The following is a 112,770-nucleotide window of genomic DNA, read 5'->3' on the forward strand; positions in this document are numbered from 1 at the left end:
AGCCCAGGATCGCCAGAAACTCGCCCTCTTCGACCGCAAGGGTAATGTTCCCGAGCACCTCGCGGCGCTGCAATCCGGTGCCGAAGCCCTTGCACAGGTTTTTGAATTCCAGAATGGCCATGGCGATTTACCTGTTGTCCGAAAAGGTGAAGAGCGATTGCGCCGCATACATCAGGCGATCCAGCAAAAAGCCGATGATGCCGATGGTGAAGACCGCAACCATGATCTTGGCGAGGCTGGTGGACGAGCCGTTCTGAAATTCGTCCCAGACGAATTTGCCAAGGCCGGGGTTTTGCGCCAGCATTTCCGCTGCGATCAGCACCATCCAGCCCACACCAAGCGAGAGCCGCAGCCCGGTGAAGATCAGAGGCAGCGCCGAGGGCAGCACGAGGCGGGTGATCTTGGTCCAGGTGGTTAGTTTCAGCACCCGGCTGACCGAGATCAGGTCACGGTCAATGCTGGCCACCCCCAGCGAGGTGTTGATCAGCGTGGGCCAGAGCGAGCAGAGCGTCACGGTGATGGCCGAGGTCAGGAACGACCGCGAAAACAGGCCGTCTTGCGTCACATAGACCGCCGAGACCACCATGGTGACAATGGGCAACCAAGCCAGAGGGCTGACGGGTTTGAAAATCTGGATCAACGGATTGAGCGCCGCGTTGGCGGTTGGCGACAGCCCCGCCGCAATGCCCAGCGGCACAGCCACGGCGGTGGCAATCAGAAAGCCGAAGAACACCGTCTGAACCGAGGTCCAGATCTGCGCATAATAGGTGGGCGAGCCGGTGTAGGGCCGTTCGCGCACCCGGTCGGCCTGACCGGCGGCAATCAGCTCTGCGTTGCGTTGATCCTGACGCGCGAAGAAGTCGGCCTTGCGCGCCTGTTCTGCAACATGCTCGTCATGCAGTACGATCGCCTGTTCCCAGACCTGCGCCGGGCCGGGGATAGCCCCAAGCGATGTTTCCACCCGTGGTGCCAAATTGCCCCAAAGCACGAGGAATCCGAGGATCGCCAGAACCGGCACGCCCAGAAGCTGCCAGATCTGTCTGGCCTGTGCTTTGGGGTTGTCGCCTGCCGCCGCCTTGAGCAGCGGGGTCAGAAAGGACAGGCCCAGCACCTTGAACCAGCCGTCCAGCCTGTTGATCCGAGTGAACAGCCGCGCGCGGCGTTCGGTTTGAAGTTGGGCGGGGTCGATTGCCGTCATGTCTTGCACTCCTTGCCAATGGCGGGGCCTCAGCCCTGCACCTCGTTGCCCACAACGGTTTGATCGCCCTTGAGGCCAATTGGCAGGCTGTCGATATAGGCATTGGGCGCGCGGCCATCGAAGGGGATGCCGTCTATCGCGTGATCCACCACATCGCGGAACCCGTCATTGCCAAAGGGGAAAGCATCGGCAGGCACCACGCCATCCTCGACCAGCGATTGCGCTGCGGCCTCGAACAGATCGGTGCGGAACACGCTGCGCGCCGTTTCGACATACCAGTCGTCGGTTTGCGCCTGCGTGATCTGGCCCCACCGGCGCATCTGGGTCAGATACCACACGGCATCAGAGGCGAAGGGATAGTTGGCATTGTAGCGGAAGAACACGTTGAAGTCGGGCACCGGCCGCACGTCTCCCTGTTCATATTCAAAGGTGCCGGTCATGGAGTTGCGCAGCACCGCCACATCCGCGCCGACATAGGTTGGGCGGCTGATGATCTGCACCGCCTCTTCGCGGTTGGCATTGTCATTTTCATCCAGCCAGAGCGCGGCGCGGATCAAGGCACGGGTCAGGGCACGCACGGTGTTGGGGTTGTCCTGAACAAAGTCGGCACGCAGGCCAAGCACCTTTTCGGCACGCATCGGGAACACATCAAGATCGGTGGCCACCGGCACGCCAATGCCCATGGCAACGGCCTGCTGGTTCCACGGCTCGCCCACGGTATAGCCCGAGATGGTGCCCGCCTCGAGGGTGGCGGGCATCTGGGGCGGTGGTGTCACGGACAAGAGCGCCTCGGCGTTGATCTGGCCCGAGATGTTGTCGGTGCTGTAGAAACCGGGATGGATACCGCCTGCGGCAAGCCAGTAGCGCAGTTCGAAATTATGGGTCGAGACCGGAAAGACCATGCCCATGTTGAACGGGCGGCCCTGATCGGCAAAAGCCTCAAGCGCCGGGCGCAGCGCGCTGGCGGAAATGGGGTGAAGGGGCTTGCCCTCGGCATCCGACGGAATGGCGGGGCGCATGAGATCCCAAACCTCGTTCGAGACCGTTGTCGCGTTGCCGTTCAGGTCCATCACGAAGGGGGTGACGATATGCGCCTGAGTGCCAAAACCGATGGTCGCCGCCAAGGGCTGACCCGCCAGCATATGCGCGCCATGCAGGTTGCCGTCGATCACCCCGTCAAGCAGCACCTTCCAATTGGCCTGTGCCTCGAGGGTGACAAACAGGCCTTCGTCCTCGAAATAGCCCTTTTCATAGGCGATGGCGAGCGGGGCCATATCGGTGAGCTTGATGAACCCGAGGGTCAGATCCTCGATTTCGGGCAGGGTATCGGCGCGCAGCGATGTGGCGGCAAGAGCGGCGATCAGGGTGGTCGTTGTAATGAGCTTGCGGATCATGAAGGTCTCCTCTGGCGATGGCCCGGAACACCGGGTTGAAAACGAAAAAGCCGCCGACCTCGTTTGCGCAGAATGCGCAAGCAGGTCAGGCGGCTATGCCCATGGGGGTCCTTCATTGGACCCTGATTTAACGAATCGGCATCCTTGCCAACCCGTCCCTATGATGTGGCAAGACGGGCGCTGCATTGCAGCAAAAAAGTGCGCGACGGCCCTGCGTTTTTCTGCGCGAGCGCTTTGATGCCTAAAAAATCATCCGAATTTCTGGCCGGAGTCGAAAATCTGCCCATCGAAAAATACATCGGGCGTGAGGATCATTTCCCCCTGTTCAGAGGCGACGGCAGTCGGATGAAGCAGGCTGCCTTCCAGCTTTTCCGAGGCACCGGGCAGGTCTGCCCCGGCGGATCGCAGGTTCATCCGATAGAGATCGGTCCGACAAATCGCCTTGGCGGCGGCAAGGCTGAGGCTGCGATCAAACCCGTGGCGCGCCGCCATCTGGTCGGCGAACCAAGCCGCTTGGGACCGCCAAGGAAAGCTGGCCGCGCCATCGAAAAAGCGGATCATATCCGGCACGCGGCGCAATTCGCCCTGTGGGGAAATCACCATCTCGCCCCTCAGGGCGCGATCCAGCAGTTCGGCGGGGGCGTTCACATATTCGGACCGTGCCAGAATTTCAGAGGCGATGGCGCGGTTTTCGGGCAGGCAGAGCCACCGCGCCGCGCGCCAGATCGCGCGCATCAGCCGCCCCGTCAGAGAGGGATTCTCGCATACCCAGTCATGGCGGGCGGCCAATACCTTTTCCGGGGCGACCGCCCATATCGCGCGGCTGGGCAACAAAAGCGTGCCAGCACCCTGCTCGACCGCGACAGAGCCCCACGGCTCTCCGACACAGAAGGCGTCGATTTCGCCAGCGGCGAGTGCTTCGGCCATGCGCGGCGGCGGAATGGTATTCAGCGCGAATTCCAGATCAGCATCCCGCAGCCAGTATCGGACAAGTTCGACATGAGTCGAAAAAGGAAACGGCACGCCGATCCGCAAGACGCCGTTCGCCGCCAAAGCGAGATCGCGCGCCGCGCACGCCGCGTCGGCAAAGCCGAAATCATGGCCCGTGGCGCGCAGCCGATCAGAAAGCGCCTGCGAAACGCCGATCACATCGCCGTTCAGCGAGAGAACCTGAAGGATATCCAGCCGTTCCACAGCGCCGCCCAACCCCAAGGCCATCGCCACCGGCAAGGGGGCCAGCATATGCGCCGCATCCACCTGGCCCCAGAGCAACAGATCACGCAGGCTGGACCATGATGGCGCGCGGCGCAGGTCAAAGGCCAGCCCCTCTGCTGCGGCAAATCCCATTTCATGCGCGATGACAATCGGGGCCATATCCAGAAGCGGAACAAAACCAATCCGCAGCACGGCAAGGGTCATGAGAGCAACCCCGCCGCTGTGACCAGCGCGCTGGCCACTTCGGCCACCTTGCGGCCTTGATCCATCGCGGTCTTGCGCAAGAGCGCATAGGCCTCTTCTTCGGTCAGGCCGCGTGCTTTCATCAAGATACCCTTGGCACGGTCGATCAGCTTGCGCTCTTCCAGCGCGCGGCGGGTGGTTTCCAGCTCCCTCCGCATGCGACGGAACATCTGGAAACGGGCAATGGCGGCGTCCATCACAGAGGCCACACGCTCGGGCTGCAACCCGTCCACGACATAGGCCGATACGCCAGCCTCGATTGCCTGTTTCGTCAAATCCCTATCCGTGCGGTCGACAAAAAAGGCGACAGGCCGCTCCATCGGACCAGAGGCAAGGGCCATTTCCTCGAGCGTGTCGCGCGATGGGTTGGACATGTCTATCAGCACGATATCGGGGGCAATATCAGATACACGCCGGGAGAGGCCTGCCGGTTCGGCAATGACCGTCACCTGATGGCCAAGCGGTTGCAGGCTGTCGATCACCAGTTTGGCGCGGGTTTCGTCTGGCTCTACAATAACGATGTGAAGTTTCATGCCCTGCGCTCGCTGCCGTGCCCCGTTGGAGGTCATGGGCGGTGGGCAAGTGCAATCGCTTTTGGCGGGATACCCATCGCACCGGGCCGGAGCATCGCCCGTTTTGCGTGCTTCGCAGGCAAACCGCCTATAAGGCAGGCAGAACTGCAAAGCCGGGCGATGAGCCCTTGTTCGGCGGAGTGTTGGGCAATCCAGTCACGGATTTTATAGCCCATCACAGGATCGCGTTACGCCCGGCGCGCTGTGGGATCTGCACGATTGTCTTAGATGTATCTGAAGCGCCTAGGCGGTTCAGACGTGCCGATCTGGCTTGAGTGGCAAGACGGCAAGCCGCATCTGCTTTTCTGTTTCAATCAGCGCAAAGAAAGCGATCCCGATCACAAGGATCAGCATCCCGTCGAAGAGGGGCACGGCCTGGGTGCCGAGGATCGCCTGAAACGGCGGCAGGTAGGTGATTGCGACCTGTGCCACAGTGACGGCGGCAACGCAGGCCCAGACAATCGGTGTGCCCTTTGCTGCGGCCCAAGTGAGGGAGGTGCCATAGATGTTGCGGATGAAGAACAGGTAGAAAATCTGAAGCACAACGAGGGTGTTCATCGCGATGGTCTGGGCGAGAGGAACCGGATACCCCCTGTCTGTTGCATAGAAATACATCCCGAAAACCGCCATCAAGATCAGAGTTGAGATAAGCGCGATCTGCCAGATCAGCGTACCGGTCAAAAGCGGTGCCCCGCGTGGACGGGGTGGGCGGCGCATGGTGCCGGGCTCTGACGGCTCAAACGCGAGCGCCAGACCAAGGGTGACGCCGGTGATGAGGTTGACCCAGAGGATTTGCACAGCGGTGATCGGCAGGGCCATCCCGGCGAACAAGGCCACGATGATCGTCATCGCCTCGCCCGCATTTGTGGGCAGCGTCCAGCTAATGACCTTTTTGATGTTGTCGTAAACGGTCCGGCCCTCGCGCACTGCGGCGGCGATGGAGGCGAAATTGTCATCCGCCAGAACCAGATCGGCGGCTTCCTTTGCGGCTTCGCTGCCTTTGAGGCCCATGGCGATCCCGGCATCTGCGCGCTTGAGGGCGGGGGCATCGTTTACCCCATCGCCGGTCATGGCCACGGCCAGGCCGCGCGCCTGCAACGCGGTGACAAGGCGCAGCTTGTCCGCAGGAGAGGTGCGGGCGAAAATATCGGTCGCAAGCGCCGCCTCGGCAAGCTCTGCGTCATCCATCGCCGCAAGATCAGCGCCGGTCAGCACGCGCGCGCTGTTTCTGAGCCCGATCATTCCGCCAATGGCGCGGGCCGTCGCGGCATGATCGCCGGTGATCATCTTGACGCGGATTCCGGCAGCATGACATTCGGCAACCGCTGCAATCGCCTCGGGGCGGGGGGGATCCACAAGCCCGACGAGACCAATCAGGGTGAGATGCCCGTCAAGGCCCAAGGGGGTGAGGCCAGTCTGCGTGACGGGGGCGGTGCCTGTGGCAACGGCAATCACGCGCTGCCCTTCTGAGGCGAGGTCTTCGATCCTGGCGTGCCAATAGGCACGGTCGAGCGGCTCTGTCTTGTGTTCGGCTGTGCGCTGGTCGGCGCAAAGGTTCAACACCGCCTCGGGGGCGCCTTTGACATGAATCCACAAGCGGCCCTCTGGATCACGATCAAGCGTCGCCATGTAGCGATGCGCCGCATCGAAGGGGATCGCATCACTGCGCTTCCAGTCATCATAGGCCTTATGCCCATCTCCCGTTATCTTTCCGGCCAATGCTGATAGTGCGCCCTCCATCGGGTCGCCCTCTACCCGCCAGTCGTCACCGTGAGATTGCAGCGTGGCATCGTTACAGAGCGCAGCGACCCGGGCAAACTCATTCAAAACGTTATGGTCATCGGGGTCCGCATCGGCATCGCACCAGCGCAACGGCCCATGAGGTGCATAGCCACTGCCACCGACCGAGAACACGTGCCCTGCCGGGGCAAGCGCCACCACCATCATTTCGTTGCGCGTGAGCGTGCCGGTCTTGTCCGAGCAGATCACAGACACTGACCCCAGCGTTTCAATCGCAGGCAAGCGGCGGATGATTGCATTGCGCCGCGCCATCGCCGTTACACCGACGGCAAGCGTGATCGTGAGGACGGCGGGCAGGCCTTCGGGAATGGCCGCGACAGAGAGGCCGACAATCGCCATGAAGAATTCGCGAAATGGCAGATGCCCCACGAAATATCCGTAAGCCAGCAGCGCGGCGGCCACCATGAGGATGAATACCGAAAGCCAACGCGCGAACAGATCCATCTGCGCCACGAGTGGGGTGGTCAGCGTCTCGATGCTGCCCAGCATACCACTGATCCGACCAATCTGGCTGTGCCCACCGGTGGCCGTGACCACACCGCGCCCCGTGCCCGCTGCGATGAACGTGCCGGAAAACAGCATCGACGATTGATCGCCAAGCGGCGCATCTTGGGGCACCGGCGCTATTGTCTTGTCGGTGGGCACGGATTCGCCCGTAAGGATCGCCTCTTCGGCCTTGAGGCCGCGCGCCTCGATCAGCCGAAGATCGGCAGGCACCCGGTCACCCGCCTCGATCAGCACGATGTCGCCCGGCACCAGATCAGCGGCGTCGATACTGACCCTTTGACCATCGCGCAGCACGGCGCAGTTCGGTGCAAGCATCTTGCGAAGTGCCGCCATCGCCTGTTCGGCCCGGCCTTCTTGAAGAAAGCCAATGAGGGCATTGACCAGAACCACGGCAAGGATCACCCCGGTATCGACCCAGTGCCCCAAGGCCGCCGTCACCATCGCAGAGGCAAGGAGAACGTAGATCAGCACGTTGTGGAAATGGCCGAGGAACCGCAGGATCGGATGGCGCTTGGGCGGCTCTGGCAGACGGTTTGGGCCATGGGCCGCCAGACGGCGGGCGGCGTCTTGTGATCTCAGCCCGTCGCGCGTGACATCGAGCGCGGCAAGGGCGCTTTCGGGGGATGTTGCGTGCATGGCGGCTGTTTGACGCGCGTCGGTCATCCTGCTCTCCTTGACGTGGTTAAAACTGCGGCGGGGACGCGCGTGCCGTCCAGGGTGACGTGAGAGTTTTGCCGAAGCGTTTGTGCCATTCTCATGAAAACTTGGTCATGCCCCCGACGCGCAAATCTCGAATGGTTAAACTCGGGGCAACATCTGCCAGCATAGTGCACCAGATCGGAGGCGTATTTGATTCATGTCAGGGGCATTCCCCGCAATTAGGAGGATACTTGGCCCATGAGTGGTCTTTCGCCCTGATGGCCCGGCAGCGTGTGCCTGCGTGCCTTGGCTACCTTGGGCGGTGCGCGCAGGACTGCGCGCGAGACTGTAGCCGGTGAGCATCAGACGAACACGCGCATTGAGTTGCCCCCTCAGATCACAGGAGAGCATTGCAGCATGGCCCACACCCCCAGCCGAAGCCAGAAACCGCGCTCCAAGACTGACGCGGCAGAGCGCCTGCCCTTGGTCGTGCCCTTGGTGCAAACACCTGCAGAAGAGCCATCCCACGCAAGCCGCGATCCACATCCCCACGCGGCCCTTGACCGAAGCGCCATGGCCAGTCTTGCGCAATTCACCGGTGGGCTGTCGCCACACGCGATGATTGATGCCTGGAGCGACTGGGCCATGCATCTGGGCCGGGCGCCGGGGCGGCAATTGGAACTGATGGAACGGTGGCGGGCCAATGCGTTGAAGCTGATGCAATTTGCCTCCGCGCAGGCGTTGGATCAGCCTGCGGAAAAGCCATTCAAGCCGGGGCCCTATGATACGCGCTGGTCGCATCAAGGCTGGGACAAGCCGCCCTTTTCCCTCTGGCAGCAGGGGTTTCTGGCCACGCAAGATTGGTGGCATGCGGCAACATCAGAGCTGCGCGGGTTGCGCCGACAGAATGCGGATCGCACCGGCTTTATGATGCGACAGCTTCTTGATACGGTGTCGCCTTCCAATTTCCCATTGGGCAATCCGGAAATTCTGGAAAAGACACGGGCGACAGGCGGGCGCAACTTGATTGACGGGGCTGCGCGCTGTGCTGACGACGCCCGGCATATTCTGGCGCAGGAGCATCGGCCTGTGCCGAAAGAGTTTGCGCTTGGCAAGGTTCTGGCCTGCACGCCGGGTGCCGTGGTCTATCGCAACGACCTGATGGAGTTGATCCAGTATTCGCCCACCACATCCGACGTGCAGGCCGAACCAGTGCTGATCGTGCCGGCATGGATCATGAAATACTATATTCTCGATCTCTCGCCCGAGAATTCCTTGGTCCGGTGGCTGGTTGGACAGGGATTCACTGTCTTTTGTATCTCGTGGCGTAATCCGGGAGCGGAAGACGCGGACCTGTCGCTAGAGGCGTATCGCAAGCAAGGCGTCATGCAGGCGCTGGACGTCATCAACGACATCGTGCCGGGGCAAAAGGTGCATGCCAACGGCTATTGCCTTGGTGGGACGCTGCTGGCTATCGCGGCGGCGGCAATGGCGCGCGACGGTGAGGACCGATTGGCATCGGTCACCCTGATGGCGGCACAGGTAGATTTCGCCGAAGCGGGCGAATTGCTGCTTTTTCTCGACGAAAGTCAGGTCGCCTTTCTGGAGGATCTGATGTGGTCGCAGGGCTATCTGGACCGGCCGCAGATGTCGGGGGCCTTTGCCGCGATCCGGTCTGAGGATTTGATCTGGTCGCGCGCGGTGCGGCGGTATTTCCTCGGAGAGCCGGACTTGCCCACCGATGTCACCGTTTGGGTCAATGACACCACCCGGATGCCAGCCCGGATGCATTCGGAATATCTGCGCGGGATTTTTCTGGAGAACCGCATCTCGGCGGGGCGATTTGCCGTGGATGGCAAGGTTATCGCGCTCAAGGATATCTCGGGGCCGGTCTTTGTCATTGGCACCGAGACCGATCACATCGCACCGTGGCGCTCCGTCTACAAAACAGCGCTCTTTACCGATTGCGACCTGCATTTTCTGTTGACCAAAGGGGGCCATAACAGCGGCATCTTGTCAGAGCCGGGGCATAGAGGGCGGCACTATCGGATCGGCCATCGCCCGGCGCTGGCGCTTTACCGCGATCCCGATACATGGCTGGCGGCGCATGATCCTGTGCCCGGATCATGGTGGCCCGAATGGTCGAAATGGCTGGCACGCCAAAGCAGTGGCACCGTTCCGGCACGCCAGCCCGGCACAGATCCGAACTATCCCAGTATCGCGACAGCACCGGGGTCGTATATCCACCAGACCTGAGGCCGTGCAGGGGCGTAGCCGGGTTTGAAAAGAACGGGACCGCCCCGACGCGGTGCCCCGCAATCTCTCTGGCGCTGTCGTGATGCCTGCGGCGGCGCTGGAAAATCAACGGCGACACAGCACACCTTGACTGTGGCTTCGCCATGAATTCATGGTCTCAATGGCGGGGCCTGCGCGTTGCATGCCGTCGGCGCAAATGCGCAGCCGCATCGGCCCTGCCCCGGCCAGTAATGTCAAAGGAAAGCCCTGAATGCGTCTTTCGGTCAATGTCTACCAACAGGCGGCGCGATCTGTCGAAATCCGACAAAGGATTCGCGCGGCAATCCACGAGACGCCTTGTATTTTCTCTCGAGGTGGGTCGAACGATCAGTCGCGTTTGGCCTATAAATGCGAAAATCTGCAAAGAACCGGGTCGTTCAAATTTCGCGGGGCCATGGCCAAACTGACCACACTGCCCACGGACACGCCGGTGATCACGGCCTCGTCGGGCAATCATGGGCTGGCCGTTGCCACGGCGGCGCAGATGACAGGCCATGCGCTGACGGTTGTGCTGCCAGAAACCGTGGCACAGGAAAAACTGTCGCGTATTCAGGCGCTTGGCGTGCGCACGATCCTGCATTCAAACGATTCCGGCCTTGCTGAACGACACGCGAGGGAGATGGCCGACGCAGAGGGGATCACCTATGTGTCGCCCTATAACGACGCCGATGTCATCGCCGGACAGGGCACCATCGGGCTTGAATTGATTGACCAATTGCCAGAGTTGGACACCGTTTATATCGCCATGGGCGGGGGTGGTCTTATTTCCGGCATCGGCTGCGTGCTGAAAGCCTACGCGCCGCGAACGCGTATCGTGGGGGTCAGCGCCGTGAATTCCTCGGCCTTTGCCACGAGCCTGCGTGCCGGTCATCCTGTCGAAGTGGACCACAAGCCAACGCTTGCCGATGGTGTCGCCGGTGGTTTCGACGCGGATACGATCACCCTGCCCCTTGCCGCTGAAGTGGTCGATGACATGATCGACTGCACCGAAGCGGAAATCGCCGCAGGCATCGAGCAGATCGCATGGACCGAGAAGATGCTGGTCGAGGGTTCGGCGGCATTGGCCTTGGCGGCTTGGACAAAAGACACGGGCCGACGCGGAACAGGACCAAGCGTGGTCTTGCTGTGTGGCGCGAATTTCGATCGGGCCGCACTCGCGCCGATCCTGAGAGGCGACGCGTGAGAGAAGGCTGATGGACCTTAGGGGCTAGAAATTGCGCCAGATCATGCAGTGAAACCGTTTCGGCGTTTCAACGAAAAACCGAAACGATGTCACCGTGCCGCCTTAGGCACATTTGCTGTGTCCGCAGCTTGCACAGGTCATGCAACCCTCGATCATGCGCATGTCGTATTGGCCGCAGGCGGGGCAGGCGGGGGATTTGCGGGGGCTGTCCTGACCTGCGACCTGCGCATGCGGGTCCTCTTTGAGGCCCATACCTTCGCCCGCCAGAAACCCGATCTGGACCATGTGCTGTTCCAGCACGCCACCGATGGCGGCCAGAATGCTGGGCACGTATTTGCCCTGCATCCAAGCGCCGCCCCGCGGGTCGAACACGGCTTTGAGCTCTTCCACCACAAAGGACACATCGCCCCCGCGCCGGAACACCGCCGAGATCATGCGGGTCAGGGCCACCGTCCAGGCATAATGCTCCATGTTCTTGGAGTTGATGAACACCTCGAAGGGCCGCCGATGCCCGCCCAGAACGATGTCATTGACGGTGACATAGATCGCATGGTTGCTGTCGGGCCATTTCAGCTTGTAGGTGGCACCCTCCAGCTCTTTGGGGCGGTCGAGCGGTTCGGACATATAGACCACCTCGCCGCCGGTTGCAGGGACATCGCCCCGCGTTTCACCGGGGGCCTTGTCTGTGGTCTCGGACACGCTCAGGACGCTGCCTGTCACCGCATTGGGCCGATAGGTGGTGCAGCCTTTGCACCCCAGATCCCAAGCCTGAAGATAGACATTCTTGAACGCCTCAAAGGAGATGTCCTCGGGGCAGTTGATGGTTTTCGAGATGCTGCTATCCACCCATTTCTGCGCCGCCGCCTGCATCTTGACGTGATCCTCGGGCGGCAGGGTCTGGGCGTTGACGAAATGCTCGGGCAGAGGCGCATCGCCCATCCGGTCACGCCACATCTGCACGGCGTAATCTATCACCTCTTCCTCGGTGCGGCTGCCATCCTTTTGCAGCACCTTGCGGGTGTAGCTATAGGCAAAGACAGGCTCGATTCCGCTGCTGACATTGCCCGCATAAAGGCTGATGGTGCCGGTGGGCGCGATGCTGGTCAGAAGCGCGTTGCGAATGCCATGTTCGGCCACGGCGGCGCGCACATCGGCATCCATCGTCTGCATCGTGCCAGAGGCCAGATAGGCGTCGCGGTCAAAGAGCGGGAACGCGCCCTTTTCGCGGGCCAAGTCAACGCTTGCAAGATAGGCCGCCCGCGCGATGGCATGCAACCACGCCTCGGTCTGTTGCACGGCGGCGTCCGAGCCATAGCGCAGCCCGACCATCAAGAGCGCATCGGCAAGCCCCGTCACGCCCAGCCCGATCCGCCGTTTGGCCTGCGCCTCGGCGGCCTGCGCAGGTAAGGGAAAACCGCTGACATCCACGACATTGTCCATCATGCGCACAGCCACGCGCACCAGATCGTCAAGTGCGGCCTCATCCACCCGCGCGCCCGCTGCAAACGGCTCTGCCACCAACCGCGCCAGATTGATCGAGCCCAAGAGGCAGGCACCATAGGGCGGCAGGGGCTGTTCGCCGCATGGGTTGGTCGCCGCAATCGTTTCGCAATAGGCCAGATTGTTGGCCGCGTTGATGCGGTCGATAAAGATCACGCCCGGTTCGGCATAATCATAGGTGGCCTGCATGATCCGGTTCCACAGATCCCGCGCTTGCACGGTATGATAGACCTTGCCGCCAAACTGAAGGTCCCACGGGCCGTCGGCCTTGACCGCCTCCATGAAGGCATCGGTGATCAAGACCGACAGGTTGAACATCCGCAGCCGCGCCGGATCAGATTTCGCGGCGATGAAGGCCTCGATATCTGGATGGTCACAGCGCATTGTGGCCATCATCGCACCGCGCCTGCTGCCTGCCGACATGATCGTGCGGCACATCGCGTCCCACACATCCATAAAGCTGAGTGGGCCGCTTGCATCCGCCGACACGCCCTTGACCTCGGCCCCTTTGGGCCGGATCGTGCTGAAATCATAGCCGATGCCGCCGCCCTGCTGCATGGTCAACGCCGCCTCGCGCAGCCCGTCAAAGATGCCGCCCATATCGTCAGGCACGGTGCCCATGACGAAACAGTTAAAGAGCGTCACCTTGCGTGCGGTGCCAGCCCCGGCGGTGATCCGACCTGCGGGCAGGAATTTGAAATCCTCAAGCGCGTGATAGAACCGCTCTTCCCAGAGCGCCGGCTCTGCCTCGGCCACTGCCAAAGCGCGCGCGATCCGCCGCCAGCTGTCCTCGACACTTGCATCGCCGGCGTCCCCATTCCGGAACCGGTATTTCATGTTCCATATCTGTTCGGAAATCGGGGCGGCAAATCGGGTCACGGCGGTCTCCATCCACGGGCAGAGAACCACAATAGCTTGAAGCTGCCGGTATTTCCACTACCCTATCTGCCCGGATGGGAGATTCTTTATCGTGGCCTTGCACCTGATCAAACTGAGCGTCGGCACCACCTCTGTCGAGGATCTGGAGGAGTGGCATAAAGACCCCCGCGCCAAAGGGCCGGACGGCCTGCCGCGCCACGTCACCCGCATGTGGCCCAAGCGCGAAGGCGAATTGCTGGACGGTGGCTCGATCTATTGGGTCATTCAGGGGCTGGTGCAATGCCGCCAACCGATCCTGCGGCTGGATGAGGTGACTGGTGGTGACGGCATCCGCCGCTGTGCCATCGTGCTTGAACCGGGGTTGATCCGCACCGCCACAGCGCAAAAACGCCCCTTTCAGGGCTGGCGGTATTTGCCCGGCTCTGATGCGCCGCCCGACCTTGGCTCAGCGCGCGCCAAGGATGATACGCTGCCGCCTGCCCTCTCGGCCGCTCTGGCGGATATTGGCGTTCTGTGAGCGGATGCGCCATGGCGCTGACGGGGTAAAAACACGCTAACCACTGGCGCGCCGCCCGCATGTGAACGTGCGGATCGGTGTGGGTGACGCTGAGCGGAAACCCAACACAAATACCGCTGTCCAACGCCACTGCGCGCGAAAAACCATGCGCCCTGCGCTTCAACTCTCCTGAGGCAGTTTTCGCCATAGGGTTGCGCATTTCACACGGCGACTTGCGAAAATCCGCCGAAAAAAGTATATTCTGGGCATTTCCCTGCCACTCACGGGTGTGTGATCGAAATGGCTGGATCAGGTGCTTGTCTTGATGGGACGGTCGCCCGATATATCCAGCAACGGTGCGAACCGTGTGTCGAAGGGGCGATCCTCCTCCCCGACCTGAGCGACATAAACTGACTGAAAGGAAACAAGATGCTGAAAACAACCACAGCGCTGATGACCGCAACCGCCCTGATGGCCGCCCCTGCCTTTGCTGGCAATGTGCAAGAGCCAACGCCGGAGCCGGTGATCGCAGCCCCGGTTGCACCGCCGGCACCTGTTGGCCCGAATTGGACTGGCTTTTACGCGGGTGGCCAGCTTGGCTATGGCGATGTTGACACCGGCGCTGCTGGCGTGGACGGAGACGGCCTGATCGGCGGTCTGATCGCCGGGTATGATTATGACTATGGTAACAACTGGGTTGTTGGTCTGGGTCTCGATTACGACTTTGCTGATATTGACCTTGGGGCCGCTGCTTCGCTGGAAGACGTGTTTCGGATCAAATCGCGTCTCGGTTACAAGGTCGGCAACGGCCTGCTTTACGGCACCGGCGGGTATGCCTGGGCCGACACCGACACGCTCGGTGATGACAACGGCTATTTCTTCGGCGCGGGCTATGAGCATATGATCAGCCAGAACCTGTCTCTGGGCGGTGAAGTGCTCTATCACAAGTTCGATAATTTCGGCACCGCTGGTGTTGATGTCGATGCCACCACGGTACAGGCGCGGGCTGCATTCCGCTTCTGATAAGGCGCAAGCAGTGGGGTGGTCCTAACGGACCGCCCCATTTTTTTATTCCAGATCAAGCCTTTGCTTGAGAGCCTTGAGCGTAAGCCTATCGGCAGGCTCCATCGGGGCCACCCGCGATTTGAAAAGCGTTGCCTGAGATTTCAGGATTAACCCATCCTCCAACACCTTGAGATGATTGGCCCGCAGCGTATCGCCGGTTGAGGTGATATCGGCAATCGCCTCGGCGGTTTCGTTCTTGACCGTGCCTTCGGTGGCACCCTGACTGTCCATCAGTTGATAATCCGCAACGCCATTCTCGCGCAGGAAATCCCGAACCAATCGGTGATATTTGGTGGCGATGCGCATGCGGAACCCATGCTTGAGCCGGAATGCCGCAGCGGCGGCATCAAGATCGTCAAGTTGGCTGACATCCACCCAGCAACGTGGCACCGCCAGCACCAGATCGGCCTGCCCAAAGCCCAGTTCCGCCAGCTCTGCCACCTGATTTTGCCACTGCCCCAGCTTTTCGCGGATCAGGTCGGTGCCTGTCACACCCAGATGGATGCGCCCGGCGGCCAATTCACGCGGGATTTCCCCGGCGGAGAGCAGGATCAGTTCGACGTTGTCGATGCCCTGCACATAGCCCGCATACTCCCGCTCGGACCCCGAGCGCCCCAGCGTGATCCCGTGCTTGGCGAACCAGTCAAAGGTTTTCTCCATCAGCCGCCCTTTGGACGGCACCCCCAGTTTCAGGGTCATGTCGCACCCCCAAGGCCAAGCACCAGACCGGGCCGGATGACGCCGCCCACCGCCGGAATTTCCCGCCCCCGCCCCAACTGTCGGGTTAGCGCATCATAGCGCCCGCCGGTGGCAATGGGCGGCAGGTCGGGACGGCTCTCGGCGTAAAAGCCAAAGACGAAGCCATCGTAATATTCCATCTGCGTGCGCCCATAGCTGGCCTCGAAATCCAGTTTGGTGATGTCGAGCCCGCGTTCGGACATCGCCGAAAGACGTCGTGCCAGACGGTCCACCGCGCCATGAATGGCGGGCATGTCCACCGCGATATCGCGCAACCGTTCCAGCGCGTTATCGCTGGTTTCGCGCACCGCGAGGATGGCATCCAGCAACTGCACCTCAGAGGTGGAAATCGGCCCCGCCGCCGCATCCTCGCGCAGCGCGGTGATCCGGCCTGCGATTTCATCCGGGCCGCGCAGCCCGATCAGGGGCTCGGCCCCCGCCATCGGGTCTGCCATTGCCAAAAGGGCGGCCCGCGCCTCGGGGACCACGGCGCGCCCTGAAAACCGGTCAATCAACGCGCGAAACCGCCGGGGCCGCCAGATATGCCGCCGCAGTGCGGCCTTGCGGCGCTCGGTCGTGCGCAATCCCTCAACGGCCGCCATCAGGATGCCGATATCCCCCGTCGCCGCACGCAGGCCAAGCGGGCGCAGGATGTCAAAGAACATCGCGAAAACCTCTGCATCCGCCGCCTCTGGTGCGGCGCGTTCAAAGATTTCAAACCCCACTTGGGTATATTCATTGGCCCGCTGCGCATCCTCTTCCTGACGGCGAAACACCTCGCCGGAATAGGTATAGCGGGCAGGTTCCGCGCCATGTTCCATATGCATCTGCACCACCGGCACGGTGAAATCGGGGCGCAGCATCTGTTCGCCGCGCAGGGCATCCGACGTCACATAGGCGCGTGCGCGGATATCCTCGCCATACAGGTCCAAGAGCACTTCGGCGGGTTGCAAGACAGAGGTTTCCACCGGCAGTGCGCCTGCCGCCTCAAAGAGCGCCCGCAAGCGCGCAGCCTCGGCCCGGATCGCGGCACGTTCCGGCATCAGCTTTGCTCCGCGAGGATGTCTCGGACTTTGTCCACAAGTGCGGCGCGCGGCACCTCATATTGGCTGGGCCGTTCTTTCCATTCTTCAACCGTGGCATTTTCGGCGATCTGCGCCCCAAGGATCAGGTCCTTGATCTGCACCACGCCCTTGGCAAACTCGTCGCCGCCACAGATCACCGCGATAGGGCTGCCGCGCCGGTCGGCGTATTTCATCTGATTGCCAAAGTTCTTGGGGTTACCAAGGTAGACTTCGGCGCGAATGCCCGCTTGGCGCAACTCGCCGACCATCGCCTGATAGTCGGCCATCCGGTCGCGGTCCATCACGGTGACAACCACCGGGCCCCGCTCTGCGCTGCCGATCTTGCCCTTGGCATGCAGCGCGGCAAGCAGGCGATCCACGCCGATGCTGACCCCGACGGCGGGCACCTGCTGCCCGGTGAAGCGCGCGACAAGATCATCATAGCGCCCACCACCTGCCACGCTGCCGAATTGGCGCGGGCGGCCTTTTTCATCAAGGATTTCAAAGGTCAATTCCGCCTCGAACACCGGGCCGGTGTAATAGCCAAGGCCACGAACGACCGAAGGGTCAATGACGATCCGGTCGGGGCCATAGCCTTGGGCGGCGAGAAGGGTGGCGATTTCTTCGAGTTCGTCGACGCCTTGCACACCCATCTCAGAGGCTCCAACCGCGCCACGCAGGTTGGTCAAGGTTTCAGCGGTATTGCCGCCTTTGGAGGTTAGAAACGCCAAAACGGGAGCCGCCTGATCTTGGTTCAGCCCGACCCCGTCGATATACGCCCCCGAGGCATCGAGGCGGCCTTTGCCCAGCAACTCGCGCACGCCGCTCTCGCCCACCTTGTCGAATTTGTCGATGGTGCGCAGGACGGCGGCCTGTTGGTCAGGGTCAGTGACGCCCGTCGCCTCCAACACCCCATTCAAAACCTTCCGGTTGTTCACCCGCACCACATAGTCGCCGCGCGGGATGCCCACCTCTTCCAGCGCATCGGCCAGCATGGCGCAAATCTCGGCATCCGCTGCCATTGACGCCGTGCCCACCGTATCCGCATCGCATTGATAGAACTGGCGAAACCGCCCCGGCCCCGGCTTTTCATTGCGCCAGACAGGCCCCATCGCATAGCGCCGATAGGGTGTCGGCAGATCGTTGCGGTGTTGGGCATAAACGCGGGCCAAGGGCGCGGTCAGGTCATAGCGCAGCGCCAGCCATTTCTCGTCTTCATCCTGCCAGGCAAAGACCCCCTCATTGGGCCGGTCGACATCGGGCAGAAACTTGCCCAGCGCCTCGACCGTCTCGACCGCGCTCGATTCCAGCGCGTCAAAGCCATAGCGATGATAGACCCCGGCAATCGCGTTCAGCATCGCGGCGCGCGTCGTCACCTCGGCGCCGAAATAATCGCGAAACCCTTTGGGCGTTTCGGCCTTGGGGCGGGGCTCTTTTTTGGGCTTGGCCATGGCATGCGTCCTTGCGGCAACTCTTGCGGCATCTGTCGTGGCGCGGTCTAGCCCAAGGGCCGCGCCGGGGCAAGGCGGCTGCGCGATTGACCGCAGGCGCATCCGCGCGTAATCCCATGCCATGACCGAGATCGAAGAAAAACTGGCCCACCTGATCCGCACGGTCGATGACCTGTCGGATGTTATCGCACGCCAAGACCGCGAGCTTGACCGCCTGCGCGTCCGAGTCGAGATGCTGCTCGCGCGCGAAGCGGCCCGGCACGGCGAGAGCGATGGTGGCGTGATCCTTGGCGACGAGCGCCCGCCGCATTACTGACACGGGGTTATCTTACAACCAGAGGTCCCGGGTCAGGCCCGGGACGACTGCGAAGACGTCGTCAGATTTCTTCCACCATCACCACGCCGGTCAGGCTCTTGATCGCGCCCTTGATCTGAGGCGTCACGGGATATTCCGCGCCGCTGTCAATCTCGACCTCGCCGGGCAGGCCCGCGCCCATCAGGCAGAAATGGATCGGGCCGGGGCGCGCACCGCGCGCCGCTTGGCTGGCCCCCTGCAACACCGCGGCAACCGATCCGATTGCCCCCGGCTGATCCACGAAAATCCGCAGGCCCACCGCGCCCGCCCCGGCCACCATCCCGTCAATCGGCTGAACGGCGCGGCAGAGCAGTTTCAACTGATCCGCCTCAAGCGTCGCCTCGGCGGTGATCACCACCTGCGCGCCAGTTTCCAGAAATTCGCGGCATTTCTCGAGCGTGTCCGAGAATATCGTCACCTCGTAACCGCCGGTCGTATCGCTGAGCTGCGCAAAGGCAAAGCGGTTGCCACGTGCCGATTTCCGCTCTTGCCGCCCGGCCACAACCCCGGCCATCTTGACCAGCGCCGGGCCGCGTTCGGCCTGTGCTGTCACCTCGTCCAGCGTTTTCACATCCTGACGCCGCAACACGGTCATGTAATCGTCGAGCGGATGCCCCGAGAGGTAGAACCCAACGGCCTTGAATTCCTCGGTCAGCCGCTCGGCGGGCAGCCAATCATCAACCGGGGCCAATCGCGGCTCGGGCAGGTCATCGCCCGCCTCGCCAAAGAGCGAGACCTGACTGGAATTCTTTTGCTCATGGATCGCCGCTGAATAGCTCATCAGCGCCTCGATGCTCTCGAACACGCGGCGGCGGTTGCGGTCCAGCGCGTCAAACGCCCCGGCGCGGGCCAGCATTTCCAGCGGGCGCTTGCCAACCCGCTTGAGATCGACCCGCTGCGCCACATCGTAGAGCGTGGCAAAGGGCCGGTTGCCCCGCCCCACGGTGATCAGCTTCATCGCCTCGACGCCCACGTTCTTGAGCGCGCCCAGCGCATAGTGCAGCACGCCGCCCTGCACATCGAACGTCGCCTCAGAGCGATTGACGCAAGGCGCGGCCCAAGGCAGGCTCAGCCCCTTTTTCACCTCTTGGAAATAGACCGCCAGCTTATCCGTGAGGTGAATATCGCAATTCATCACCCCAGCCATGAATTCGACCGGGTGATTGGCCTTGAGCCAGGCGGTTTGATAGCTGACCACCGCATAGGCCGCCGCGTGGGATTTGTTGAAGCCGTAGTTGGCAAATTTCTCGAGCAGGTCAAAGACCTCGCTGGCCTTTTTCTTGTCGACACCATTTTCCATGGCGCCTTTCTCGAATTTCGGGCGCTCCTTGGCCATTTCTTCGGCGATTTTCTTGCCCATGGCGCGGCGCAACAGGTCAGCACCGCCCAAGGAATAGCCCGCCATCACCTGCGCGATTTGCATCACCTGTTCCTGATAGACGATGATGCCTTGGGTTTCCTCTAGGATATGGTCAATCGAGGGGTGGATCGACTCGAGCTCACGCAGGCCGTTCTTCACCTCGCAATAGGTCGGGATATTCTCCATCGGGCCGGGACGGTAGAGCGCCACAAGCGCCACGATATCCTCGATGCAGGTGGGTTTCATGCGCTTGAGCGCATCCATCATGCCGCTCGATTCCACCTGGAACACGGCAACTGTCTTGGCACTCGCATAAAGCCTATAGGATTTCTCGTCATCGAGCGGGATCGCCCCGATGTCATACTCAAACCCCTCGGGGGGATCGTAGAGCACGGTGCCATCCGCCGCCACATTCAGCGGGCGGCCCGCCTTGCGGATCATGTCGACCGCGTTCTGAATGACCGTCAGCGTCTTGAGGCCGAGAAAGTCGAACTTGACCAGCCCCGCCTGTTCCACCCATTTCATGTTGAACTGGGTTGCGGGCATATCGGAGCGCGGGTCTTGGTAGACGGGCACGAGCGCATCAAGCGGCCGGTCGCCGATCACCACCCCGGCGGCATGGGTCGAGGCATTGCGCAACAGCCCCTCAACCTGTTGCGCATAGGTCAAAAGCCGATCCACGACCTCTTCGTTCTTGGCCTCTTCGCGCAGGCGCGGCTCGTCGGCCAGCGCCTTTTCGATGCTCACCGGCTTGACGCCTTCGACCGGGATCATCTTGGACAGGCGGTCCACCTGCCCATAGGGCATTTGCAACACGCGCCCGATGTCGCGCACAGCCGCCTTGGACAAGAGCGCGCCAAAGGTGATGATCTGGCCCACCCGGTCACGGCCATATTTCTCTTGCACATATTGGATCACCTCCTCGCGGCGATCCATGCAAAAGTCGATGTCAAAGTCGGGCATGCTGACCCGCTCTGGGTTCAGGAACCGTTCAAAAAGCAGGCTGTAGCGCAGCGGATCAAGATCGGTGATGGTCAGCGCATAGGCCACCAGACTGCCCGCCCCCGAGCCACGCCCAGGCCCCACCGGAATATCGTGATCCTTGGCCCATTTGATGAAATCGGCCACGATCAGAAAATAGCCGGGAAAGCCCATACCCTCGATGATGCCCAGCTCGAATTCGAGGCGCTTGTCATAGTCTTCAACCGGCGCGGCATGGGGGATAACCGCCAGGCGCGCAGCAAGCCCCGCCCGCGCCTGACGGCGCAGTTCCTCAACCTCGTCATCCGCGAATTTCGGCAAGATCGGATTGCGCTTATAGGCCCCAAAGGCGCAGCGGCGCGCGATTTCGACCGTGTTTTCCAGTGCCTCGGGCAAATCGGCAAAAAGCGCGGCCATCTCTTCTTGGCTTTTGAAATAATGCTGCGGGGTCAGGCGGCGGCGCGGCGCGCTTTGATCGACATAGGCCCCCTCGGCCACGCAGAGCATGGCATCATGCGCCTCGTACATGTCGGATTTGGGAAAGTAGACATCGTTGGTCGCCACCAGCGGCAGGCCCATGGCATAGGCCATCTCAATCAGACCACGCTCGGTCAGGCGCTCGGCCTCGGGCGCGCCCCCGTCACCGGGATGACGCTGCAATTCGACATAGAGCCGGTCACCAAACGCCTGCGCCAGACGCTGCATCAACGCCTCCGCCGCTGGGCGCTGCCCCCCCTGCAAGAGCCGACCCACCGGCCCATCCGGCCCACCCGTCAGGCAGATCACCCCCTCGGCATGATGCGCCAACTCGGTCAGCGTCACATGCGGCAGGCTGCCATCGCCCCGCAGATAAAGGCACGAGTTGAGCTTCATCAGGTTCTCATACCCGCACTCACTCTGCGCCAAGAGGACGAGGGGCGCGGGCGGCTTCGCGCGCTCTCCGGGTGCCAGGCTGAGATAGGCCAGATCGACCTGACAGCCCATGATCGGCTGCACGCCCGCGCCCTGCGCGCTCACGGAAAACTCTAGCGCGGCAAACATGTTGTTGGTGTCGGTCACGGCGACGGCGGGCATGCCTGCGGCCACGCAGAGGCCGGGCAGCTTCTTGAGCCGCATCGCCCCCTCCAGCAGGGAATATTCGGTATGCACCCGCAGGTGAATGAATCGGGGATCAGCGCTCATATCCGCACCCTAGCCCCGGTTGCGGCTGAACAAAAGACTTGCCAAACCGCCTGCCCCCGGCTTTCATCGGGTCACGATAGGCAAAGCCCGCCACCTTCTACGCCGCATCGAAGGTCAGGCACGCGAGGGCAGGCATGGTAACGCGGCGGGCAGCGGCTCATGACCCTCACGTTTCTTCTGAATGGAGAGAGCGTGGCGCTTGGGGATGTGACCCCGACCACAACTCTGCTTGACTGGCTGCGCGAGGCGCGCGGCCTGACCGGCACCAAGGAAGGCTGCAACGAGGGCGATTGTGGGGCCTGTACCGTGATCGTCAGTGACGAGACCGGCACGCGGCCCCTCAACGCCTGTATTCTCCTCATGCCACAGCTTCAGGGCAAGGCCCTGCGCACGGTCGAAGGGATCAGCGGCCCCGAGGGGCAATTGCACCCGGTTCAAGCGGCGATGATCGCGCATCACGGCTCGCAATGCGGGTTTTGCACGCCGGGCTTCATCGCCTCGATGGCCTGCGCGCATCTTAATGGCGAGCGGGATCACGACCGGGTTCTGGCGGGCAATCTTTGCCGATGCACCGGCTATGCCCCCATCCTGACCGCCGCCCGCGCCGCGGAAACTGCCGCCATTCCCGCGTGGATGACGCAAGATCGCAATATCATCTGGCCCGAAATACCTTCGGGGGGGCCCGAAGGGCGGGGGGCAGACAGCCCCCCTGCGTTGCTGCAACCCCAGAGCGCCGATGAGGCGGCGCGCCTCTATGCCGCCCATCCTGAGGCGACGCTGATCGCGGGCGCAACCGATGTGGGCCTGTGGATCACCAAACAGCTGCGCGACATCAACCTGCCAATCTTTCTGGGGGGCTGCACGGACCTGAGCACTGCAGAGGTGACAGACAGGGATATGCGCCTTGGCGCGGGCTTGACCATTGCCCGGCTGATGCAGACGATTGCCCCCTATCACCCCTCCTATGCCGCGATGCTGCGGCGCTATGGCTCGGAACAGGTGCGTGCGGCGGCGACGCTTGGGGGCAATATCGCCAATGGCTCGCCCATCGGCGACAACGCGCCCGCGCTCATCGCCCTTGGGGCCACCCTGCATCTGCGCCACGGTGACACGCGCCGCCAGATGCCGCTCGAGGCGTTCTTTCTGGGCTACGGCCAGCAGGACCGCGCGCCGGGCGAAATGATCGAGGCCATCACCCTGCCCCGCCAGCCAGACCGCCTGCGCTGTTACAAAGTCTCGAAGCGCTTTGATCAGGATATTTCGGCAGTGCTGGGCTGTTTCAACATCACCGTGGACGAAGGCCGGATCACCGACGCGCGGATCGCCTTTGGCGGCATGGCGGGCATTCCCAAGCGTGCCGCCCATGTCGAAGCGGCACTGATTGGCCAGCCTTGGACCGAGGCGACGATTACCGGCAGCGATGCAGCTTGGGCGCAGGATTTTGCGCCGCTGTCAGACATGCGCGCCTCTGCCGACTATCGCCTCTGCGTCGCGCGCAACCTTTTGATGCGCTATTTTCTAGAGGATCAGGGCATCGCCACATCGGTTCTCGAGGTGCAGCCATGAGCGTGGCGCGCCCTCTGCCCCATGACGCCGCACGCCTGCATGTGACGGGCACCGCGCGCTATGTCGACGATATTCCCAGCCCACGCGGCACGCTGCATCTGGCCTTTGGCCTCAGCACCATCGCGGCGGGGCGCGTGACCGAAATGGACCTTGCGCCGGTGCGCCAATGCGCCGGGGTCGTCGCCGTGCTGACCGCCGCTGACTTGCCGCAGGGGGCCGATTGCTCGCCTTCGGCCCATGACGAGCCGCTCTTGTGCACGGGCGCGGTGCACTATTACGGCCAGCCGCTTTTTCTGGTTATCGCCACCAGCCATCTGGCCGCACGCCGCGCCGCGCGCCGGGGACAGGTATGTTACGAAGAAACGACGCCCCTTCTGACCATCGACGCCGCATTGGCCGCCAATAGCCGCTTCGAAGACGGCCCGCGTATCTGGCAAAGGGGCGATACCACAGCGGCTATCGCCAAGGCGACCCACCGGGTGGGTGGCGTGATCGAGATGGGCGGGCAAGAGCATTTCTATCTTGAAGGCCAGGCGGCCCTTGCGCTGCCGCAAGAGGGGGGCGACATGGTGATCCACGCCTCGACCCAGCATCCGAGCGAAGTGCAGCACAAGGTGGCCGAGGCCCTGGGCCGACCCATGCATGCCGTCCGGGTCGAGACGCGGCGCATGGGCGGCGGCTTTGGCGGTAAGGAGAGCCAAGCCAACGCCCCCGCCATCGCCTGCGCCGTCGCAGCGCGGCACACGGGGACGCCCTGCAAGATGCGCTATGACCGCGACGATGACATGGTAATCACCGGCAAGCGCCACGATTTCCGCATCACCTATCAGGCCGGGTTCGACGCCACCGGTCGCCTGACAGGGGTGGATTTCGTGCATTACGCCCGCTGCGGCTGGTCGCAGGATCTGTCGCTGCCCGTGGCCGACCGCGCCATGCTGCATGCCGATAACGCCTATTTCCTGCCCGCCGTGCGGATCGAGAGCCATCGGCTGCGCACCAACACCGCCTCTGCCACCGCGTTCCGCGGCTTTGGCGGGCCGCAGGGCATGCTGGGCATCGAGCGGGTGATGGATCATGTGGCGCATCATTTGGGCCTTGATTCTGTCGTGGTGCGGCAGCGCAATTACTATGCCGCAGCCGTTGGAGGGGGGCTGTCTGCCCCCCGCGCTGCGCGCCCCCCCGAAGGTATTTCGGGCCAGATGAAACCGCAGGTCACGCCCTATGGGCAGAAGGTCGAGGATTTCATCCTGCACGAGATGACCGAGCGGCTGATGCAAACCTCGGACTATGCCGCGCGGCGGGCAGCGGTGGCGGCGTGGAACGCCCGCAATCCCGTGCTGAAAAAGGGCGTAGCGCTGACGCCGGTCAAGTTCGGGATTTCCTTTACGCTCAGCCATCTCAATCAGGCGGGCGCTTTGGTGCATGTCTATCAGGATGGGTCTGTGCATCTCAATCACGGGGGCACGGAAATGGGACAGGGCCTGTTTCAGAAGGTGGCACAAGTGGCCGCCGCGTGCTTTGGCCTGCCGCTAGAGGCCATCAAGATCACCGCGACCGATACCGCCAAGGTGCCCAATACCTCGGCCACAGCGGCCAGTTCCGGCAGCGATCTCAACGGTATGGCGGTTCAGGCAGCCTGCGATACGATCCGCGACCGGATGGCTGCCTGTCTGGCGGCGCATCACGCCGTGCCGCCCGAGGAGGTGCGATTTGACGGCGGTCGCGTGCGGGTGGGAACGGCCCACCTGAGCTTCGCAGAGGCCGCCCGGTTCTGCTATGAGCAGCGCGTGAGCCTGTCCGCCACCGGATTTTACAAGACGCCCGACCTTGCGTGGGACCGGATCAAGGGGGAGGGGCGGCCATTTTATTACTTTGCCTATGGGGCGGCCGTGACCGAGGTGATCGTCGACGGCCTGACCGGCGAGAACCGCATCCTGCGCGCCGATATCGTGCATGATTGCGGGGCCTCGCTTAATCCCGCGCTCGACATCGGCCAGATCGAGGGCGGTTATGTGCAGGGGGCGGGCTGGCTGACGCTCGAGGAACTGGTGTGGGACAAGGCCGGACGGCTCCGCACCCACGCGCCCTCGACCTATAAGATCCCTGCCTGTTCGGATCGGCCAGCGCTGTTCAACGTGGCGCTGTGGGAGGCGCAGAATCCGCGCCCAACGATCTATCGCTCCAAGGCTGTCGGCGAGCCGCCCTTTATGCTGGGGATTTCGGCGCTGATGGCGCTCAGCGCTGCGGTGGCGGCGTTTGGTTCGGGCTATCCGGCGCTTGACGCCCCGGCCACACCCGAGCGGCTGCTGAGCGCTATCGCGCGTCAGAAAGCGCGCCGCGATGCGTGACCTCGACGATCTGCGCACAGCCGTCGCGCGGGAGGGACAGATCGCACGGGTGGTGATCGCCGCCACCCGTGGTTCTGCGCCACGCGCCGCCGGGGCCGCGATGCAGGTCTGGCCCGGGGGGCAATCGGGCAGCATCGGCGGCGGGCGGCTGGAGCATGAGGCGGCAGGTGCGGCACGACGGTTTTTGGCAGAGGGCGGGAATGCCCACGTACTGCGCCAAGCGCTTGGTCCGGCCCTTGGACAATGCTGTGGCGGGTCGGTGGTATTGGTGATCGAGCGGTTCGACCAGCACAAACTTGGCGCAGCGGTTGAGGCGCTTGAGCGATCGGGCCGTTGGGCACGGCAGATTGAAGGGCACATCACCCCCCGCCTGCCGCCCGGCCCAGCGCCGGTACGGGTGTTACATGGGCAAACGGCTGGTTGATCGAGCCACTTTGCCCGCGCCTTGCGGTGGTGATCCACGGGGCGGGCCATGTGGGCCGCGCCTTGGCCACCCTGCTTGCCCCATTGCCCGATCTGGCAGTGACGCTGGCCGATGCGCGGGCCGAGATGCTGCGCGGGCTGCCCCAAGGGATCACCGCCGCCGTTGATCCCCTGCGCGCCCTCGGCCAAGCGCCTGATACCGCCGCACATATCATCGTAACCCATGATCATGCGCTGGATCTGGAGCTGTGCCACCGGCTGTTGCAACGGTCCTTTGGGTGCGCGGGTGTCATCGGCTCCGCGACCAAATGGGCGCGGTTTCGGCAGAGATTGACAGCACTTGGGCATACGGACGCGCAGATTTCGCGCATTTCCTGCCCCATTGGCGATCCAAACCTTGGCAAACACCCGCAAGCCATTGCGCTTGGCGTGGCGGCTGCGTTACTGAAAGAGCCGGGTATCAAGGCCGCAGACCGAAGGAGAACCGCGTGACAGGCGATTTGCTGACCGTCTCGGGTCTGACCAAGGCCTATCCGGGAGTTGTCGCCAATGACGCCGTATCCTTTGCCATCCGCGAGGGCGAGGTGCATGCCCTGCTGGGCGAGAATGGTGCCGGGAAATCAACCCTCGTCAAGATGATCTATGGGCTGGTCAAGCCCGACAGCGGCGCCATGACGCTGCGCGGCACCCCCTATGCCCCACCAGACCCCCATGCCGCGCGCCTGGCGGGGGTGGCGATGGTGTTTCAGCATTTCTCGCTTTTTGATGCGATGAGCGTGGCCGAGAACGTGGCCCTCGGGATGGAACGCCCGCCAGCGCTGCGCGATCTGGCCGCGCGCATCCGTGCCGTCTCGGAAACCTATGGCCTGCCGCTTGATCCCGACCGGACCGTTGGTGATCTTTCGGCAGGAGAGCGGCAGCGCGTCGAGATCATCCGCTGTCTCTTGCAGGAACCCCGCCTTTTGATCATGGACGAGCCGACATCGGTGCTCACGCCGCAAGAGGTGGATATCCTGTTTCAGACCCTGCGCAAGCTGACGGGCGAAGGCGTGGCGATCCTTTACATCTCGCACAAGCTCGAGGAAATCCGCGCCCTCTGCGATCATGCCACGATCCTGCGGCAGGGCCGCAACGTGGGCACCTGCACACCGCGCGACACTTCGGCCCGCGCGATGGCGGAAATGATGGTGGGCACAACCTTTGCCGCGCCGGAACGCGCCGGGCGTGCCAAGGCGGGCGTGGTGCTGGAGGTGTCTGACCTGTCGGTCGCGGCGCAGGGGCAGTTCGGCACCGCGCTTCACGCGATTTCCTTTGCCGTGCAGGCCGGAGAGGTGCTGGGCATCGGCGGGGTTGCGGGCAATGGGCAGGATGAGCTTTTGGCCGCGCTGTCGGGCGAAATGCCGGTGACGGCAGAGGCTGTGCGCCTGAAGGGCGTGGCCATTGGTCAGCATGGCCCTGGCACCCGCCGTGCGATGGGTCTACTTACCGCGCCTGAGGAACGGCTGGGCCATGCCGCCGCCCCCGACATGAGCCTGACAGAGAATGCGATCCTGACCGGGGCGGCGCGGGAAAGCCTGCTCAATCGCGGGTTTCTGAGATGGGAGGCGGCCGAGGCCTTTGCCCGCCGGATCATCACCGGCTTTGACGTGCGCACGCCCGGCCCGGGCACTGCCGCCCGGGCGCTGTCGGGGGGCAATCTGCAAAAATTCGTGATTGGCCGCGAAGTGCTGCAACGGCCCGAGGTTCTGGTGGTCAACCAGCCCACCTGGGGTGTCGATGCCGCCGCCGCTGCCGCGATCCGCCAAGCCCTGCTTGATCTGGCCACTGGGGGGCGGCGGTGATCTGCATCAGTCAGGACCTTGACGAGTTGATCGAGATTTCCGACCGGTTCGGCGCGTTGAGCGAAGGACGGCTTTCGGACATCAGGCCGACCCAAGGCCTGAGTGTCGAAGAGATCGGATTGATGATGGGCGGCGCACATGGCATGGAGGTGGCGCATGTGTGACCTGTCGTTTTTGAGTATTTTAGCCATAAAGAAACATGGGCGCGCGCCATGCTGAAGCTGGAAAAGCGCCCTCAACCCTCACGGCTCTGGACTTGGGCCACGCCGGTTCTGGCGGTGCTGATCACCATGCTGGCGGGTGGGGCGCTTTTTGCGGCACTTGGCGAAGACCCGGTAGCGGCCATCTCGACGATTTTCTGGCAACCGCTTTTTGGCGAGTTCGCGTTTTACTACCGGCCGCAATTGCTGATCAAGGGCGCGCCTCTGGTGCTGATCGCCATCGGGCTTAGCCTTGGGTTTCGTGCCGGTATCTGGAACATCGGGGCCGAGGGGCAATATATCGTCGGCGCACTGGCAGGGGCCGGGGTGGCGCTTGCGTTTTATCCAGCGGAGAGCGCGCTGATCTTTCCGCTGATGATCCTTGCTGGCGCGCTTGGGGGCTGGGCCTGGGGCATGATCCCGGCGGTGCTCAAGCTGCGGTTCGGCACCAATGAAATACTCGTGTCGCTCATGCTCGTCTATGTGGCAGAGCAATTGCTGGCGGCCATGGCCCTTGGGTTGATGAAGAACCCCGAGGGGCGCGGATTTCCCGGCTCGCGCAACCTGCGCCAATATGACAGCGCGCATAATGCAGAACTTATTACCGGCACGGGCATGCATTGGGGAGTGGTGGCCGCGCTGATCGCAGTGATTTTCGCCTATGTGCTGCTCAGCCGCCATATCCTTGGCTATCATATCCGGCTTGCGGGTCAGGCGCCACGCGCCGCCCGTTTTGCCGGCGTGCGCCCGGCGCGGTTGGTTCTATTCTGTCTGGGCACATCGGGCGCTTTGGCGGGATTGGCGGGGCTTTTTGAAGTGGCGGGGCCCGCCGGGCAGGTCAGCATTGATTTTAACGTGGGCTATGGGTTTACGGCGATCATCGTGGCCTTTTTGGGCCGGTTGCACCCGGTCGGCATCCTGCTTGCGGGGCTTTTGATGGCGCTCACCTATATTGGCGGCGAATTGGCGCAATCCAACATGGGGCTGCCTGCGGCCGCGATCCAACTCTTTCAGGGGATGCTGTTGTTTTTCCTTTTGGCCGTGGACCTGCTGACCAATTACCGCGTCCGGTTGGTGACACGGGAGGTGGCGTGATGCTTTTGTCCTCGATTGATCCGGCGCTGCTTCTGGCCTCGCTCATCGTCGCCTCTACGCCCATTCTGCTGGCGGCATTGGGCGAATTGGTTGTCGAGCGGGCGGGCGTGCTCAACCTCGGGGTCGAGGGGATGATGATCACCGGCGCAATCTGCGGATTTGCCATGGCTGTCAATTCCGGCTCGCCGGTCGTGGGGTTTGTGGCCGCCGCCGCCGGGGGCGCTGTTCTGGCGCTTCTCTTCGCGCTGCTGACCCAATTTGCCCTTGCCAATCAGGTGGCAAGCGGCCTCGCGCTGACGCTCTTTGGCCTTGGCCTCTCGTCGCTGATCGGACAGGGCTATGTCGGGATCAAGCCGCCGCCGACCACGCGGCTTGATCTGCCTGTGCTGAGCGATCTGCCTTTTGTCGGGCGTGTGTTGTTTTCCCATGATCTGATGGTTTACTTCGCCCTAGCGCTTGTGGCTTTGGTCTGGGCGCTGCTGAAATATTCGCGCGCCGGGCTGATCCTGCGGGCGGTGGGTGAAAACCATGAGGCCGCGCATGCGCTTGGCTACAAGGTGGTGCGCATCCGCGTTCTGGCGATCCTGTTTGGCGGGGCTTGCGCCGGGTTGGGCGGGGCCTATCTCAGCCTTGTGCGGGTGCCGCAATGGACCGAAGGCATGACCTCTGGGGGGGCTGGATCGCGCTTGCCCTAGTGGTTTTTGCCTCGTGGAAAGTGGGGCGCGTTCTGCTTGGCGCGTGGCTCTTTGGCGGGGTTTCGGTATTGCAGCTCAATCTTCAGGCGGCAGGCGTTGCGATCCCGGTCGAATATCTTTCCATGTCGCCCTACTTGATCACCATCCTCGTGCTGGTCATCATGTCGTCTGACAAATCCCGCGCGCCCGGCTCTTTGGGCCGCATTTTTCACGCCTCGCAATAAGATCACATCACAGATCACAACAGGGAGATCCCGAATGAAACTCACGCATCTACTGACCTCAGCCGCCTTGGCGCTTGGTCTGGCAAGCGCCGCCGTGGCGCAGGACAAGACCAAAGTCGGCTTTATCTACGTCGGCCCCATCGGCGATGGCGGCTGGACCTATGAGCATGACAAAGGCAGGCTCGCGGTTGAGGCGCATTTCGGCGATGCCGTCGAAACCGTCTATCAAGAAAGCGTGCCCGAGGGCGCCGATGCCGAACGCGCCATCACGCAAATGGCGCTGCAAGGGGCGGATCTGATCTTTACCACCTCGTTTGGCTTTATGGAGCCGACGCTTGCGGTGGCCGAAAAGTTCCCCAATGTGAAATTCGAACACGCCACCGGCTACAAGACCCTGCCCAATGTCTCGACCTATTCCGCCCGTTTCTACGAGGGGCGCGCGGTGCAGGGCCATATTGCGGGCAAGATGACCAAATCGAATATCGTGGGTTACATCGCCTCTTATCCGATCCCAGAGGTCATTCGCGGCATCAACTCGGCCTATATTCACGCGAAAAAGGTCAACCCCGATGTCGAGTTCAAGATCATCTGGGCTTACACTTGGTTTGACCCCGCAAAAGAGGCAGACGCCGCCACTGCCCTGATCGAGCAGGGCGCGGACGTGATCCTGCAACATACCGATTCCACCGCGCCGCAGGCCGCTGCCGAAAAGGCGGGCAATGTCGTGACCTTTGGGCAGGCGTCGGATATGGCCGAATACGCCCCCTTCCCGCGCGTGTCGTCGATCATCGACAACTGGGCCCCCTATTACATTGACCGCACGCAGGCGGTGATTGATGGCACATGGGAGAGCACGCAGACATGGGACGGCATCGGGCCGGGCATGGTCGGCATTGGCGAGATTTCCGATGCGGTGCCTGCGGATGTCAAGGCAGAGGCGCTGGCCCTCAAGGCCGCCATGGCGGACGGCAGCTATCACCCGTTCACCGGGCCGCTGAAAAAGCAGGACGGGTCGGATTGGCTGGCCGAGGGCGAGGTTGCCGATGACGGCACGCTCTTGGGCATGGATTTCTATGTCGAAGGGCTGACCGGAGAGATCCCCAACTAAGCCGCATTGACAGGGTTTGAAAAACGACAGCCGCCGGGGAACCGGCGGCTGTTTGTTTGCACACCGCAGGCCTAGAGCACGACATCACCGCCGGTCGGTTTCAGAACAGACGCGCGCGCCGCTGGCCATACTCTTGGGCAAACGCACCGTCAGGAGACCGCCCATGGGCCCCCCCGACACCTTGATTGATCTTGCCCGCTACCCGGTCCACCAAACGGGGCCCGCGCGCGACATCATCCTAGACCGCGTCCGCGCCGATCTTGGCCGCGATGGCTGTGCGGTGCTCAAAGGGTTCCTTACCTCGGCGGGGGTGGATATCCTGCGTGCGCAGGCTGAGAGCGTCGCCGACAGGGCCTTTCGCTCCTTTAATCGCACCAATCCCTATTTCACCAAGGACGACCCGACCCTGCCCGCGCACGATCCGCGTCGGCGGTTTTTCGAGCGCTCCAACAGCTTTATTCCGGCGGATAACTTTCCGCCCGCAAGCCCGCTGCGCGCGCTCTATGAATATCCAGCGCTCAGCGCCTTTATTCAGGACTGTCTGGAGGAAGAGAATTTCTATCCCTACGCCGATCCGCTGGCCGATGTGATCGTGAATGCCGCCGACGAAGGCAATGGATTTCCATGGCATTTCGACACCAATAATTTCACTGTCACCATCGCCATTCAGAATGCCGAAGAAGGGGGAGCGTTTGAATATGCGCCCAATATCCGCGCCGGGGGCGAGAATTTTGCCGAGGTGGAAAAGGTGCTGGATGGCACCTCTGACACGGTCAGAACGCTTGTGCTGGAACCGGGCGATCTTCAGATTTTCCGGGGTCGCTATTCGCTTCACCGGGTCGCCCCCTTGCGCGGCAAGACCCCGCGTTACGTCGCGATCCTGTCCTATGTGGACGAGCCGGGGATGGTCGGCACGCCTGAACGCTGTCGCCAGCTCTACGGGCGCACCTTGCCGATCCATCACGAGCGCGCAGGTCAGAGGGCCGACGCCTATCTCGATTAACCCTCGTTGGGATACCAGAAGAGCGCGGCCCAGATCACCATACCGACATAGGCCAGACACATCACGATCAACGCCGCCCAGGTAAAGATCACCAGCGCCGCCGCCACGCAGGCAAAGGCCAAGAGGAAGAACTTGACGTTCTCGCGCGAGATGCGGGTTTTCTTGAACGACCAGATCGGCACCGGCGAAATCATCAGAAGGCCGACACCGGCCATATAAAGCCCGGTGAGGAACGCAGGCGGCGGGGACATATCCGGCAGGGCAAAGGTCACGAACATCGGCAGCATCGCCAAAAGCGCGCCTGCGGGCGAAGGCAGACCTTGGAAATAGGCCCCCGATCCGCCCTTGCCGCCCTCTTCGCGCGCACTGACGTTGAACCGCGCCAGACGCATGACGCAGCACACGGCAAAGAAGAGAACCGCAATCCAGCCTGCTTGTCGTGCGTCCTGAAGGCCCCAATAGTAGATCACCAGCGGGGCCGCGACGCCGAAATTCACGAAATCCGCGAGCGAATCAAGCTCGGCGCCCATCGCGCTTGAACTGCGCAAAAGCCGCGCCAAACGCCCATCCAGCCCGTCCAGCACCCCGGCGATCAGCAGGAGTTGCACGGCGCGCACATAATCCCCCTGCACGCCCAGCCGGATCGCCGTGACCCCGGCACAGATCGCGGCAACGGTCAGCATATTTGGCAAAAGCTGTGCGAGCGTGACCTCGCGGCGCGCTGGCGGCTCTGGCTCTGGTGTCACTGGCCCAACTCCGCGATCACGGTTTCCCCTGCCACCATGGTTTGTCCCACGCGCACGCTTGGGACCACACCTTCGGGCAGATAAATATCAAGCCGAGACCCAAAGCGGATAAGGCCAAAGCGCTCACCACGCCCAAGGGCATCCCCCGGTTTTACGAAACACACGATCCGCCGCGCCACCAGCCCCGCGATCTGCACGACCGGCAAGAGCCGCCCATCGGCCATTTCGATCACCACGCCATTGCGCTCGTTATCCGCGCTGGCCTTGTCGAGCGACGCATTGAAGAACTTGCCGGGGCGATAGGCAACCGCGCTGACCCGCCCGGCGACTGGCGCACGGTTCACATGGCAGTTGAACACGCTCATGAACACGCTGACGCGCGTGAGCGGCGTGGCGGGCAGGCCCAGTTCGGCAGGCGGCACCGCCGGTTCGATCAGCGACACCATGCCGTCGGCGGGGCTGATCATCAGACCGGGGCGTTCGGGGGTCACACGCTCTGGGTCACGAAAGAAATAATAACACCAGACCGTGAGGCCCACACCGATCCAGCCCAAAACATCCCAGAGCATGAAAAGCCCAAAGGTGATCAGCGCAAAGATCGCCACGAACTTGCGCCCCTCCGGATGCATCGGCTTGATGAAGGTTTCATGCATTTTCATGCGCGGGCACTCCTTGCGGCAGGTTCAGGTCTCTTTCTATCCGCCTAAGCTCATGCCTCTCAACATGCAAGGTGACAGCTTTTCTTTGCTGCTTGCGCGTGGCACTCTGTGCACCATGAGAACAGTGATCACCTCCCCCGATGGAACCCCGGCCAGCCGCTTTGCCTTTGGCACCATGCAATTCGGCGATGCCGCTGATGAAGCCGCCTCGCGCGCGATGTTCGATGCGTGCCTTGCGGCGGGCATCACGCATTTCGACACGGCGCATCTGTACACCGATGGGGCGGCGGAAACGCTTTTGGGCCAATTCGCCGCACCGCACCGCGACCGGCTGACGATTGCCACCAAGGCCGGATATTCCGGCGGGGCGGGGCGGGCAAATATCCTCGCGCAGTTCGACATTTCCCGCCAACGTCTTGGTATGGACAAGGTGGAGATCCTCTATCTTCACCGCTTTGATCCCGACACGCCCCTTGAAGAGACCTTGGAAACCTTTGCCGATTTGCGCGCGCGCGGGCAGATCGACCATGTCGGCCTGTCGAATTTCGCCGCTTGGCAGGTGATGAAGGCCGCGTGCATCGCGGCGCGGTTTGATCTGACGATTTCGATCCTGCAACCGATGTATAGCCTTATCAAGCGGCAGGCCGAGGTTGAAATCCTGCCGATGGCCGCCTCCGAAGGGATGGTGGTTGCGGGGTATTCGCCGTTGGCCGGTGGCTTGCTCACCGGCAAATATGCACGGGGCGAAACCGGGCGGCTCACGGGCAATGAACGCTACGCCGTGCGCTATGGTCAGGGCTGGATGCAAGAGGCCGCCGTTCACCTGAGCCAGATCGCGCAAGAGCTGGGCACCGATCCCGCGACCCTTGCGGTGGCATGGGCAGCACAGCACCCGGCGCGGCCTGTGCCAATCATTTCCGGGCGCTCTGCCGCGCAGATTGCGCCGTCGCTGGCCGCTCTGGAATTCGATATGGACGCGGCGCTCTATGCGCGGATGGCCGCCCTGAGCCCCGCCCCGCCCCCGCCACTGACCGCACCGAAGAGGCCTGAGCCGATGGAGCAACGCCCCCCGCCGCCCACGGCGTCGATCGCACATGCGGGCGACGGGGCCAAACTGCACGCGCCCTCTGCCGAACGCAACGCAGCAGCCATCACCGAGGCGCTTGCCTCGATTGCCCCCGCGACAGGCCGTGCGCTTGAGATTGCAAGCGGCACGGGGCAGCATATCGTGAGCTTTGCCCGCGCGATGCCCGGCCTTGACTGGCAACCAACCGAGATTGACCCCGCGCGGCGCGCCAGTATCAACGCTTGGGCGGCAGAGGCCGGGTTGCCCAATCTGCACGCGGCCATGCCCCTGAACGCCACCCAAGCCGGTTGGGGCGCAGAGCACGGCAACCGCGCCCTGATCGTGCTGATCAACCTTTTGCACCTCATCTCAACACCCGAGGCGCAAACGCTGGTGCAAGAGGGGGCCGATGCCCTCGCCCCCGGCGGGCGCTTTGCCCTTTACGGGCCGTTCCTGCGGTCAGGCGAGGCCACCTCCGAGGGTGACGCCCGGTTTCATGCGAGCCTCATCGCGCAGGACCCCGCCATCGGCTACAAGGATCTGGAAGAGGTCCAGCATTGGCTGCGCGACGCGGGGCTCATCCTGATCGAAAGCCGTGCGATGCCTGCCAACAATGTCCTGCTGATTGCTGAGCGTTCCGCCTGATCTGGATCAAGGCCACGGGCGGCGCGGCATGGTTTCTGCCGAGGCAGAGACAGGTATGGAGATCCCGCAAATGCGTTGGCCAGACAAGATCGACACCACCCGACAGGAATTGCGCGCGCTGAATGCGCTTATCCCCGACACCGCCCGCGCCTTTGGCGGCTTGGGCAAGGCCGTCAAGGAAGGCGGCACGCTTGAGTTCAAGGTCAAGGAATTCGTGGCCCTCGGCATTGCGGTCGCCACCAAATGCGAACCCTGTATCGCCCTGCATATGGAGGCGCTTATTCGCACTGGGGCCACCCGCGAAGAGGTGGGCGATGTGCTGGCCATGTCAATCCAGATGGGCGGCGGCCCGGCGATGATGTATGCCGCCAAGGCGCTCGCCTGTTACGATGAATTGGCGGAAAAAGGGTAGGCCGTACAAAAACGGCTGACCGGGCGGCAGTCTTTGCGTTAGGCTCGCAACAGGTATCACTGTAACGGGTTTTCAGATGCTGCGTCCTTTTTTACTCTGCCTCGCCCTCATATGCGGGCCCGCTCTGGCAACCGAGCGGTATGGCGATTATGCCCCGGTCGATTTCGGCCCGCGCGGGCCGTCAAGCTATCCGGTGCATGGCCTTGATGTGGCGCGGTTCCAGAACGAAATCGACTGGCGGCGCGTGGCGCTTTCGGGTGTGGCCTTTGCCTTTATCAAGGCGACCGAGGGCGGCGATCTCAAGGACGCGCAATTCGACCGCAACTGGCAATTGGCGGCGCGCGAGGGCATCCCGCGCGGGGCCTATCATTTCTACTATTTCTGCACCCCACCCGAGGTGCAGGCGCAATGGTTCATCCAGAATGTGCCACGTCGGGGCCGCGCGTTGCCGCCCGTGCTTGACATGGAGTGGAACCCGTTTTCCCCCACCTGCGTGGTGCGCCCACCGGGGGCAGAGGTGCGCAGGCAAGCGCAGATTTTCCTTGATATCGTCGAGCGGTATTACGGCCAACGCCCGATCATCTACACCACGCCGGAATTCTACGAACAAACCGGCATCGGACAGATCGAGGGGGTGGAATTCTGGCTGCGCGCGGTGGCGAAGACCCCCGATCAGGTCTACCCCGGCAAACGCTGGACCTTTTGGCAATATACCGGCACCGGCATTGTGCCGGGGGTCGAGGGCGGCGTCGATATCAACGTCTTTGCCGGGTCTGAGGGGGATTGGAGCAGGTGGTTGCGCCAGCACCACAAGTAGCGCGACCGGGAAGGGGTGCGCTAGGTTCGCACCTACCGCGCGGGTAATTCGTTTAGAGTGAGTGCGAACCCAACATTCATTCACGAGGCTTCGTCGCGAGCTTGATATTATAATCGAACATTGTTCAAATGAATGACGGCAGATTATTGAGCGGTGTTTGGAAATAGGTGATGAGAACTAGTGTCTATTTTCTGCCCGCCACAGCACTCGCGCTCCTGACCGCGACGGTCGCAATTGCGGAAGCTCCAGAAGAAGACATCTGGGCAGAATGCCGATCCACTGAAAGTTGCACGATCGAGTACGACCATCTCGCCAATCAGGAAACCAATCCATTCTTGTTCAACGGGAAAGTCGTGGATGAAAAACACCCAAAATGGGGAAAGTACCGCAAAACCCTACGTCGCTACCCCGATGTGCGAGACTGTCTGCATGAAGCAGAGCGGTCAGCGAAAGCACCAAATTTGCTGATGATTGATTGGGAGGGCGTCGGGACGAGCGAAAACGCCTCAGTATGCGTGTTTCGGATAGCCGCCAGCCTTGGTGATATTGAGCGCACACAGACTTGGCTTGCATACCAAGGATTTAGGTTTAGCGGAATCAACCGACGAGTATCGAAAACCTTTGTTCCCGACCATGAAAACTATCCGGTTTATACTGTTACTGCGTGTTGGACGGTTGATAGGTATCGCGAGCTAAATCCTTCGTTGTTTGCCGCGATCACCGGATATGACTTGGTCCAGAGCTACCAGTTGGTTCTTACTTTTGACCAAAACCAGAAAATTGCAGGCGTATCGGTCGTTACGCCTACAAAATTCAATTGAGGACAAGACGAGCGCAAGCGAAGGGTGGGTTGCAAACAATCCTAACAAGCCCACCTCGCCGCCTCACCCATCCTTGCGGATGGTCTCGTTCTTGGGGTCATAGGGGCTGTCGCAGGTCACGACCGCATCCCAAAGCTGATCGAGCATCTTGACCTTGAGCTTGGTGCCCTCAACCGCCTGCTCGGGCTTGACATAGCCCATACCGATGGATTTCCCGAAGGCCACCGAATAGCCACCCGAGGTCAGGCGACCAACCCGCTCGCCTTCGGGCGTATAGAGCACCTCACGACCCCAGGGATCGGCATCCGCAGGCCCGTCGATCAGAAGCGTGCAGCATTTCACGCGCACACCAGTCTCGACCATCCGGGCCTTGCCGCGGAATTCCTTGTCCAGATCGACAAAGCGCGGCAGATCGGCCTCGAGCGGGGTCGCGTCACGGCCTAGCTCATTGCCAAAGGCACGATAGCTTTTCTCTTGCCGCAGCCAATTCTGCGCGCGGGCGCCGACCAGCTTCATCCCATGCTTTTCGCCAGCCTTTTCCAGCAAATCGAACAGGTAATTCTGCATCTCGATCGGGTGATGCAATTCCCAGCCCAATTCGCCGGTATAGGCCACGCGGATGGCGTTGACCGGGCACATGCCCAGTTCGATGCGCTGCGCCGAAAGCCACGGGAACCGCTTGTTGCTGAGCGCAGTTGCCGGATCGGCATCCTTGATGACGGCGTTCAGCACGTCGCGCGATTTCGGCCCGGCGATGGCAAAGACACCCCATTGCGTGGTCACGTCCTGAATCTCGATATAGCCGAATTCGCCCGCCATATCCTCGGCCGATTTACGCAGATAATCGGCGTCATACTCGGTCCAGGCCCCGGCAGAGACGAGGTAATATTCATGCTCTTTGAGGCGCACGATGGTGTATTCCGTACGCGTTGTGCCATGATCGGTCAGCGCATAGGTCAGGTTGATGCGGCCCACTTTTGGCAGCTTGTTGCAGGTGAACCAATCGAGGAACGCGGTCGCCCCCGGCCCTTTGACCATATGCTTGGAAAACGCCGTGGCGTCGATCAGGCCTACGCCTTCACGGATCGCGCGCGCCTCTTCCACTGCATACTGCCACCAGCCGCCCCGGCGGAAGCTGCGCGCGTCATGGTCAAAATTTTCCGGCGCGTCGAGTGGCCCGTAATAGTTGGGGCGTTCCCAGCCATTGACGAACCCGAACTGCGCGCCGCGCTTCTTTTGCCGGTCATAGGCGGGCGAGGTGCGCAGCGGGCGGCACGCGGGGCGCTCTTCATCCGGGTGGTGCAGGATATAGACGTGATCGTAGCATTCTTCGTTCTTGCGCGCGGCAAACTCGGTCGTCATCCAGTTCGAGGAATAGCGCTTGGGATCAAGGCTTGCCATGTCGATCTCGGCCTCGCCATTCACCATCAACTGCGCAAGGTAATAGCCCGTGCCGCCCGCCGCCGTGATGCCAAAGCTGAACCCCTCGGCCAGCCACATGTTGCGCAGCCCCGGTGCGGGACCAACCAGCGGGTTGCCATCGGGCGTATAGCAGATCGGACCGTTGAAATCATCCTTGAGACCCGATTCCTCGCAGGACGGGATGCGGTGGATCATCGCCATATACTGTTCTTCGATCCGCTCCAGCGCCAGCGGGAAGAGATCAGCACGGAAACTGTCCGGCACGCCATATTCAAAGCAGGCAGGCGCGTTTTTCTCATAGACACCCAGAATCCAGCCGCCGCGCTCTTCGCGCACATAGCTTTGCGCATCGGCGTCGCGCACGACGGGGTGTTCTTTGCCGCCCTGTCTGCGGAATTCGACCAGCGCCGGGTCCTGATCCATCACGACGAACTGATGCTCGACGGGGATTGCCGGGATCTTGATGCCCAGCTTCTTGGCGGTGGTTTGCGCATGGTTGCCGCTCGCCGTCACGACATGCTCGGCGGTGATCACGATCTGCTCGTCCGAGGGCACCAGATTGCCGCCCTTTTCCACCATCTTGGTGCAGGTCACCTCCCACGCGGTGCCGGTCCAGTGGAACGCATCCGCCTGCCACTTGCGCTCGATCATCACGCCGCGCTGACGCGCCCCCTTGGCCATGGCCTGCGTCACATCGGCGGGGTTAATATAGCCGTCGGTGTTGTGATAAAGCGCACCCTTGAGGTCGGACGTATTGATCAACGGCCAGCGTTCTTTGATCTCGTCGGGGGTCAGCCACTGATAGGGCACGCCGCAGGTTTCGGCGGTCGAGGCATAGAGCATATACTCGTCCATCCGCTCGTCGGTCTGCGCCATGCGCAGGTTCCCCACGACGGCAAAGCCCGCATTCAGCCCGGTCTCGGCCTCCAGCGTCTTGTAGAACTCCACCGAATACTTGTGGATATGCGTGGTGGCAAAGGACATGTTGAAGAGCGGCAGCAGCCCCGCCGCATGCCAGGTCGAGCCAGAGGTCAGCTCGTCCCGCTCCAGCAGCATGACATCCTCCCAACCGGCCTTGGCCAGATGATAGGCGATCGAGGTGCCAACGGCACCACCGCCAACGACGAGGGCTTTGACCTGGGTTTTCATGACGAGCGACTCCCTTAGGGTGACTTGAGTTGGGGCGATGTTTATCAATCCTGCCAATTCGCGCGCAGCCCATCCGACGCAACGCCGCACGAAAGCGACGTCGCGCCGGATCGTATGCGAAAACAGAGGTGTGGATTTCTCTGGCGAGGATTGATAGCGTGCGCCGCAATGCAGAAATGACCGGAATTCAGCCTATGAGCGCCACTGCCAACAAGACCGCCCCCCTGCCGGAGGATATCCGCGCGATGAAAGGCGGCACGCCCATCGTCAGCCTCACGGCCTATACAACACCGATGGCGCGAATGATGGACGCCGCCTGTGATTTTGTGCTGGTGGGCGACAGCGTGGGCATGGTGGTGCATGGCCTGCCCTCGACCCTCGGTGTCACGATGGAGATGATGATCCTGCACGGTCAGGCGGTGGCGCGCGGCCTGAGCCATGCCATGCTGGTGATCGACATGCCCTTTGGCTCGTACGAGGAAAGCCCGGAGCAGGCGTTCCGTAATGCCGCGCGCATCATGCGCGAAACGGGCGCTGCGGCGGTCAAGCTCGAAGGTGGGCGGCACATGGCCGACACCATCGCCTTTCTCGTGGCGCGTGGCGTGCCGGTGATGGCGCATATCGGCCTTACCCCGCAGTCCATCAACACGCTTGGCGGCTATAAGGTGCAGGGGCGCGGTGATGCCGCCGAGACGCTCTTGGCCGATGCGCGCGCCGTCAGCGCGGCAGGGGCCTTTTCGGTGGTGCTGGAAAAGGTCACAGCCACGCTGGCCGACCGGATCACCGCCGAAATCCCCATTCCAACCATCGGCATCGGTGCCTCGGTGGGCTGCGACGGGCAAATCCTCGTGGTCGATGACATGCTGGGGCTTTTCACCGCCTTCAAACCGAAATTCGTCAAGCGCTACGCCAGCTTGGGCGCAGAAGGAGAGGCGGCTATTGCCGCCTATGCCGCCGAGGTGCGCGCCCGGACATTCCCCGCGCCCGAACATACCTTTGCCGACAAGGCCCCGCGCGGATGAGCGCGCCCATTCTGCGCGACCTTGACGCGCTGCGTGCCGCCACCCGGCCTTGGATTCTTGCGGGCGAGACGATTGGCGTCGTGCCCACCATGGGCGCACTGCATGACGGGCATCTGTCACTCGCAGCGGCAGCCAAGGCCATCTGCGACCGGGTGATCGTGACTATCTTTGTCAATCCCAAGCAGTTCAACAATCCCGAAGACCTCAAGAACTATCCCCGCACCGAAACCGAGGATGCGCGCAAGCTGGAACGCTTTGCGGTAGACGCCCTCTGGGTGCCGGAGGGCGATCAGATGTATCCGCCACATTTCGCCACCACCGTTTCTGTCGCGGGCCTCACCGATGTGATGGAGGGTGTCTATCGACCGGGCCATTTCGACGGGATGGCCACTGTCGTGACCAAGCTTTTTACCCAGACGGCGGCCACCGACGCCTTTTTCGGCGAAAAAGACTATCAGCAACTGATGGTCGTGCGCCGGATGGCGGCGGATCTCGATATTCCGATCACTGTGCATGGCTGCCCGACGATCCGGGAAATCGACGGTCTGGCCATGTCCTCGCGCAACCTTTTGCTGTCGGACCGCGCCCGCACCACGGCCCCCGTGCTGCATGAGGTGATGGAGCAGATCGCCGACGGGCTGCGCGACGGCACCGATTTCCAAGCGCTGCATACGAAGGCTGTGGCGCGGCTGGAACGCGCGGGCTTTACCGGGGTCGATTACCTTGATCTGCGCGCGCAGGACGATCTATCGGCCTTGGCGGCCCCCACGCGCCCGGCCCGTCTCTTTGCGGCCGCATGGCTTGCGGGCGTGCGCCTGATCGACAATATCGCGATCGGAAGCTGAGCGGTTTCACCGGTGTCTAAACCCTCAAAGTCCGGCGCCCGCAACACGCGCCGCTCTTTGAGTATTTGCTGAACAGCGAACTCAAACCCCCAGCAACTCCGCAAGGGCAAGCGCCATCACGCGTGCCGAGTGTTCCATATCGTCGATCCCCACATATTCATCCGGCTTATGCGCCAGATCGAGGATGCCCGGACCATAGGCGATGCAGTTCTTCAGCCGCCCGATCCGGTCGATATGTTTCTGGTCATAGGTGCCGGGGCTGACCACGTAATCGGCGGCATGGCCGAACACCTGATCCACCGCCCGCGCCACCGCCCCTACCACCGGCGCATCGCGGTCGGTCATTGTGGGCAGGACGCGGTGCAATTCCCGGATCGTATAGTCAAACCCCGGCCTGCCTTGGCGCAACGCCTCTAACAGGTCGCGAATTTCTGTTTCGACCGCGCCGATATCCTCTTCTATAAGGAATCGCCGGTCGATCACCATCCGGCAACGGTCGGGCACGCAAGGGCTGGGCAGGCCGGTGTAATCGGCGTCTTGCTCTGGCTCTCCGCCATGGATGGAATTGATGTTGAGCGTCGATTGCCGCGCGCCCTCGGGAACCACGGGCATCTCGGTGCGCCGGGCCGCCAGTGCCGGGAAAAGCTGTTCCTCCATCCGCGCGATGACCGCGCCCATGTGGCGCACGGCGCAATCCCCCAGAAACGGCATAGAGCCATGGGCAATCTCGCCGTGGGTCTCGATCTCGGCCCACCAGACACCGCGATGCCCAAGGCAAATCCGATCCTTGCCCAAAGGTTCCGGAATGATGACGTGATCCACCCGGCCGGGGCTGAAATAGCCGCGCTCGGCCAGATAGGCCACGCCGCCAAAGCCGCCCGATTCTTCATCCGCCGTGCCGCTGATCTCGATGGCCCCGGCGTAATCGGGGCAGGTGGCGATGAACGCCTCTGCGGCGATGATGCTTGCCGCAAGTCCGCCCTTCATGTCACAGGCGCCGCGACCATAGATTTTCCCGTCGATCACCGCCCCGCCAAAGGGGTCCACGCTCCAGCCATGGCCGACCTCGACCACGTCGATATGGCTGTTGAAATGCACGCAAGCGCCGGGGCGCGCGCCCTCACGCCGCGCCACGATGTTCCAACGCGGGTGCCGGTCACTGTCGCCGGGGGCCCCTGTGGCGCGGATCAATTCGGTCGCGAACCCCGATGCACGCAAACGACGGTCGAGATAATCACAAATCTCGCGATAGTTCTCGCCCGGCGGATTGCGCGTCGGAATACGGATCAGGTCTTGGGTCAGCGCGATCAGGTCGGCGCGCCGCGCAGCGATTTCTTGGCGCAGGCGATCTGGCAGGGTCATTGTGCCCAGCCCGGCGCGCGCCGGAACAGCGCTTCGGCATCCTCGACCATGCGCACGATGATCTCGGCCACCGGCGGGCGGTCATGGATCAACCCCGTCGCCTCGCCAACAAAGGTATTGGCGCGGTCAGGATCACCCGCTGCCCAGCCCGTAGCCCAGTCAGCGCGCGCGCTCATATCGGTGCGCAGTGCATCGGGATCATCATGCCACCGCTCTGTCACTGCATTGCGCAGCACCCGCGCCGTATAACGCGCGGGCCACCGCAGATCGCGCGCGGCATCCATCACCGTGGAGCGGATCGTCTGATCGCCGGTGGCGGCAATCGCAGCATCGGTCATCGCCTCAGACACCTGCGCCTCGGCAGAGGCCCAGAGGCGTGAGCCGATCAGAACGCCCTCTGCCCCCAGCATAAGGGCGGCGGCCAATCCCCGCCCATCGGCAATGCCCCCCGCCGCCACGAGCAGCACCTCGGGGGCGTGAACCGCCAGCCAATCGGCCACCTCGGGCACAAGTGTGATCGAGCCGCGCCGCTCGCCATGGCCCCCGGCCTCGGCCCCCTGCGCCACGATCACCTGCGCGCCGCAGTCCGCAGCGCGTTGCGCATCACGCAGGGTCTGAACCTGACAGACAAGCGGCACGCCAGCATCGGCAATCCGTGGCGCAAAGGGGGCTGGATCGCCAAACGACAGGCAGAGCGCCGCCGGTTTGCGCGCCAGAACCTGATCCAGAACAGCCGGATTCTCGGCCATTTTCCACGTGATGAACCCGCATCCAACCCGCGCATTCCCCACCTCGGCAAAGGCACTATCCAGCCAGTCGGCATTGCCATAGCCCCCGCCAATCAGGCCCAACCCGCCCGCATGGGTCACAGCCGCCGCAAGCCGCCCCCCGGCCGCAAAGGCCATTGGCGCGCAAAGAATGGGATGGGTCAGGCCAAAGGCCTCGGTCAAACGGGTTCGCATGGGGCGAGTATGCCCGCGCAATCCCCCTCAGGACAAGAGGTCTGTGATCAGCCCTGGCAGGTCGGTGAAATCCGAAAACGCCCGGTCATGGGTGATCCGCTCGACCGGCCCTTTGCGATAGCCCTCGGTATACAGAACAAAAGGCACGCCCGCCCGCGCTGCGGTTTCCGCATCAACCTCGCTATCGCCGACAAAGATGACGTCCCGCGCACCAAGCGCTGCGGCGGTGGCCTGAAGCGGGGCCGGGTCCGGCTTGCGCACGGTCAGGCTGTCACCCCCGATGATCACTGGGAAATAGCCATCCAGCCCCAGATGCGCCAAGACCGCATGAGCAGGACCTTTGGGCTTGTTGGTGCAGAGACCAAGGGCAAGATCGGCCCCCGCCAGCCCATCGAGCGCGCCCATGACACCCGGATAAACCTGTGTCAGGGTCACGGCGGTTTCGTAATCGGCGATGAACTCTTCGATCATTCGGGCGCGCAGCGCGCCATCCCCTGCCCGCCCGCGCGCCGTCAGGCAACAGGTGATGAAATGCGGCACGCCGCTGCCGATAAAGCTGCGGGTTTCGTCGGGCGTGAACGCCGCAAACCCATGCTGTGCCATCAGGCGGTTGGCGGCTGCATGGATATCCGGCGCGCTGTCGATCAGCGTGCCGTCGAGATCAAAAATGACCGCACGGCTCATGCCATGGCACCGGTCGCCGCCTCTGCCGCGCGACGGATCGCGCGGATATTCTCGCCATAGACGCCCGGATTGTCGACGCTGCCGCCCTTGAACACCGCAGAGCCCGCCACCAGCACATCGGCCCCTGCCGCCGCCATCAGGGGGGCGGTTTCCGTGGTGATGCCACCGTCAATCTCGATATGGATGGGTCGGTCGCCAATCATCGCGCGCAGCCGTTTGACTTTGTCGATCTGGCTATGGATGAACTTTTGCCCGCCAAAGCCGGGGTTGACCGTCATCACACAAATGAGATCCACCATATCAAGCAGATGCTCAACCGCGTCGATGCCCGTGCCGGGATTAAGCGCCAGCCCCGCCTTGCACCCAGCCTCACGAATGGCCTGCAAGGTGCGGTGGATATGCGGCCCCGCCTCAAGATGCGCGGTCAGCACATCAGCCCCCGCCTGTGCAAAGGCGTCGATATAGGGATCGACCGGCGAGATCATCAGATGCACGTCCATCACCGTCTTGATATGCGGGCGAATGGCGGCACAGAGCGGCGGACCAAAGGTCAGATTGGGCACGAAATGCCCGTCCATCACATCGACATGCACCCAATCACAGCCCTCGGCCTCGATGGCGCGGATTTCAGCGCCAAAGTTGGCGAAATCCGCCGATAGGATGGACGGGGCGATCTTGATCGAACGAGTAAAGCTCATGGCAGGTCTCCACTAGGGCGCATGCACGGGACATGCGCCGCCCATAGCCAGAGGTCAAGACCCCTAGAACCAGCCTCCGACCAACTGATCAAGCCAAACCCGCGCCATATTGACCGCGCTGACGTATTGCGTCAGCGGTGCCTCGGCGGCGGGAATAGATGCGGCCAGACGCGGCGCCAGAGCATAGACAAGCGCCGCCAAGCCAAAGGTAATGATCGCCAGCCGAAAGCCGCTGCGAAAACCGCCACGCCCAACCGGCAATTCGATATCCTCGGGCATCGGGCTTTGCGCAGGGTCTGCGCGGTCGCCGGTCGAGGTAAGCGACGAGTTGATCTCTTCGATATCAGGCAAGAGATTGCGCCGGGATGAGGGATCTATGCTGGCATGGGCATCGGGCATCTCGGGCGCGGTCGGTGCCGAAGGGCCAGAGGTGCCGCGCAGACGCTCCATCCGGGCACGGGCCTGGCGGGTGCGTTCATCCTCGGTCAACTCCGGCTCTGTCAGGCCAAGGTCGGGCTGCATTTCAATGCCCCCCGGCGCGCTGCGCACCTGGCGCTCGCGCTCTGCCTCTTGCCTCAGGATATCGGCAACGCCCGGATCAATGCCACGCCGCGCAGGACGGGCGGGCGCGGGCTCTGGCTCTGCAAAATCTTCGTCCAACAGATCGTCGTCGTACTCGTCGTCCTCATAGGGCGCGTCGGATAGGTCCTCAGTGACCGGCGGCGCGGGCGGCGGCACGTCTTCCTCACGCGGCGGAGGCCCCAGATCATCGTCGCCCGAGGCGTCGGGCGCATGCGACGCATGATGCTGAAACCACGTGTCCCCGCAGTTGGAGCATTGCACATCGCGCCCGCTCAACGGGATCACTTCGTCGGGCACCTCGTATTGTGCGCCGCAATTCGGGCAAATCAGCCTCATTCTGCCACCTGCTTCTTGCCGCCGTTGTCCGGCCCCTCTCGTTTGCCGTCAGCATAGGCGGTTCGCGGCTTTCGGAAAAGGCCAAAGCGAATCACGCGCAGGATCATTGCACATGTGTGGCCTCTGGGGCATTTAGGGGCTGTGAGTGACAAGGGGACAGCCGTGATCGAGCTGGAAAATGTGGCCTATAGTTATGGTGGCGGGGAATTGCTGGCAGATGTATCGCTGGCGCTCAGCCCCGGTTCGTTTCATTTCCTGACCGGACCGTCGGGATCGGGCAAAACGACGCTGCTCAAGCTGTGTTATGGGGCGCTTGTCCCCACGGCGGGACAGGTGCGCCTGTTCGGACAGGAACGGCGCACGATGGAGCGCGACGATATCGCGATGATCCGGCGACGGATCGGCGTGGTGCATCAGGATTGCCAGTTTCTCGATCATCTGAGCGTGTCCGAAAACATCGCCTTGCCGCTGGCCGTATCGGGGCGTGATCTTTTGGCTGAGGATGCCAATCTGCGCGAATTGACCGGCTGGGTCGGTCTTAAGGAACGCGCCAATGCCCTGCCGCCGGAATTGTCGGGGGGCGAACGCCAGCGCGCCGCCCTTGCGCGCGCGGTCATCATGTCGCCCGATGTGGTGCTGGCGGATGAACCGACCGGCAATGTCGATTGGGAAATGTCGCAGCGCCTCTTGCGCCTGTTGATTGAGTTGAACCGGATGGGCAAGACGATCCTGATCGCCACCCACGACCTCGCCCTGATCCGCGCCGCCAAAAGCCATGTTCAGGCGCGCGTCCTGCGGATTGCATCGCGCAAGCTGCAATTGGCGGGGGCGGATCTATGAAGCTCGATCTTACGCAGGTCAAGACCCTGCTGCGCAGCGATGGACAGGCCGACCGCGTGGTGCCGCCGACCGGCTTTACCGCTTGGCTCACGCTGTTCAGCGCGGGCGTCATGGCCTTTCTCGCGGTTTTCGCCCTTGCCTTGTCACTGGCAACCGGGCGGCTGGCGGATCGCTGGGGCGACGAGTTGGCGCGCACAGCAACCGTGCGGATTTCGGCCCCCGAAGGCCAGATGGCAGCGCAGACCGCAGCAGCGCTGCGCGTGCTTGAAACCACCGCCGGGGTGGACCGTGCCCGCGCCCTCACAGATGAAGAGCAGGCGGCGCTTTTGGCACCGTGGTTTGGCCCCGGCCTGCCCATTTCCGATCTTCCGATCCCACGCCTGATCGAAGTGATCGAAACCTCCGATGGGTTTGACGCCGAGGGCCTGCGCCTGCGCCTGAGCGCCGAGGTGCCGGGGGCCATGCTCGACGATCACACCCGCTGGCGGCAACCTCTGGTGCGCGCGGCCAGCCGGTTGCGCCTCTTGGGGTGGGTGTCGCTGATCCTGATCGGGGCGGCGGTCGGGGCGATGATCACGCTGGCGGCCAACGCGGCCCTTGCAGCCAATGCGCAGGTGATCAGCGTGCTGCGCCTTGTGGGCGCGCAGGATACCTATATCGCCCATGCCTTCGTGCGTCGTTTCACGCTTCGGGCACTCAGCGGCGCCTGCGTCGGCGTGGTTCTGGGCTGCGGCGCGATCCTGCTTTTACCCAGTGCGCAGATTGAGGGCGGTTTTTTGACTGGTCTCGGATTTCAGGGCTGGCACTGGGTCTGGCCCTTGATCATTCCGCTGCTGGCGGCCTCTGTGGCCTTTCTTGCCACCCGGCTTGCCGCGCAGCGTACCTTGAAGGATATGCCATGAGGTTTGCCGTTCAATGGGTGCGCTCGCTGCTCTTTGTGGCGCAGATGTATGTGATGCTGCCCGTGGTCGGGCTGGTTTACATGCCCGCCGCGATTGTCAGCCGCAAGGGGGCTCTGGCTGGATGCAAGGCCTATTGCCGCTGGGTCCGTTGGACCGCGGCCTGGATGGTGGGCCTGCGCACCGAAGTGCGCGGCACCCCGCCTGATGGCCAAGTTTTGATCGCCTCAAAACATCAATCCTTTCTCGATATTCTGTTGATTTTCAGCGAATTGCCCACTGGCCGCTTTATCATGAAGCGCGAAATTCTCTGGACGCCGGTGATCGGCCTTTACGGAATGCGGATCGGCTGTGTGGCTGTGGATCGCGGCAAGCGGGGCGCTGCGATCAAGAAGATGGTCGAGGATGTGGCGCGCGGGGCGCAGACCCCCGGCCAGTTGATCATCTACGCCCAAGGCACCCGCGTGGCACCGGGGGTCAAAATGCCCTACAAGATCGGCACTGCCGTGCTTTATGAGCAGATGGGAGTGTCCTGTGTGCCCGCCGCGACCAATGTCGGCGTGTTCTGGCCCAAGCGCGGCATTTATCGCAAGCCGGGGCTGGCGGTGGTGGAATTCCTGCCTCCTATCCCGCAGGGTCTGGACCGCAACAGCTTTATGGCGCGGCTGGAGCACGATATCGAAGGTGCGTCAAACGCGCTGATGCGCGAGGCGGGATTTGATCCAGAACAGCCCGCGCGCAAGTAAGGCGCTCCGGGTCGGCGCGCCCAACCCCTAGACCGCCAACCGGGACTTCATGAATTGGTAAAAGAACTCGGCCTTGCCGGCCTGCGCATAGGCCCGGTTGAGGCGCGACTTGGCCTCAAAGGCGTGGTGCGCGGCGCGGCCATGCTGCGGCGCAATCCGGGTGCGCCCCGTCTCGATCGCGCGCATATGGTCGCGGTACGCCTGTTCAACCCGGCGGGCAAAGGCGGCCTGCGCCGTGGCACTCTGCGCGCTGAGATGCAGATTATAGCTGGTTTGGCCCAAGGGCGCGCGCCCGCCGACCAGCGAGAGGATTTCCATGGCGTGCAGTACATCCTGCGCGGGCCGATTGCGAAACGGTCCCACCAACCCGCGCCGCGCCACCGGATGAAAACTGGCCCCCGTGCGCCCCAGATCGGCAAAGCCAAGGGCGGTCTGCCCCCCGCCGGGCAAATGCAACAGCGCCTCAGTCCCAAGCAGAATACGGGTCCGCCCAAAGGCGGCCCCATGCGACCGGGCCAAGGGCATCAGGGCCGCCAGATAGCCCGGCTCCCATGTGTCATCCGCATCTAGAAAGGCAATCATCGGCGCGGTTGCGCAAGCGATAGCACGATTGCGCGCAGGGCCTGCGCCAGTGGCCATGTGATGCGTGGCACAGCGGATCAGGCGCAGTCCAAGATCGGGCAGATCGTCATAGCCCTGCCCATCATCCGGGGCGATCACTACCTCTATACGCTCTGGCGGCAGCCCAGAGGCCGCGATGGAGGCAAGGGCGGCGGGCAAACTGCCGCCCGCCTGAAAAGCGGGGATGACGACCGAAACGAGGGGCGTCATCGCGCCGCCCCGCTCACGCGTGGATCGCCCCATCGCCGCAGGCAAGTGCCGCTTCGCGCACTGCCTCGGAATAGGTGGGATGCGCGTGGCAGGTGAGTGCCAGATCCTGCGCAGAGGCCCCGAATTCCATCGCCACACAAATCTCGTGGATGAGATCCCCCGCCGCTGGCCCGATGATATGCGCGCCAAGGATGCGGTCCGTTTCCTTGTCGGCGAGGATTTTCACGAAACCATCGCCCGCAAAAACCGCCTTGGCGCGGCCATTGCCCATGAACGAGAATTTGCCAACCTTATAGGCACGCCCTTGGTCTTTCAGGCTTTCTTCGGTTGCGCCGACATTGGCAACCTCGGGATGCGTGTAGATCACGCCGGGAATGACGCCGTAATTCACATGCCCATGCTTGCCCGCCAGCACCTCGGCCACGGCCATGCCCTCATCCTCGGCCTTGTGGGCCAGCATCGGGCCTTCGATGGCGTCGCCAATGGCGTAGATGCCCTTGACCGAGGTCTGCCAATGGTCATCCGTGGCGATCTGGCCGCGCTTGGTTATCTCGACGCCGAGATCCGCCAGCCCCAGCCCGTCCGTATAGGGTTTGCGGCCCGTCGCGAGCAGAACGGTATCGGCATCCAACTGATGCGCGCTGTCGTCCTTGCGCAGCTTGTAATGCACCTTGGCCTTGGTCTTGAGCGTCTCGACCGATTGCACGGCGGCCCCCATGACAAAGTTAATCCCTTGTTTCTTCAGTATTCTCTGGAAGGTCTTTTGCACTTCAGCATCCATGCCGGGGGTGATCGCGTCGAGATATTCAACCACCGTCACCTCGGCCCCGAGACGGGCATAGACCGACCCCATTTCAAGCCCGATCACACCTGCCCCGATCACCACCAGCGATTTCGGGATCTTGCCAAGTTCCAGCGCGCCGGTGGAGGTGACAACGATCTTTTCATCAACCTCGACACCCGGCAGCGAGGCAGGCACAGAGCCAGAGGCGATGACGATATGCTTGGCCTCGTGGACATCATCACCCACCTTCACCTTGCCCGCCTCGGGGATCGAGCCCCAGCCCTTGAGCCAGTCTACCTTGTTCTTTTTGAACAGAAATTCGATGCCCTTGGTATTCTGGCCGATGACGTCATCCTTATAGGCCAGCATCTGTTTCCAATCGACCGAGGGGGACTTGCCCTTGAGGCCCATGGCGGCGAAATTATGCTCGGCCTCGTGCAGCATGTGGCTGGCGTGCAAAAGCGCCTTGGAGGGGATGCAGCCCACGTTGAGACAGGTGCCGCCCAAAGTGGCGCGCCCTTCGACCACGGCGGTTTTCAGCCCCAGTTGCGCGCAGCGGATGGCACAGACATAGCCGCCGGGGCCAGCGCCGATGATGATTACGTCGTAAGAGGCCATGGGTCAGATCCTTTCGTTTTGCGCGGCGGGGCCGCGTCGGTATTCTATCGGTCTTGCGTCGGTGCGGGCGGGGCAGAGAGGGGGCGCTGCCCCCGTCGCGCTGCGCGCGCCTCCCCCGAGGTATTTTGAGCCAGATGAAACATCATAAGACCGCCGCCAGCAGCATGAGCAGCGTGGCCCCAAAGCCCACCGCCCAAATGAGCGAGCGCCACGGGCGCAGGCCGAAATAATAGGCGGGAATATAGGCCACACGGGCGGCAAGGTAGGTATAGGCGCAGGCGGCGGTGACGGGGCTCGATGTTGCACCGAGCGTGACGACCACAACCGCGATGGTAAAGAGGATCAGCCCCTCGAAATGGTTGGAAAGCGCGCGGCCAAGGCGGGCGGTTTTCGGCGAGAGTTGTTTCGTAGGCTCGCGGTCGCGCGCGGACATGGTGTAGCCCGGCCCAAGCTCGAGATTGGCCGGGATGGCGTAAAGCACGAATTGCACAGCTTGCAGCAGGGCGGCGAGGGCGAGGGCGGTGAGTTCGGGGGTCATGTTACTCGTTCTTGCTTGAGTAGACGCCACGAGTGGGATCGTAGGTTCTCGTAGTCTCGTAAGCGCAGGTTTCGCAGTTACAACGAAAAGTATGAAACTCTGCACCAGACCAATCATGAGGAGTAACCTTCATGGCCTTAAGTCTGCCTTTTCTGCAAATTGGACAAAGCGTTCCATCGCTCATATCCCGAACTTGCGCCTCCAATTCATTTACACGGAGTCTTGCGTCGCTCAGTGCTACTTGAGCTTCGGCAAGCGCGGACGAAAGGTCAGCGAGTTTGAGCTTGTAGGTGGCCTCATCAACCGAGCGATCTATGGAACGAAGGTCTTTAGCGATATCAATCGCTAACTTCGCAGCGGAGAGGCCACCTATCAGGTCCATGCTACTAACCGCCTCACAAATCCATCAGCAACCGGCGGGGATCTTCGAGCGCCTCTTTGACGCGCACGAGGAAGGTGACAGCGCCTTTGCCGTCGACGATGCGGTGATCATAGCTGAGCGCCAGATACATCATCGGGCGGATCACCACCTGACCGTTGATCGCCATGGGGCGGTCCTGAATCTTGTGCATACCCAGAATGCCAGATTGCGGCGGGTTGAGGATGGGCGAGGACATCAGCGAGCCATAGACGCCACCATTCGAGATGGTGAACGTGCCGCCCTGCATTTCCGCCATGCTGAGCTTGCCATCACGGGCGCGTGCGCCTTTTTCGGCGATGGCCTTTTCAATCGCGGCAAAGCCCATCTGATCCACATCTCGGATCACCGGCACGACAAGGCCGGTGGGCGTGCCTGCGGCGACGCCCATATGCACGAAGTTCTTGTAAACGATGTCGGTGCCGTCGATCTCGGCATTGACCTCGGGCACTTCTTTGAGGGCATGCACGCAGGCCTTGGTAAAGAACGACATGAAGCCAAGGCGCACGCCGTGCTTCTTGTAGAACTCGTCTTTGTATTGGTTGCGCAGCGCCATCACCTCGGTCATGTCCACCTCATTATAGGTGGTGAGCATGGCGGCGGTGTTCTGGCTGTCCTTGAGGCGGCGGGCAATGGTCTGGCGCAGGCGGGTCATCTTGACGCGCTCTTCGCGGGCCACATCCTCGGCCGGGGCGGGGGCGCGCGGCGCTTGGGCGGGGGCGGCAGCAGCGGCGGGGGCCTGTGTGGCGGCGGCTGCGGCGCGGGCCACATCCTCTTTCATCACGCGGCCATCACGGCCCGAACCCTGCACCTGATCGCGGCTAAGACCGGCCTCGGCCATGGCCTTTTTCGCGGCGGGGGCGTCCTCGACATCCTTGCCACTTGCGGCGGCGGGCGCTGCGGCCTCTTCAGCCTTGGGGGCGGCGGCGGGGGCGGCGGCACCGGCCCCGGACGACAGGATCGCAAGTTTGCCACCGGCCTGCACGGTCGTGCCCTCAGCGGCGAGGATTTCGGTCAGCGTGCCCGCGGCGGGGGCGGGCACCTCGACCGACACCTTGTCGGTTTCCAGCTCGCAGAGCATCTCGTCGGCGGCCACCTGATCGCCGACCTTCTTGAACCATGTCGACACGGTCGCCTCGGTCACGCTCTCGCCCAAGGTGGGCACCATCACGTCAACGCTGCTGCCGGTGTCGGCGCTGTCACTCTTGGCGGGTTTCTCGGCCTTGTCGGCCTTGGCGGGGGCGGCTTTGGCCTCGCCTGCGGAAATGGTGGCAAGCAGCGCATCGACGCCGACGGTCGTGCCCTCTTGGGCCACGATCTCGCCCATGGTGCCAGCGGCGGGGCTTGGCACCTCGACCGTTACCTTGTCGGTTTCCAATTCGCACAGCATCTCGTCGGCGGCGACGGGATCGCCGGGTTTCTTGAACCATGTGGCGACGGTCGCCTCGGTCACGGATTCGCCAAGGGTGGGGACGCGGACTTCGGTGGTCATGGGTTAGTTCCCTTCGATGGTCAGCGCGGCATCAACCAGCGCTTCTTGTTGTGCTTTGTGCTGTTTGGCGAGGCCCGTGGCGGGCGAGGCCGAGGCGGGACGCCCGGCATAAGTGGGCCGCAGATGCTTGGCCTTGATGCGGGTCAAAACCCATTCGATATTGGGCTCGATAAAGGACCAGGCCCCCTGGTTCTTGGGCTCTTCCTGACACCAGACCATTTCCGCACCTTTGAAGCGCTCCAACTCCTTGACCATGGACATGGCCGGGAACGGGTAGAACTGTTCGAGCCGCAGAAGATAGACATCGTTGATCCCGCGCGCATCGCGTTCCTCGAGCAGGTCGTAATACACCTTGCCCGAGCACATGACGACGCGACGGATCTTGTCATCCGCCACCAGTTTGGTTTCGGAATTGCCGTATTGCGCATCATCCCAGAGCACCCGGTGAAAGGACGACCCGGTGGTGAACTCTTCGGCCTTGCTGACCGCCATCTTGTGCCGCAAAAGCGATTTCGGCGTCATCAGGATGAGCGGCTTGCGGAAGGTGCGATACATCTGGCGGCGCAGAATGTGGAAGTAATTCGCAGGCGTGGTGCAATTGGCCACGATCCAGTTATCCCCGCCACACATGGTCAGGAACCGTTCGAGCCGGGCTGAGGAATGTTCCGGCCCCTGCCCCTCATAGCCATGCGGCAAGAGGCAGACGAGACCGGACATCCGCAACCATTTCGATTCCCCCGACGAGATGAACTGATCAAACATGATCTGCGCGCCATTGGCGAAATCGCCAAACTGCGCCTCCCACAGGGTCAGCGCGTTGGGTTCTGCCAGAGAGTAGCCATATTCAAAACCAAGCACCGCATATTCCGACAGCATCGAGTCGATGACCTCGTATTGCGCCTGCCCTTCACGGATATGGTTCAGCGGGTAATAGCGGTCTTCGTTGTCCTGATTGATCAGGCCGGAATGCCGCTGGCTGAACGTGCCGCGCGTACAGTCCTGCCCCGAGAGCCGGACGCGGTAGCCTTCGGTCAGGAGCGAGCCAAAGGCCAGCGCCTCGGCGGTGGCCCAGTCAAAGCCGCTGCCCGTCTCGAACATGTTTGCCTTGGATTCAAGCAGCCGCTCAACCGTTTTATGAAGCGGTACGCCTTCGGGTGCCGTGCTGAGCGCGCGGCCCACTTCGGCCATGGTCTCGGGCTTGATCGCGGTCTCGCCGCGCTCATACTTGCCGCGATGGGCATTGAGATCGGCCCATTTGCCATCCAGCCAGTCGGCCTTGTTCGGGCGGTAATCCTTGCCCGCCTCAAACTCATCCGCGAGATAGGCCTGAAAGGCGGTCTTCATATCCTCGATCTCGCCCTCGGGGATGAGGCCATCCTTTACCAGCCGCTCGGTATAGAGGCTGAGCGTGGTTTTTTGCTGTTTGATCTTCTTATACATCACCGGGTTGGTGAACATGGGCTCGTCGCCCTCGTTATGCCCGAACCGACGATAGCAGATCATGTCGATCACCACGTCCTTGTGGAATTTCTGGCGGTATTCCGTGGCGACGCGGGCGGCATGCACACAAGCCTCGGGATCGTCCCCGTTGACATGGAAAATCGGCGCCTCGACCATCAGCGCGATATCCGTGGGATAGGGCGACGAGCGGCTGAAATGCGGCGCGGTGGTGAAACCGATCTGATTGTTCACCACGATATGAATGGTGCCGCCGGTGCGATGCCCCTTGAGGCCCGACAGGCCGAAACACTCAGCCACAACGCCCTGACCGGCAAAGGCCGCATCGCCATGCAGGAGGATCGGCAACACCTTGATGCGGTCGATGTCGTTCAACTGATCCTGCTTGGCGCGGACCTTGCCCAGAACCACCGGATTGACCGCCTCCAGGTGACTGGGGTTGGCGGTCAGCGACAGGTGCACCTTGTTGCCGTCGAATTCACGGTCCGATGACGCGCCAAGATGGTATTTCACATCGCCCGAGCCATCGACCTCTTCGGGCTTGAAACTGCCGCCCTGAAATTCGTTGAAAATCGCGCGATAGGGCTTGCCCATCACATTGGCCAACACCGAAAGGCGGCCACGATGCGGCATGCCGATTACGATATCCTGCACGCCCAATTGCCCGCCGCGCTTGATGATCTGCTCCATCGCGGGAATTAGGCTCTCGCCGCCATCCAGACCAAAGCGCTTGGTGCCCATGTATTTGACATGCAGGTATTTCTCGAAACCTTCGGCCTCGACCAGCTTGTTCAGAATCGCCTTGCGCCCGTTGCGGGTAAAGCTGATTTCCTTGTCATAGCCTTCGATCCGCTCTTTCAGCCAAGCAGACTGCTCAGGATCGGAAATATGCATGTATTGCAGCGCGAAAGTGCCGCAATAGGTGCGTTTCACAATGGCGAGAATTTCGCGCAGGCTGGCAATCTGAAGCCCCAGAACATTGTCGATAAAGATCGGGCGATCCATGTCGATCTCGGTAAACCCGTAGGATTTCGGGTCAAGCTCGGGGCGGTTCGGCGTTTCGCGCAGGCCCAGCGGATCAAGATCGGCGGCCAGATGCCCCCTGATGCGGTAGGCGCGGATCAGCATCAGCGCGCGCACGGAATCGAGCACCGCGCGTTTCACGTCTTCGTCGCTGACGCTCACACCCTTCTCGGCGGCCTTGGCGGCAATCTTCTTGCCTGCGTCCTTCAACTCGGGCTCGGCGGGCCATTCCCCGGTGAGGGCAGCGGTCAGGTCATCCGACGGCATCGGCGGCCAATCGGCGCGCGCCCAAGAGGGGCCAGCGGCCTCGGCCTTTACATCGTCATCGCCGTCACCCAGCGCGTCGAAAAACGTCTTCCACGCCGCATCGACCGCGTTCGGGTCATTGGCATAGCGCGCATAAAGCTGTTCGAGATACTCGGCATTATGCCCCTGCATGAAGCTGGAAGCATGAAAGAGGTCGTTGGGGGATTGGTCGGTCATTTCAGATGTCCTTTTCGCAACATGCTCCGGGCCTGACCCGGAGCCACCCAGCCGCGCGGCGGCCCCGGGTCAGGCCCGGGGCGCGCGCGAACGGGCCTTTACCCAATCGCCTTGAGCACGGCCTCGCCCAGCCCAGCGGGGCTTTCGGCGACGGTGATGCCGGCGGATTTCATGGCTTCGATCTTGCTCTCGGCGTCGCCTTTGCCGCCCGCGACGATGGCGCCGGCGTGGCCCATGCGGCGGCCCGGCGGGGCGGTGCGCCCGGCGATAAAGCCTGCGACGGGTTTCTTGCGCCCGCGTTTGGCCTCGTCTTTCAGGAACTGCGCCGCTTCTTCTTCCGCGCTGCCACCGATTTCGCCGATCATGATGATCGATTGAGTTTCGTCATCGGCGAGGAACCATTCCAGCACGTCGATATGTTCGGCGCCCTTGATCGGGTCGCCGCCGATGCCGACGCAAGTCGACTGGCCAAGGCCCACATCCGAGGTCTGCTTGACCGCCTCATAGGTCAGCGTGCCCGAGCGGCTGACCACGCCCACGCTGCCGCGCCGGTGGATATGGCCGGGCATGATGCCGATCTTGCAGGCGTCGGGCGTGATGATGCCGGGGCAGTTCGGGCCGATGAGGCGGGATTTCGACCCTTCGAGCGCGCGCTTGACGCGCATCATGTCCAAAACCGGGATGCCTTCGGTAATGCAGACGATCAATTCCATCTCGGCATCAATCGCCTCGAGGATACTGTCGGCGGCGAAGGGCGGCGGCACGTAGATGACGCTCGCGTTGGCCTCTGTCACATGTTTGGCCTCATGCACCGAGTTGAACACGGGCAGGTCGAGATGCGTCGTGCCGCCCTTGCCGGGGGTCACGCCGCCGACCATCTTGGTGCCGTAAGCGATGGCCTGTTCAGAATGAAATGTGCCCTGCGAGCCGGTAAGGCCCTGACAGATCACGCGGGTATGTTTGTCGACGAGGACTGCCATTTTGTTTGGCTCCTGAGTTCTGCGGCGGGGCCGCGTTATGGTATGGTCGGATGATCCGGGGCTCCGCCCGTTCGCGCCTCAAACGCTCCACCGGAGCGTTTGCCGGGGCCAAGGCCCCGGACCGGCGCTCACCCCTTGACGGCCTTGACGATCTTCTGCGCGCCGTCTTTCAGATCATCGGCGGCGATGACGTCGAGGCCGGAGGTGTTGATGATCTCCTTGCCCTTTTCGACATTGGTGCCTTCGAGACGGACCACGAGCGGCACTTTCAGCCCCACCTCTTTGACCGCAGCCACCACGCCCTCGGCGATCACATCGCAGCGCATGATGCCGCCGAAGATATTGACGAGGATGCCTTTGACCTGGGGATCAGAGGTGATGATCTTGAAGGCTTCGGTGACCTTTTCCTTGGTCGCCCCGCCGCCCACGTCGAGGAAATTGGCGGGCTCGGCGCCATAGAGCTTGATGATGTCCATCGTCGCCATCGCCAACCCCGCACCATTGACCATGCAGCCAATCTCGCCATCGAGCGCGATGTAGTTGAGGTCGTATTTCGACGCTTCAAGCTCTTTGGGATCTTCCTCGGTCGTGTCGCGCAACTCGGCAATGTCCGCGTGCCGGTAAATGGCGTTGGAATCAAACCCCATCTTGGCGTCGAGGCATTTCAGATCGCCCTTGTCCGACACGATCAGCGGGTTGATCTCGAGCATCTCCATGTCTTTGTCGAGAAAGAGCTTGTAGAGGATACCCATGAGGTTGACGCATTGCTTGACCTGACCGCCGGTGAGGCCAAGGTTGAACGCGATGCGGCGACCATGGAACGGCTGATAGCCGGTCGCGGGATCAACGCTGAAGGACAGGATTTTCTCAGGCGTCTTTTCGGCGACTTCCTCGATATCCATGCCGCCCTCGGTCGAGCAGACAAAAGACACGCGGCTGGTCTGGCGATCCACCAAGAGGGCCAGATACATCTCTGTCTGAATACCGGAACCATCCTCGATATAGATGCGGTTCACTTGCTTGCCCGCCGGGCCGGTCTGTTTGGTTACAAGAGTGCGGCCCAGCATGCGCTTGGCCTCTTCGGCGGCGTCTTCCACGGAACGGGCCAGACGCACACCACCGGCTTCACCGGCACCTGCCTCTTTGAACTTGCCCTTGCCACGGCCACCAGCGTGAATCTGCGCCTTGACCACCCAGATCGGGCCATCGAGCGCACCAGCGGCGGTCTTGGCCTCTTCGGCGCGCAGAACCACGCGGCCATCCGACACCGGGGCGCCGTAAGAGCGAAGCAGGGCTTTCGCCTGATACTCATGGATATTCATCAAACTGTCCCGTTTTGCTGCGATTGGGACAGGGTGTGGCATATATTCCGCGCATTTATAAATCGTTTTTTGCGGAATGACAGGTTTTGGCGCGAAAATCGTCATTTTGTGATCACACGGCTAAATCGTGTGATCACAAATCAGAAATTGGCCATAGTGCCGTGCCAGAAAGAATCAGGGCCGACCGTATGTCGGCCCTGATCCAGAAGCGTTAAAAGCAGGCGATCACACCAGCGAGGGGTCGATTTCCTTGCAGGCCTTGACCAGACCTTTGACCGCATCGACGGATTTGTCGAACATATCCTGCTCGTCCTTGGTGAGCTTGATGTTGACGATCCGCTCGATCCCGCCCGCACCGATCACGGTCGGCACGCCGACATACATGTCCTTGAGGCCGAATTCGCCATCGCAATAGGCCGCACAGGGCAGCACGCGCTTTTGGTCCTTGAGATAGGCCTCGGCCATCTCAATCGCAGAGGTCGCGGGGGCGTAAAAGGCAGACCCGGTCTTCAAGAGACCCACGATTTCCGCGCCGCCGTCACGGGTGCGCTGCACGATGGCATCCAGCTTCTCTTGGGTGGTCCAGCCCATCTCGATCAGGTCCGGCAGGGGAATGCCAGCAACGGTAGAATAGCGCACCGAGGGCACCATCGTGTCGCCATGACCGCCCAGAACAAAGGCCGTGACATCCTTCATCGAGACGTTGAATTCCACGCTGAGGAAATGGCGGAAGCGGGCGCTATCCAGCACACCGGCCATGCCACAGACCTTGTTTGCGGGCAGGCCAGAGAATTTCTGAAGTGCCCAGACCATCGCATCAAGCGGGTTGGTGATGCAGATCACAAAGGCGTCAGGCGCGTTGGCGGCAATGCCCTCGCCCACGGATTTCATGACCTTGAGGTTGATCCCCAACAGGTCATCGCGGCTCATGCCCGGCTTGCGCGGCACACCGGCGGTCACGATGCAGACATCGGCACCCGCGATATCAGCATAGGATTGCGTGCCTTTGAGCGTCGCGTCGAACCCTTCAGAGGGGCCAGATTCCGCGATGTCGAGCGCTTTGCCCTCGGGGGTGCCTTCGGCGATGTCGAACAGGACGATATCGCCCAGTTCCTTGAGCGCGGCGAGATGGGCGAGGGTGCCGCCGATCTGTCCGGCGCCGATCAGCGCAATCTTGGGTCTGGCCATTGGATAGTCTCCATCGGTTGAAAAGTTGCGCTTGGGCGTAGTCCGAAATCTGCGCGCTTGCAAGGGTGCTGCACTGCGGCGGATTTTCGGCGTGACAGCGGGATGCGGTCGTATACCGTGAAAGTACAGGCAGAGACATAGGTTAGGAGCCGAAGCGATGAACGTCGAGGTGGTGGCAATCGGGGTGTTCGCGGCGCTTTTGGCGGGGGTGTCCAAGGGCGGTTTCGGCTCTGGTGCGTCCTTTGCGGGGGCGGCGATTCTGGCGCTCTTTGTGCCGCCAGCGATGGCTTTGGGCATCATGCTGCCAGTCCTGATGCTGATCGATGTGGCCACTCTGCGCCCCTATTGGCGGCAATGGGGACGGCTTGAGGTGACCATGCTGATCCTTGGCGGGGTGCCGGGGATCGGGCTTGGGATGCTGTTCTATCGCAGCGCCGATGCCGATCTCTTGCGCCTTTTGATCGGGGGGATCGCGCTGATCTTTGTGCTTTGGCAGACGGTTCTAAAGTCGCGGGTGATGCGCCGGGGGCAGGCCCCTTTGCCGGGGTGGAGCGGGGTTTTGGCGGGGCTGGTGGCCGGGTTCACCAGCTTTGTCAGCCATGCAGGCGGCCCGCCTGCGGCGGTGTATCTGCTGTCGCGCGGGCTGGACAAGACGCGCTATCAGGCGACCACGGTCTTGATGTTCTTTGTCTTCAACATCGTCAAAGCGGTGCCCTATGGCATGCTGGGGCTTTTCACTCGGGAAACGCTGATGATCGACCTGATCTTGGCCCCCTTTGCCCTTTTGGGGGCGTGGATCGGCGTGCGCGCGCACCGGATCATGCCGGAACGCGCGTTTTTCGCGGTGACCTATGTGTTGCTCACGATCACCGGGGCCAAGCTGATCTGGGATGGCGTATTCTAGGCCCCTTTGCCCGGTTTGGCTGCGGTGTCGGCCGTGGCCTCGAACGCCTGACCGCTGGCCACAAGGCAGGTGATGCCATCGCTGCCCGTTACCGTGATCGTCCAACTGCCAGAGGTCTCCGAGGCAAAAACCTCGACCACCATGTTATTGGCCCCAAGCCCCATGGAATGCCGCGTTTCGCCATAGGCATCGGCCAGACGCTCGACCACCCTGTCGCGCGGCGCGCATTGGCCCGATTGCGCCTGTGCCGGGGCATGTGCCAGCGCTACAGCGCTCAGACCGGCCATCACTGTCTTGATCATCCGTCACCCTTTCTCTTGGGTTGGTCCCCCGACCGTTGCAGGGCCGATCATGCCGAAACAAAGATGAACAGGGGGTTAACGGCCCCATCCGCCCCCTGTTGCGGCGGCATCGCTGCATCGCGGCGAAAAAGCGCTTGAACATTTCCGCCAAAAAATGCCATTCCTGCGCAAGATTATTACCGCAGTCAGAATCCATCAAAGGGCAGACCCATGGACAGCAGCATGCATCCCTACCGTTCGGTGCTATACATCCCCGGCTCGAAAGAGCGCGGGCTGGAAAAGGCGCGGGATCTGCCCACGGACGCGATCATCTTTGACCTTGAAGACGCGGTCGCCCCCGATGCCAAGGCAGCCGCACGCGCCACATTGGTCGAGGCCCTTCGCCAAGGCGGCTATGGCTATCGCTACAAGATCGTGCGGATCAACGCGCTGACGACCGAATGGGGGCTAGAGGATGCCCGCGCCCTGCGCGATGCCGGGGCCGATGCGATCCTCTTGCCCAAGGTCAATACTCCCTCGGACATTGACAACCTGTCGGATGTGATCGGCACCGACCTGCCCGTCTGGACCATGATGGAAACCCCCGTGAGCGTGTTCAACGCCCGCGAAATTGCGGCCCACCGGCAGGTAACAGGGCTGGTGGCGGGCACCAATGACCTGATCAAGGATCTGGGCTGCCGGGTGCGCGCCGACCGCATGCCGCTCTGGGCCTCGCTTCAAATGATCGTGATGGCGGCGCGCGCGGCACGGATCGTGGCGGTGGACGGGGTCTATAACCGCTTTCGCGATGGTGACGGGCTCAAGTTCGAATGTGAACAGGGGCGCGACCTCGGCTTTGACGGCAAGACGCTGATCCATCCCGCGCAGCTTGAAATCGCCAATACTGCCTTTGCCCCCACCAATTCCGAAATTGAACTGGCGGGACGTCAGATCGCAGCCTATGAAGAAAGCCGCGCCTCGGGTCAGGGGATTGCCGTGGTAGACGGGCAGATCGTCGAGAATTTGCACGTTGTGTCCGCGCAGCGCATCCTGGCCAAAGCACAGGCGATACGGGAAATGGCAGCGGAGTAACCCCCATGTTTTACCTCATCCTCGGGCTGATCCTTTGGATCGCAGCGCATCTCTTCAAACGGGTGGCCCCCGATCTGCGCGCAAGGATGGGGAACGCGGGCAAGGGCGTTGCCGCCCTCGGCATCCTTGCCGGTCTGGTGCTGATGGTGATCGGCTATCGGCAAGCAGATTTTATCAACGTCTGGTATCCACCCAGCTGGACCGTGCATATCAACAACCTGATGATGCTGGGCGCGGTGTTTCTCTATGGCATGAGCGCCACCAAAGGGCGGCTGCGCGGGGCCATGCGGCATCCGCAACTGACAGCGGTCAAGGTTTGGGCGGTGGCGCATCTCTTGGTCAATGGCGATCTGGCCTCGCTCATCCTCTTTGGCGGCCTGCTGCTCTGGGCGGTGCTTGAGGTGGTGGTGATCAACAAATCCGAGACGTGGAACCGTCCCAAACCGGGCGAGGCCAAGCGCGACATCATTCTCGTGGTCATTACGATCGTGCTGTTCCTCGTCATGACCGCTATTCACAACTGGCTGGGCGTCTGGCCGTTTCCGGGGTAATCCATGAAACTCTATCGTTTTCTCAGCGCCGATGACACGTCGGAGTTCTGTCACAAGGTGACGGCTGCGCTCAACAAGGGATGGGCGCTTTACGGCGATCCCACCTATGCCTTTGACGCGGCCAATGGCGTGATGCGCTGCGGGCAGGCCGTGGTCAAGGACAAGGACGGCACCTATACGCCCGACATGAAGTTGGGGGAACAGTGAGCATGGCCAAGACCAATCCGGGCCGGTTTTTCGAGGATTACACCATCGGGCAGGTGATCCGCCATGCGGTGCCGCGCACCGTATCGGGGGGCGAGCGCGCGCTCTATCACGCGCTCTATCCGGCGCGCCATGCGATCTATTCCTCGGATGAATTCGCCCAGGTCTGCGGCCTGCCTGCCAGCCCCATTGATGATCTGGCGGCGTTTCATATCGTGTTCGGCAAATCGGTGCCCGACATCTCGCTGAATGCCGTGGCCAATCTCGGCTATGCCGAGGCACGCTGGCTGCGCCCCGTCTATTCTGGCGACACGCTGCGCGCGCAATCCGAGGTGATCGGGCTCAAGCAGAATTCCTCGGGCAAGACCGGGGTCGTCTATGTGCGCACCACCGGCTTTAACCAACACGACCTGCCGGTGATGGAATTTGTCCGCTGGGTCATGGTGCGCAAGCGCGATGAGACGGCCCCGGCCCCCGCCGATCATGTGCCGCACACCGCGGCCTCAGTGGCCGCCAGTGATCTTGTCATCCCCGCGGGCCTTGATTTCACACAGTATGATTTCACCCTCGCCGGAGAGCCGCATCGCTGGGGCGATTACGAGATTGGCGAGCAGATCGACCATGTCGATGGCGTGACCATCGAGGAGGCCGAGCATATGATGGCGACGCGCCTCTGGCAGAACACCTCCAAAACGCATTTCGACGCCACACCGCGCGCCGATGGCAAGCGGCTGATCTATGGCGGGCATGTGATCTCGATGGCGCGGGCGCTGTCGTTCAATGGCCTTGCCAATGCGCAGATGATCGCGGCGATCAACGCAGGAAGCCACGCCAACCCGTGCTTTGCGGGCGATACCGTGCGGGCATGGTCCGAGGTTCTGGACCGGGCCGACACATCCGCACCGGGGGTGGGCGCATTGCGGCTGCGGCTGGTGGCAACCAAGGGCGGCGCGCCCTTTGACCTGCGCGGCGCGGATGGCAAACATCTGCCGCATGTTCTGTTGGATCTGGATTACTGGGTCTTGATGCCGAAATAAACCGGCTCAGAACCGGCGCAAGATATCCTGCAACTCGGGCTCATCGACAAGTTTCGCCGCCTTGCGCGGCGTGACCCAAAGCCGCCGACGCTCGCGCGCTTCGGGGAAACGGTCGCGCATCTCATCGTCGCGCAGGCGCACCTTGTATAGCTCGGCCTCGACCGGCAGGGTGCGGCCATCGCGCAAACCCTTGTGATAGGCAAAGCGCCCGATGAACCGCGCCTTATCGGCATCGGCGCGCACGCCCGCCTCTTCCCACGCTTCTTGCAACGCGGATTGCGCGGCGGTCAGCCCCTCGATGGGCCAGCCCTTGGGAACAACCCATCGGCCCGTGTCGCGGCTGGTGATCAGCAGAACCTCCTTGCGCCCCTTGTGCTTGCGCCAGCACAGCGCCGCCACCTGCCTGCGGGGCAGAACAGCGTCAGCATCGACCGCGCCGGGCGCGGTCTGAGGAAAGAGTTGGTTCATTGTGGTTTTGCTCTGCTCGGGCAAATTTATCTGCCTCAAGGATATAAGACATTTCACCACAGAATACAAATCACGGGATATTTCGGGGTTTGGCACGCAAGGTGGGGTCAGCCTCGGTCGGGTCCTCGGGCCAGGGGTGGCGCGGATAGCGCCCGCGCATATCCTTGCGCACATCCGCATAAGAGCTGGACCAAAACCCCGGCAGATCAAGCGTGGTCTGCACCGGGCGATGTCCCGGCGACAAAAGCGTCACACGCAACGGTGTGCGCCCGACGGTGGGATGCGTGGTCTGGCCGAACATTTCCTGCAATCGCAGGGTAATTTCGGGATACTCGCCGCTATAATCAATCGGAATCTTGCGGCCCAGCGGCGTGGTGAACTGCGCCGGTGCCGCGCGGTCCAGCATCTGCATCTGGTCCCAATCCAGCCGCGCGCGCAGCGCATCAAGCATCTCGAACCGCTTCCACTCCGGCGCGCTGCGCACGCCCCGAAGATAGGGCAAGAGCCACTCGTCCAGCCCCGCCATCAGCGCCGCCTCTGACATATCCGGCAGATCCGCCCCCCCGTCGCGCACAAGCTGAACGCGCGCCACAAAACGCCGGGCGGGATCGCTCCACGCCAGCCCCAGATCGCGCACCCCGTCCAGCATGGCGCGCGCGATACGCTCCTCTGGCGCATCCAGCCAATGGCGGTCATCCAGCACCAGCGCGCCAAACCGTTCCTGTTTGCGCGCGATCACCCGCCGCTCGCGCCGATCCCAGAGGCAGACATCCTGCCACGCGATCCGGTCCGCAAAAAGCCCGCGAATCTCTGCCTCGGAAATCGCGATGGCCTGACGGATGCGCGCCTCGCGCGGGTCGCCATCCAGATCGGTGGCGACGATCAGCCGGGTCTGCGCCATCGGGTCGCCCTCGGGCAGAACAGCGCCCTTGCCCCCCGACAGCACATAGCGCGGAGCGTCCCCTTTGCGGCGCAGCCCGATCCGGTCAGGATAGGCAAGGGCGGCACATTCGGCATCGCTGCGCCCACCCTGCCCCCGGCCCTTGGCCTGCGCCGCCAGACGCCGCGCCTCGGTCTTGATCCGCTCGAGCGGACCGCGATTGACCACATGGACATAGCGCGCCTCAAAGGCGCGCAGGTCGCGCACCGCAGTCAGCCGCAGCGCCAGATCAACCGGCGCACCGCGCCCCAACGGATCACGCTCGGCCAAAAGCGCCGCCAGCGCCGCCGCCTCTGGCCCGGCAGAGGCCAGCATATGCGCCAAGCGCGGATGCAGCGGCAGCGCCGCCAGCGCCTTGCCATGCGGGGTGATCCGGCCCGTGGCATCGAGCGCACCCAACATCTCCAAGAGCGCGCGCGCCTCGGCATAGGCGCCGGGATTGGGCGGCGTCAGCAGCGGCAAATCCTCAGGGGCAGCGCCCCAAAGCGCCAGCTCCAGCGCCAGCCCCGCCAAATCCGCCGCCTCAATCTCTGCCGGGGCAAAGGCCTGCAACGCCCCCTCTTCCCCGCGCGTCCAGAGCCGGTAGCAGCGCCCTTCGGCCACACGGCCTGCGCGCCCTGCGCGCTGCGTTGCCTCGGCGCGCGTCACCGCCTCTGTCACCAAGCGCGACATACCGGAACCGGGATCAAACCGCGCGCGCCGCGCCAACCCGCCGTCGATCACCACGCGAATATCCTCGATGGTCAGCGAGGTTTCGGCAATCGACGTCGCCAGCACGATCTTGCGCCCCTCTGAAATCGGCGCAATCGCGGCCCGTTGCGCCGCAAAATCCATCGCCCCAAAAAGTGGCCGCACCTGGCAATCGCCGGGCAGGCGTGCGCGCAGCAGCGTTTCAAGGCGGCGGATTTCCCCCTCGCCGGGCAAGAACACAAGAACGCCGCCGGTTGTCTCGGTCACCGCCTCGCTCACCAGATCGGCCAGCGCGTCCTCGAACCGGCGCGTCTTGGGCCGGGGACGGTCGCGCCAGCGGATCTCAACCGGATAGCTGCGCCCCTCCGAGGTAATGACAGGCACATCCCCCATAAGCTGCGCCACCGGCGCGGCATCAAGCGTGGCCGACATCACCAACAGGATCAGATCGTCGCGCAGCGCCCCCGCCACCTCAAGACACAGCGCCAACCCCAGATCAGCATTGAGCGAGCGTTCGTGAAACTCGTCGAAAATCACCGCGCCCACGCCGCGCAACTCGGGGTCCGATTGGACCATGCGGGTCAATATCCCCTCTGTCACCACCTCGATCCGGGTCTGCGGCCCCACTCGGGCCTCGCCGCGCACCCGGTAGCCCACGGTTTCACCGGGCTTTTCCCCAAGGCTCTGCGCCATCCGCTCGGCGGCGGCGCGGGCAGCAAGACGGCGCGGCTCTAGCATCAGGATGCGCCCCTCAGTCAGGCCAGCTTGCAACATTTCAAGCGGCACCACCGTGGTCTTGCCCGCACCGGGCGGGGCCTGAAGCACGGCACGCCCCCGCGCGCGCAGCGCGTCGATAAGGGCTGGAATGGCCTCTTGAATGGGAAGATCGGGCGTCATGCCTGCGTTATCGGGCATCGGCGCGCCCTTGGCCAGAGGGTTGCCCGCCCTCACCTCTGGACAAGGGCCGGTGGCCCAAGGCATGAAGGCAGGCGACAGCAAGAAGGGCAGCGCATGGATACCGCCGACATCGCACAAAAGATCATCTCCGGCGACCGGCGGGCGCTCGCCCGCGCGATCACCCTGATCGAAAGCGCGCGGGCCGATCACAGAACGCAGGCCGCAGCCCTGATGGAGGCGTTGAAATCCGCCGGCAAGCAGGCGGTGCGCATCGGCCTCTCGGGCACGCCCGGCGTGGGCAAATCCACCTTTATCGAGAGTTTTGGCCTGATGCTGACGGCGCAGGGCCTGCGCGTGGCCGTGCTTGCGGTTGATCCGTCCTCGGCGCGCTCGGGCGGGTCGATCCTTGGCGACAAGACGCGGATGGAACGGCTCAGCCGCGATCCGGCGGCCTTTATCCGCCCCTCCCCCAGCCAGAGCCATCTGGGCGGCGTCGCGCGCCGCACCCGCGAGGCGGTGGCCCTCTGCGAGGCCGCGGGGTTCGACGTGGTCCTGATCGAGACGGTGGGCGTTGGCCAATCCGAAACGGTGGTTGCGGAAATGTCCGATCTTTTTGTCCTCTTGCTCGCCCCGGCCGGTGGCGACGAGTTGCAGGGCGTCAAGCGCGGCATCATGGAAATGGCCGATCTCATCCTTGTGAACAAGGCGGATGGCGATCTCAAACCGGCGGCGATGCGAACCTGTTCGGATTACGCAGGCGCATTGCGGCTTTTGCGCAAACGACCGCAGGACCCAGAGGGCTATCCCAAGGCGATGACCGTTTCAGCGCTTCAGGACGAGGGCCTGCACAGGGCATGGGATGAGATGACCGCATTGGTGAACTGGCGGCGCGACACCGGGCATTTTGACGGTCGGCGGGCAGAACAGGCCCGCTACTGGTTCGGCCAAGAGGTGCGTCAGGGCCTTTTGGCGCGGCTCGAAACCCCGGCAGCCCGCGCCACGATGCAGGACTATGCGGCCCGTGTAGCAGCGGGCGATATGACACCCACCATTGCCGCCGCCGAGGTGCTCCGCCAGATCGGCGGCTGAGGCTCTATTTGGCGTCCGGCGCTTGGATATAGACCCCCTCGGGCAGGTCCAGCGCCGCGCGCAAATCGCGCAACTGCCCCATCGACAGGGTGATTTTGTGCAGGCTATCAGTGCGCGGATCATATTGCTCGATCGTCACGCATTCCTCAAAGGCGTTGATGATCACATCCTCACCCAAGGGGGCTGCCCCCTCGTCAACAAGGGTGATCACAGTGGCGTCGAATTCGTGCTCGATGGAAAACATACCCCCAGCCTACCGCGTTGGCGGGTCTTTGCAAGCCCGGACTGGTGTGCTTGAAAAGACCTGTCAGAGCTGCGAAACCCTGCTAGAACAAGTAAATAGACGAGGGCTAGCAGAGGGTTTGGAATGCGTTGGATAACAGTGCTCGGGCTGGTCGCCCTGGTGGGCTGCGTCGAGGTGGTCGACCAAGGGCCGGTCAACAGGCCCGCACCTCAAGCAACACAACGCCCCGTGGCGGCGACCCCATCGCGCGCGCAGGTCCAGCAATTCATCACGGTTGTTCAAAGGGTTGAACCGGTGGCCGAACGCGAATGCCGCGCGCGCTCGCCGCAGTCCAATTGCGATTTCCGCATCGTCGTGGATGATCGGCCCGGGCAGCCGCCCAATGCCTATCAGACCCTTGATCGCAACGGTCAGCCCATTCTGGCCTTTACCCTGCCTTTGATCGCGCAGGTGCGCAATCCGGATGAACTGGCCTTTGTCATGGGTCATGAGGCGGCGCATCACATCTCGGGGCATATCCCGCGCCAACAGCAAAACGCCGCAGCAGGCGCGATTCTTTTGGGTGGCTTGGCGGCGATCACCGGCGCAAGCCAGACAGTGGTGGATCAGGCCCTCGACATCGGTGCCGGGGTGGGCGCGCGCAGCTATTCCAAGAATTTCGAGCTTGAGGCAGATGCCCTTGGCACGGTCATCACCCATCGCGCCGGGTATAATCCGGTGCGCGGCGCAGAGTTCTTTAGCCAGCTTCCCGATCCAGGCAATCGCTTTTTGGGCACCCATCCGCCCAACTCACAGCGTATCGAAACCGTGCGCCGGGTGGCCGCCGGTCTGTGACATGCGGCAGTTAAAGGGCGTCGTCAGCGACCGGGGGTCGACCTATGCGGTCTCTGGCGGCATGGCACAGGACCGCGCGGAAGTAGACGATTTCCTCAAGACCTTGAAGAAAGACAAGAAATTCGCCCGCGCCACGCATAACACCTGGGCTGTGCTGCTCAGGGATGGCACCCCGCTCAAGGGCGACGACGGCGAGGCCGGGGCGGGGCAGGTGATCCTGCGCATGTTGGAACGCGCCGATTTGCGCGATCATGTGATTGTCGTAACCCGTTGGTATGGTGGCAAGAAACTGGGCGGCGACCGGTTTCGCCACGTGCAGGACTGCGTGCGACTTTACCTTGAGGACGGGGCGATTTGATTCAGGTCAAAGCAGCCCCCCCAAACTCAGGGCACAGTGAGGGCGCAGCAAAGGGGCAATCACATGCAAAGCACTTCAACCTTGAAACGCCACGCGCAATTGGTGGATCGGATGGCCAATAGCTTGGGCGTCGATCTGGAACAGAAAATCATGGAAGGTCAGATGACCTTTGACACCTTGGGCGATGTGGTCTTGGCCTGCACCGGCTGCGTCAATCCCGAGACCTGCGAAAAATGGCTCCAGCAGAACAAGACCGCGACGGCAACGCCGGATTTTTGCCGGAACACTGATGTCTTTTCCCTGCTGATGGCGGGCAAGCACGCCTGAGCGCGCGCGCTCTGGCCCTGATCCAAAACGCCCTTGCGCCCCGTCAGAGGCGGGTCGCGAGGGCCGATGCGATGCCAAGGAAAAAGCACCCGCTGGCAAAGGCCACGAAGAGGTGCCAGATGGCATTGGCGAACCGCAGGCTCTCCCACCTGTAAAACACCACGCCAAACGTATAAAGCAGCCCCCCCGCCAGCAACAGCGCAAGGCTGTGTGCCGGAAGAATCGGCGTAAGCGGGATAAACAGCGCCACCCCGATCCATCCCAGCGCCACATAGGGCAACCATCCCGTTGGCATCTGCCCGCGCTTGGCCCGGATCTTGGTCGCGGCCCCAAAGATGGCCAGCACCCAGACCAACGCAAGCACCACATAGCCAAAGGCAGTGCCCAAAAGCACGCTGAGCGGCGTGAAGGTGCCCGCGATTTTCACATAGATGGCAGCATGATCCAGACGGCGCAAAATGGGCCGCGCGGCGGTATGGGCATACAGGTGATAGGCCGCCGAGGCCCCCAGCATCATCAAAAGCGCACCGGAATAGACGATGGTCGAGGCCAGCGTCACCCCGTCCATGCGCAGCGCCCACATGGCGAATAGCACGGCAACCCCGGTAAGCGCCGCCAGCAGACCAGCAATATGCACCGCCCCGTCAGCAAGACGTTCGGCACGGGAATAGGCAGGATAGGACATATCGATCATCCGGTCTGTTTGGCAGAAGAGTATTAATTTTTCTATGCGTTGTCTCACGATATGGCCGGAGTTTTCCAAAATTCTTGATGTTTTGAGCGTGACGTTGCGGCAATCCCAAGACAGCGTGCCCTAGAATCGAGTCGCACCCCGCCGCAGGATTTGCGATACTAGCCCCCGAAATAAAGGAGTGTGATCATGCAACGCCGTCATGTTCTGGGTCTTGTGAGCGCCGGAATGCTCGCCCTTGGCTGGCCTGTCGCAGCACAGCCCACGCAGATGAACGCGGCCGAAATCACCGCGCTCTTGTCTGGCAACACCATTGTCGGAAGCTGGTCAGGCACTGACTATCAGCAGTATTTTGCTGCCGATGGCAGCACGGTCTATATGCTGGGCGATGGCCGCCGCGACGATGGGCAATGGCGCGTAAACGCCGAAACCAACGACTATGAAAGCTGGTGGCGCAGCACCGGCTGGACCCCCTACGCCATGGTGCGCACCGAGGCAGGCGGCTATGCCTGGATCAATGGCGACCGGCTCGAACCCTTCGAGATTCTGAACGGGCGACAGATCGAGTAAGCGCCCGCGCCCTAAAAGCGCGAGCGACCTTTCCCAAACTCAGTTCACCAGATTGGGCGGCGTTTCCCCGGCAAAAAAGGCGCGCAGGTTTTCAACTGCCATCAGCCCCATCGCCTCGCGCACCTCAAGCGCTGCGGTGCCCAAATGCGGCAGAAGCGCGACATTCTCCATCGCCTTAAGCGCGTCCGGGACAATCGGTTCACGCTCGTAAACATCGAGACCCGCCCCGGCGATGCGCCCCTCTTGCAAGGCCGCAATCAGCGCCGCCTCATCCACCACATCGCCCCGCGCGATATTGATGAAATGCGCGGTCGGGCGCATCGCGGCAAACACCTCGGCATTGATAAGATGCCGGGTTTCCGCCCCACCGGGCACCGCCACAACAAGAATATCCGCCGTGGCCGCAACCTCTTCGATCGAGCCAAGCTGGCGCGCGTCGAAATCAAGCGGCTTGGCCGAGCGGTTGTGATAGACAACCGACATGCCAAACCCGAAATGGCAGCGCTTGGCAATCGCCTGCCCGATGCGGCCCATACCGATGATCCCCACCGTCTTGCCACTCACATGCAGGCCCAGCATCTGCGTCGGGTTCCAACCCGGCCATTTGCCAGCGCGCACCAGCCGCTCGCCCTCGCCCGCGCGGCGCGCGGTCATCAGCATCAGCGTCATGGCGATATCGGCGGTGGCATCGGTCACAGCACCGGGCGTATTGCTGACCGCGATGCCCATGGCACGGGCGGCGGCGACGTCGATATGGTTATAGCCCACGCCAAAGTTGGCGAGGATCCGACAGCGAGAATTCTCAGCCTCGGCAAAGACATCGGCCTGAAACATATCGCCCAGCGTCGGCAAGATGCCATCATAAAGCGCCAGCGCGCCCCGCATCTGGCCCGGCTTGAGAGGAGTATTGTCGTCGCGTATTTCTACGTCGAAATGGCGGCGGGCCTCTTCAAGCACGCGGTCGGGCATGGGGCGGGTGACAAGTATCCGTTTCAATGCAGTCTCTCTCCGATGGGAACATCTTGGTCAGGGCGTATCAGAACGATATCGCCATTGCTATCGCTCAGCCCCAGCACAAGGATTTCCGACCGGAACTTGCCGATCTGACGGGGCGGGAAATTGACCACCGCCAGCACCTGACGGCCAATCAGCGCCTCTGGCGTGTAATGCGCGGTGATCTGGGCGCTTGATTTCTTCTCACCGATCTCGGGGCCGAAATCGACCCAGAGCTTGATCGCAGGCTTGCGCGCCTCGGGATAGGGTTCGGCGCGGGTGACGCGGCCCACACGAATATCGACGGCAAGAAAATCGTCAAAACTGATCTCAGCCATTGCGCAGCGCCTTGGACCGGTCGGTCGCGGCGGCAACGGTTTTAAGCATCAGGGGCGGCAGGCCCGTGTCAGGATGCATCAGCACCTCTAGCCCCGCCTGCGTCGTGCCATTGGGGCTGGTGACGTTCTGGCGCAACTGCGCCGGGGTTTCCTCGGCGGCCTCGGCCAAGGCACCGGCACCGGCCACGGTGGCCTGCGCCAATTGCATCGCCAACTCGGGCGCAAGCCCCTGCGCCTCGCCGGCCTTGGCCATACATTCGATCATATGGAACACATAGGCCGGACCAGAGCCAGAAAGGCCGGTCACGGCGTCCATCTGATCCTCATGGTCAAGCCGCACCACCTGCCCCACCGCGCGCAACAACGCTTCGGCAAGGTCGAGATGCGCGGCGCTGGTTTGGGTATTGCCGATGATGGCGGTGATCCCGCGCGCCACGGCGGCGGGGGTGTTGGGCATGGCACGGATGATCGGGGTCTTGTCCCCCAGCACGGTTTCAAACCCCGCAATCGGCGTGCCTGCGGCCACCGAGATGAACAGCGTCGTGCCATTGCCCATCGCGGCAAGGCTGGGCAGGGCCGCGCCCATCATCTGCGGCTTGACCGCGACAAGAACGATAGCGGGTTGGCCGGGCAGGTCGGTGTTAAGATGCACGCCGTTGCCGCGCAGCCAGTCAGAGGGGTTGGGGTCACTCACCCAAACCGACGCGGGCGGCAGCCCGCCCGCCAGCCAGCCTTGCAACATGGCGCTGCCCATCTTGCCACAGCCCAGTAAAACAAGGCCTTTTTCGGCCAGATCGTCCATCGTCATGGTGGTGCCCCCGCTCATTCCCGTGGTTTGCGGGGGACAGTGTTACGCGCGACCGAAGGCCTCTGCAATGGCGACCTGCATCGCATCGCGGGGCGATTGATCGCCCCAGATCGCAAGTTGCAGCGCCGGGTAATAGCGCTCGGCGCTCGACACGGCGGCATGCAGCATCGTGTCGATCTGCTCGGGGCTGGCCACCTGCCCACCGGCAAGCACGAGGCCATAGCGATAGACCATAAGTTTCTGTTCGGCCCACCAGGTAAAGGCACCGGCCCAGCACTCATCATTGATTTCATTGAGGATTTCAAAGAGCACGGGCAGTTTCTCGGCGGGCGGCTCCATATCGAAGGTGCAGACAAGACGCAGGGTCTCGTCATAACCGGACCACGCGAGGGTCAAGGAATAGGTGCGCCACTGGCCTTCAACAGCCATGGCAATCTGATCGTCGCCGATGCGGTCGAACTCCCAGTCATGGTGCTCTGCAATATGTTCAACAATATCAATGGGGTGGATGTCGTCATGCAAGAACTGCTCGGAAAGTGCCATGGCGCCGCCTCATTTGCTGTAGCGCGGGGGTGGCGTTGCACCCCTAGCGCTAGGTGCCTGCTCTACGGACGGGGGCCATTCCCCTCGCCCATACAATATATGGTGCGAGGTTTAGCGCCGCCTGTAAAGCTATTTGTTGAGGGGGGAAGCAATATATTGTGGATGGAATGGGAAGGTGCCGCAAGGGAGGGCAGTGCGTGTCACCCCCCAACGAAATCCTCGACCAGCGCGTGAAAGAGGCTCGGCTTTTCCAGATGCACCGCATGGGCGGTGCCCGGCACCACGGCCAGCACGGCATCGGGCAGCCCCTGCCAGAGGGTTTCGACCTGCGGCCAGCGATAGGACCGATCGCCGTCACCCCAAAGCACGAGGGTCGGCATGGTCAGGCGGCCAAGCGCGCCGCGCCCATCCCAATCGCTCATCGCGTCAAGCCCCGCCAGCGCTGCGGCCTCGGTGGCCTGCGCGCCCAGTTCGGCCACGATCTCGAAACCCTGCGCCGCGGCCCCTTTGCGAAACCACGTGGCCCCGATCCGCCGGATCGTCTGGGCCACACCATCGCAGCGGATCCGTGCCCGCGAGGTGTCAAGCGGCTCGAACCGATCCGGCATGGCCCCCAAGGGCCCTGTGCCATAGAGGATCAGCCGCGCGATCCGGTCAGGATGGGTGGCGGCTATTTCCTGCACGATCATACCGCCCATGGAATGCCCCAAAAGGGTGATCTGCCCCAGCCCCAACTCGTCCAAAAGCTCGACCACCGCCGCGCCGAATGTGGCGATACGTTTCGCAGGCGGCAGGCCCGCTGACCCGGCATAGCCCGGCAGATCAGGGGCAATCACATCAAAGCGGTCGGAAAAGCGGGCAATCTCGGCCTGCCATTGCGCCGACCCGCCCAGATACCCATGCACCAACACCAGCGGCGTGCCCGCCCCCGCCCGCCGATAGCTAAGGCCGTTGCGCGCAATCAGCGCATCTGTTCGGGCAACCACAACGCAATCTCCGGCATGAGGATGAGAAGGACAATCAACAACACAAGCGCCCCGATGAACGGCAGGCAGCCAATGATCACATCGCCAATGCTGACCTGCCCGCGCCCAATCCCTTGGATGACATAGAGATTGAGCCCCACAGGTGGCGTGAGCACCGCAATCTCCATGGTGATCGTATAGACCACCCCAAACCAGATAAGGTCGAACCCGGCGGCGGCCATCAGCGGAAAGATCGTGGGCAGGGTGATGAAGGTCATCGAGACAGGTTCAAGAAACATCCCCAGCACAATGTAAAAGATCAACACAATGGTCAGCACCACATAGGGCGAAAGATCAAAGCTCAGAAAAAGCTCGGTGAATTGCTGCGGCACGCGGTAGTAGGTCAGCACAAAGCCAAAAAGCACCCCCGCCGATAGAAGCAAGCCCAGATACCCCATGGTCCGCATGGTGGCAAAGAGCGAGTCCTTGAACCCTTGCCATGTCAGCCCCCCACGCCGAAGGCGAGGATCACGGTCAAGAGCGCCGCCACCGCCGCCGCCTCTGTCGGCGTGGCGATACCAGCGTAGATCGCCACGGTGATCACCAGACCGATCAGGCCAATGGGCGCGATAGTGGCGGCAATCTGAAGAATTCCCATTTTCACCGCATCCTCGCGGTCGGGAATATCGCCCGGCTTCAAAATACCCCAGACCAACACCACAATCGAAAAACAGGTCACAAGGATCAATCCGGGAATGACCCCCGCGATGAACAGATCCCCAATGCTCTGATCGGTGACGATGCCGTAAAACAACAGGATCAGCGATGGCGGCAACAGCACGCTCAGCGTGCCCCCCGCCGCCAGCACGCCAGACGACAGCCGCTTGCCATAGCCCAGCCGGAGCATTTCCGGCAAAGCCACGCCGCCAATGGTCAGCGCGCCGACCATGGACGAGCCACAGACCGCGCCAAACCCCGCGCAGGCCCCGATAGAGCCATAGGCAGCAGAGCCGCGCACGCGCACACCTTGATGCAGGAATTGATAGAGATTGGGGCCGATATTGGATTTGCCGATCAACTCGCCCAAGAACACAAACAGCGGCACCGCAAGCAGGATATAGTCGATCCAAACACCCCAGAGCTTCAACTCTGCCGATGCGATCGAGGTCTCAAAGGTCTGGATTTGCCACAGAAACGGCAGCGAGGCCGCCGCCAGCGCAAAGGGGATCGGCACCCCCGTTGCGATCAGAAACATTAAAAGACCCAAAAGGCCGAGGCCGACTTCATACCATTCCATCGTTCAGACCTCCGCCGCCGGGGTGCGCAACAGCCGCACCAGCCGCAGCACCGCGTAAATTGAGAAAAGCACCAGCGCCAAGGCCCCCGGTGCCCAGAACGCATAACGCGGCCAAAGCAGGATTTCCGAAGAGGCCCCTGAATTGAATGACCGGATCGTGGCGCTCACGCCCGCCAAAGAGAAAAACAGCCCAACCCCCAACATCACGCACAGATTGAACACCGCCACCGCCTTGCGCAGACCGGCGGGCAGGGTATCGGTCAGCATCGTGACCTTGGGATAAGCATCCTCGCGCATCGCATAGGCAAGGCCCGCAAAGGCCACCGGGAAAAGCAAAAGCGCCGTGGCCTCTGTCACCATCCGGTCCGGCGCATTCAGCACATAGCGGGTAAAGACGCCGTAGCTGATCCACACCATCTGCACGAGCACCACCACGGCCCCCGCCCCCGCGAGCCAGATAACCGCGCGCTCCACATGGCCAATCCATCGGTCAAGACCGCTTTGCATGGCGTGCCTCCCTGTGCAAAAAAGGTGGCCCCCCGCATGGATGACGCGGGGGGCCTGTCAGATCACGGCGCGTGCTGCGCAAAGAGGTCGCGGATTTTGCCAGCCAATTCCGGCCCGCAGGCCGCATCAACGGTCTCGTCCCACTTGCCCTGCACGCTCTCGATCAGCGCCATCCGCTTGTCTTCGGGGATCGCCACCGCCGCACCGCCGCCTTTCATCACCGCATTGCCAACGCGCTGATCCACCCAATCCTCATAACGGGGCTTGAGCCATTCCTCGGTTTCCTTGGCGGCAGCCATCACAGCGGCTTGTTCCTCGGCGGTCATGCCGTCGAACTTTTCCTTATTCATCATGTATTGGATATTGCCGTAAAACAGGCTCGCCTTGACCATATAGGGCATCACATCCCACAGCTTCCAACTGGAATAGGTGGCAACCCCCATGTTGATCCCATCAACCACACCACGCTCGGCGGATTGAAAAACTTCCTTGGGGGCCACAAACACCGGCGCGCCGCCCCATGTCTCGATCATCAGGCTGACCAGCGGGCCGATGGACCGCACCTGCTTGCCCGCAAGATTGCCCAGATCGTCAATCGCCTCTTCAAACCACCATTCCTGATCGTAGGAATAATTCGAGTTGAACACCGGCACGAGGTTGATCGCCGCCGCCTCATCGCGCACCAGATCGGCATAGGCAGCGTCCATCTCGATCTGCCCCTCCAAATCCACCGCCACCGGATAGAGCGAGGTCACACGGTAACAGGGCAACCGCTCATCGGCAGGCATCCAGCTCATGTCCGACACACCGCCCTGCACCGCATCCACACCCTCAGACCAGCCATGCAGCGTGGCAGATGGGAAAATCTGCACCTCAACGCTGCCGCCGGTCTTTTCCGCGACCAATTCGGCAAAATGCACAAAGCCGTCATAGCGGATATCGGACTCGTTCACATAGGTGGACAGCCGGATCGTGGTCTCGGCCATGGCAGGCATCGCCACCGTCAGCCCAAGCGCTGTAGTGGCAATCAGTCCTTTCAACGAAGTTCTCATGTCTTTCTCCTTGTTGGATGCATCTTTTTTGGTGCAGCGCGAGACCGTTCTTGCGGTCTTCGTCCTTTGGTCTTGGCTGAAATGCTAGGACAGACCCCCACGAGTCGGCCAATTCAAACATCTCATAAAACTATTCCGATCTTGCATGGTTACCTCGACTGGCGCAGTCTGGCGACAAAAAGGGGGGCGGAAATGGATATCAACTGGCTGCGCGATTTTGTCTGTCTGGGGCGCACGCTGAATTTCACCCGCGCCGCAGAGGAACGCAACATCACGCAATCCGCCTTTAGCCGCCGCATCAAATCGCTCGAGGCGTGGATCGGCGTGCCGCTGATCGACCGCGCCAGCTATCCGGTGCAATTGTCCGAGGCGGGGCGGCAATTCCTGCCAGTCGCGCAACAGACGGTGGCGGATCTCACCGATACCCGTCAGGCAATCCGCGAACGCGCACGCGGCCATGCCAGCTTTCAACGCTTTGCCGCATTACACGCCATTTCCGTCAATTTCCTGCAACCTCGCATGGCGGCATTGGAACGCGAGTATCCCGAAATGCGCACGCGCGTCATTTCCGACAGCCTGACCGCCTGTTGCCAGTTGCTCAGCGAAGGCGGCTGCGAATTCCTGCTCTATTACCGGCATCAGGACGTGGCCCCGATCCTTGACGAGACCCGCTTCAAGCGCAAGGACATCTGCGAAGAGCGCCTTATCCCGGTGGCCCAGCACGAGGCCGCCGCGCGCAACGGCTGGTCCCTGCCACCGCGCGCGGGGCAAGAGCTTCCGTATCTCAGCTATGATCCCAACACCTTCCTTGGCACCGTGGTCGATCAGACCATCGGCAACCGCCGCCCGGCACTTGACCTGCGCTACATGGATGCCTTGGCCGAGGCATTGAAGCGGCGCACGCTTGCGGGCGCTGGGCTGGCGTGGCTGCCAGAGTTTTCGATCCGTCAGGAACTGGCCGACGGCACGCTGGTCCGCCTTGGCGGGCGCGACTGGACGGCGACCATGACAATCTCGCTCTTTTGCTCGCCCGAGCGGCTGGATAATCTGGGCCGCACGATCTGGGATCAGTTCTAGGGCCTGTCGCGCCCCATCGAAACCCCGCCCGTCCCGGGCTTGACCCGGGACCTCACCGAGGCGATATGCACCCGATCAGACGCAAGGCGCTGTAACCTAAACAGGCGTAATCAGGATGGCGCGGAAATCGTTGACATTGGTCAGCGTCGGCCCCGTCACCACCTGCCCGCCAACGGCCCCGAAAAACCCATGCGCATCGTTGATCGCCAGGGCCTGCGCAGGGTCAACCCCGGCGGATTGGGCCTCAGCCAGCGTGTCCGGCCCGATCACCGCCCCCGCCACCTCGGCGGCCCCATCAACGCCATCGGTGTCACAGGCCAGCGCGTGAATGCCCGCCGCCCCCTCCAAGGCCAGCGCCAAGGCCAGCGCATATTCCGCATTGGGCCCACCCACACCATCGCCCCGCCGCGTCACCGTCAACTCACCGCCCGACAGCAGCAGCATAGGTGCCGCCCCCGGTGCCAAACCCGCCTGCACCTCGCGCGCCAGCGCGGCATGATCGCGCGCCACATCGCGCGCCTCACCCTCCAGCGCATCGCCAAGGATTTGCACGCTGATCCCTTGGGCGCGCCCCACCTCTGCCGCAGCCTCCAGCGATTGCACAGGGGCGGCATAGATCACATTCTCAACCCGGCTGAGGCGCACATCCCCCGGCGGCACCGCGCCGCTCTGCCCGGCCAACACCGCCCGCGCCGACGCGGGCAGATCAATGCCATAGCGCGCCACGATCTTCAGCGCGTCATCGCCTGTACTGCCCTCGCCCACCGTCGGCCCCGATCCGATCATCGCCGGATCATCCCCCGGCACATCGGAAATCAGCAGCGCATGCAGCCGCGCCGGATAGGCCGCCGCCGCCAATTGCCCGCCCTTGACCCGGCTCAGATGTTTGCGCAGCACGTTCATCTGCCCAATAGGCGCCCCCGAGGCCAAAAGCGCGGCATTGACCGCCTGCTTGTCCTCCAGCGTCATCTCGCCCGCAGGCTGCACCAATAGCGACGACGCCCCGCCAGAGATCAGCGCCAGCACCATATCGCCCTCGCCCAATCCCTCCAGCAGATCAAGCATCCGCGCCGTGGCGCGCATCCCCGCCGCATCCGGCACCGGATGCGCCGCCTCGACAATCTCGATGCCCTGACAGGGGCGCGCATAGCCATAGCGCGTGATCACCAGCCCCTCGCACGGCCCCCATTCCGCCTCGACCGCCTCGGCCATGCGCGCACTCGCCTTGCCCGCGCCGATCACCACGACACGGCCCTCGGGGCGCGCAGGCAGATAGGGGGCAAGGCTTTGCATCGGGTCGGCTACGGCCACCGCCCGGTCAAACAGGCGGCGCAACAGGGTCTGGGGATCGGTCATGTTTCTGGGGTCTCCGCGTCTCTCGCGCGCACCCTATCGCGGGGCGCGACCCTGCGAAAGCCCTCAGGACGCGGCGCGCTTGGCTTCTCGTGCCAGATGCTTGGCATAAAGACGCGGTGCGAGAACCCGCTCGTAAATGAGCGAGGCCACCTGCCGCAATCCCGGCAAGGCCACGATCCGCGCCGCCCAACGATAGCGCGGCAAAGCAGCCCAAAGCGCCGCAAACGCCTCAACACCAGAGAGCACGCGCCCATCCTGCCGCACATGCAACCGCCGCGCCGCCTGATCCGGGTCAATCCCCCACTGCTCCAACCCGCCCGCGTTAAGATCCTGAAAAGTCACAGGCAATCCCTTCGCCTCCACATACCCCGCATAATGCGCAATCTCCGCCCGGCAAACAGGGCAGCGGGCATTATAAAGCACTTGGGTGTGTTGGGTCATGGCGGGCCTCCTGTGGAGGGGAGGTAGGGTAATTTTTGAATTGGGGTAGAGGATAAATGCGGCGTCTTAAGTCCATTCAGAACTCAACAAATCGTGTGTTTGCACCCAAACCCCACACTGAAAGCGTGTTTTTATTTGACCCCACTCGCCATGAAGATATCGTATCAGAAAGTACTTGAGGTCAAAATGTTAGAGAATGAATTCAATTCCAGTGCTGTTTGGGTACTTATTGGCCAAGTAGAAGACCAGTTAAAGGCATTTTCAGAAGTTAACAAAGACGATCCAAAGTTCACTGACGTAGACAGAAAGTTGGAATATCTTCGCTGGGTGCTGGTCACTTCGGACACGGCACTAATTTCCGAAAATGAGATATCTGCGTCGCAGAAAGATCTTCAAAACATTGTCAACCATTTACCTAACAACGCGAACAACTGGGCGCATTATGCTATCATTTCAAATTCATTCGCGTCCATATTTGGGCGTTTCCCTTATCCAAGGCTAAAAAGAATTTTTCGCTCAGATGCCAATGAAAAAATTGAAGAATTCATCCAACAAATCGATGCATTAAAGAAAGATTTTACCGAAACTACTAGTGAAGCAAAGGTTCAAATCGAGGCCATAAAGTCTGAGCTAGACTCCTATGGGCCAAGGTCTCAGGAACTGCTCAGAAAACTTGGTGAATACGAACATAAAATAGAACTCACAGAACAGACTCTCGAGGCGAACGTTGGTGCCGCCACTACCGCAAAACTCAGCGAGGTGGAGGCGGAATTTTCGCAAACACAAGCGGAGCGATCACAAGAGTTTCAGAACCTAAAAAATCAAATCAGCGGTTCGCTGGCAGAAGTAAATACGCAACTTAAGCAATTTCAAGAGGAGCACTCAAAGGTAATTCGCACTGTTCAACTAGAGTTGACAGAGCAGAAAAAGCATCAAGAAGAAAGTGCTCGCGAAACTTTAAAAAAATTAGAAGGTTTTTATGAACTAGCAGGTCAAACTGCACTTTCAGGCGGTTTTGTCGAAGCAGCATTACAAGAATACAAAGCTTATACTCGTTATTCTATTTCCGCTACCATCCTAATGTTGGCAGCTGCATTGTTCATAGGATATAGCTGGGTTTCTCTATCTGATACTGAAAGCTTTGAAATATCTAGTTTGCTAATGCGTATCCCAGTATCGGTAGTGTTGCTAATACCTGGGTTTTATCTTGCTGCTTTGGCATCTCGCGCACGGCGTGCTTCGCTTTCGCTAAGATCTCTTGGGCTTAGAATAAAAGCTTTCGACGCATATGCGGTCGGGTGGTCATCGTCGGAAGAAATCGACCATCAGGAGATAAAAATGAAAATGGCCGAGGTGTTCTTTCAGGAAAAATCCGATAAGGTTCGTGGAGGTGGGATCTACATTGGTTCCGGCGGTAAGCTGGTCGATGTTCTTGAAAAAATAGTCGATAAAATACCGGGCGTAGGAAACTAACCTTGGCCGACGTGTTCTGCTATTCGCGCCCCTACTCCCCCAACCTTCCCCACAAATCATACTCCCCCGCCTCATCTACGACGACGGAAACGATATCCCCGACCGACACCCCCTCTGTCCCCTCGTCGATAAACAGGTTCCCATCGATCTCCGGCGCATCCGCCTTGGTGCGGCAGGTGGCGATGCCGTCGGCGTCGATCTCGTCCACGATCACCTCCATGCGCTGCCCCACTTTGGCCGTCAGCTTGGCCTCGGAAATCGCCTGCGCCTTTTCCATGAACCGATCCCAGCGCTCTTGCTTGACCTCGGCCGCCACATGATCGGGCAAGGCATTTGACCGGGCCCCGGCGACGTTCTCATATTGAAAACAGCCCACCCGGTCCAACTGCGCCTCATCCAACCAGTCCAGAAGCGTCTGAAACTCCGCCTCAGTCTCGCCCGGATAGCCCACGATAAAGGTCGAGCGCAGCGCAATTTCGGGGCAGTCCCGCCGCCATGCCGCGATCTCGTCCAATGTCTTGGCCGCCGCCGCAGGCCGCGCCATGCGCCGCAGCACCTCGGGATGCGCATGCTGGAACGGAATATCCAAGTATGGCAGCACCAGCCCTTCGGCCATCAGCGGAATGAGATCGCGCACATGCGGGTAGGGATAGACATAATGCAGCCGCACCCAAGCGCCCAATCCCCCCAGATCCCGCGCCAGATCGGTGATATGCGCCCGGTGCCCCCGCTCTTCGGCGTGGCGGATATCAACGCCATAGGCCGAGGTATCCTGCGAAATCACCAAGAGTTCCTTGACGCCGCTCTCCACCAGCTTGGCCGCCTCGCGGATCACCGCATGGGCCGGGCGGCTCTGCAATTTGCCGCGCATATCGGGGATGATGCAGAATTTGCACTTGTGGTTACAGCCCTCGGAAATCTTGAGATAGCTGTAATGCCGCGGCGTCAGGCTGACACCAGAGGCGGGCAAAAGATCAATGAAAGGATCAGGGCTGGGCGGCACCGCCAGATGCACGGCGTCCAACACCTGCTCATATTGATGCGGGCCGGTCACGGCCAGAACGCGCGGATGCACCCCGGTGATATACTCGGGCTCTGCCCCCAAGCAGCCCGTCACAATCACCCGGCCATTTTCGGCCAGCGCCTCGCCAATCGCCTCAAGGCTTTCGGCCTTGGCGCTATCAAGAAACCCGCAGGTGTTGACGATCACCGCATCCGCCCCGGTGTAATCGGGCGAAATGCCATAGCCCTCGGCGCGCAACCGCGTCAAAATCCGCTCACTGTCCACCAGCGCCTTGGGACAGCCAAGGCTGACCATGCCGATGGTCGGCTGGCCTGCGCGGGGCGTGTCAGTCAAACGCGCACGCGGCGCAAGATCGGGGCGGAGGGTGGGAGGGTTCTGAGCCATGGGCGCGATATAGCTTGCCCCCGCCCGCCCGCAAAGCCCAAAAGCGGTTGCCCCGCCCCATGCCACACGCCTAGACTATGCCCGAGACAAGCAGGCAAAGGGGGCGATGCCATGCGCTGGATATTCCGGGCCTTGGGGCTGGTCATGGTCATGCTGGCCATCGTCCTTGGTGCGCTCTTTTTCCTGCCGGGCGAGCGGATCGCGCGCATCGCCGCCGATCAGATCACCAAGGCGACGGGCCGTCAGGTCACAATGTCCGGCGACACCAAGATCAGCTTTTATCCCATCCTCGGCGTGTCCACCGGCGCGGTTGAAATCGCCAATGCCGATTGGTCCGACGCAGGCCCGATGCTGCGCGCCGACAGCCTCAAGATCGGGGTGGAACCACAGGCGCTCTTTGGCGGCGATATCCGCATCACAGGGCTAGAGGCGGTCAATCCCGCGATCCGTCTGGAACGCGCCCGCGACGGGCAGGTGAATTGGGAATTGGGGGTCGAGGGCGTGGCCCCCTCGGGGCAATCCGATGGCCCCCTTGCCACCTCGAACCGCCTCGCGCTGACGCTTGACCGCGCGCTCATCACCGGCGCAAGCCTCAGCTATACCGATCACGCCACGGGCACGGTGCAGGCCTTCTCGAACTTGGATTTCGACCTGCGCTGGCCCGATTACGATGGCACCGCCACCTTTGAGGCGGTGCTGCGTCAGGGCAGCGCCCCCGTCACCCTCGCGGGCCATCTCGATCAGGTGGGGCAATTCATCGACGGGGCTGTCACGGGCCTGTCGGCACGGCTATCGGGGCCGGGGGCAGCGTGGCCTTTGCCGGGCGCGGCGGGGCGCAACCGCAACTCCAGGGGCGGCTCGACATTGACCTTGGCGATACCGATGCCTTTCTGGCGGCCCTTGGCCTTGACCGGCTGGAATTGCCCCCCAGCCTTGGGGCCAGCATCAAGGGCGGCACGGATCTCACCCTCACTGATGCGCTCGATCTCTCGCTGCGCAATCTAACGCTGAACCTCGGCGGCAATGCCATTGCCGGGGCCGCCGATATTGCGCTTGGCGGTGACGTGCCACGAATCAACGCCCAGATCAACGCAGGCGCGCTTGACCTCTCACGCTTTGCCGGGGCCGACAGCACTGGATCGGCCAGCCCCGACAGCGGCTGGTCCACCAGCCCGATCGACGCCAGCGCCCTTGCCCTCGCCAATGGCGAAATCGCCCTCGTCGCCGATAGCGTCAATCTGGGCGATCTGAAACTGGGCAAGACCCGCAGCCTGATGACACTGGATCGCGCCCGCGCCGTGTTCGAATTGCGCGAATTGCGCGCCTATGACGGGCTCATCACCGGGCAATTCGTGGCCAACAACCGCTCTGGCCTTTCGGTCGGGGGCACGCTCAAGGTGAGCGACCTCAACCTCGAACGGTTCTTGACCGATGCCGCAGGCATCACCCGCTTTGCCGCTGCCGGCAACGGCGAGGTAGAGTTTCTGGGCGTTGGCAATTCGGTGGATGCGATCATGCGCTCGCTTTCGGGCAAGGGCAGCTTGCGCACCGGGCGCGGCGTGATCTCGGGCATCGACCTTGACCGGCTCATGCGCGCGGGCGATGTGACAGGCGGCACCACGATCTTTGACACCATGACCGCCAGCTTTACGATGGCGGACGGCAACCTGATCAACCAAGACCTTGCCATGAAATTGCCGCTCGCCCGCGCCTCGGGCCAAGGGCGTATCGGGCTTGGCGCGCGCGATATCGACTATCTCTTTACCCCCGTGCTGCTCGAGGGCGAGAACACGCGCGGCCTTGCCATCCCGGTGCGGATCGAGGGGCCATGGGCCAATCCGCGCATCAAACCGGATCTGGAAAAGGCGGTGCGTATGAACCTCAAGGCCGAGCGCGACAAGCTGGAGCAAGAGGCCAAGGACCGGCTGGAACGCGAACTGCAAGAACGCCTCGACCTCGCCCCGCAAGAGGGCCAGAACCTTGAAGATGCCTTGCGTCAAAAGATCGAGGACAAGGCCGCGCGGCAACTGCGCAAGCTCTTCGAATGAGGCGCGCGCAGAATTGAGTATTTTTGCCAAGAAGAACGGGGGCCGCGCCCATGAGTGAGGTCAAGGCGCAATACGAAGCCTTCCCCTATCCCGCCCGCGATCCGGCAGACGAGGCCAAGCGCCTGATCACCGGCTCGCCGTCGCATGTGCTGGAAATTGACCATTTCCTGTTTCAGGGGCGGCGCGACTGGCGCAAACCGTTGCGCGCCTTGGTGGCAGGCGGCGGCACCGGCGACGGGCTGATCCAACTGGCGCAGCAACTGAAAAACGCAGGTCGCGCCGCCGAAATCACCTATCTCGATCTCTCAACCGCCTCGCGCGCCATTGCCGAAGAGCGCGCCCGCGTACGCGGCTTGAGTGGCCTGCGCTTTGTCACCGGCAGCCTGCTAGAGGCCGCAACCCTCGGAGAATTCGACTATATCGACTGCTGCGGCGTGCTGCATCACCTGCCGGACCCGGCGGCAGGGTTTGCAGCACTTCTGGCGGCGCTGGCGCCCGGCGGCGGCATGGGGTTCATGGTCTATGCCCCCTATGGGCGCGCGGGCGTCTATCCGCTGCAAGAGGCGTTTGGCGCGCTCTATGCGGGCCTGCCGCCCGAGGCACGGCTGAAGGCCGCCAAAGAGGTGGTGGCCACCCTGCCCGAGGGGCATCCCTTCCGATCAAACCCCAACCTTGGCGATCACAAGGATAGCGACGCAGGCTTTTACGATCTGCTTCTGCATTCGCAGGACCGCGCCTTTGATGTGACAACACTGGTGGAGACACTCGAACAAACCGGCTGGGCGCTCTCGGGCTTTGCTCTGCCAGTGCTCTATGACCTCAGCCGCATCACTGCCGTGCCCTCGCATCTGACCGCAACCCAAGCCATGGCCCTAGCCGAAAAACTGCGCGGCACGATCAAAACCCATGTGGGCTATGCCACCCGCGCGAGCGAGGCGCGCAGCCCTGCAAGGAGCCAAGACCGCGCGCTGATCCCGCATCTCAAGGGCCTGCGCGCCCCGGATCTCGCGCGTGCCATCGCCCAAGGCCAGACGCCCAAACTCAGCTTCAACGGCATCGAGGCGCGGCTCGCCTTGCCAAAACACGCCGCCCCCCTTCTTGCCGCCATCGACGGGCGGCGCAGCCTCTCTGAAATTGCTCAGGCAACCGGCACCGATCCCATTGCCTTTGGCAGCCTCTGGGCGCGGATCGAGCGCGACTTGGCCGATCACGGCCTCCTGCTCTATTCCGGCATCCTGCGCACATGAAAAAACCGCCGCCCGGGCCAACCGGACGGCGGTTTCAATCACGATGTGAACCGGCTCAGGCGGCCAGCGCACCCTTGGCTTGCTCGACGATGGCCCCGAACGCGGCGGGCTCATGCACGGCCAGATCGGCCAGAACCTTACGGTCCACTTCGACCCCGGCCAATGCCAGACCGTTGATGAAGCGCGAGTAGGTCAGCGATTCATCATGCGCGCGCACAGCCGCGTTGATCCGCTGAATCCACAGCGCGCGGAAATTGCGCTTGCGGTTCTTGCGGTCGCGGGTCGCGTATTGGTTGGCCTTGTCGACGGCCTGCGCGGCCACCTTGAAGGTGTTCTTGCGGCGGCCATAGTAACCTTTGGCGGCCTTGATGACTTTCTTGTGACGGGCGTGGGTAACTACCCCACCTTTGACGCGTGACATATCCTAAATCCTCCTTAGCGCGCGTAGGGCATCATTGGCTTGATGATACCTTCATCAGCCTTTGACAACGTGGTCGTACCGCGAGCGTTACGAAGGAATTTATTGCTGCGTTTGATCATGCCATGGCGCTTGCCGGCCTGTGCGGCCACCACGCGGCCCGAGGCCGTCACTTTGAACCGCTTTTTGCAGCTCGACTTGGTCTTCATCTTGGGCATTTCCGGCTCCTCTATTAGGTCGGTAGAACCGCACAACTCGGCATGCCACATCTGGCCGGTCCTGCGGGATGAGCGCGCCGTATACGCGGCACCGCTCGATTGTTCAAGAGGGTTTGGCGGGTAGAGTTTGCGCGCCTCAACTCACGTAGCGCGCAATCACCCGCACCAACACTTCGGGCAGATCACCAAAGCTGTAGCCACCCGGCTTGGTGCTGATCGCCCAGACCATCAGCCCCCCCGATGCCATAAGCGTAAACGTCGCCACACGCGGCGGATGTCCCTCGGAAAAGGCGGAAATGATCGAAGGTATGGAAAACACCCCCAACACCATGCCAATGGCCATCGCCAGATCAGGGTCCATCACATACCTCCGGGAAATACCTTGAACTCAACAGCCCAAGTTTAACCCGGATCGGTCGCGTAAATCAAACTTTCCTGACAGGGGGCGACGCGCAGGATATTGGTCGTGCCCGGTATGTTAAAGGGCACGCCCGCCGTGACCACGATCTGATCGCTCTCGGTCGCATAGCCATGCGCCCGCGCCGCCCGCGCGGCATTGATCACCGCCATCTTGAATCGCGTCAATTCGCCGGTCATGACGCAGGTCACACCCCAGGTCAGCGCCAGCCGCCGCGCCGTGCCCAAAAGGCTGGTCAGCGCCAGAATCGGCACACGCGGACGCTCGCGCGCAGTCAAGAGCGCGGTGGTCCCGGATTCGGTATAGCAACAAATCACCTTGATATCGGCGGTCTCGGCAATCTCGCGCGCGGCGGCAACGATCCCGTCCGCCACACTCTGCCGGTTCACACGCCGACTGGCCTCGATCACCTCGCGATAGGTCGGATCGCTCTCAACCTCGATCGCCACATTGTCCATCGTGCGCACCGCCTCGACAGGGTAATGCCCCGCCGCCGATTCCGCCGAAAGCATGATCGCATCCGATCCTTCGTAAATCGCCGTGGCCACGTCCGACACTTCGGCGCGCGTCGGCATCGGGCTGTCGATCATCGACTCGAGCATCTGCGTCGCCACGATCACCGGCTTGGCCGCAGCCCGGCAGCGCCGGATCAACCGTTTCTGGATCGGCGGCACGTTCTGCACCGGCAATTCCACGCCCAGATCGCCCCGCGCCACCATGATCCCGTCGCTGACCGCGAGGATTTCGTCAAACCGCTTCACCCCTGCCGGCTTTTCGATTTTTGACATGATCGCGGCCCGGCCGCGGACCAATTCACGCGCCTCGGTCACATCTTCGGGGCGCTGCACGAAACTCAGCGCCAGCCAGTCCACGCCCAACTCGCAGATGAATTCCAGATCCGACAGATCCTTTTCCGACAGTGCCGCCAAGGGCAGCACCACATCCGGCACATTCACGCCCTTACGATTCGAAATCGTGCCCCCGGCAATCACCTCGCAATCGGCAAACTCGGGTCCGCACGCGGTCACGCGCAGGCGGATCTTGCCATCATTCACCAGCAGGTTCGCCCCCGGTTCCAGCGCCGCGAAAATCTCGGGGTGCGGCAGGCAGACACGGGTCGCATCCCCCTCTGCTTCGTCCAGGTCAAGCCGGAACGCCGCCCCGGCAACCAGATCCTCTTCGCCCTTGGCAAACACCCCAACCCGCAGTTTCGGCCCCTGCAAATCGCCCAGGATCGCAATCGGGCTGTCCAGATCCTCTTCGACCTGCCGGATGATCCGGTGCCGCTCGGCAATATCGGCCTGCGTGCCATGGCTCATATTGAGGCGAAACACATCCGCCCCCGCCTCGTGCAACGCCCGGATCGTATCATAATCGGACGAAGCCGGGCCCAGCGTGGCCACGATCTTCACATTGCGGTTGCGTCTCATCTCATGCGTCCTTCATCTTTGACATCACGGGTTATGTTAACGCTAACATCCCCCTTTTGCGCCTTATCGCGCAATTCACATTATCCCGCAACTGTTCTAAAGGACGATGACAGGAAAAACCAAGCCAATGATGTATCACCCCTTTCAGATTGTCGGCCAGGACCGCCCCGAACGCTGGCTCGTGACCTGCGATCACGCCAGCAATTGCGTACCGGAATTCGTCAACGGCGGCTGTCTTGGCGTAGCCCCTCAGGATATGGCCCGCCATATCGCCTATGATGTGGGGGCCGCCGGTGTGACGCGCGCGCTTGCCGAGGCCTTGGGTGGCCCCGCCATCCTCAGCAATTTCTCGCGCCTCGTGATCGACCCCAACCGGGGCGAGGATGACCCGACCCTCGTGATGCGCCTGTATGACGGCACGATCATTCCCGGCAATCGCCACGCGAAACCCGAGGATATCGACCGCCGCCTCAACCGGCTCTATCGCCCCTATCACACCGCCTTGGCCGAACTCGCGGCACGCCGCGCCGATACCGTCCTTGTCTCGGTCCACAGCTTTACGCCGCAACTGCGCGGACGCCCACCGCGCCCTTGGCATATCGGCCTGCTCTACGCCGCCGACCAACGCTTGGCCAAGCCGCTCATCGCCCGCCTCGCCCAAGAGCCCGACCTGTGCGTCGGCGATAACGAGCCCTACACCGGCCACCTGCCCGGCGATGCCATCGCCCGCCACGCCATCGCCTATGAGCGGCCCAATGTCCTCATTGAACTGCGCAACGACCTGATCGAAACCCCCGCGCAACAGACCGCTTGGGCGCTTCGCCTCGCCCCCATCCTGCAAGAGGTCGCCGCCCAAACCGGCCTTTGACCCCACCAACAAGGAGAATGATCATGGACGACCAGACCCGCATTGAACTCGAGGCCGCCGCCTTTCGCACCCTGCGTGCGCATCTGATGGAAAAACGCGCGGATGTGCAGAACATCGACATGATGAATCTTGCCGGGTTTTGCCGCAACTGCCTCAGCCGCTGGATGCAAGAGGCCGCCAATGATCGCGGCATCGAGATGTCCAAAGACGCCGCCCGCGAACTCTTCTACGGCATGCCCTATGACGACTGGAAAGCGCAGAACCAGACCGAGGCCAGCGCCGAGCAAAAAACCGCCTTCACCAAATCCTTCGCCGAAAACGTCGACCCCAAGGACTGAGCCCGCCTTTCATCGTTCTCTAAATACTCAAATTCCCCGCCCAAGAGGACAGGATGACCACGCCCTATCGCCTGCATTACGCCCCCGACAACGCCTCGGTGATCATCCGCCTCACGCTCGAGGAATTGGGCATACCCTATGACACAGTCTTGCTCGAACGCTCCAAACAGGCCCATGCCGCCCCCGCGTATCTGGCGCTCAACCCCGGCGGGCTGATCCCCACGCTGGAAACACCCGAAGGGCCTATTTTCGAAACCGGCGCGATCCTGCTCTGGCTTGCAGACCGGCACGCCCGGCTTGCGCCTGCGCCGCAATCGCCCGACCGTGGCGATTTTCTCAAATGGCTGTTCTTCCTTGCGAATACCGCCCATACCGCCCTGCGCATAAGCTTTTATCCCGAGAAATACGTGGGGTCAGATCCCGCCGCACAGGGCCTTTTGCGCGCCACGATGCAGGCGCGCTTTGCCGATCATCTGGATATTCTGGAAACCCGCGCTGCCCCTTGGTTCTCCCCCGAAACCCCCTCGGTGCTGGATTACTATCTCGCCTGCCTGATGCGTTGGCGCGCGCTCTATCCCGAGGGCACGCGCGGCAGCTATGACGCAGGCGCTTGGCCACGTCTGCACGCGCTCTTGACGCATCTTGAAACCCGCCCCGCCACAAGCCGCGTGGCCACCGCCGAAGGGCTGGGCCCCCACCCCTTCACAGCCCCCCAGTATTGCAATCCGCCCGAGGGCAGCGCCACCTGATCCGATCACATGGCAAGGAGCCACCCTTGAAGCGTCGCTTTCGGACAAGTAGATCAAGGGTTAAGCAGCGATAAGACCCGCGATCAGGGAGCGCGCCACATGTTTCTATCCGTCTTCGATATGTTCAAGGTGGGCATCGGCCCTTCCTCCTCGCATACCATGGGGCCGATGGTCGCCGCCGCGCGCTTTTTGGACAAAATGCGCGCCTCCCCCTTCCATTATGCCGGATTGCGCGGCTCGCTGCATGGCAGCCTTGCCTTTACCGGCGTGGGCCACGCCACCGACCGCGCCACCATCCTTGGCCTCGCAGGCTTTCTTCCCGACACCTATGACAATGACAAGGCCGAGGCGACGCTAGAGCATATCCGCGACAGCCATAGCGTCACCCCGCCCGGCCTGCCCACGCTCAAATTCCATCCCAAAGAAGATCTGGTCTTCGATTTCGGCCCCAACCTGCCCGGCCATGCCAATGGCATGATCCTGATGGCAACAGACGCCCAAGGCGACGTGATCCTGCAGGAAACCTATTATTCCATCGGCGGCGGCTTTGTGCTGACCGACGCGGAATTGGCCGCAGGCAAGGCCACCGACGACGGCACGCCCATCCCCTACCCGTTCAAATCCGCCGCCGAGATGCTGGAAATGGCCGAGCGCTCGGGCAAAAGCATCGCCCAGATGAAGCGCGCCAACGAAATCGCCCGTGGCGGCCCGGAAAACCTGCGCTCTGGCGTGGCCCGCATCTGGCAGGTGATGAACGACTGCATCGAACGCGGCCTCAACGCTGAAGGCATCCTGCCCGGCGGCCTCAAGGTCAAGCGCCGCGCCAAGGGCATCCGCGACGCGCTGGTGGCCGAGCGTGGCACCAACCTCACCGCCCCGCACAAGATCAACGACTGGATGAGCGCCTATGCCATGGCGGTGAACGAGGAAAACGCCGCTGGCGGGCAGGTTGTAACCGCGCCCACCAATGGTGCCGCTGGCGTGGTGCCTGCGGTGATCAAATACTGGCTCGAGCATGTGCCGGGCGCGCATGAGACCCAGATCGAAGAATTTCTGCTCACAGCCGCCGCCATCGGTGGTCTGGTGAAATACAACGCCTCCATCTCGGGCGCCGAGGCAGGCTGTCAGGCCGAGGTAGGCAGCGCCGCCGCCATGGGCGCGGCTGGCCTTGCCGCCGTCTTGGGCGGCACCCCCGCCCAGATCGAGAACGCCGCCGAAATCGCGCTGGAACACCACCTTGGCATGACCTGCGACCCGGTGCGCGGCCTCGTGCAGGTGCCCTGCATCGAGCGCAATGGCTTGGGCGCGATCAAGGCGGTCTCTGCCGCCTCCCTCGCCCTGCGCGGCGATGGCACCCACCTCGTGCCGCTCGACGCCTGTATCGAGACCATGCGCCAGACCGGCCTCGACATGAGCGAGAAATACAAGGAAACCTCGCTCGGTGGTCTCGCGGTCAATATCCCGAATTGTTGAAGGGGTAGCTTGTTTCCGCGCGGATCGCTGGGCCGGGGACTAGCGATGACACGGCGGAAACTGCCGCTTTATGCCAGCCAAATCCGCATGATCCCTCAGTGTTGCGCGCCATGTCAAAATCGCTAGGCCGCGGGACGGCCCAGCGATCCGCGCGGCGGCGCGTACCGCGCCTTGTTCCGCGCGGGCGGCAAGCAATGCCCCCCTCACAAAACCTCCAGCACCGCCTCCGGTGGCCGCCCGATCACCGCGCGCGCGGCCCCGATCGCAATCGGACGCTCAATGAGGATCGGATGCGCCGCCATCGCCGCCAGCAGATCCTCCGCCGCACTCTCGCGCCCCAATCCCAGCGCCTTGAACTGCGGCTCACAGGGGCGCATCATCTCGATAGGCGCACAGCCCAACAGCACCAAAACAGCCCGCAACTCTGCCACAGCCGGCGCATCCTCCAGATAGCGCCGCACAACCACCTCTGCCCCATGCTCCTCCAACAGCGCCAAACCAGCGCGCGATTTGGAACAGCGCGGATTGTGCCAATAGGTGATCACAGCCATTCGTCCCGCCCGGTGCCCACGGCCTCTGCCACGCTGCCAAACCCATCCCGCTGCAACAACCGCTCCAGACCCCGGGCAATCTCTGCGACCAAAGACATCCCCTGATAGACCAGCGCCGAATAAAGCTGCACGGCACTCGCCCCGGCGCGGATCTTGGCATAGGCCTGCTCTGCGCTGGCAATCCCCCCCACACCAATCAGCGGCATTTCCCCGCCCGTCAGTTGCGACAGCCGCGCCAATACCCGCGTTGATTTCTCGAACAAAGGCTGCCCCGACAGCCCCCCCACCTCACTCTTCGCGGCACTCATCAGCCCCTCACGGCCCAGCGTCGTATTGGTGGCAATGATGCCATTCAGGCCCGAGGCCCGCGCCACATCGGCAATCTCGCTCAATTCCGCATCGCTCAGATCCGGCGCAATCTTGAGGAAAATGGGGATCGGCTGCGGCAACCAATCGCGCGCCTCCATGACCCCTTTCAAGAGACCCATCAGCGCCTCCGCCCCCTGCAACTCGCGCAGCTTCTCGGTGTTGGGGCTGCTGACATTGACCGTTGCGAAATCCAGATGCGCCCCGCAATGCGCCAGCACGCGGGCGAAATCCTCGGCCCGGTCGGCGCTGTCCTTGTTGGCCCCAAGGTTAAGACCGATCACCGCGTCGCGTGGCCGCGCCGCCAACCGCGCTGCCGCCGCCTCCATGCCTGCATTGTTGAACCCGAATCGGTTGATCACCGCCCGGTCTTCACTCAGCCTGAAGAGGCGCGGGCGCGGGTTGCCCGGCTGTGCGCGCGGCGTCACCGCCCCCACCTCGATAAATCCAAATCCGGCACGGGCAAGCGGCCCCAGCGCCTCGGCGTTCTTGTCAAACCCCGCCGCCAATCCCACCGGATTGGGCAGGCGCAGCCCCGCCAGATTGGTCCGCAGCCGCGCGCTCGTATAGGCCCCCGGTGCGGGCACCAATCCAAGTTGCAACGCCCGGAGCGCCAGACCATGCGCCCGCTCCGGATCAACCCGGTGCAAAAGGCTGAGGCCAAGACGCTCCATCCCGCTCATTCCAGACCTGCCGGAAACTGATGCACGCCATCCACCAGCGGCAAAGGCTGTGCCCATGCCACATCCGACAGGCGCATCTCGCGGTAGAGATGCGGGAATAGCGCGCCACCGCGCGACACCTCCCATTTCAGCGCCTCGCCCAGCCGGTCCACGGCAACCGCCACCAGCATCAGGCCCTCGGCCCCGGCAAAATGCTTGGCCGCCGTTTCCGCCGCCTGTTCAGCGGTGGAAAAATGCACATAGCCATCGGCCAGATCAATCGGCGCGCCAGCACTCTCGCCCGCCGCCCGCAGTTGGGCCCATTCCGGCCCACGCAATATCTTGTATATCATCATAGAGGCGTGATGCCTTGGCCCTGCGCGTACGTCAAGCGATGCTTGAGGCCCGCGCCCCAATCGGCTAGTCAGAGGGTCCGATCACGAAAGGGCAGCCCATGGCATTCACCATCGCAATCGACGGCCCCGCAGCGGCGGGCAAAGGCACCATTGGCCGCGCTTTGGCCGCGCATTTCGGCTTTGCTCATCTGGACACCGGGCTGCTCTACCGCGCCACCGGGCGGCGGATGCTCACCGGGCTCGATCCGGTCGAGGCCGCCCAATCCCTGCGCGCCGAGGATCTCGACGCCGATGATCTGCGCACCCCGGATGTCAGCCAGGCCGCGAGCCGCGTGGCCGCCATCCCCGAGGTGCGCCAAGCGCTGCTCGACTTCCAACGCGCCTTTGCCCGGCGCGCAGGCGGGGCCGTGCTTGACGGGCGCGACATCGGCACCGTCATCTGCCCCGAGGCCGAGGTCAAACTCTACGTCACCGCCGCCGATGCCGAGCGCGCCCGCCGCCGCCACGTTGAACTGACCGGCAAGGGCCATGACGTGACCCTCGAAGAGGTGGCCCAAGACCTGCGCGACCGCGACGCCCGCGACAGCGCCCGCGCCACCGCCCCCCTCAAACCCGCCGAAGACGCGGTGCTGCTCGACACCTCTGAAATGACCATCGAAGAGGCCACAGCCCGCGCCATCGCCATCGTGACCGCCGCCCAAGGGTGATGCCCCTTCCGGCGAGATCCCGCCCATCCGGTTGCATGCCCGGCCATGGTCCTTAGGTTTGTCTGCAACAGGCCCATCCTGTTGCACTTGAACCAGACCAGAAAGGAGGCAGCATGTCCTTCCACAAGACACTGACCGCATCCACCGCCGCCCTCGCCTTGGCGCTTGCTGCGGCCCCGATGACCGTGTTCACCGCCCAGAGTGCGGTGGCGCAAGAGGCCGCAGAGTATTCCGGGGACCAGCTTGACGCCTTCACCAGCGCCCTGATCGAAGTGGCCAGCGTGCGCGAGAAATACACCCCCCTCCTCCAGAGCGCCGAAACCGAGGATCAGCAAACCGCCATCATTAAAGAGGCCAATGCCGAGATCACCGACGTGATCGAGACAACGGACGGCATTACCATGGACAGCTATCTCGAAATCGCGCAGGCCGCGAGCCAGGATCAGGCGCTGAACCAACGCATCATCAAGCGCGTTCAAGCCCAGAACGAAACTCTCCAGTAACCTATGAGCACCGGGGGCACCCCGCCCCCGGTTCTTTCACCCTGTGACTGGAACACCCCGGAGACCTATGCGATGCCCCGCCCCCTCGCCTTGGCCGCCTGCCTCATGGCATTGGCAACCCCCACCTTCAGCGATTCGACCGAACTCAGCGATACCGGCTCTTGCCCCGGTTGCGATCTGACAAAGGCGGCTTTTGCCGGTCAGGCCTTCGTCGGGGCCAACCTCATCGGGGCCACGCTCGAGGATAGCGATTTTTCCACCACCGACCTCTTTCTTGCCCAGTTGGACGAGGCCCGCGCCGACCGCATCAACCTGCGCAATGCCTCGCTCAAGGCCGCAACCTTTGTTGGGGCCTCCCTGCGCGACGCCGACTTTCGCGGCGCAGACCTGTCCGGGGCCAGGCTCAAGGACGCCGACATCACCAACGCCCGCTTTGACGGGGCGATCCTGTGCAACACCGTGATGCCTGACGGCGAACTCAGCCGTGAAACCTGCCGATAAAGACCGGCTCCGGCCTCCGCCCCCGACAGGCTTGATTATCCCGCCAAGCCCCTGTATACGCGCGCCTGTCACCAAAGGCGAATAAGGCCACAGGACACAAGAGATCGAGCAGGGTCGGAACCACCGGCCCTCTTTGTTTTGTGACCCGCCCGACCAACGAAACCCTGAAAGACCGGCGGAGACAACCGCTCGGCCAGAAAACCGTTAAAAGGAAACCAGAGACCACATGGCTCAACATACATCTATGGAGGAATTCGAAGCCCTCTTGAACGAAAGCTTCGAAATGGACACACCCGAGGAAGGGTCTGTTGTCAAAGGCAAGGTCATCGCAATCGAAGCGGGCCAAGCCATCATCGACGTCGGCTACAAAATGGAAGGCCGCGTTGATCTGAAAGAATTCGCAAATCCCGGCGAGACCCCCAACATCTCCGTTGGCGATGAGGTCGAAGTGTTCCTGCGGTCCGCCGAGAACGCCAAGGGCGAAGCCGTGATCAGCCGCGAGATGGCCCGCCGCGAAGAGGCATGGGACCGTCTTGAAAAGGCCTATGCCGACGAAGAGCGCGTTGATGGGGCCATCTTTGGCCGCGTCAAAGGTGGCTTCACCGTCGATCTGGGCGGTGCCGTGGCCTTCCTGCCCGGCTCTCAGGTCGATGTCCGCCCCGTGCGTGACGCTGGCCCGCTGATGGGTCTCAAGCAGCCGTTCCAGATCCTCAAGATGGACCGTCGCCGCGGCAATATCGTCGTGTCGCGCCGTGCCATCCTCGAAGAATCGCGCGCCGAACAGCGCGCCGAGGTGATCGGCAACCTGACCGAAGGCCAGACCGTTGACGGTGTGGTCAAGAACATCACCGAATACGGCGCCTTCGTCGATCTGGGCGGTGTGGACGGCCTCTTGCATGTCACCGACATGGCATGGCGTCGCGTCAACCACCCCTCCGAGATCCTGACAATCGGCGAAACTGTCAAGGTGCAGGTCATCAAGATCAACAAAGACACGCACCGCATCTCGCTGGGCATGAAGCAGCTCCAAGAAGATCCGTGGGATCTGGTTGCCGCCAAATACCCGCTGGAATCGACCCATACGGGCCGCGTGACCAACATCACCGATTACGGCGCATTTGTAGAGCTGGAGCCGGGCGTCGAAGGTCTGGTGCACGTTTCGGAAATGTCCTGGACCAAGAAAAACGTCCACCCCGGCAAGATCGTGTCGACCTCGCAAGAAGTCGAAGTCATGGTGCTGGAAATCGACGGGGCCAAGCGCCGCGTGTCGCTCGGTCTCAAGCAGACCATGCGCAACCCGTGGGAAGTGTTTGCAGAAACACACCCCGAGGGCACCGAGGTCGAGGGTGAAGTCAAGAACATCACCGAATTCGGTCTCTTCATCGGTCTCGAAGGCGAGATCGACGGCATGGTCCACCTCTCGGACCTCAGCTGGGACGAGCGCGGCGAAGATGCCATCCAGAGCTACAAAAAGGGTGACATGGTTCATGCCGTTGTATCCGAAGTCGACATCGAGAAAGAGCGTATCTCGCTCTCGATCAAGGCTCTGGGCGGCGACAAGTTCTCCGAGGCCGTCGGTGGCGTCAAGCGTGGCTCGGTGATCACCGTTGCTGTGACCGCGATCGAGGATGGTGGCATCGAAGTGGAATACGAGGGCATGAAGTCCTTTATCCGCCGCTCCGACCTCAGCCGTGACCGTGCCGATCAGCGCCCCGAGCGTTTCTCGGTCGGCGACAAGCTCGACGTGCGCGTCACCAATGTCGACGCCAAGACCCGCCGTCTGGGTCTGTCGATCAAGGCCCGCGAAATCGCCGAAGAAAAAGAAGCCGTCGAACAGTATGGCTCCTCCGATTCGGGTGCATCGCTCGGCGACATCCTCGGCGCAGCCCTCAAGGGCGACCGCTAAGCAAACCGCAACCGGCCTCGCGCCGGTTGCAATGCGCCAGACACGAAGCGGCCCCACCGATCCGGCGGGGCCGTTTTGCATTTGGGGGGGAAAGGTTTTTAACTCTATTCAGCCCTCGGAATGTCCCCGCGCGGAACAAGGCGCGGCACGCGCCGCCGCGCGGATCGCTGGGCCGTCCCGCGGCCTAGCGATGCTGAGGCGTTGCGCGACACTTCGAAGCCATAGGGATTTTGCTGGCAGAAATTGCCAGTTACAGATGTTGCGTCGCTAGTCCCCGGCCCAGCAATCCACGCAGCTCATCTCGTGATACCCCTCAGCTCTCCTGCCGCACCGCACCCACCACCGAGTCCATCACCTGATCCAGAACCCCCGGATTAAGCGCCTCTGCCATCACCCGGATCATCGGCTCGGTCCCCGAGGGCCGCACCAAGAGCCGCCCATCGCCCCCCAACAGCTTCTCCGCCGCAGCCACGGCGCTTTGCACCGCATCGGTCGCCATCGGGTTCTTACCCTTGGCAAAGCGCACATTGATCAACTTCTGCGGCACCGGCTCGAACACCTGCGCCAGACTGCTGGCCTTTTCGCCCGTCTCGACCATCGCCGCCAGAAACTGCAACGCGCCGATCAAACCGTCACCGGTGGTGGCATAATCAGTCATCACAATATGGCCTGACTGCTCTCCACCAAGGTTATGACCGCCCGCGCGCATCTCTTCGACCACATAGCGATCCCCCACCGCCGTGCGCTTGAGCGCAATGCCCTGCGCCTCCAGATGCCGCTCCAGCCCCAGATTGGACATCACGGTCGCCACCAGAGTATTGCCCGCCAGACGCCCCTCACGTGCCCAGCGCGTGGCAATCAGCCCCATGAACTGATCCCCATCTGCGATCCGCCCCTGCTCGTCGATCAACACCACCCGATCGGCATCGCCATCCAGACAAATCCCCAGATCGGCCCGCGTCTCCAGCACCCGGCGCGCAGCAGCCTGCGGCTTGGTCGATCCACAATCGAGGTTGATGTTGAACCCGTCCGGCTCTACCCCCATCGGGATCACCTCAGCCCCCAATTCCCAGAGCACCTCCGGCGCCGTGCGATACGCCGCGCCATTGGCACAATCGAGCACGATCCGCAGCCCCTCCAGCCGCCGACGATGCGGAAAGGTGGTCTTGGCATATTCCACATAGCGCCCGCGCGCGTCCTCGATCCGCTTGGCCCGGCCGATCTTCTCCGGTGCCGCCAGCCGCGCGCCCTCGTCCAGCAGCCGCGCAATCCCCGCCTCCGCCTCATCGCTCAGCTTGTAACCATCCGGCCCAAACAGCTTGATCCCATTGTCCGAGGCCGGGTTGTGACTGGCCGAAATCATCACCCCCACATCGGCGCGCAAACTATGGGTCAGATACCCAATCGCCGGCGTCGGCACCGGCCCCAGCAGAAACACGTTCATACCCGTCGAGGTAAACCCGGCGGTCAGCGCATATTCGATCATATAGCCCGACAACCGCGTATCCTTGCCGATCACCACGCGGTGCTCTTGCTTGTCGCGGCGAAAATATCCCCCCGCCGCCGCCCCAAGACGCAGCGCCACATCCGCTGTCATCGGCCAGCTATTTGCCTGCCCCCGAACCCCGTCCGTCCCAAACAGCTTTGCCGCCATCGTCTCTCTCCTTATCCACCCAACGCCACAGGCTTACCTGTTTTCCCCTACAGGACACCACAGCGCGTTGACACACCCGAGTCGACCCCCAATACAGTCTAATCCAGAGGTTTGCGTCAAAGGGCATGTAACATGAAAATTGCGATGATCGGAACGGGCTACGTGGGCCTTGTCTCGGGGGTATGTTTTTCCGATTTCGGCCATGACGTGACCTGCGTCGATAAAAACCCCGACAAGATCGCCAAGCTCCTGCGCGGCGAGGTGCCGATCTTCGAGCCCGGGCTTGACGCGCTCATGTCCAAGAACGTCGAGGCAGGCCGCCTCCGCTTCACCACCGACCTGGCCGAGGCCATCACCGGGGCCGAGGCCGTGTTCATCGCCGTGGGCACCCCAACCCGGCGCGGCGATGGCCACGCCGACCTCACCTATGTCATGGCCGCCGCCGAGGAAATCGCCCGCGCCGCCTCAGAGTATGTGGTGATCGTCACCAAATCCACCGTCCCCGTCGGCACCAACCGCGCGGTCAAGAAGGTGATCAAAAAGGCCAATCCGAACCTTGATTTCGATGTCGCCTCCAACCCCGAATTCCTGCGCGAAGGGGCGGCCATCGACGATTTCATGAAACCCGACCGCGTCGTCGTCGGCGTCCAGACCGACCGCGCCGCCGATGTCATGGCCGCGATCTACCGCCCCCTCTACCTGCGTGATTTTCCCATCGTCACCACCGATCTCGAATCCGCCGAGATGATCAAATACGCCGCCAACGCCTTTCTCGCGACCAAGATCACCTTCATCAACGAAATCGCGGCGCTGTGCGAACGCACCGGCGCGGATGTGAAACAGGTCAGCCACGGCATCGGCCTTGATGGCCGCATCGGCAACAAATTCCTGCACGCAGGCCCCGGCTATGGCGGCTCCTGCTTTCCCAAGGACACCCGCGCCTTGGCCCGCATCGGTCAGGATCACGGCCTGCCCATGCAGATCACCGAAAAAGTCATCACCGTGAACGAAGAAATGAAACGCCGCATGATCGACAAACTGCTCGATCTTTGCGACGGCTCTTTCAACGGCAAGACCATCGCCATCTTGGGCGTCACCTTCAAACCCAATACCGATGATATGCGCGATGCCCCCGCGCTCACCATCATTCCCGCCCTTGTCGGCGGCGGTGCGCGCGTCCGCGTCACCGACCCGCAAGGCCAGCGCGAGGGCGAGGCGCTCTTGCCCGGCGTGTCCTGGCAAGAAGACCCCTATAAATGCGCCAACAAGGCCGATCTTTTGGTCCTGCTCACCGAGTGGAACGAATTCCGCGCCCTCGACCTCAAGCGTCTGGCGCGCAAGATGACCAGCCCCCGCATGGCCGACCTGCGCAACATCTACTCGGTCAAGGATGCCAAACGCGCAGGCTTTACGGCCTATGACAGCATCGGCCGCCCCGCCTATCGCCACGACGCCACCCCGCAACAGGACTAAGCCCATGACCGACAGCCCAAAAACCGCCGCCCCGAAAACCGCTGTCGTCACCGGGGCCGCGCGCGGCATCGGCCTGGCCACCACCCGGCAATTTCTGGCCATGGGCTGGCGCGTGGTGATGATCGACCGCGACGCCGCAGCCCTACAAGAGGCGGCAAACCCGCTCTCGGGCGTTGATCCGGTGCTCTGCGATGTCTCGCAGCCCGATCAGGTGGCGCAGATGGCCGCCCATGTCACCGCCACCGCCCCCTCGGTTGACGCCCTCGTTAACAACGCGGGCGTGGCCGATTTCGGCCCCCTCGCCGAAACCGATTTCGCCCGTTGGCGCACCGTGATGGACACCAATCTCGACGGTGTGTTCCTGATGAGCCAAGCACTGCGCCCGGCGCTCTGTGACGCCCGCGGTGCCATCGTCAACATCGCCTCCATCTCTGGCCTGCGCGCCTCGACCCTGCGCGTGGCCTATGGCACCTCCAAGGCCGCCGTCAAACACCTGACCCTGCAACAGGCGGCGGAATTGGGCGAATTCGGCGTGCGCGCCAATTGCGTCTGCCCCGGCCCGGTCGCGACCAAACTCGCCATGGCCGTGCATACCCCCGACATCATCGCCGCCTACCACGATGCGATCCCCCTCAACCGCTACGGCAGCGAGGATGAAATCGCATCGGTCATCACCTTCCTCTGCTCACCCGCCGCGAGCTATGTGACCGGCCAGATCATCGCCGTCGATGGCGGGTTCGAGGCGACGGGCATCGGCCTGCCCGCCCTGCGCAGCTAAGGCGCGCAAAAAACCCGCCCCGGATCACTCCAAGGCGGGTTTTACGTCGCGGTTCACGCCCCGGGCCTGACCCGGGGCCTCTCGCCCAGCAAAGCAAAGGTCCCGGGTCAAACCCGGGACACGCATCACAAGACGCAAAGACGGGGCAAACCCTTACTTCTGCGCCGCCGTCACGATGAATTCGACCAGATAATCCGGCGTCGCAAGCTTCGCCTCACCCGCCGCGCGCGCGGGCGTGTGGCCCTGCGGCACCCAGGCATCCCAAACCGCGTTCATCTCGGCAAAATCCTTCATATCCGCAAGCCACACGATGGTTTGCAGAATGCGCGTCTTGTCGCTTCCGGTCTCTGCCAACAAGGCATCGACCTGCGCCAGACAGCTTTTGGTCTGCTCGGTCACATTGTCACCGGGCTTGCCAACCTGCCCTGCCAGATAGACGATGCCGTTATGCACAACCGCTTGGCTCATGCGGGGGCCGGTATGAAGACGGGTAATCTCACTCATGGGATGTCCTTTCAGATGTGGTCCTGCCCCTTTTAGGCAGCCCATCCCGCCCGCGCCAGTGCCAATCTCTACATCCACCACCGCGCCCGGTCATGCCGCGCCAACCAGCCGCCCACGCTGAAATGATCCCGGCGGATCAGCAGCACCAAGGCGATCAGTGCCGCCAGAACCGCCAGATCAATCACCTGATTGCGGTTTACCGGGAACCCCCGCTCATTGACGGCGAAGGGATCAAAAAATCCCTCCCAGCGCCGCGTCACGGTAAAGAAATGCATGATCAACAGGCTGCCATAGGAAAAATACCGCAGCACCCCCAGCGCCACCAACAGGCAGAGCGCGATCTGCGCGCCCCCCGCAAGGTACACTTGGCTCAGGCTCACCTCGACCCCGTCGAAATTGCGCGCAAGATCCTGATACTGCCCCGGCGTGATGATCTTATGCGCCGCCCACAGGAAAATGAACCACGCCAATCCCAACCGCAGCACCAACAGCGCCACAGCATCCATCTTGTCCTGCGATGACAGAGTAATCTTTTCGTGAAATGCCATATGCACCGATCCCCGTTCCAAACACCCATTGGCTAACGGCATCACCGCATGGGTACAAATCACAGCTTGGCGAAGATTGTGTCAGGCCCCTGCACCTTGCTCCTTTTCTACCACGTCCCTGCGCCCCTCACCATCACGCCCGCGCCCTGCGCCTAGCCGGGGCATGCCAGTCAAATCCTTGGCGCTCGTAATCCTTGCCCGAAACCCAGCCACAGCGCCCTTGCGCGCCTGATCCCGCCAGCCCCGTCTCAGCGTTCTGCCAGACCTCTGGCGTCAACATCCGCCACCGTGCACCCAAGCTCAGCCGCCATGCGCCGCACGACTGTCTTCGGGGGCTTCATCCCGCTCATGCATGCCGTAATCCCGGATCACGCTAACCACCCGCAAACGGTAGTCGTCAAACATCACCTGACGCCCCGCCCTTTGCGCCCCGCGATGTTCCGCCAGTTGCCGCCACCGGATCACCGCCGCCTCATCCTCCCAGAACGACAGCGACAATAGCTTGCCGGGTTGGGTCAGGCTCTCAAACCGCTCGACGCTGATAAAGCCGGGAATCGCCTCGGCCAGGGGGCGCATCTTGGCCGCCATCTCCAGATACGGCTCCTTTTGCCCCTCACCGGGGATCACCTCGAATATCACTGCAATCATCTCACACCCTCCCGCTTGCCTGCGCCGTTTGCCATTACTGCGGTCCTTGGCTGCATACTGTGACCGCTTGCCTTGGCTCTCTGCTCTAGCCTATCGCCTCGGCTCTCTTCCACGGCTTTTTGCCTCGGCTTTCCGCTTGGGCGGCACTCCTCCACCATGGCCGCTTGCCCCCGTCTGCCGCCTGCGCACCACCGCGCCAGCCCGACAGTTTCCATCATCCCCCTCCGCTCACCAGCTTCAAGAAAACGCGGTCCTCACGCAACAAGAACCTCTCGCGCTGCGCAAACTCATAGTTCTCGCGCCCCAGCGGATCATCGGCCAGCCGCCCGCGATAGGCCTCATAAGCTGCCAAAGAGGGGATGTTGTAAATGCCATAGGCCAGCGTGCTGCTGCCTTCATGCGGGGCATAATATCCGATCAGATCCGCCCCACAGCGCGGGATCGCCTCACCCCAGTTGCGGGCATAGTGTGCAAACTCCTCTCTCTTGGTTGGGTCGATATGATAGCGAATCACACATGTCAGCATGGCACGGCACTCCTTTCCAAATGGTTGCAGCCCCAGATCTACCCGATTGCGCGGCGTTAATGCTTCGGCTACCATCGAACTATGAAAACAGGCCCCGACATCGCCCGCATCGCCGCCCTCATCGGCGACCCGGCCCGCGCCAACATCCTAACCGCTTTGATGAGCGGCAAGGCTCTCACCGCCACCGAACTGGCGGCAGAGGCGGGCGTGACCGCGCAAACCGCCTCCGCTCATCTGGCCCGTCTCGAAGCAGGCGGCCTTGTCACCCAAACGCGACAGGGGCGGCACAGATACACCCGCCTCGCCTCGGATGAGGTGGCGCATCTTATTGAGGCCCTGATGGGCATCGCGGCAGGCGCGGGCCACCTGCGCACCCGCCCCGGTCCGCGCGACCCGGCTTTGCGCCGCGCCCGCGTCTGTTACAACCACCTCGCAGGCGACATGGGCACCCGGATGTATGACAGCCTGCGCGCACGCGGCTTTCTCCAGCAGGACGACACAACCCTCACGCTCACCGACAGCGGCCACCGCTTCATCACCTCCCTCGGGCTTGACCCAGACCACCTCCCGTCGCCCCGCACAGCCATGTGCCGCGACTGCCTCGACTGGTCCGAACGGCGCGCCCATCTGGCCGGGCGCCTGGGGCGTGGCCTGCTCGCGCATATCGAGGCTCTGGGTTGGGCGCACCGCGTCCCCGGTACCCGGATCGTCCGATTCACCCCAAAGGGCGACACGGCCTTCAACGCCGCCTTTCCCACGCCGTGAACGACCTTACAAAATCCCCTTACGGACCTTACACAGCTTACGATCCCCAGACGCGCGCCACACCAGACCAGATTGCACACGCCATAAGTCCAGTCTAATCTGTCCCTATGGCGATTCCGGTCGAAACCTTTTTTCTCGCCCCCGAGGCTGAGGGCACGCTTCAGGCGCAGATCCAGCAGATGATCGCGCAGGGCATCCTGTCAGGCCGCTTTCGCAAGGGCGAGAAACTGCCCTCTTCCCGCAAACTCGCCGCACATCTGGGTGTCAGCCGCATCACCGTGACCCTGGCCTTGACCGAATTGCAGGCCAATGATTACCTCGCCTCGCGCGACCGTTCCGGCTACTATGTCTCTGAAAACGCACCAGAACCTCCGGCCTTCACAGCCCCCGCACCACGCGGCGACACGATTGATTGGTCCCGCGCACTTGGCCGCCGCTTCACCGGCGGCGATACGCCCGAAAAGCCACAGGATTGGGCGCGTTACCCCTATCCCTTCATCTACGGCCAGACCGATCCCGCGCTCTTCGATCACGCCAACTGGCGTCACTGCGCGCTACAGGCGCTTGGGGCCAAGGATTTTCAGGCCCTCACCGCAGATTACTACGATCAAGACGATCCTAAACTGATCGAGTTTATCGCCCGCCACACTTTGCCGCGTCGCGGCATCATCGCGCAACCCGATGAAATCCTTGTCACAATGGGCGCGCAGAATGCTTTATGGCTCACCGCGCAGGTGCTCTTGACCCAACGCCGCACCGCCGCGATCGAAAACCCCTGCTATCACGCTCTGCGCGACATTCTCATGCAATCGCGTTGTCACCTCATGCCGGTGGACGTCGATCGCGACGGTCTGCCGCCGGAAAACCTGCCCGATCAGGCCGACGTGATCTTTACCACGCCCAGCCATCAGGCCCCGACCAACGCCACCATGCCCCTTGCGCGGCGCAAGGCGCTGCTCACCCGCGCCGCCGAGATGGAGGCGCTGATCGTTGAGGATGACTACGAGTTCGAGGTCTCCTTTCTCCGCGCACCCCTTCCGGCCCTGAAATCCCTCGATACCGAGGGGCGGGTGATCTACGTGGGTTCCTTCTCCAAGTCGATCTTTCCAGGCCTAAGGCTTGGCTACCTTGTTGGTTCCAAATCATTTATTCGAGAGTGTCGCGCCCTGCGCGCCTCGGTTCTGCGCCATCCGCCGGGCCATATTCAGCGCACAGCGGCCTATTTCCTCTCGCTTGGTCACTACGACAGCCTCGTGCGCCGCATGGGTCAGGTCTTTGCGCGCCGCCGCAGCGTGATGGAGAGCGCCTTGGCTGATCACGGTCTTGACGTCGCCGGGCGTGGCGTTTTTGGCGGCTCCTCCATCTGGATGCAGGCCCCGGATCACATAGACATGGGCCAGATTGATAACGCCCTCCGGCAGTCGGGCGTGTTGATCGAGCCGGGGCATCCTTTCTTTCACGGCACCGACAGACCACGCAATTTCTATCGTCTCGCTTATTCCTCGATCCCTTCAGACCGCATCCCCCAAGGAATTGCCCATATCGCGCGGGAATTGGCCTCGGCCTTCGGACAGGGCCCTTAGGAGATGAATTCAAATATTATTGACTACAATCAACATATTAAATGATTTCACCATTCATCCATCAGAGCAGCCAGAAAACTATAACTTCCAATTTTTGATACCCCTATTCTCATTTTTAAAATCTTCTGGCCTTACCCTACGTTGCCTTCTGGCCCTAGAAGTAACCCCCACACACCGCTAGTTTCGCTTCAGATATCCCTTTAACCGCCACTGCGCGCCCGATCCAGAGGACCCAGCCGATGAAGATGACCACCGAAGAGGCCTTTGTCAAAACCCTGCAACTGCATGGAATCCAACACGCTTTTGGGATCATTGGCTCTGCCATGATGCCGATCTCGGATATTTTCCCCAAGGCCGGGATCACCTTTTGGGATTGCGCGCATGAGGGCTCTGCCGGCATGATGGCCGATGGCTACACGCGTGCCACCGGCAAGATGTCGATGATGATCGCTCAGAACGGTCCCGGCATCACAAATTTCGTGACCGCCGTCAAAACCGCCTATTGGAACCATACCCCCCTGCTGCTCGTGACCCCGCAAGCCGCCAACAAGACCATTGGTCAGGGCGGCTTCCAAGAGGTCGAACAGATGAAACTGTTCGAAGATATGGTCGCCTATCAGGAAGAGGTGCGCGACCCTACCCGCATCGCAGAAACTCTTAACCGTGTGATTCTCAAAGCAAAACGTGCATCCGCACCAGCCCAGATCAACATCCCCCGCGATTTCTGGACCCAAGTCATCGACATCGAATTGCCCGCAATTGTCGAGTTTGAGCGCCCCTCGGGTGGCGAAGGCGCGATTGCCGATGCTGCCAAACTGCTGACCGAGGCCAAGTTTCCCGTCATCCTCAACGGCGCGGGCGTGGTGCTCGCGGATGGTATCGACGCCTCGCGCCAACTGGCCGAACGCCTCGATGCCCCGGTCTGCGTCGGCTATCAGCACAATGACGCCTTCCCCGGTTCGCACCCGCTTTTCGCCGGGCCTTTGGGCTATAACGGTTCAAAAGCAGGGATGGAGCTGATCTCGCGCGCCGATGTCGTGCTCTGCCTTGGCACCCGCCTCAACCCGTTCTCGACCCTGCCGGGATACGGCATCGACTATTGGCCCAAAGAGGCCAAAATCATTCAGGTCGATATCAACCCCGACCGTATCGGCCTCACCAAGAAAGTAACCGTGGGCATCGTCGGCGACGCCAAGAAAGTCGCTACTTCGATCCTCGCCCATTTGGGTGAAAGCGCGGGCGACACCGACCGCGCCGACCGCAAAGCCTTGATCGCACAGACAAAATCGACATGGGCACAACAGCTCAGCTCGATGGACCACGAGGATGACGATCCCGGCACAAGCTGGAACGAACGTGCCCGCGCTGACAAACCCGATTGGATGAGCCCCCGTATGGCTTGGCGCGCGATCCAATCCGCCCTGCCGCGCGAAGCGATCATTTCCTCCGATATTGGCAACAACTGCGCCATCGGCAATGCCTACCCATCGTTTGAAGAGGGCCGCAAATATCTCGCCCCCGGCCTCTTTGGCCCCTGCGGTTATGGCCTGCCCTCCATCGTTGGTGCAAAAATCGGCCAGCCCGATGTGCCGGTTGTAGGCTTTGCCGGCGACGGTGCCTTTGGCATCGCGGTCAACGAACTGACCGCCATCGGTCGCGGCGAATGGCCCGCCGTGACGCAGATCGTGTTCCGCAACTACCAGTGGGGCGCCGAAAAGCGCAACTCAACCCTTTGGTTTGACGACAATTTCGTCGGAACAGAGCTGGATCAACAGGTTAGCTATGCCGGTATCGCGCAGGCCTGTGGCCTCAAGGGCGTCATCGCCCGCACGATGGAGGAACTGACCGACGCGCTCAACACCGCGATCAAGGATCAGATGGAACACGGCAAGACCACGCTTATCGAGGCCATGATCAATCAAGAACTGGGTGAACCGTTCCGTCGCGACGCGATGAAGAAACCCGTGGCTGTCGCCGGGATCGACCCCGCCGACATGCGCGAGCAGCAGGTCTGACCCATGTCGAAACCCGGCAACAGCGATCTTGTTCTGGTCCTGAATGCCGGGTCATCCTCGATCAAGCTCGCCGTTTTTGACGGCCAGCTTACCCAAGTATTGACCGGGATCGCCGATGGTATCGGCGGCCCCGGCACGCTCAAACTGGGCGACGTAAAAACGACCCAAGCCTTCCCAGACCATGCAACCGCCCTGCACGCTATCCTACAAGCGCTTGAAACCAAAGGTTTTCCAATAAGTCGCTTTGCCGCCGCCGCACATCGCGTGGTGCATGGTGGCACGACACTGACACAGCCCACGCGCATCACCCCCGAGGTGCTCCGCGCGATCAAATCCTGCACGCCGCTCGCGCCCCTGCACAACCCCCACAATATCGCTGCGATCGAGACATTGGCCGCCCTCGCCCCCGACTTGCCGCAGGTGGCCGCGTTCGACACCGCCTTTCACGCGAGCAACCCCGAGGTCGCCACCCGCTATGCCCTGCCGCCTCAGATCGAGGCGCGCGGCATCCGGCGCTATGGCTTTCATGGCATTTCCTATGCCTCTCTCGTTGACAGCCTGCCCGGTTTGACCGGCACGCCCCTACCCTCTCGCCTCTTGGCCTTTCACCTTGGCAACGGCGCGTCGATCTGCGCCATCCGTGACGGGGAATCTATCGCAACATCAATGGGCTACTCACCTCTTGAGGGGCTGACCATGGGCACCCGCACCGGCATGATCGACGGCAACGCGGTGCTGCGATTGGCCGAGGAAGATGGCATCGCTGCCACCCATCACCTTCTGAACAAGGAAAGCGGGCTGCGCGGCCTCTCGGGCGGCCTCTCGGACATGCGCGCCCTGCTCACAGACCCATCCCCGGCAAGCACCTTCGCGGTAGAGCATTTTTGCTATTGGGCCATCCGGCACGCCGGATCGCTCATCGCCGCAATGCAGGGGCTGGATGCCGTGGCCTTTACCGGCGGCATCGGCGAAAACGCCGCCCCCGTGCGCGCCCGGATCATGGATGGGCTCTCTTGGCTCGGGGCACAGATCGACGCGCGCGCCAATGCAGCGGGTGACACCCGCTTGCACGCCCACAGCTCTGGCATCGCCTGCTGGATCATTCCCGCCCAAGAGGAACGCATGATTGCAGGCGATGCGCAACGCCTGCTGTCTGACGACTGAGGTGAAAATTGGGAAAAAAGACCGTTAAATTCAGAATTTCCGAGATATGTTTTCAGGAAATGAAAATAATCAAGAAGATGGTCGCGATTGGGTTTCATCTGCCATAACGTGACGCCGACAGAGGACAAAGGCCAGCCATGACACATCAGCCACGCATCAACACCTCGCCGCATGTCTCGGATGAGGTGCGCAAAACCACCTGTTACATGTGCGCCTGTCGTTGTGGGATCAATGTGCATCTCAAAGCCGGCACAGTCGCGTATATCGAGGGCAACCGCGATCACCCCGTGAACAAAGGCGTGCTCTGCGCCAAGGGCTCTGCCGGCATCATGCAGGTCAACGCCCCCTCGCGCCTGCGCGCCCCCCTGAAACGTGTCGGCCCCCGAGGCTCGGGCGAGTTTCAGGAAATCTCTTGGGACGAGGCGCTGCAAATCGCTTGTGATTGGCTTGAACCGATCCGCAAATCCGATCCATCAAAGCTCGCGTTTTTCACCGGACGCGATCAATCGCAGTCTTTCACCAGCTTTTGGGCGCAGAATTTCGGCACGCCGAACTACGCAGCACACGGCGGCTTTTGCTCGGTCAACATGGCCGCGGCGGGCATCTACACCATGGGCGGTGCCTTCTGGGAATTTGGCCAGCCGGATTGGGACCATACCAAGCTTTTCATCCTTTTTGGCGTAGCCGAAGACCATGATAGCAATCCGATCAAGATGGGCATTGGCCGGATCAAGGCGCGCGGCGCGCGCGTCATTGGCGTGAACCCGATCCGCTCGGGTTACAATGCCGTGGCCGATGATTGGGTCGGCATAACCCCCGGAACTGATGGGCTTTTCATCCTGTCTCTCATTCACGAACTGATGCAGGCAGGCAAGATCGACCTCAACTATCTCGCCCGTTACACCAATGCGCCAGTGCTGGTGAATGCCGACCCCAAATCGCCCGAACATGGCCTTTTCCTGCGCGACGCCGATGGCAAACCGCTGGTGATCGACCGGGCCACCGGCGCGCTTACCGCCTTTGATAAACCCGGTGTGCGCCCCGACCTCAGCGCCACATACGATGCCGATGGCATCACCCACCGTCCCGTCATGCACCTGATGGCAGAGCGCTACCTCGATCCGCAATACGCCCCCGAAGCGGTCGCCGCGCGCTGCGGCGTCACGCCGGATAAAATCCGACGCATCGCCGCCGAGATTGCTCGCGTGGCGTTCGAAGAGGAAATCACCCTAAATCACGAATGGACCGATTTCCGGGGCGAGACGCATCAGACCATGACAGGCCGCCCGGTCAGCTTTCACGCCATGCGGGGGATTTCGGCCCATTCCAATGGCTTTCAGACGGCACGCGCCCTGCACGTCCTGCAAATCCTGCTCGGGACCGTCGAAGTGCCCGGCGGTTTCCGCTTTAAGCCGCCCTATCCAAAGCCCGTCAGCGCCCATCCCAAACCGCATTGCGGCGTGCAACCCGATTGCCCGCTCGACGGCCCGCATCTGGGCTTTGTGCGCGGCCCCGAAGATCTCGCGCTCAAGCCCGACGGCACGGCCGCCCGCATCGACAAGGCGTTTACATGGGAAAATCCGATGTCCGCGCATGGGTTGATGCATATGGTCATCTCCAACGCCCATGCCGGCGATCCCTACAAGATCGACACGCTGTTCATGTACATGGCCAATATGTCGTGGAACTCCTCGATGAACACGCGCGGCGTGATCGAGATGCTGACGGACAAGGATGAGAGCGGCGATTATGTCATTCCCCGCATCATCTATTCGGATGCCTATAGCTCTGAAATGGTGGCCTATGCCGATCTGATCCTGCCCGATACGACCTATCTGGAACGCCACGATTGTATCTCGCTGCTGGATCGCCCGATTTGCGAGGCGGATGCCGCCGCCGATGCCATTCGTTGGCCGGTGATCGAACCTGACCGAAATGTGCGCGGCTTTCAAACCGTGCTAGTGCAACTGGCCAACAAGATGAAATTGCCCGGCTTCACCGCCGAGGATGGCGCAGCGAAATACACCGATTACGCCGATTACATCGTCAATCACGAGCGTAAGCCCGGCATCGGCCCACTTTCAGGCTTTCGCGGCGATGGCGCTGATACCGGGCGCGGTGCGCCCAACCCCGAACAGCTGAACCGCTACATCGAGAACGGCGGCTTTTTCGTCAGCCACATCCCAGACGGCGCGAATTACTATAAACCATGGAACATGGCCTATCAGACCTGGGCCGTTGGCATGGGTCTCTTTGACACGCCACAGCCCTATGTCTTTGATCTCTATGTCGAAACCATGCGCAAATTCCAACTGGCCGCCGAGGGGCACGGCACCCGCCAACCCCCGGACCATCTGCGCGCGCGGATCAAGGCCACGATGGACCCGCTGCCGATCTGGTATCCGCCGTTCGAGGATGCGCATGTCGATCCCGATGAATTCCCCGTCCAC

At 62.4% G+C, this 112,770-nt stretch carries 106 protein-coding genes and 4 pseudogenes (2 of these 110 only partly in view); 53 read left to right on the forward strand and 57 right to left on the reverse strand.

Annotation, left to right across the window (positions count from 1 at the left end; all coding sequences use genetic code 11):
* The 6 genes from ACLGGT_RS04220 to ACLGGT_RS04245 form a co-directional block, all read right to left on the reverse strand.
* Positions 1–121, reverse strand: partial view of an ABC transporter ATP-binding protein gene (locus ACLGGT_RS04220; RefSeq protein ID WP_437195111.1) — the 5' end (the start) only. It extends 1,538 nt beyond the left edge of the window; 121 of the gene's 1,659 nt are visible here — the first part of the coding sequence; it begins with the start codon at positions 119–121; its stop codon lies beyond the left edge, outside the window.
* Between the two features lie 6 nt (positions 122–127).
* Positions 128–1,198, reverse strand: coding sequence for an ABC transporter permease (locus ACLGGT_RS04225; RefSeq protein ID WP_151977068.1), 1,071 nt, complete (start codon positions 1,196–1,198; stop codon positions 128–130).
* A 29-nt stretch (positions 1,199–1,227) separates the two neighbouring features.
* A complete protein-coding gene (locus tag ACLGGT_RS04230) occupies positions 1,228–2,592 on the reverse strand; it encodes a CmpA/NrtA family ABC transporter substrate-binding protein (RefSeq protein WP_421999802.1) in 1,365 nt (454 codons plus the stop codon).
* Positions 2,593–2,841: 249 nt separating this feature from the next.
* Positions 2,842–4,011 (reverse strand): CmpA/NrtA family ABC transporter substrate-binding protein, encoded by a 1,170-nt coding sequence (locus tag ACLGGT_RS04235; RefSeq protein WP_437195112.1) that lies wholly within the window; start codon positions 4,009–4,011, stop codon positions 2,842–2,844.
* On the reverse strand, positions 4,008–4,583 hold the full coding sequence (locus ACLGGT_RS04240; protein WP_008279442.1) for an ANTAR domain-containing response regulator: 576 nt from the start codon (positions 4,581–4,583) through the stop codon (positions 4,008–4,010). Before ACLGGT_RS04240 ends, ACLGGT_RS04235 begins: the two co-directional genes overlap by 4 nt.
* A gap of 291 nt (positions 4,584–4,874) precedes the next feature.
* The gene (locus tag ACLGGT_RS04245; RefSeq protein WP_437195113.1) at positions 4,875–7,592 is read right to left on the reverse strand and encodes a cation-transporting P-type ATPase; all 2,718 of its coding nucleotides are present in this window, start codon (positions 7,590–7,592) and stop codon (positions 4,875–4,877) included.
* A gap of 393 nt (positions 7,593–7,985) precedes the next feature.
* Here ACLGGT_RS04245 and ACLGGT_RS04250 point away from each other — a divergent pair, with 393 nt between their 5' ends.
* Positions 7,986–9,824 carry a PHA/PHB synthase family protein gene (locus ACLGGT_RS04250; RefSeq protein ID WP_437195114.1) on the forward strand — a complete coding sequence of 613 codons (1,839 nt, stop codon included), beginning with the start codon at positions 7,986–7,988 and terminating at the stop codon, positions 9,822–9,824.
* Between the two features lie 250 nt (positions 9,825–10,074).
* Complete coding sequence (locus ACLGGT_RS04255; protein ID WP_437195116.1) at positions 10,075–11,046, forward strand: pyridoxal-phosphate dependent enzyme; 972 nt, start codon at positions 10,075–10,077, stop codon at positions 11,044–11,046.
* 102 nt (positions 11,047–11,148) lie between these two features.
* On the opposite strand, the gene ACLGGT_RS04260 is transcribed toward ACLGGT_RS04255, so the two are convergent.
* Positions 11,149–13,425 carry an adenosylcobalamin-dependent ribonucleoside-diphosphate reductase gene (locus ACLGGT_RS04260; RefSeq protein WP_037296973.1) on the reverse strand — a complete coding sequence of 759 codons (2,277 nt, stop codon included), beginning with the start codon at positions 13,423–13,425 and terminating at the stop codon, positions 11,149–11,151.
* Between the two features lie 91 nt (positions 13,426–13,516).
* Between ACLGGT_RS04260 and ACLGGT_RS04265 the strand changes: the two genes are divergently transcribed.
* Positions 13,517–13,942, forward strand: a complete 426-nt coding sequence (locus ACLGGT_RS04265; protein WP_151977078.1) for a DUF1489 family protein — start codon at positions 13,517–13,519, stop codon at positions 13,940–13,942.
* A 408-nt stretch (positions 13,943–14,350) separates the two neighbouring features.
* Complete coding sequence (locus ACLGGT_RS04270) at positions 14,351–14,944, forward strand: outer membrane protein (protein WP_437195117.1); 594 nt, start codon at positions 14,351–14,353, stop codon at positions 14,942–14,944.
* 45 nt (positions 14,945–14,989) lie between these two features.
* Here the strand turns inward: ACLGGT_RS04270 and hisG are convergent, their stop codons facing one another.
* Genes hisG through hisS form a run of 3 tightly spaced genes read right to left on the reverse strand, consistent with a single transcriptional unit; the run spans position 14,990 to position 18,239 of the window.
* On the reverse strand, positions 14,990–15,685 hold the full coding sequence (hisG, locus tag ACLGGT_RS04275; protein ID WP_421999790.1) for an ATP phosphoribosyltransferase: 696 nt from the start codon (positions 15,683–15,685) through the stop codon (positions 14,990–14,992).
* Positions 15,682–16,767 carry an ATP phosphoribosyltransferase regulatory subunit gene (locus ACLGGT_RS04280; protein WP_081507516.1) on the reverse strand — a complete coding sequence of 362 codons (1,086 nt, stop codon included), beginning with the start codon at positions 16,765–16,767 and terminating at the stop codon, positions 15,682–15,684. Before ACLGGT_RS04280 ends, hisG begins: the two co-directional genes overlap by 4 nt.
* On the reverse strand, positions 16,767–18,239 hold the full coding sequence (gene hisS / locus ACLGGT_RS04285; RefSeq protein WP_437195118.1) for a histidine--tRNA ligase: 1,473 nt from the start codon (positions 18,237–18,239) through the stop codon (positions 16,767–16,769). Before hisS ends, ACLGGT_RS04280 begins: the two co-directional genes overlap by 1 nt.
* Positions 18,240–18,360: 121 nt before the next feature.
* Between hisS and ACLGGT_RS04290 the strand changes: the two genes are divergently transcribed.
* Positions 18,361–18,555, forward strand: coding sequence for a SlyX family protein (locus tag ACLGGT_RS04290; protein ID WP_081507514.1), 195 nt, complete (start codon positions 18,361–18,363; stop codon positions 18,553–18,555).
* A gap of 61 nt (positions 18,556–18,616) precedes the next feature.
* Here the strand turns inward: ACLGGT_RS04290 and dnaE are convergent, their stop codons facing one another.
* A complete protein-coding gene (dnaE, locus tag ACLGGT_RS04295) occupies positions 18,617–22,117 on the reverse strand; it encodes a DNA polymerase III subunit alpha (protein ID WP_437195119.1) in 3,501 nt (1,166 codons plus the stop codon).
* Between the two features lie 159 nt (positions 22,118–22,276).
* On the opposite strand from dnaE, the gene xdhA reads away from it, so the two are divergent.
* From xdhA to ACLGGT_RS04335, 8 genes and pseudogenes are all read left to right on the forward strand, one after another.
* Positions 22,277–23,683, forward strand: a complete 1,407-nt coding sequence (xdhA, locus tag ACLGGT_RS04300; RefSeq protein WP_437195120.1) for a xanthine dehydrogenase small subunit — start codon at positions 22,277–22,279, stop codon at positions 23,681–23,683.
* Positions 23,680–26,031 carry a xanthine dehydrogenase molybdopterin binding subunit gene (gene xdhB, locus ACLGGT_RS04305; protein WP_437195121.1) on the forward strand — a complete coding sequence of 784 codons (2,352 nt, stop codon included), beginning with the start codon at positions 23,680–23,682 and terminating at the stop codon, positions 26,029–26,031. The genes xdhA and xdhB overlap by 4 nt, the downstream gene beginning before the upstream one ends.
* Positions 26,024–26,946 (forward strand): annotated as a pseudogene (gene xdhC / locus ACLGGT_RS04310) (xanthine dehydrogenase accessory protein XdhC). The gene xdhB and the pseudogene xdhC overlap by 8 nt, the downstream one beginning before the upstream one ends.
* Positions 26,943–28,459: pseudogene (locus ACLGGT_RS04315) on the forward strand (ABC transporter ATP-binding protein). The pseudogenes xdhC and ACLGGT_RS04315 overlap by 4 nt, the downstream one beginning before the upstream one ends.
* A gap of 48 nt (positions 28,460–28,507) precedes the next feature.
* On the forward strand, positions 28,508–29,590 hold the full coding sequence (locus ACLGGT_RS04320; protein WP_008279459.1) for an ABC transporter permease: 1,083 nt from the start codon (positions 28,508–28,510) through the stop codon (positions 29,588–29,590).
* Positions 29,590–30,509: pseudogene (locus ACLGGT_RS04325) on the forward strand (ABC transporter permease). The gene ACLGGT_RS04320 and the pseudogene ACLGGT_RS04325 overlap by 1 nt, the downstream one beginning before the upstream one ends.
* Positions 30,510–30,543: 34 nt before the next feature.
* Entirely contained in the window at positions 30,544–31,617 is a 1,074-nt protein-coding gene (locus ACLGGT_RS04330; RefSeq protein ID WP_008279461.1) for a BMP family ABC transporter substrate-binding protein, read from the forward strand.
* Between the two features lie 163 nt (positions 31,618–31,780).
* Entirely contained in the window at positions 31,781–32,620 is an 840-nt protein-coding gene (locus ACLGGT_RS04335; protein ID WP_437195122.1) for a HalD/BesD family halogenase, read from the forward strand.
* On the opposite strand, the gene ACLGGT_RS04340 is transcribed toward ACLGGT_RS04335, so the two are convergent.
* Entirely contained in the window at positions 32,617–33,366 is a 750-nt protein-coding gene (locus ACLGGT_RS04340) for a CDP-alcohol phosphatidyltransferase family protein (protein ID WP_037296766.1), read from the reverse strand. The two genes, ACLGGT_RS04335 and ACLGGT_RS04340, sit on opposite strands and share 4 nt — an antisense overlap.
* Complete coding sequence (locus ACLGGT_RS04345) at positions 33,363–34,025, reverse strand: phosphatidylserine decarboxylase (protein ID WP_437195123.1); 663 nt, start codon at positions 34,023–34,025, stop codon at positions 33,363–33,365. Before ACLGGT_RS04345 ends, ACLGGT_RS04340 begins: the two co-directional genes overlap by 4 nt.
* A 115-nt stretch (positions 34,026–34,140) precedes the next feature.
* Between ACLGGT_RS04345 and ACLGGT_RS04350 the strand changes: the two are divergent.
* From ACLGGT_RS04350 to ACLGGT_RS04370, 5 genes and pseudogenes are all read left to right on the forward strand, one after another.
* Positions 34,141–35,075, forward strand: a pseudogene (locus tag ACLGGT_RS04350) (aldo/keto reductase).
* A 4-nt stretch (positions 35,076–35,079) separates the two neighbouring features.
* On the forward strand, positions 35,080–35,736 hold the full coding sequence (locus ACLGGT_RS04355) for a DUF938 domain-containing protein (protein WP_437195124.1): 657 nt from the start codon (positions 35,080–35,082) through the stop codon (positions 35,734–35,736).
* A 70-nt stretch (positions 35,737–35,806) separates the two neighbouring features.
* Positions 35,807–36,148 (forward strand): carboxymuconolactone decarboxylase family protein, encoded by a 342-nt coding sequence (locus ACLGGT_RS04360; protein ID WP_037296980.1) that lies wholly within the window; start codon positions 35,807–35,809, stop codon positions 36,146–36,148.
* A 76-nt stretch (positions 36,149–36,224) separates the two neighbouring features.
* Positions 36,225–36,965 carry a glycoside hydrolase family 25 protein gene (locus ACLGGT_RS04365; RefSeq protein ID WP_437195125.1) on the forward strand — a complete coding sequence of 247 codons (741 nt, stop codon included), beginning with the start codon at positions 36,225–36,227 and terminating at the stop codon, positions 36,963–36,965.
* A 170-nt stretch (positions 36,966–37,135) separates the two neighbouring features.
* The gene (locus ACLGGT_RS04370) at positions 37,136–37,786 is read left to right on the forward strand and encodes a hypothetical protein (protein WP_437195126.1); all 651 of its coding nucleotides are present in this window, start codon (positions 37,136–37,138) and stop codon (positions 37,784–37,786) included.
* A gap of 63 nt (positions 37,787–37,849) precedes the next feature.
* Here the strand turns inward: ACLGGT_RS04370 and ACLGGT_RS04375 are convergent, their stop codons facing one another.
* Positions 37,850–40,357: a GcvT family protein gene (locus tag ACLGGT_RS04375; RefSeq protein WP_081507504.1), complete on the reverse strand. Its 2,508-nt coding sequence runs from the start codon at positions 40,355–40,357 to the stop codon at positions 37,850–37,852.
* A 194-nt stretch (positions 40,358–40,551) separates the two neighbouring features.
* Here ACLGGT_RS04375 and panB point away from each other — a divergent pair, with 194 nt between their 5' ends.
* On the forward strand, positions 40,552–41,379 hold the full coding sequence (panB, locus tag ACLGGT_RS04380) for a 3-methyl-2-oxobutanoate hydroxymethyltransferase (protein ID WP_008279470.1): 828 nt from the start codon (positions 40,552–40,554) through the stop codon (positions 41,377–41,379).
* Positions 41,376–42,224 carry a pantoate--beta-alanine ligase gene (gene panC, locus ACLGGT_RS04385; RefSeq protein WP_437195127.1) on the forward strand — a complete coding sequence of 283 codons (849 nt, stop codon included), beginning with the start codon at positions 41,376–41,378 and terminating at the stop codon, positions 42,222–42,224. The genes panB and panC overlap by 4 nt, the downstream gene beginning before the upstream one ends.
* An 81-nt stretch (positions 42,225–42,305) precedes the next feature.
* On the opposite strand, the gene ACLGGT_RS04390 is transcribed toward panC, so the two are convergent.
* The 5 genes from ACLGGT_RS04390 to ACLGGT_RS04410 all read right to left on the reverse strand — a co-directional run bounded on the left by ACLGGT_RS04390 (position 42,306) and on the right by ACLGGT_RS04410 (position 46,848).
* Positions 42,306–43,586 (reverse strand): acetylornithine deacetylase/succinyl-diaminopimelate desuccinylase family protein, encoded by a 1,281-nt coding sequence (locus ACLGGT_RS04390; protein WP_437195128.1) that lies wholly within the window; start codon positions 43,584–43,586, stop codon positions 42,306–42,308.
* Positions 43,583–44,548 (reverse strand): NAD(P)H-dependent flavin oxidoreductase, encoded by a 966-nt coding sequence (locus ACLGGT_RS04395; protein WP_437195129.1) that lies wholly within the window; start codon positions 44,546–44,548, stop codon positions 43,583–43,585. Before ACLGGT_RS04395 ends, ACLGGT_RS04390 begins: the two co-directional genes overlap by 4 nt.
* 27 nt (positions 44,549–44,575) lie before the next feature.
* On the reverse strand, positions 44,576–45,232 hold the full coding sequence (gene gph, locus ACLGGT_RS04400; RefSeq protein ID WP_437195130.1) for a phosphoglycolate phosphatase: 657 nt from the start codon (positions 45,230–45,232) through the stop codon (positions 44,576–44,578).
* Positions 45,229–45,930, reverse strand: coding sequence for a ribulose-phosphate 3-epimerase (gene rpe / locus ACLGGT_RS04405; protein WP_437195131.1), 702 nt, complete (start codon positions 45,928–45,930; stop codon positions 45,229–45,231). The genes gph and rpe overlap by 4 nt, the downstream gene beginning before the upstream one ends.
* A gap of 63 nt (positions 45,931–45,993) precedes the next feature.
* Positions 45,994–46,848, reverse strand: coding sequence for a zinc-ribbon domain-containing protein (locus ACLGGT_RS04410; protein WP_037296770.1), 855 nt, complete (start codon positions 46,846–46,848; stop codon positions 45,994–45,996).
* 162 nt (positions 46,849–47,010) lie between these two features.
* Between ACLGGT_RS04410 and ACLGGT_RS04415 the strand changes: the two genes are divergently transcribed.
* Genes ACLGGT_RS04415 through ACLGGT_RS04425 form a run of 3 tightly spaced genes read left to right on the forward strand, consistent with a single transcriptional unit; the run spans position 47,011 to position 49,333 of the window.
* The gene (locus ACLGGT_RS04415; RefSeq protein ID WP_037296773.1) at positions 47,011–47,688 is read left to right on the forward strand and encodes a cell division ATP-binding protein FtsE; all 678 of its coding nucleotides are present in this window, start codon (positions 47,011–47,013) and stop codon (positions 47,686–47,688) included.
* Complete coding sequence (locus ACLGGT_RS04420) at positions 47,685–48,590, forward strand: cell division protein FtsX (RefSeq protein ID WP_437195132.1); 906 nt, start codon at positions 47,685–47,687, stop codon at positions 48,588–48,590. The genes ACLGGT_RS04415 and ACLGGT_RS04420 overlap by 4 nt, the downstream gene beginning before the upstream one ends.
* Entirely contained in the window at positions 48,587–49,333 is a 747-nt protein-coding gene (locus ACLGGT_RS04425; RefSeq protein ID WP_437195133.1) for a lysophospholipid acyltransferase family protein, read from the forward strand. The genes ACLGGT_RS04420 and ACLGGT_RS04425 overlap by 4 nt, the downstream gene beginning before the upstream one ends.
* A 27-nt stretch (positions 49,334–49,360) precedes the next feature.
* Here ACLGGT_RS04425 and ACLGGT_RS04430 read toward each other — a convergent pair whose 3' ends face one another.
* From ACLGGT_RS04430 to mdh, 9 genes are all read right to left on the reverse strand, one after another.
* Positions 49,361–50,164 (reverse strand): glycosyltransferase family 2 protein, encoded by an 804-nt coding sequence (locus tag ACLGGT_RS04430; protein ID WP_437195134.1) that lies wholly within the window; start codon positions 50,162–50,164, stop codon positions 49,361–49,363.
* A gap of 13 nt (positions 50,165–50,177) precedes the next feature.
* Positions 50,178–51,566 (reverse strand): dihydrolipoyl dehydrogenase, encoded by a 1,389-nt coding sequence (gene lpdA / locus ACLGGT_RS04435; RefSeq protein WP_081507496.1) that lies wholly within the window; start codon positions 51,564–51,566, stop codon positions 50,178–50,180.
* 142 nt (positions 51,567–51,708) lie between these two features.
* Positions 51,709–52,104, reverse strand: a complete 396-nt coding sequence (locus tag ACLGGT_RS04440; RefSeq protein WP_437195135.1) for an MAPEG family protein — start codon at positions 52,102–52,104, stop codon at positions 51,709–51,711.
* Position 52,105: 1 nt separating this feature from the next.
* Positions 52,106–52,486, reverse strand: a complete 381-nt coding sequence (locus tag ACLGGT_RS04445; RefSeq protein ID WP_437195136.1) for a hypothetical protein — start codon at positions 52,484–52,486, stop codon at positions 52,106–52,108.
* Positions 52,487–52,499: 13 nt separating this feature from the next.
* Positions 52,500–54,014 carry a 2-oxoglutarate dehydrogenase complex dihydrolipoyllysine-residue succinyltransferase gene (gene odhB / locus ACLGGT_RS04450; protein WP_219435928.1) on the reverse strand — a complete coding sequence of 505 codons (1,515 nt, stop codon included), beginning with the start codon at positions 54,012–54,014 and terminating at the stop codon, positions 52,500–52,502.
* Positions 54,015–54,017: 3 nt separating this feature from the next.
* On the reverse strand, positions 54,018–56,978 hold the full coding sequence (locus ACLGGT_RS04455; RefSeq protein WP_437195137.1) for a 2-oxoglutarate dehydrogenase E1 component: 2,961 nt from the start codon (positions 56,976–56,978) through the stop codon (positions 54,018–54,020).
* Between the two features lie 98 nt (positions 56,979–57,076).
* Positions 57,077–57,958 carry a succinate--CoA ligase subunit alpha gene (gene sucD, locus ACLGGT_RS04460; RefSeq protein WP_437195138.1) on the reverse strand — a complete coding sequence of 294 codons (882 nt, stop codon included), beginning with the start codon at positions 57,956–57,958 and terminating at the stop codon, positions 57,077–57,079.
* A 128-nt stretch (positions 57,959–58,086) separates the two neighbouring features.
* A complete protein-coding gene (sucC, locus tag ACLGGT_RS04465) occupies positions 58,087–59,280 on the reverse strand; it encodes an ADP-forming succinate--CoA ligase subunit beta (protein ID WP_081507492.1) in 1,194 nt (397 codons plus the stop codon).
* A 225-nt stretch (positions 59,281–59,505) separates the two neighbouring features.
* Complete coding sequence (mdh, locus tag ACLGGT_RS04470; protein WP_008279487.1) at positions 59,506–60,468, reverse strand: malate dehydrogenase; 963 nt, start codon at positions 60,466–60,468, stop codon at positions 59,506–59,508.
* Positions 60,469–60,625: 157 nt separating this feature from the next.
* Between mdh and ACLGGT_RS04475 the strand changes: the two genes are divergently transcribed.
* Positions 60,626–61,372 (forward strand): sulfite exporter TauE/SafE family protein, encoded by a 747-nt coding sequence (locus ACLGGT_RS04475; protein ID WP_437195139.1) that lies wholly within the window; start codon positions 60,626–60,628, stop codon positions 61,370–61,372.
* Here ACLGGT_RS04475 and ACLGGT_RS04480 read toward each other — a convergent pair.
* Complete coding sequence (locus ACLGGT_RS04480; protein ID WP_437195140.1) at positions 61,369–61,674, reverse strand: hypothetical protein; 306 nt, start codon at positions 61,672–61,674, stop codon at positions 61,369–61,371. The genes ACLGGT_RS04475 and ACLGGT_RS04480 overlap by 4 nt on opposite strands.
* Positions 61,675–61,884: 210 nt before the next feature.
* Here ACLGGT_RS04480 and ACLGGT_RS04485 point away from each other — a divergent pair, with 210 nt between their 5' ends.
* Genes ACLGGT_RS04485 through ACLGGT_RS04500 form a run of 4 tightly spaced genes read left to right on the forward strand, consistent with a single transcriptional unit; the run spans position 61,885 to position 64,537 of the window.
* Positions 61,885–62,745, forward strand: coding sequence for an HpcH/HpaI aldolase/citrate lyase family protein (locus ACLGGT_RS04485; protein WP_008279491.1), 861 nt, complete (start codon positions 61,885–61,887; stop codon positions 62,743–62,745).
* Between the two features lie 5 nt (positions 62,746–62,750).
* Positions 62,751–63,296 (forward strand): NnrU family protein, encoded by a 546-nt coding sequence (locus ACLGGT_RS04490; protein ID WP_008279492.1) that lies wholly within the window; start codon positions 62,751–62,753, stop codon positions 63,294–63,296.
* Between the two features lie 3 nt (positions 63,297–63,299).
* Complete coding sequence (locus ACLGGT_RS04495) at positions 63,300–63,503, forward strand: DUF1737 domain-containing protein (protein ID WP_008279493.1); 204 nt, start codon at positions 63,300–63,302, stop codon at positions 63,501–63,503.
* Positions 63,504–63,505: 2 nt separating this feature from the next.
* Complete coding sequence (locus ACLGGT_RS04500) at positions 63,506–64,537, forward strand: MaoC family dehydratase (RefSeq protein ID WP_375554723.1); 1,032 nt, start codon at positions 63,506–63,508, stop codon at positions 64,535–64,537.
* Positions 64,538–64,543: 6 nt separating this feature from the next.
* On the opposite strand, the gene ACLGGT_RS04505 is transcribed toward ACLGGT_RS04500, so the two are convergent.
* Both ACLGGT_RS04505 and hrpB read right to left on the reverse strand, forming a co-directional pair.
* The gene (locus ACLGGT_RS04505) at positions 64,544–65,005 is read right to left on the reverse strand and encodes an NUDIX hydrolase (protein WP_008279495.1); all 462 of its coding nucleotides are present in this window, start codon (positions 65,003–65,005) and stop codon (positions 64,544–64,546) included.
* Between the two features lie 70 nt (positions 65,006–65,075).
* Positions 65,076–67,532, reverse strand: coding sequence for an ATP-dependent helicase HrpB (hrpB, locus tag ACLGGT_RS04510; protein ID WP_437197394.1), 2,457 nt, complete (start codon positions 67,530–67,532; stop codon positions 65,076–65,078).
* 114 nt (positions 67,533–67,646) lie between these two features.
* On the opposite strand from hrpB, the gene meaB reads away from it, so the two are divergent.
* Positions 67,647–68,621 carry a methylmalonyl Co-A mutase-associated GTPase MeaB gene (gene meaB / locus ACLGGT_RS04515; protein ID WP_008279497.1) on the forward strand — a complete coding sequence of 325 codons (975 nt, stop codon included), beginning with the start codon at positions 67,647–67,649 and terminating at the stop codon, positions 68,619–68,621.
* A gap of 4 nt (positions 68,622–68,625) precedes the next feature.
* Here the strand turns inward: meaB and ACLGGT_RS04520 are convergent, their stop codons facing one another.
* Positions 68,626–68,865 carry a hypothetical protein gene (locus ACLGGT_RS04520; RefSeq protein ID WP_008279498.1) on the reverse strand — a complete coding sequence of 80 codons (240 nt, stop codon included), beginning with the start codon at positions 68,863–68,865 and terminating at the stop codon, positions 68,626–68,628.
* 123 nt (positions 68,866–68,988) lie between these two features.
* Here ACLGGT_RS04520 and ACLGGT_RS04525 point away from each other — a divergent pair, with 123 nt between their 5' ends.
* The 3 genes from ACLGGT_RS04525 to ACLGGT_RS04535 all read left to right on the forward strand — a co-directional run bounded on the left by ACLGGT_RS04525 (position 68,989) and on the right by ACLGGT_RS04535 (position 70,384).
* Positions 68,989–69,699, forward strand: coding sequence for a M48 family metallopeptidase (locus ACLGGT_RS04525; RefSeq protein WP_437195141.1), 711 nt, complete (start codon positions 68,989–68,991; stop codon positions 69,697–69,699).
* Position 69,700: 1 nt separating this feature from the next.
* Positions 69,701–70,057, forward strand: coding sequence for a YigZ family protein (locus ACLGGT_RS04530; RefSeq protein ID WP_151977127.1), 357 nt, complete (start codon positions 69,701–69,703; stop codon positions 70,055–70,057).
* Between the two features lie 63 nt (positions 70,058–70,120).
* Positions 70,121–70,384, forward strand: coding sequence for a DUF6455 family protein (locus ACLGGT_RS04535; RefSeq protein WP_037296779.1), 264 nt, complete (start codon positions 70,121–70,123; stop codon positions 70,382–70,384).
* A 43-nt stretch (positions 70,385–70,427) separates the two neighbouring features.
* Here the strand turns inward: ACLGGT_RS04535 and trhA are convergent, their stop codons facing one another.
* Positions 70,428–71,078 (reverse strand): PAQR family membrane homeostasis protein TrhA, encoded by a 651-nt coding sequence (gene trhA, locus ACLGGT_RS04540; protein WP_151977129.1) that lies wholly within the window; start codon positions 71,076–71,078, stop codon positions 70,428–70,430.
* Between the two features lie 186 nt (positions 71,079–71,264).
* Here trhA and ACLGGT_RS04545 point away from each other — a divergent pair, with 186 nt between their 5' ends.
* Positions 71,265–71,645, forward strand: coding sequence for a hypothetical protein (locus tag ACLGGT_RS04545; RefSeq protein ID WP_008279503.1), 381 nt, complete (start codon positions 71,265–71,267; stop codon positions 71,643–71,645).
* Positions 71,646–71,684: 39 nt separating this feature from the next.
* On the opposite strand, the gene ACLGGT_RS04550 is transcribed toward ACLGGT_RS04545, so the two are convergent.
* From ACLGGT_RS04550 to dctP, 9 genes are all read right to left on the reverse strand, one after another.
* A complete protein-coding gene (locus ACLGGT_RS04550; protein WP_083803297.1) occupies positions 71,685–72,641 on the reverse strand; it encodes a 2-hydroxyacid dehydrogenase in 957 nt (318 codons plus the stop codon).
* The gene (locus ACLGGT_RS04555) at positions 72,638–72,976 is read right to left on the reverse strand and encodes a tRNA-binding protein (RefSeq protein WP_008279505.1); all 339 of its coding nucleotides are present in this window, start codon (positions 72,974–72,976) and stop codon (positions 72,638–72,640) included. Before ACLGGT_RS04555 ends, ACLGGT_RS04550 begins: the two co-directional genes overlap by 4 nt.
* Positions 72,969–73,784: a pyrroline-5-carboxylate reductase gene (proC, locus tag ACLGGT_RS04560; protein WP_437195142.1), complete on the reverse strand. Its 816-nt coding sequence runs from the start codon at positions 73,782–73,784 to the stop codon at positions 72,969–72,971. The genes ACLGGT_RS04555 and proC overlap by 8 nt, the downstream gene beginning before the upstream one ends.
* A 42-nt stretch (positions 73,785–73,826) precedes the next feature.
* A complete protein-coding gene (locus ACLGGT_RS04565) occupies positions 73,827–74,327 on the reverse strand; it encodes a YbjN domain-containing protein (RefSeq protein ID WP_008279507.1) in 501 nt (166 codons plus the stop codon).
* A 200-nt stretch (positions 74,328–74,527) separates the two neighbouring features.
* The gene (locus ACLGGT_RS04570) at positions 74,528–75,313 is read right to left on the reverse strand and encodes an alpha/beta fold hydrolase (RefSeq protein ID WP_008279508.1); all 786 of its coding nucleotides are present in this window, start codon (positions 75,311–75,313) and stop codon (positions 74,528–74,530) included.
* Positions 75,289–75,750: a TRAP transporter large permease subunit gene (locus ACLGGT_RS04575; RefSeq protein WP_437195143.1), complete on the reverse strand. Its 462-nt coding sequence runs from the start codon at positions 75,748–75,750 to the stop codon at positions 75,289–75,291. Before ACLGGT_RS04575 ends, ACLGGT_RS04570 begins: the two co-directional genes overlap by 25 nt.
* A 44-nt stretch (positions 75,751–75,794) precedes the next feature.
* Positions 75,795–76,589, reverse strand: coding sequence for a TRAP transporter large permease subunit (locus ACLGGT_RS04580; RefSeq protein ID WP_437195144.1), 795 nt, complete (start codon positions 76,587–76,589; stop codon positions 75,795–75,797).
* Between the two features lie 3 nt (positions 76,590–76,592).
* Entirely contained in the window at positions 76,593–77,096 is a 504-nt protein-coding gene (locus ACLGGT_RS04585) for a TRAP transporter small permease (RefSeq protein ID WP_081507481.1), read from the reverse strand.
* Between the two features lie 62 nt (positions 77,097–77,158).
* The gene (dctP, locus tag ACLGGT_RS04590; protein ID WP_219435719.1) at positions 77,159–78,148 is read right to left on the reverse strand and encodes a TRAP transporter substrate-binding protein DctP; all 990 of its coding nucleotides are present in this window, start codon (positions 78,146–78,148) and stop codon (positions 77,159–77,161) included.
* A gap of 192 nt (positions 78,149–78,340) precedes the next feature.
* Between dctP and ACLGGT_RS04595 the strand changes: the two genes are divergently transcribed.
* Positions 78,341–79,225 (forward strand): LysR family transcriptional regulator, encoded by an 885-nt coding sequence (locus ACLGGT_RS04595; RefSeq protein WP_008279514.1) that lies wholly within the window; start codon positions 78,341–78,343, stop codon positions 79,223–79,225.
* Positions 79,226–79,321: 96 nt separating this feature from the next.
* Here the strand turns inward: ACLGGT_RS04595 and ACLGGT_RS04600 are convergent, their stop codons facing one another.
* The gene (locus tag ACLGGT_RS04600) at positions 79,322–80,581 is read right to left on the reverse strand and encodes a glycerate kinase type-2 family protein (RefSeq protein ID WP_437195145.1); all 1,260 of its coding nucleotides are present in this window, start codon (positions 80,579–80,581) and stop codon (positions 79,322–79,324) included.
* Between the two features lie 63 nt (positions 80,582–80,644).
* Complete coding sequence (locus tag ACLGGT_RS04605) at positions 80,645–81,022, reverse strand: thiol-disulfide oxidoreductase DCC family protein (RefSeq protein ID WP_008279516.1); 378 nt, start codon at positions 81,020–81,022, stop codon at positions 80,645–80,647.
* A gap of 186 nt (positions 81,023–81,208) precedes the next feature.
* On the opposite strand from ACLGGT_RS04605, the gene ACLGGT_RS04610 reads away from it, so the two are divergent.
* Positions 81,209–82,495, forward strand: a complete 1,287-nt coding sequence (locus tag ACLGGT_RS04610) for a hypothetical protein (RefSeq protein ID WP_437195146.1) — start codon at positions 81,209–81,211, stop codon at positions 82,493–82,495.
* Between the two features lie 31 nt (positions 82,496–82,526).
* Here the strand turns inward: ACLGGT_RS04610 and rimO are convergent, their stop codons facing one another.
* Positions 82,527–83,903, reverse strand: coding sequence for a 30S ribosomal protein S12 methylthiotransferase RimO (rimO, locus tag ACLGGT_RS04615; protein ID WP_437195147.1), 1,377 nt, complete (start codon positions 83,901–83,903; stop codon positions 82,527–82,529).
* Between the two features lie 111 nt (positions 83,904–84,014).
* Between rimO and ACLGGT_RS04620 the strand changes: the two genes are divergently transcribed.
* The 3 genes from ACLGGT_RS04620 to ACLGGT_RS04630 all read left to right on the forward strand — a co-directional run bounded on the left by ACLGGT_RS04620 (position 84,015) and on the right by ACLGGT_RS04630 (position 87,198).
* A complete protein-coding gene (locus tag ACLGGT_RS04620; protein ID WP_437195148.1) occupies positions 84,015–84,908 on the forward strand; it encodes an AsmA family protein in 894 nt (297 codons plus the stop codon).
* 269 nt (positions 84,909–85,177) lie between these two features.
* Complete coding sequence (locus tag ACLGGT_RS04625; protein WP_437197395.1) at positions 85,178–85,951, forward strand: AsmA-like C-terminal region-containing protein; 774 nt, start codon at positions 85,178–85,180, stop codon at positions 85,949–85,951.
* A gap of 50 nt (positions 85,952–86,001) precedes the next feature.
* A complete protein-coding gene (locus tag ACLGGT_RS04630; RefSeq protein WP_437195149.1) occupies positions 86,002–87,198 on the forward strand; it encodes a class I SAM-dependent methyltransferase in 1,197 nt (398 codons plus the stop codon).
* 55 nt (positions 87,199–87,253) lie between these two features.
* Here ACLGGT_RS04630 and rplT read toward each other — a convergent pair whose 3' ends face one another.
* From rplT to pyk, 4 genes are all read right to left on the reverse strand, one after another.
* Complete coding sequence (gene rplT, locus ACLGGT_RS04635; RefSeq protein ID WP_008279521.1) at positions 87,254–87,619, reverse strand: 50S ribosomal protein L20; 366 nt, start codon at positions 87,617–87,619, stop codon at positions 87,254–87,256.
* Positions 87,620–87,633: 14 nt separating this feature from the next.
* Positions 87,634–87,834 (reverse strand): 50S ribosomal protein L35, encoded by a 201-nt coding sequence (gene rpmI / locus ACLGGT_RS04640; RefSeq protein WP_008279522.1) that lies wholly within the window; start codon positions 87,832–87,834, stop codon positions 87,634–87,636.
* Positions 87,835–87,970: 136 nt separating this feature from the next.
* Positions 87,971–88,195, reverse strand: coding sequence for a hypothetical protein (locus ACLGGT_RS04645; RefSeq protein WP_008279523.1), 225 nt, complete (start codon positions 88,193–88,195; stop codon positions 87,971–87,973).
* 41 nt (positions 88,196–88,236) lie between these two features.
* A complete protein-coding gene (pyk, locus tag ACLGGT_RS04650) occupies positions 88,237–89,682 on the reverse strand; it encodes a pyruvate kinase (protein ID WP_081507474.1) in 1,446 nt (481 codons plus the stop codon).
* 106 nt (positions 89,683–89,788) lie between these two features.
* On the opposite strand from pyk, the gene ACLGGT_RS04655 reads away from it, so the two are divergent.
* The 4 genes from ACLGGT_RS04655 to ACLGGT_RS04670 all read left to right on the forward strand — a co-directional run bounded on the left by ACLGGT_RS04655 (position 89,789) and on the right by ACLGGT_RS04670 (position 93,110).
* Positions 89,789–90,550 (forward strand): N-formylglutamate amidohydrolase, encoded by a 762-nt coding sequence (locus ACLGGT_RS04655; protein ID WP_437195150.1) that lies wholly within the window; start codon positions 89,789–89,791, stop codon positions 90,548–90,550.
* A gap of 23 nt (positions 90,551–90,573) precedes the next feature.
* Positions 90,574–90,888, forward strand: a complete 315-nt coding sequence (locus ACLGGT_RS04660) for a DUF1244 domain-containing protein (RefSeq protein WP_037296793.1) — start codon at positions 90,574–90,576, stop codon at positions 90,886–90,888.
* Between the two features lie 53 nt (positions 90,889–90,941).
* On the forward strand, positions 90,942–91,637 hold the full coding sequence (locus tag ACLGGT_RS04665) for a glutathione S-transferase family protein (protein ID WP_437195151.1): 696 nt from the start codon (positions 90,942–90,944) through the stop codon (positions 91,635–91,637).
* A gap of 99 nt (positions 91,638–91,736) precedes the next feature.
* Positions 91,737–93,110 carry an L-serine ammonia-lyase gene (locus ACLGGT_RS04670; protein ID WP_037296801.1) on the forward strand — a complete coding sequence of 458 codons (1,374 nt, stop codon included), beginning with the start codon at positions 91,737–91,739 and terminating at the stop codon, positions 93,108–93,110.
* 203 nt (positions 93,111–93,313) lie between these two features.
* On the opposite strand, the gene arsC is transcribed toward ACLGGT_RS04670, so the two are convergent.
* From arsC to ACLGGT_RS04685, 3 genes are read right to left on the reverse strand one after another with little or no spacing between them, the layout of a single operon-like run.
* Positions 93,314–93,661, reverse strand: coding sequence for an arsenate reductase (glutaredoxin) (arsC, locus tag ACLGGT_RS04675; RefSeq protein ID WP_199861225.1), 348 nt, complete (start codon positions 93,659–93,661; stop codon positions 93,314–93,316).
* On the reverse strand, positions 93,652–94,710 hold the full coding sequence (locus ACLGGT_RS04680) for a quinone-dependent dihydroorotate dehydrogenase (protein ID WP_437195152.1): 1,059 nt from the start codon (positions 94,708–94,710) through the stop codon (positions 93,652–93,654). Before ACLGGT_RS04680 ends, arsC begins: the two co-directional genes overlap by 10 nt.
* Positions 94,707–95,045: a DUF952 domain-containing protein gene (locus ACLGGT_RS04685; protein ID WP_437195153.1), complete on the reverse strand. Its 339-nt coding sequence runs from the start codon at positions 95,043–95,045 to the stop codon at positions 94,707–94,709. Before ACLGGT_RS04685 ends, ACLGGT_RS04680 begins: the two co-directional genes overlap by 4 nt.
* Positions 95,046–95,143: 98 nt before the next feature.
* Here ACLGGT_RS04685 and ACLGGT_RS04690 point away from each other — a divergent pair, with 98 nt between their 5' ends.
* From ACLGGT_RS04690 to rpsA, 4 genes are all read left to right on the forward strand, one after another.
* Entirely contained in the window at positions 95,144–95,752 is a 609-nt protein-coding gene (locus ACLGGT_RS04690) for a (d)CMP kinase (protein WP_008279532.1), read from the forward strand.
* A 113-nt stretch (positions 95,753–95,865) separates the two neighbouring features.
* Positions 95,866–96,255: a DUF4168 domain-containing protein gene (locus tag ACLGGT_RS04695; RefSeq protein WP_008279533.1), complete on the forward strand. Its 390-nt coding sequence runs from the start codon at positions 95,866–95,868 to the stop codon at positions 96,253–96,255.
* A gap of 72 nt (positions 96,256–96,327) precedes the next feature.
* Positions 96,328–96,756 carry a pentapeptide repeat-containing protein gene (locus tag ACLGGT_RS04700; protein WP_375554709.1) on the forward strand — a complete coding sequence of 143 codons (429 nt, stop codon included), beginning with the start codon at positions 96,328–96,330 and terminating at the stop codon, positions 96,754–96,756.
* 226 nt (positions 96,757–96,982) lie between these two features.
* Positions 96,983–98,662: a 30S ribosomal protein S1 gene (gene rpsA, locus ACLGGT_RS04705; RefSeq protein ID WP_081507470.1), complete on the forward strand. Its 1,680-nt coding sequence runs from the start codon at positions 96,983–96,985 to the stop codon at positions 98,660–98,662.
* Between the two features lie 313 nt (positions 98,663–98,975).
* Here rpsA and glmM read toward each other — a convergent pair whose 3' ends face one another.
* Entirely contained in the window at positions 98,976–100,316 is a 1,341-nt protein-coding gene (gene glmM / locus ACLGGT_RS04710) for a phosphoglucosamine mutase (protein WP_037296805.1), read from the reverse strand.
* 132 nt (positions 100,317–100,448) lie between these two features.
* On the opposite strand from glmM, the gene ACLGGT_RS04715 reads away from it, so the two are divergent.
* A complete protein-coding gene (locus ACLGGT_RS04715; RefSeq protein ID WP_437195154.1) occupies positions 100,449–101,789 on the forward strand; it encodes a UDP-glucose dehydrogenase family protein in 1,341 nt (446 codons plus the stop codon).
* Between the two features lie 4 nt (positions 101,790–101,793).
* The gene (locus ACLGGT_RS04720) at positions 101,794–102,567 is read left to right on the forward strand and encodes an SDR family NAD(P)-dependent oxidoreductase (RefSeq protein WP_421999701.1); all 774 of its coding nucleotides are present in this window, start codon (positions 101,794–101,796) and stop codon (positions 102,565–102,567) included.
* Between the two features lie 153 nt (positions 102,568–102,720).
* On the opposite strand, the gene ACLGGT_RS04725 is transcribed toward ACLGGT_RS04720, so the two are convergent.
* The 4 genes from ACLGGT_RS04725 to ACLGGT_RS04740 all read right to left on the reverse strand — a co-directional run bounded on the left by ACLGGT_RS04725 (position 102,721) and on the right by ACLGGT_RS04740 (position 104,793).
* On the reverse strand, positions 102,721–103,071 hold the full coding sequence (locus tag ACLGGT_RS04725; RefSeq protein ID WP_296631987.1) for a RidA family protein: 351 nt from the start codon (positions 103,069–103,071) through the stop codon (positions 102,721–102,723).
* 68 nt (positions 103,072–103,139) lie between these two features.
* The gene (locus tag ACLGGT_RS04730; protein ID WP_081507467.1) at positions 103,140–103,619 is read right to left on the reverse strand and encodes a hypothetical protein; all 480 of its coding nucleotides are present in this window, start codon (positions 103,617–103,619) and stop codon (positions 103,140–103,142) included.
* Positions 103,620–103,919: 300 nt separating this feature from the next.
* Positions 103,920–104,267, reverse strand: a complete 348-nt coding sequence (locus ACLGGT_RS04735) for an antibiotic biosynthesis monooxygenase family protein (protein ID WP_008279542.1) — start codon at positions 104,265–104,267, stop codon at positions 103,920–103,922.
* 214 nt (positions 104,268–104,481) lie between these two features.
* The gene (locus ACLGGT_RS04740; protein ID WP_437195155.1) at positions 104,482–104,793 is read right to left on the reverse strand and encodes an NIPSNAP family protein; all 312 of its coding nucleotides are present in this window, start codon (positions 104,791–104,793) and stop codon (positions 104,482–104,484) included.
* A gap of 81 nt (positions 104,794–104,874) precedes the next feature.
* On the opposite strand from ACLGGT_RS04740, the gene ACLGGT_RS04745 reads away from it, so the two are divergent.
* The 5 genes from ACLGGT_RS04745 to ACLGGT_RS04765 all read left to right on the forward strand — a co-directional run.
* Positions 104,875–105,558: an ArsR/SmtB family transcription factor gene (locus ACLGGT_RS04745; protein ID WP_437195156.1), complete on the forward strand. Its 684-nt coding sequence runs from the start codon at positions 104,875–104,877 to the stop codon at positions 105,556–105,558.
* A gap of 107 nt (positions 105,559–105,665) precedes the next feature.
* The gene (locus ACLGGT_RS04750) at positions 105,666–107,141 is read left to right on the forward strand and encodes a PLP-dependent aminotransferase family protein (RefSeq protein WP_437195157.1); all 1,476 of its coding nucleotides are present in this window, start codon (positions 105,666–105,668) and stop codon (positions 107,139–107,141) included.
* Between the two features lie 239 nt (positions 107,142–107,380).
* Complete coding sequence (xsc, locus tag ACLGGT_RS04755) at positions 107,381–109,156, forward strand: sulfoacetaldehyde acetyltransferase (protein WP_008279546.1); 1,776 nt, start codon at positions 107,381–107,383, stop codon at positions 109,154–109,156.
* 3 nt (positions 109,157–109,159) lie between these two features.
* A complete protein-coding gene (locus ACLGGT_RS04760; protein ID WP_081507462.1) occupies positions 109,160–110,320 on the forward strand; it encodes an acetate/propionate family kinase in 1,161 nt (386 codons plus the stop codon).
* Positions 110,321–110,457: 137 nt separating this feature from the next.
* Positions 110,458–112,770, forward strand: partial view of a molybdopterin oxidoreductase family protein gene (locus tag ACLGGT_RS04765; protein WP_437195158.1) — the 5' portion only. 507 nt of this gene lie beyond the right edge of the window; only the first 2,313 of its 2,820 coding nucleotides appear in the window; the start codon lies at positions 110,458–110,460; its stop codon lies off the right edge, out of view.

The organism is Roseovarius sp. MS2 (genome assembly GCF_051447875.1).
Classification (GTDB): domain Bacteria; phylum Pseudomonadota; class Alphaproteobacteria; order Rhodobacterales; family Rhodobacteraceae; genus Roseovarius; species Roseovarius mucosus_A.

Excerpts from the sequence above, each read along its gene's own strand:
- ACLGGT_RS04225 (WP_151977068.1), bottom strand. The coding sequence starts at position 1,198 with ATGACGGCAATCGACCCCGCCCAACTTCAAACCGAACGCCGCGCGCGG.
- ACLGGT_RS04230 (WP_421999802.1), bottom strand. The coding sequence starts at position 2,592 with ATGATCCGCAAGCTCATTACAACGACCACCCTGATCGCCGCTCTTGCC.
- ACLGGT_RS04235 (WP_437195112.1), bottom strand. The coding sequence starts at position 4,011 with ATGACCCTTGCCGTGCTGCGGATTGGTTTTGTTCCGCTTCTGGATATG.
- ACLGGT_RS04240 (WP_008279442.1), bottom strand. The coding sequence starts at position 4,583 with ATGAAACTTCACATCGTTATTGTAGAGCCAGACGAAACCCGCGCCAAA.
- ACLGGT_RS04245 (WP_437195113.1), bottom strand. The coding sequence starts at position 7,592 with ATGACCGACGCGCGTCAAACAGCCGCCATGCACGCAACATCCCCCGAA.
- ACLGGT_RS04250 (WP_437195114.1), top strand. The coding sequence starts at position 7,986 with ATGGCCCACACCCCCAGCCGAAGCCAGAAACCGCGCTCCAAGACTGAC.
- ACLGGT_RS04255 (WP_437195116.1), top strand. The coding sequence starts at position 10,075 with ATGCGTCTTTCGGTCAATGTCTACCAACAGGCGGCGCGATCTGTCGAA.
- ACLGGT_RS04270 (WP_437195117.1), top strand. The coding sequence starts at position 14,351 with ATGCTGAAAACAACCACAGCGCTGATGACCGCAACCGCCCTGATGGCC.
- hisG (WP_421999790.1), bottom strand. The coding sequence starts at position 15,685 with ATGACCCTGAAACTGGGGGTGCCGTCCAAAGGGCGGCTGATGGAGAAA.
- ACLGGT_RS04280 (WP_081507516.1), bottom strand. The coding sequence starts at position 16,767 with ATGCCGGAACGTGCCGCGATCCGGGCCGAGGCTGCGCGCTTGCGGGCG.
- hisS (WP_437195118.1), bottom strand. The coding sequence starts at position 18,239 with ATGGCCAAGCCCAAAAAAGAGCCCCGCCCCAAGGCCGAAACGCCCAAA.
- ACLGGT_RS04290 (WP_081507514.1), top strand. The coding sequence starts at position 18,361 with ATGACCGAGATCGAAGAAAAACTGGCCCACCTGATCCGCACGGTCGAT.
- dnaE (WP_437195119.1), bottom strand. The coding sequence starts at position 22,117 with ATGAGCGCTGATCCCCGATTCATTCACCTGCGGGTGCATACCGAATAT.
- xdhA (WP_437195120.1), top strand. The coding sequence starts at position 22,277 with ATGACCCTCACGTTTCTTCTGAATGGAGAGAGCGTGGCGCTTGGGGAT.
- xdhB (WP_437195121.1), top strand. The coding sequence starts at position 23,680 with ATGAGCGTGGCGCGCCCTCTGCCCCATGACGCCGCACGCCTGCATGTG.
- ACLGGT_RS04320 (WP_008279459.1), top strand. The coding sequence starts at position 28,508 with ATGCTGAAGCTGGAAAAGCGCCCTCAACCCTCACGGCTCTGGACTTGG.
- ACLGGT_RS04330 (WP_008279461.1), top strand. The coding sequence starts at position 30,544 with ATGAAACTCACGCATCTACTGACCTCAGCCGCCTTGGCGCTTGGTCTG.
- ACLGGT_RS04335 (WP_437195122.1), top strand. The coding sequence starts at position 31,781 with ATGGGCCCCCCCGACACCTTGATTGATCTTGCCCGCTACCCGGTCCAC.
- ACLGGT_RS04345 (WP_437195123.1), bottom strand. The coding sequence starts at position 34,025 with ATGAAAATGCATGAAACCTTCATCAAGCCGATGCATCCGGAGGGGCGC.
- ACLGGT_RS04355 (WP_437195124.1), top strand. The coding sequence starts at position 35,080 with ATGGAGCAACGCCCCCCGCCGCCCACGGCGTCGATCGCACATGCGGGC.
- ACLGGT_RS04360 (WP_037296980.1), top strand. The coding sequence starts at position 35,807 with ATGCGTTGGCCAGACAAGATCGACACCACCCGACAGGAATTGCGCGCG.
- ACLGGT_RS04365 (WP_437195125.1), top strand. The coding sequence starts at position 36,225 with ATGCTGCGTCCTTTTTTACTCTGCCTCGCCCTCATATGCGGGCCCGCT.
- ACLGGT_RS04370 (WP_437195126.1), top strand. The coding sequence starts at position 37,136 with ATGAGAACTAGTGTCTATTTTCTGCCCGCCACAGCACTCGCGCTCCTG.
- ACLGGT_RS04375 (WP_081507504.1), bottom strand. The coding sequence starts at position 40,357 with ATGAAAACCCAGGTCAAAGCCCTCGTCGTTGGCGGTGGTGCCGTTGGC.
- panB (WP_008279470.1), top strand. The coding sequence starts at position 40,552 with ATGAGCGCCACTGCCAACAAGACCGCCCCCCTGCCGGAGGATATCCGC.
- panC (WP_437195127.1), top strand. The coding sequence starts at position 41,376 with ATGAGCGCGCCCATTCTGCGCGACCTTGACGCGCTGCGTGCCGCCACC.
- ACLGGT_RS04390 (WP_437195128.1), bottom strand. The coding sequence starts at position 43,586 with ATGACCCTGCCAGATCGCCTGCGCCAAGAAATCGCTGCGCGGCGCGCC.
- ACLGGT_RS04395 (WP_437195129.1), bottom strand. The coding sequence starts at position 44,548 with ATGCGAACCCGTTTGACCGAGGCCTTTGGCCTGACCCATCCCATTCTT.
- gph (WP_437195130.1), bottom strand. The coding sequence starts at position 45,232 with ATGAGCCGTGCGGTCATTTTTGATCTCGACGGCACGCTGATCGACAGC.
- rpe (WP_437195131.1), bottom strand. The coding sequence starts at position 45,930 with ATGAGCTTTACTCGTTCGATCAAGATCGCCCCGTCCATCCTATCGGCG.
- ACLGGT_RS04410 (WP_037296770.1), bottom strand. The coding sequence starts at position 46,848 with ATGAGGCTGATTTGCCCGAATTGCGGCGCACAATACGAGGTGCCCGAC.
- ACLGGT_RS04420 (WP_437195132.1), top strand. The coding sequence starts at position 47,685 with ATGAAGCTCGATCTTACGCAGGTCAAGACCCTGCTGCGCAGCGATGGA.
- ACLGGT_RS04425 (WP_437195133.1), top strand. The coding sequence starts at position 48,587 with ATGAGGTTTGCCGTTCAATGGGTGCGCTCGCTGCTCTTTGTGGCGCAG.
- ACLGGT_RS04430 (WP_437195134.1), bottom strand. The coding sequence starts at position 50,164 with ATGACGCCCCTCGTTTCGGTCGTCATCCCCGCTTTTCAGGCGGGCGGC.
- lpdA (WP_081507496.1), bottom strand. The coding sequence starts at position 51,566 with ATGGCCTCTTACGACGTAATCATCATCGGCGCTGGCCCCGGCGGCTAT.
- ACLGGT_RS04440 (WP_437195135.1), bottom strand. The coding sequence starts at position 52,104 with ATGACCCCCGAACTCACCGCCCTCGCCCTCGCCGCCCTGCTGCAAGCT.
- ACLGGT_RS04445 (WP_437195136.1), bottom strand. The coding sequence starts at position 52,486 with ATGGACCTGATAGGTGGCCTCTCCGCTGCGAAGTTAGCGATTGATATC.
- odhB (WP_219435928.1), bottom strand. The coding sequence starts at position 54,014 with ATGACCACCGAAGTCCGCGTCCCCACCCTTGGCGAATCCGTGACCGAG.
- ACLGGT_RS04455 (WP_437195137.1), bottom strand. The coding sequence starts at position 56,978 with ATGACCGACCAATCCCCCAACGACCTCTTTCATGCTTCCAGCTTCATG.
- sucD (WP_437195138.1), bottom strand. The coding sequence starts at position 57,958 with ATGGCAGTCCTCGTCGACAAACATACCCGCGTGATCTGTCAGGGCCTT.
- sucC (WP_081507492.1), bottom strand. The coding sequence starts at position 59,280 with ATGAATATCCATGAGTATCAGGCGAAAGCCCTGCTTCGCTCTTACGGC.
- mdh (WP_008279487.1), bottom strand. The coding sequence starts at position 60,468 with ATGGCCAGACCCAAGATTGCGCTGATCGGCGCCGGACAGATCGGCGGC.
- ACLGGT_RS04475 (WP_437195139.1), top strand. The coding sequence starts at position 60,626 with ATGAACGTCGAGGTGGTGGCAATCGGGGTGTTCGCGGCGCTTTTGGCG.
- ACLGGT_RS04480 (WP_437195140.1), bottom strand. The coding sequence starts at position 61,674 with ATGATCAAGACAGTGATGGCCGGTCTGAGCGCTGTAGCGCTGGCACAT.
- ACLGGT_RS04485 (WP_008279491.1), top strand. The coding sequence starts at position 61,885 with ATGGACAGCAGCATGCATCCCTACCGTTCGGTGCTATACATCCCCGGC.
- ACLGGT_RS04490 (WP_008279492.1), top strand. The coding sequence starts at position 62,751 with ATGTTTTACCTCATCCTCGGGCTGATCCTTTGGATCGCAGCGCATCTC.
- ACLGGT_RS04495 (WP_008279493.1), top strand. The coding sequence starts at position 63,300 with ATGAAACTCTATCGTTTTCTCAGCGCCGATGACACGTCGGAGTTCTGT.
- ACLGGT_RS04500 (WP_375554723.1), top strand. The coding sequence starts at position 63,506 with ATGGCCAAGACCAATCCGGGCCGGTTTTTCGAGGATTACACCATCGGG.
- ACLGGT_RS04505 (WP_008279495.1), bottom strand. The coding sequence starts at position 65,005 with ATGAACCAACTCTTTCCTCAGACCGCGCCCGGCGCGGTCGATGCTGAC.
- hrpB (WP_437197394.1), bottom strand. The coding sequence starts at position 67,532 with ATGACGCCCGATCTTCCCATTCAAGAGGCCATTCCAGCCCTTATCGAC.
- meaB (WP_008279497.1), top strand. The coding sequence starts at position 67,647 with ATGGATACCGCCGACATCGCACAAAAGATCATCTCCGGCGACCGGCGG.
- ACLGGT_RS04520 (WP_008279498.1), bottom strand. The coding sequence starts at position 68,865 with ATGTTTTCCATCGAGCACGAATTCGACGCCACTGTGATCACCCTTGTT.
- ACLGGT_RS04525 (WP_437195141.1), top strand. The coding sequence starts at position 68,989 with ATGCGTTGGATAACAGTGCTCGGGCTGGTCGCCCTGGTGGGCTGCGTC.
- ACLGGT_RS04530 (WP_151977127.1), top strand. The coding sequence starts at position 69,701 with ATGCGGCAGTTAAAGGGCGTCGTCAGCGACCGGGGGTCGACCTATGCG.
- ACLGGT_RS04535 (WP_037296779.1), top strand. The coding sequence starts at position 70,121 with ATGCAAAGCACTTCAACCTTGAAACGCCACGCGCAATTGGTGGATCGG.
- trhA (WP_151977129.1), bottom strand. The coding sequence starts at position 71,078 with ATGATCGATATGTCCTATCCTGCCTATTCCCGTGCCGAACGTCTTGCT.
- ACLGGT_RS04545 (WP_008279503.1), top strand. The coding sequence starts at position 71,265 with ATGCAACGCCGTCATGTTCTGGGTCTTGTGAGCGCCGGAATGCTCGCC.
- ACLGGT_RS04555 (WP_008279505.1), bottom strand. The coding sequence starts at position 72,976 with ATGGCTGAGATCAGTTTTGACGATTTTCTTGCCGTCGATATTCGTGTG.
- proC (WP_437195142.1), bottom strand. The coding sequence starts at position 73,784 with ATGACGATGGACGATCTGGCCGAAAAAGGCCTTGTTTTACTGGGCTGT.
- ACLGGT_RS04565 (WP_008279507.1), bottom strand. The coding sequence starts at position 74,327 with ATGGCACTTTCCGAGCAGTTCTTGCATGACGACATCCACCCCATTGAT.
- ACLGGT_RS04575 (WP_437195143.1), bottom strand. The coding sequence starts at position 75,750 with ATGGGGTATCTGGGCTTGCTTCTATCGGCGGGGGTGCTTTTTGGCTTT.
- ACLGGT_RS04580 (WP_437195144.1), bottom strand. The coding sequence starts at position 76,589 with ATGGAATGGTATGAAGTCGGCCTCGGCCTTTTGGGTCTTTTAATGTTT.
- ACLGGT_RS04585 (WP_081507481.1), bottom strand. The coding sequence starts at position 77,096 with ATGCAAAGCGGTCTTGACCGATGGATTGGCCATGTGGAGCGCGCGGTT.
- dctP (WP_219435719.1), bottom strand. The coding sequence starts at position 78,148 with ATGAGAACTTCGTTGAAAGGACTGATTGCCACTACAGCGCTTGGGCTG.
- ACLGGT_RS04595 (WP_008279514.1), top strand. The coding sequence starts at position 78,341 with ATGGATATCAACTGGCTGCGCGATTTTGTCTGTCTGGGGCGCACGCTG.
- ACLGGT_RS04600 (WP_437195145.1), bottom strand. The coding sequence starts at position 80,581 with ATGACCGATCCCCAGACCCTGTTGCGCCGCCTGTTTGACCGGGCGGTG.
- ACLGGT_RS04605 (WP_008279516.1), bottom strand. The coding sequence starts at position 81,022 with ATGACCCAACACACCCAAGTGCTTTATAATGCCCGCTGCCCTGTTTGC.
- ACLGGT_RS04610 (WP_437195146.1), top strand. The coding sequence starts at position 81,209 with ATGTTAGAGAATGAATTCAATTCCAGTGCTGTTTGGGTACTTATTGGC.
- rimO (WP_437195147.1), bottom strand. The coding sequence starts at position 83,903 with ATGGCTCAGAACCCTCCCACCCTCCGCCCCGATCTTGCGCCGCGTGCG.
- ACLGGT_RS04620 (WP_437195148.1), top strand. The coding sequence starts at position 84,015 with ATGCGCTGGATATTCCGGGCCTTGGGGCTGGTCATGGTCATGCTGGCC.
- ACLGGT_RS04625 (WP_437197395.1), top strand. The coding sequence starts at position 85,178 with ATGACACTGGATCGCGCCCGCGCCGTGTTCGAATTGCGCGAATTGCGC.
- ACLGGT_RS04630 (WP_437195149.1), top strand. The coding sequence starts at position 86,002 with ATGAGTGAGGTCAAGGCGCAATACGAAGCCTTCCCCTATCCCGCCCGC.
- rplT (WP_008279521.1), bottom strand. The coding sequence starts at position 87,619 with ATGTCACGCGTCAAAGGTGGGGTAGTTACCCACGCCCGTCACAAGAAA.
- rpmI (WP_008279522.1), bottom strand. The coding sequence starts at position 87,834 with ATGCCCAAGATGAAGACCAAGTCGAGCTGCAAAAAGCGGTTCAAAGTG.
- ACLGGT_RS04645 (WP_008279523.1), bottom strand. The coding sequence starts at position 88,195 with ATGGACCCTGATCTGGCGATGGCCATTGGCATGGTGTTGGGGGTGTTT.
- pyk (WP_081507474.1), bottom strand. The coding sequence starts at position 89,682 with ATGAGACGCAACCGCAATGTGAAGATCGTGGCCACGCTGGGCCCGGCT.
- ACLGGT_RS04655 (WP_437195150.1), top strand. The coding sequence starts at position 89,789 with ATGACAGGAAAAACCAAGCCAATGATGTATCACCCCTTTCAGATTGTC.
- ACLGGT_RS04660 (WP_037296793.1), top strand. The coding sequence starts at position 90,574 with ATGGACGACCAGACCCGCATTGAACTCGAGGCCGCCGCCTTTCGCACC.
- ACLGGT_RS04665 (WP_437195151.1), top strand. The coding sequence starts at position 90,942 with ATGACCACGCCCTATCGCCTGCATTACGCCCCCGACAACGCCTCGGTG.
- ACLGGT_RS04670 (WP_037296801.1), top strand. The coding sequence starts at position 91,737 with ATGTTTCTATCCGTCTTCGATATGTTCAAGGTGGGCATCGGCCCTTCC.
- arsC (WP_199861225.1), bottom strand. The coding sequence starts at position 93,661 with ATGGCTGTGATCACCTATTGGCACAATCCGCGCTGTTCCAAATCGCGC.
- ACLGGT_RS04680 (WP_437195152.1), bottom strand. The coding sequence starts at position 94,710 with ATGAGCGGGATGGAGCGTCTTGGCCTCAGCCTTTTGCACCGGGTTGAT.
- ACLGGT_RS04685 (WP_437195153.1), bottom strand. The coding sequence starts at position 95,045 with ATGATGATATACAAGATATTGCGTGGGCCGGAATGGGCCCAACTGCGG.
- ACLGGT_RS04690 (WP_008279532.1), top strand. The coding sequence starts at position 95,144 with ATGGCATTCACCATCGCAATCGACGGCCCCGCAGCGGCGGGCAAAGGC.
- ACLGGT_RS04695 (WP_008279533.1), top strand. The coding sequence starts at position 95,866 with ATGTCCTTCCACAAGACACTGACCGCATCCACCGCCGCCCTCGCCTTG.
- ACLGGT_RS04700 (WP_375554709.1), top strand. The coding sequence starts at position 96,328 with ATGCCCCGCCCCCTCGCCTTGGCCGCCTGCCTCATGGCATTGGCAACC.
- rpsA (WP_081507470.1), top strand. The coding sequence starts at position 96,983 with ATGGCTCAACATACATCTATGGAGGAATTCGAAGCCCTCTTGAACGAA.
- glmM (WP_037296805.1), bottom strand. The coding sequence starts at position 100,316 with ATGGCGGCAAAGCTGTTTGGGACGGACGGGGTTCGGGGGCAGGCAAAT.
- ACLGGT_RS04715 (WP_437195154.1), top strand. The coding sequence starts at position 100,449 with ATGAAAATTGCGATGATCGGAACGGGCTACGTGGGCCTTGTCTCGGGG.
- ACLGGT_RS04720 (WP_421999701.1), top strand. The coding sequence starts at position 101,794 with ATGACCGACAGCCCAAAAACCGCCGCCCCGAAAACCGCTGTCGTCACC.
- ACLGGT_RS04725 (WP_296631987.1), bottom strand. The coding sequence starts at position 103,071 with ATGAGTGAGATTACCCGTCTTCATACCGGCCCCCGCATGAGCCAAGCG.
- ACLGGT_RS04730 (WP_081507467.1), bottom strand. The coding sequence starts at position 103,619 with ATGGCATTTCACGAAAAGATTACTCTGTCATCGCAGGACAAGATGGAT.
- ACLGGT_RS04735 (WP_008279542.1), bottom strand. The coding sequence starts at position 104,267 with ATGATTGCAGTGATATTCGAGGTGATCCCCGGTGAGGGGCAAAAGGAG.
- ACLGGT_RS04740 (WP_437195155.1), bottom strand. The coding sequence starts at position 104,793 with ATGCTGACATGTGTGATTCGCTATCATATCGACCCAACCAAGAGAGAG.
- ACLGGT_RS04745 (WP_437195156.1), top strand. The coding sequence starts at position 104,875 with ATGAAAACAGGCCCCGACATCGCCCGCATCGCCGCCCTCATCGGCGAC.
- ACLGGT_RS04750 (WP_437195157.1), top strand. The coding sequence starts at position 105,666 with ATGGCGATTCCGGTCGAAACCTTTTTTCTCGCCCCCGAGGCTGAGGGC.
- xsc (WP_008279546.1), top strand. The coding sequence starts at position 107,381 with ATGAAGATGACCACCGAAGAGGCCTTTGTCAAAACCCTGCAACTGCAT.
- ACLGGT_RS04760 (WP_081507462.1), top strand. The coding sequence starts at position 109,160 with ATGTCGAAACCCGGCAACAGCGATCTTGTTCTGGTCCTGAATGCCGGG.